Source organism: Corallococcus sp. bb12-1, assembly GCF_026626765.1.
GTDB lineage: Bacteria > Myxococcota > Myxococcia > Myxococcales > Myxococcaceae > Corallococcus > Corallococcus terminator.
In genome coordinates this window covers 343,962-459,304 of record NZ_JAPNJZ010000027.1, presented here as the reverse complement: position 1 = coordinate 459,304, position 115,343 = coordinate 343,962, and the positions used below count along the sequence as shown (strand labels likewise).

At 69.7% G+C, this 115,343-nt stretch carries 92 protein-coding genes, 1 tRNA gene and 1 pseudogene (2 of these 94 cut by a window edge); 52 read left to right on the top strand and 42 right to left on the bottom strand.

The window, feature by feature from the left end:
• The 3 genes in view from OV208_RS32935 to OV208_RS32925 are tightly spaced (at most 17 nt apart) and all read left to right on the top strand, a layout consistent with a single transcriptional unit that may run on beyond the window.
• A protein-coding gene (locus OV208_RS32935; RefSeq protein WP_267577884.1) for an AHH domain-containing protein crosses the window boundary here: on the top strand, nt 1–395 show its final stretch. Its footprint begins 646 nt before the window's first position; 395 of the gene's 1,041 nt are visible here — the last part of the coding sequence; its start codon lies beyond the left edge, outside the window; its stop codon occupies nt 393–395.
• Nucleotides 396–398: 3 nt separating this feature from the next.
• Entirely contained in the window at nt 399–983 is a 585-nt protein-coding gene (locus tag OV208_RS32930) for an imm11 family protein (RefSeq protein WP_267577883.1), read from the top strand.
• A 17-nt stretch (nt 984–1,000) separates the two neighbouring features.
• Nucleotides 1,001–1,741 carry an Imm49 family immunity protein gene (locus OV208_RS32925; RefSeq protein ID WP_267577882.1) on the top strand — a complete coding sequence of 247 codons (741 nt, stop codon included), beginning with the start codon at nt 1,001–1,003 and terminating at the stop codon, nt 1,739–1,741.
• A gap of 12 nt (nt 1,742–1,753) precedes the next feature.
• Here the strand turns inward: OV208_RS32925 and OV208_RS32920 are convergent.
• A pseudogene (locus OV208_RS32920) lies at nt 1,754–2,221 on the bottom strand (LVIVD repeat-containing protein); the annotation flags it as partial.
• 239 nt (nt 2,222–2,460) lie between these two features.
• Between OV208_RS32920 and OV208_RS32915 the strand changes: the two are divergent.
• Nucleotides 2,461–3,594, top strand: coding sequence for a right-handed parallel beta-helix repeat-containing protein (locus OV208_RS32915; protein ID WP_267577881.1), 1,134 nt, complete (start codon nt 2,461–2,463; stop codon nt 3,592–3,594).
• 44 nt (nt 3,595–3,638) lie between these two features.
• On the top strand, nt 3,639–5,480 hold the full coding sequence (locus tag OV208_RS32910; RefSeq protein ID WP_267577880.1) for a leucine-rich repeat domain-containing protein: 1,842 nt from the start codon (nt 3,639–3,641) through the stop codon (nt 5,478–5,480).
• 4 nt (nt 5,481–5,484) lie between these two features.
• Here the strand turns inward: OV208_RS32910 and OV208_RS32905 are convergent, their stop codons facing one another.
• A complete protein-coding gene (locus tag OV208_RS32905; RefSeq protein ID WP_267577879.1) occupies nt 5,485–6,249 on the bottom strand; it encodes a type 1 glutamine amidotransferase domain-containing protein in 765 nt (254 codons plus the stop codon).
• 122 nt (nt 6,250–6,371) lie between these two features.
• Here OV208_RS32905 and OV208_RS32900 point away from each other — a divergent pair, with 122 nt between their 5' ends.
• Nucleotides 6,372–7,271, top strand: coding sequence for a LysR family transcriptional regulator (locus OV208_RS32900; protein WP_267577878.1), 900 nt, complete (start codon nt 6,372–6,374; stop codon nt 7,269–7,271).
• Between the two features lie 13 nt (nt 7,272–7,284).
• On the opposite strand, the gene OV208_RS32895 is transcribed toward OV208_RS32900, so the two are convergent.
• Complete coding sequence (locus OV208_RS32895; protein WP_267577877.1) at nt 7,285–8,649, bottom strand: FAD-binding oxidoreductase; 1,365 nt, start codon at nt 8,647–8,649, stop codon at nt 7,285–7,287.
• Between the two features lie 229 nt (nt 8,650–8,878).
• On the opposite strand from OV208_RS32895, the gene OV208_RS32890 reads away from it, so the two are divergent.
• On the top strand, nt 8,879–11,398 hold the full coding sequence (locus OV208_RS32890; protein WP_267577876.1) for a DNRLRE domain-containing protein: 2,520 nt from the start codon (nt 8,879–8,881) through the stop codon (nt 11,396–11,398).
• 72 nt (nt 11,399–11,470) lie between these two features.
• Here OV208_RS32890 and OV208_RS32885 read toward each other — a convergent pair whose 3' ends face one another.
• From OV208_RS32885 to OV208_RS32865, 5 genes are all read right to left on the bottom strand, one after another.
• The gene (locus OV208_RS32885; protein WP_267577875.1) at nt 11,471–12,553 is read right to left on the bottom strand and encodes a fatty acid desaturase family protein; all 1,083 of its coding nucleotides are present in this window, start codon (nt 12,551–12,553) and stop codon (nt 11,471–11,473) included.
• Between the two features lie 24 nt (nt 12,554–12,577).
• A complete protein-coding gene (locus OV208_RS32880) occupies nt 12,578–19,006 on the bottom strand; it encodes a type I polyketide synthase (protein WP_267577874.1) in 6,429 nt (2,142 codons plus the stop codon).
• A gap of 23 nt (nt 19,007–19,029) precedes the next feature.
• Entirely contained in the window at nt 19,030–20,541 is a 1,512-nt protein-coding gene (locus OV208_RS32875; protein ID WP_267577873.1) for an SDR family oxidoreductase, read from the bottom strand.
• 118 nt (nt 20,542–20,659) lie between these two features.
• Entirely contained in the window at nt 20,660–21,193 is a 534-nt protein-coding gene (locus OV208_RS32870) for a hypothetical protein (protein ID WP_267577872.1), read from the bottom strand.
• A gap of 9 nt (nt 21,194–21,202) precedes the next feature.
• The gene (locus OV208_RS32865) at nt 21,203–21,781 is read right to left on the bottom strand and encodes a hypothetical protein (protein WP_267577871.1); all 579 of its coding nucleotides are present in this window, start codon (nt 21,779–21,781) and stop codon (nt 21,203–21,205) included.
• 230 nt (nt 21,782–22,011) lie between these two features.
• Between OV208_RS32865 and OV208_RS32860 the strand changes: the two genes are divergently transcribed.
• Nucleotides 22,012–23,133, top strand: a complete 1,122-nt coding sequence (locus tag OV208_RS32860) for a serine hydrolase domain-containing protein (RefSeq protein ID WP_267577870.1) — start codon at nt 22,012–22,014, stop codon at nt 23,131–23,133.
• Nucleotides 23,134–23,288: 155 nt separating this feature from the next.
• Here OV208_RS32860 and OV208_RS32855 read toward each other — a convergent pair whose 3' ends face one another.
• A complete protein-coding gene (locus OV208_RS32855) occupies nt 23,289–23,762 on the bottom strand; it encodes a nuclear transport factor 2 family protein (protein WP_267577869.1) in 474 nt (157 codons plus the stop codon).
• A 145-nt stretch (nt 23,763–23,907) separates the two neighbouring features.
• Between OV208_RS32855 and OV208_RS32850 the strand changes: the two genes are divergently transcribed.
• The gene (locus OV208_RS32850) at nt 23,908–24,342 is read left to right on the top strand and encodes a MarR family winged helix-turn-helix transcriptional regulator (protein WP_267577868.1); all 435 of its coding nucleotides are present in this window, start codon (nt 23,908–23,910) and stop codon (nt 24,340–24,342) included.
• A gap of 109 nt (nt 24,343–24,451) precedes the next feature.
• Entirely contained in the window at nt 24,452–26,995 is a 2,544-nt protein-coding gene (gene uvrA, locus OV208_RS32845; protein WP_267577867.1) for an excinuclease ABC subunit UvrA, read from the top strand.
• Between the two features lie 12 nt (nt 26,996–27,007).
• On the opposite strand, the gene OV208_RS32840 is transcribed toward uvrA, so the two are convergent.
• A complete protein-coding gene (locus OV208_RS32840; protein WP_267577866.1) occupies nt 27,008–27,769 on the bottom strand; it encodes a hypothetical protein in 762 nt (253 codons plus the stop codon).
• Between the two features lie 403 nt (nt 27,770–28,172).
• Between OV208_RS32840 and OV208_RS32835 the strand changes: the two genes are divergently transcribed.
• From OV208_RS32835 to OV208_RS32820, 4 genes are read left to right on the top strand one after another with little or no spacing between them, the layout of a single operon-like run.
• The gene (locus OV208_RS32835) at nt 28,173–28,745 is read left to right on the top strand and encodes an RNA polymerase sigma factor (protein WP_420715073.1); all 573 of its coding nucleotides are present in this window, start codon (nt 28,173–28,175) and stop codon (nt 28,743–28,745) included.
• A 3-nt stretch (nt 28,746–28,748) separates the two neighbouring features.
• A complete protein-coding gene (locus OV208_RS32830; RefSeq protein WP_267577864.1) occupies nt 28,749–29,537 on the top strand; it encodes a hypothetical protein in 789 nt (262 codons plus the stop codon).
• Complete coding sequence (locus OV208_RS32825) at nt 29,524–31,212, top strand: caspase family protein (RefSeq protein WP_267577863.1); 1,689 nt, start codon at nt 29,524–29,526, stop codon at nt 31,210–31,212. Before OV208_RS32830 ends, OV208_RS32825 begins: the two co-directional genes overlap by 14 nt.
• Nucleotides 31,212–31,844, top strand: coding sequence for a carboxypeptidase regulatory-like domain-containing protein (locus OV208_RS32820; RefSeq protein WP_267577862.1), 633 nt, complete (start codon nt 31,212–31,214; stop codon nt 31,842–31,844). The genes OV208_RS32825 and OV208_RS32820 overlap by 1 nt, the downstream gene beginning before the upstream one ends.
• An 80-nt stretch (nt 31,845–31,924) precedes the next feature.
• On the opposite strand, the gene OV208_RS32815 is transcribed toward OV208_RS32820, so the two are convergent.
• Nucleotides 31,925–32,581 carry a hypothetical protein gene (locus OV208_RS32815; RefSeq protein ID WP_267577861.1) on the bottom strand — a complete coding sequence of 219 codons (657 nt, stop codon included), beginning with the start codon at nt 32,579–32,581 and terminating at the stop codon, nt 31,925–31,927.
• A gap of 65 nt (nt 32,582–32,646) precedes the next feature.
• Here OV208_RS32815 and hemE point away from each other — a divergent pair, with 65 nt between their 5' ends.
• From hemE to OV208_RS32790, 5 genes are all read left to right on the top strand, one after another.
• Nucleotides 32,647–33,693, top strand: coding sequence for a uroporphyrinogen decarboxylase (hemE, locus tag OV208_RS32810; protein ID WP_267577860.1), 1,047 nt, complete (start codon nt 32,647–32,649; stop codon nt 33,691–33,693).
• Between the two features lie 135 nt (nt 33,694–33,828).
• The gene (gene fadI, locus OV208_RS32805; protein ID WP_267577859.1) at nt 33,829–35,130 is read left to right on the top strand and encodes an acetyl-CoA C-acyltransferase FadI; all 1,302 of its coding nucleotides are present in this window, start codon (nt 33,829–33,831) and stop codon (nt 35,128–35,130) included.
• Entirely contained in the window at nt 35,130–37,367 is a 2,238-nt protein-coding gene (gene fadJ, locus OV208_RS32800) for a fatty acid oxidation complex subunit alpha FadJ (RefSeq protein ID WP_267577858.1), read from the top strand. Before fadI ends, fadJ begins: the two co-directional genes overlap by 1 nt.
• A gap of 101 nt (nt 37,368–37,468) precedes the next feature.
• Nucleotides 37,469–38,608 carry a mannosyltransferase family protein gene (locus tag OV208_RS32795; RefSeq protein WP_267577857.1) on the top strand — a complete coding sequence of 380 codons (1,140 nt, stop codon included), beginning with the start codon at nt 37,469–37,471 and terminating at the stop codon, nt 38,606–38,608.
• The gene (locus tag OV208_RS32790) at nt 38,605–39,264 is read left to right on the top strand and encodes a class I SAM-dependent methyltransferase (protein ID WP_267577856.1); all 660 of its coding nucleotides are present in this window, start codon (nt 38,605–38,607) and stop codon (nt 39,262–39,264) included. The genes OV208_RS32795 and OV208_RS32790 overlap by 4 nt, the downstream gene beginning before the upstream one ends.
• Nucleotides 39,265–39,271: 7 nt before the next feature.
• Here OV208_RS32790 and OV208_RS32785 read toward each other — a convergent pair whose 3' ends face one another.
• Entirely contained in the window at nt 39,272–40,108 is an 837-nt protein-coding gene (locus OV208_RS32785; RefSeq protein ID WP_267577855.1) for a ChbG/HpnK family deacetylase, read from the bottom strand.
• A 7-nt stretch (nt 40,109–40,115) separates the two neighbouring features.
• Nucleotides 40,116–40,907 carry a glycosyltransferase family 2 protein gene (locus OV208_RS32780; RefSeq protein ID WP_267578057.1) on the bottom strand — a complete coding sequence of 264 codons (792 nt, stop codon included), beginning with the start codon at nt 40,905–40,907 and terminating at the stop codon, nt 40,116–40,118.
• Nucleotides 40,908–41,043: 136 nt separating this feature from the next.
• Here OV208_RS32780 and OV208_RS32775 point away from each other — a divergent pair, with 136 nt between their 5' ends.
• The 3 genes from OV208_RS32775 to OV208_RS32765 all read left to right on the top strand — a co-directional run bounded on the left by OV208_RS32775 (nt 41,044) and on the right by OV208_RS32765 (nt 45,218).
• Nucleotides 41,044–41,997, top strand: a complete 954-nt coding sequence (locus OV208_RS32775; protein WP_267577854.1) for a diguanylate cyclase — start codon at nt 41,044–41,046, stop codon at nt 41,995–41,997.
• Between the two features lie 168 nt (nt 41,998–42,165).
• On the top strand, nt 42,166–43,746 hold the full coding sequence (locus OV208_RS32770) for an ATP-binding protein (protein WP_267577853.1): 1,581 nt from the start codon (nt 42,166–42,168) through the stop codon (nt 43,744–43,746).
• A complete protein-coding gene (locus OV208_RS32765; RefSeq protein ID WP_267577852.1) occupies nt 43,743–45,218 on the top strand; it encodes a sigma-54-dependent transcriptional regulator in 1,476 nt (491 codons plus the stop codon). Before OV208_RS32770 ends, OV208_RS32765 begins: the two co-directional genes overlap by 4 nt.
• Before the next feature lie 31 nt (nt 45,219–45,249).
• Here the strand turns inward: OV208_RS32765 and OV208_RS32760 are convergent, their stop codons facing one another.
• Entirely contained in the window at nt 45,250–46,596 is a 1,347-nt protein-coding gene (locus tag OV208_RS32760) for a replication-associated recombination protein A (RefSeq protein ID WP_267577851.1), read from the bottom strand.
• Between the two features lie 131 nt (nt 46,597–46,727).
• Here OV208_RS32760 and OV208_RS32755 point away from each other — a divergent pair, with 131 nt between their 5' ends.
• Genes OV208_RS32755 through OV208_RS32745 form a run of 3 tightly spaced genes read left to right on the top strand, consistent with a single transcriptional unit; the run spans nt 46,728 to nt 50,260 of the window.
• Complete coding sequence (locus tag OV208_RS32755; RefSeq protein WP_267577850.1) at nt 46,728–47,573, top strand: NAD(+)/NADH kinase; 846 nt, start codon at nt 46,728–46,730, stop codon at nt 47,571–47,573.
• 60 nt (nt 47,574–47,633) lie between these two features.
• Nucleotides 47,634–49,472, top strand: a complete 1,839-nt coding sequence (locus OV208_RS32750; protein WP_267577849.1) for a serine/threonine-protein kinase — start codon at nt 47,634–47,636, stop codon at nt 49,470–49,472.
• A gap of 14 nt (nt 49,473–49,486) precedes the next feature.
• Nucleotides 49,487–50,260, top strand: coding sequence for a YdcF family protein (locus OV208_RS32745; protein WP_267577848.1), 774 nt, complete (start codon nt 49,487–49,489; stop codon nt 50,258–50,260).
• Nucleotides 50,261–50,271: 11 nt separating this feature from the next.
• Here OV208_RS32745 and OV208_RS32740 read toward each other — a convergent pair whose 3' ends face one another.
• The 5 genes from OV208_RS32740 to OV208_RS32720 form a co-directional block, all read right to left on the bottom strand.
• Nucleotides 50,272–51,870, bottom strand: a complete 1,599-nt coding sequence (locus tag OV208_RS32740) for a bifunctional metallophosphatase/5'-nucleotidase (protein ID WP_267577847.1) — start codon at nt 51,868–51,870, stop codon at nt 50,272–50,274.
• 161 nt (nt 51,871–52,031) lie between these two features.
• A complete protein-coding gene (locus OV208_RS32735; protein ID WP_120545520.1) occupies nt 52,032–52,778 on the bottom strand; it encodes an MBL fold metallo-hydrolase in 747 nt (248 codons plus the stop codon).
• Nucleotides 52,775–53,272 carry a pantetheine-phosphate adenylyltransferase gene (gene coaD, locus OV208_RS32730; protein WP_120545524.1) on the bottom strand — a complete coding sequence of 166 codons (498 nt, stop codon included), beginning with the start codon at nt 53,270–53,272 and terminating at the stop codon, nt 52,775–52,777. Before coaD ends, OV208_RS32735 begins: the two co-directional genes overlap by 4 nt.
• Nucleotides 53,273–53,354: 82 nt before the next feature.
• On the bottom strand, nt 53,355–53,969 hold the full coding sequence (locus tag OV208_RS32725) for a TetR family transcriptional regulator (protein WP_267577846.1): 615 nt from the start codon (nt 53,967–53,969) through the stop codon (nt 53,355–53,357).
• Between the two features lie 103 nt (nt 53,970–54,072).
• The gene (locus tag OV208_RS32720) at nt 54,073–54,609 is read right to left on the bottom strand and encodes an adenine phosphoribosyltransferase (RefSeq protein WP_267577845.1); all 537 of its coding nucleotides are present in this window, start codon (nt 54,607–54,609) and stop codon (nt 54,073–54,075) included.
• A 310-nt stretch (nt 54,610–54,919) separates the two neighbouring features.
• On the opposite strand from OV208_RS32720, the gene OV208_RS32715 reads away from it, so the two are divergent.
• The 4 genes from OV208_RS32715 to OV208_RS32700 all read left to right on the top strand — a co-directional run bounded on the left by OV208_RS32715 (nt 54,920) and on the right by OV208_RS32700 (nt 62,122).
• The gene (locus tag OV208_RS32715; protein WP_420715067.1) at nt 54,920–58,183 is read left to right on the top strand and encodes an SNF2-related protein; all 3,264 of its coding nucleotides are present in this window, start codon (nt 54,920–54,922) and stop codon (nt 58,181–58,183) included.
• A gap of 156 nt (nt 58,184–58,339) precedes the next feature.
• Nucleotides 58,340–60,073, top strand: a complete 1,734-nt coding sequence (gene recN / locus OV208_RS32710; RefSeq protein WP_267577844.1) for a DNA repair protein RecN — start codon at nt 58,340–58,342, stop codon at nt 60,071–60,073.
• A 106-nt stretch (nt 60,074–60,179) separates the two neighbouring features.
• The gene (locus OV208_RS32705) at nt 60,180–60,977 is read left to right on the top strand and encodes a Stp1/IreP family PP2C-type Ser/Thr phosphatase (protein WP_120544905.1); all 798 of its coding nucleotides are present in this window, start codon (nt 60,180–60,182) and stop codon (nt 60,975–60,977) included.
• Between the two features lie 227 nt (nt 60,978–61,204).
• A complete protein-coding gene (locus tag OV208_RS32700; RefSeq protein WP_267577843.1) occupies nt 61,205–62,122 on the top strand; it encodes a M23 family metallopeptidase in 918 nt (305 codons plus the stop codon).
• Nucleotides 62,123–62,191: 69 nt separating this feature from the next.
• Here the strand turns inward: OV208_RS32700 and OV208_RS32695 are convergent, their stop codons facing one another.
• Together OV208_RS32695 and rlmM are read right to left on the bottom strand one after the other, a co-directional pair.
• The gene (locus tag OV208_RS32695; RefSeq protein WP_267577842.1) at nt 62,192–62,896 is read right to left on the bottom strand and encodes a diguanylate cyclase domain-containing protein; all 705 of its coding nucleotides are present in this window, start codon (nt 62,894–62,896) and stop codon (nt 62,192–62,194) included.
• A gap of 46 nt (nt 62,897–62,942) precedes the next feature.
• On the bottom strand, nt 62,943–63,881 hold the full coding sequence (gene rlmM / locus OV208_RS32690) for a 23S rRNA (cytidine(2498)-2'-O)-methyltransferase RlmM (RefSeq protein WP_267577841.1): 939 nt from the start codon (nt 63,879–63,881) through the stop codon (nt 62,943–62,945).
• Nucleotides 63,882–64,588: 707 nt separating this feature from the next.
• On the opposite strand from rlmM, the gene secA reads away from it, so the two are divergent.
• From secA to OV208_RS32660, 6 genes are all read left to right on the top strand, one after another.
• Nucleotides 64,589–67,420, top strand: coding sequence for a preprotein translocase subunit SecA (secA, locus tag OV208_RS32685; RefSeq protein ID WP_267577840.1), 2,832 nt, complete (start codon nt 64,589–64,591; stop codon nt 67,418–67,420).
• A gap of 342 nt (nt 67,421–67,762) precedes the next feature.
• Nucleotides 67,763–68,749 (top strand): 30S ribosomal protein S2, encoded by a 987-nt coding sequence (gene rpsB / locus OV208_RS32680; RefSeq protein ID WP_267577839.1) that lies wholly within the window; start codon nt 67,763–67,765, stop codon nt 68,747–68,749.
• A gap of 170 nt (nt 68,750–68,919) precedes the next feature.
• Nucleotides 68,920–69,573 carry a translation elongation factor Ts gene (gene tsf / locus OV208_RS32675; protein WP_267577838.1) on the top strand — a complete coding sequence of 218 codons (654 nt, stop codon included), beginning with the start codon at nt 68,920–68,922 and terminating at the stop codon, nt 69,571–69,573.
• A 195-nt stretch (nt 69,574–69,768) separates the two neighbouring features.
• Nucleotides 69,769–70,515: a UMP kinase gene (pyrH, locus tag OV208_RS32670; RefSeq protein WP_267577837.1), complete on the top strand. Its 747-nt coding sequence runs from the start codon at nt 69,769–69,771 to the stop codon at nt 70,513–70,515.
• Between the two features lie 42 nt (nt 70,516–70,557).
• Nucleotides 70,558–71,112 carry a ribosome recycling factor gene (gene frr / locus OV208_RS32665; protein WP_120543370.1) on the top strand — a complete coding sequence of 185 codons (555 nt, stop codon included), beginning with the start codon at nt 70,558–70,560 and terminating at the stop codon, nt 71,110–71,112.
• Nucleotides 71,112–72,104, top strand: coding sequence for a diguanylate cyclase (locus OV208_RS32660; protein ID WP_267577836.1), 993 nt, complete (start codon nt 71,112–71,114; stop codon nt 72,102–72,104). Before frr ends, OV208_RS32660 begins: the two co-directional genes overlap by 1 nt.
• On the opposite strand, the gene cyaY is transcribed toward OV208_RS32660, so the two are convergent.
• Together cyaY and OV208_RS32650 are read right to left on the bottom strand one after the other, a co-directional pair.
• The gene (gene cyaY / locus OV208_RS32655) at nt 72,092–72,424 is read right to left on the bottom strand and encodes an iron donor protein CyaY (RefSeq protein ID WP_267577835.1); all 333 of its coding nucleotides are present in this window, start codon (nt 72,422–72,424) and stop codon (nt 72,092–72,094) included. The genes OV208_RS32660 and cyaY overlap by 13 nt on opposite strands.
• Nucleotides 72,425–72,440: 16 nt before the next feature.
• Nucleotides 72,441–72,983 carry a SixA phosphatase family protein gene (locus tag OV208_RS32650; protein WP_120543373.1) on the bottom strand — a complete coding sequence of 181 codons (543 nt, stop codon included), beginning with the start codon at nt 72,981–72,983 and terminating at the stop codon, nt 72,441–72,443.
• 186 nt (nt 72,984–73,169) lie between these two features.
• Here OV208_RS32650 and OV208_RS32645 point away from each other — a divergent pair, with 186 nt between their 5' ends.
• Nucleotides 73,170–73,850: a hypothetical protein gene (locus OV208_RS32645; RefSeq protein WP_267577834.1), complete on the top strand. Its 681-nt coding sequence runs from the start codon at nt 73,170–73,172 to the stop codon at nt 73,848–73,850.
• A gap of 1 nt (nt 73,851) precedes the next feature.
• On the opposite strand, the gene OV208_RS32640 is transcribed toward OV208_RS32645, so the two are convergent.
• Entirely contained in the window at nt 73,852–77,643 is a 3,792-nt protein-coding gene (locus tag OV208_RS32640) for an FAD-dependent oxidoreductase (protein ID WP_267577833.1), read from the bottom strand.
• 185 nt (nt 77,644–77,828) lie between these two features.
• On the opposite strand from OV208_RS32640, the gene OV208_RS32635 reads away from it, so the two are divergent.
• Nucleotides 77,829–78,767 carry a class I SAM-dependent methyltransferase gene (locus tag OV208_RS32635; protein ID WP_267577832.1) on the top strand — a complete coding sequence of 313 codons (939 nt, stop codon included), beginning with the start codon at nt 77,829–77,831 and terminating at the stop codon, nt 78,765–78,767.
• A 14-nt stretch (nt 78,768–78,781) separates the two neighbouring features.
• Entirely contained in the window at nt 78,782–80,686 is a 1,905-nt protein-coding gene (locus OV208_RS32630; RefSeq protein WP_267577831.1) for a hypothetical protein, read from the top strand.
• Nucleotides 80,687–80,692: 6 nt separating this feature from the next.
• Here OV208_RS32630 and OV208_RS32625 read toward each other — a convergent pair whose 3' ends face one another.
• The 3 genes from OV208_RS32625 to OV208_RS32615 are packed head-to-tail and all read right to left on the bottom strand — an operon-like array spanning nt 80,693 to nt 84,721.
• Complete coding sequence (locus tag OV208_RS32625; RefSeq protein ID WP_267577830.1) at nt 80,693–81,496, bottom strand: hypothetical protein; 804 nt, start codon at nt 81,494–81,496, stop codon at nt 80,693–80,695.
• A gap of 43 nt (nt 81,497–81,539) precedes the next feature.
• Nucleotides 81,540–82,490, bottom strand: coding sequence for a hypothetical protein (locus tag OV208_RS32620; protein WP_267577829.1), 951 nt, complete (start codon nt 82,488–82,490; stop codon nt 81,540–81,542).
• A complete protein-coding gene (locus OV208_RS32615) occupies nt 82,487–84,721 on the bottom strand; it encodes a glycosyltransferase family 4 protein (RefSeq protein WP_267577828.1) in 2,235 nt (744 codons plus the stop codon). The genes OV208_RS32620 and OV208_RS32615 overlap by 4 nt, the downstream gene beginning before the upstream one ends.
• 43 nt (nt 84,722–84,764) lie before the next feature.
• Between OV208_RS32615 and OV208_RS32610 the strand changes: the two genes are divergently transcribed.
• Both OV208_RS32610 and OV208_RS32605 read left to right on the top strand, forming a co-directional pair.
• A complete protein-coding gene (locus tag OV208_RS32610; RefSeq protein WP_267577827.1) occupies nt 84,765–85,865 on the top strand; it encodes a glycosyltransferase family 4 protein in 1,101 nt (366 codons plus the stop codon).
• Nucleotides 85,866–85,927: 62 nt separating this feature from the next.
• Nucleotides 85,928–86,494 carry a hypothetical protein gene (locus OV208_RS32605; RefSeq protein ID WP_267577826.1) on the top strand — a complete coding sequence of 189 codons (567 nt, stop codon included), beginning with the start codon at nt 85,928–85,930 and terminating at the stop codon, nt 86,492–86,494.
• Nucleotides 86,495–86,551: 57 nt separating this feature from the next.
• On the opposite strand, the gene OV208_RS32600 is transcribed toward OV208_RS32605, so the two are convergent.
• Entirely contained in the window at nt 86,552–87,061 is a 510-nt protein-coding gene (locus OV208_RS32600) for an NADAR family protein (RefSeq protein ID WP_267577825.1), read from the bottom strand.
• 92 nt (nt 87,062–87,153) lie between these two features.
• On the opposite strand from OV208_RS32600, the gene OV208_RS32595 reads away from it, so the two are divergent.
• The gene (locus OV208_RS32595) at nt 87,154–87,888 is read left to right on the top strand and encodes a hypothetical protein (RefSeq protein ID WP_267577824.1); all 735 of its coding nucleotides are present in this window, start codon (nt 87,154–87,156) and stop codon (nt 87,886–87,888) included.
• 24 nt (nt 87,889–87,912) lie between these two features.
• Here the strand turns inward: OV208_RS32595 and OV208_RS32590 are convergent, their stop codons facing one another.
• Nucleotides 87,913–88,845, bottom strand: coding sequence for a GDP-mannose 4,6-dehydratase (locus tag OV208_RS32590; RefSeq protein ID WP_267577823.1), 933 nt, complete (start codon nt 88,843–88,845; stop codon nt 87,913–87,915).
• A 1-nt stretch (nt 88,846) separates the two neighbouring features.
• Entirely contained in the window at nt 88,847–89,818 is a 972-nt protein-coding gene (gene gmd, locus OV208_RS32585; protein WP_267577822.1) for a GDP-mannose 4,6-dehydratase, read from the bottom strand.
• A 137-nt stretch (nt 89,819–89,955) separates the two neighbouring features.
• Here gmd and OV208_RS32580 point away from each other — a divergent pair, with 137 nt between their 5' ends.
• The 3 genes from OV208_RS32580 to OV208_RS32570 all read left to right on the top strand — a co-directional run bounded on the left by OV208_RS32580 (nt 89,956) and on the right by OV208_RS32570 (nt 93,768).
• The gene (locus OV208_RS32580) at nt 89,956–91,236 is read left to right on the top strand and encodes a myxosortase-dependent phytase-like phosphatase (RefSeq protein WP_267577821.1); all 1,281 of its coding nucleotides are present in this window, start codon (nt 89,956–89,958) and stop codon (nt 91,234–91,236) included.
• Between the two features lie 58 nt (nt 91,237–91,294).
• A complete protein-coding gene (locus OV208_RS32575) occupies nt 91,295–93,091 on the top strand; it encodes a bifunctional metallophosphatase/5'-nucleotidase (RefSeq protein ID WP_267577820.1) in 1,797 nt (598 codons plus the stop codon).
• Nucleotides 93,092–93,321: 230 nt separating this feature from the next.
• Nucleotides 93,322–93,768, top strand: coding sequence for a hypothetical protein (locus OV208_RS32570; RefSeq protein WP_267577819.1), 447 nt, complete (start codon nt 93,322–93,324; stop codon nt 93,766–93,768).
• Between the two features lie 346 nt (nt 93,769–94,114).
• Here OV208_RS32570 and OV208_RS32565 read toward each other — a convergent pair whose 3' ends face one another.
• From OV208_RS32565 to OV208_RS32550, 4 genes are all read right to left on the bottom strand, one after another.
• Nucleotides 94,115–96,895, bottom strand: a complete 2,781-nt coding sequence (locus OV208_RS32565; protein WP_267577818.1) for an Hsp70 family protein — start codon at nt 96,893–96,895, stop codon at nt 94,115–94,117.
• 25 nt (nt 96,896–96,920) lie between these two features.
• Nucleotides 96,921–98,783: an Hsp70 family protein gene (locus OV208_RS32560; protein WP_267577817.1), complete on the bottom strand. Its 1,863-nt coding sequence runs from the start codon at nt 98,781–98,783 to the stop codon at nt 96,921–96,923.
• 98 nt (nt 98,784–98,881) lie between these two features.
• A complete protein-coding gene (locus tag OV208_RS32555) occupies nt 98,882–99,508 on the bottom strand; it encodes a DUF2760 domain-containing protein (protein ID WP_267577816.1) in 627 nt (208 codons plus the stop codon).
• Between the two features lie 106 nt (nt 99,509–99,614).
• Nucleotides 99,615–99,690, bottom strand: a tRNA-Ala gene (locus OV208_RS32550).
• Between the two features lie 202 nt (nt 99,691–99,892).
• Here OV208_RS32550 and OV208_RS32545 point away from each other — a divergent pair.
• From OV208_RS32545 to OV208_RS32525, 5 genes are all read left to right on the top strand, one after another.
• On the top strand, nt 99,893–102,241 hold the full coding sequence (locus OV208_RS32545; protein ID WP_267577815.1) for a tetratricopeptide repeat protein: 2,349 nt from the start codon (nt 99,893–99,895) through the stop codon (nt 102,239–102,241).
• 226 nt (nt 102,242–102,467) lie between these two features.
• Nucleotides 102,468–103,352 (top strand): heme o synthase, encoded by an 885-nt coding sequence (gene cyoE / locus OV208_RS32540; protein ID WP_267577814.1) that lies wholly within the window; start codon nt 102,468–102,470, stop codon nt 103,350–103,352.
• Between the two features lie 40 nt (nt 103,353–103,392).
• On the top strand, nt 103,393–104,382 hold the full coding sequence (locus tag OV208_RS32535; RefSeq protein WP_267577813.1) for an ABC transporter ATP-binding protein: 990 nt from the start codon (nt 103,393–103,395) through the stop codon (nt 104,380–104,382).
• Entirely contained in the window at nt 104,379–105,269 is an 891-nt protein-coding gene (locus OV208_RS32530) for an ABC transporter permease (protein ID WP_420715066.1), read from the top strand. The genes OV208_RS32535 and OV208_RS32530 overlap by 4 nt, the downstream gene beginning before the upstream one ends.
• A gap of 85 nt (nt 105,270–105,354) precedes the next feature.
• Nucleotides 105,355–106,194 carry a carboxypeptidase regulatory-like domain-containing protein gene (locus OV208_RS32525; RefSeq protein ID WP_267577812.1) on the top strand — a complete coding sequence of 280 codons (840 nt, stop codon included), beginning with the start codon at nt 105,355–105,357 and terminating at the stop codon, nt 106,192–106,194.
• 116 nt (nt 106,195–106,310) lie between these two features.
• Here OV208_RS32525 and OV208_RS32520 read toward each other — a convergent pair whose 3' ends face one another.
• Genes OV208_RS32520 through OV208_RS32505 form a run of 4 tightly spaced genes read right to left on the bottom strand, consistent with a single transcriptional unit; the run spans nt 106,311 to nt 109,221 of the window.
• On the bottom strand, nt 106,311–107,717 hold the full coding sequence (locus OV208_RS32520) for a HAMP domain-containing sensor histidine kinase (RefSeq protein WP_267578054.1): 1,407 nt from the start codon (nt 107,715–107,717) through the stop codon (nt 106,311–106,313).
• The gene (locus OV208_RS32515) at nt 107,717–108,397 is read right to left on the bottom strand and encodes a response regulator transcription factor (RefSeq protein WP_267577811.1); all 681 of its coding nucleotides are present in this window, start codon (nt 108,395–108,397) and stop codon (nt 107,717–107,719) included. The genes OV208_RS32520 and OV208_RS32515 overlap by 1 nt, the downstream gene beginning before the upstream one ends.
• A 14-nt stretch (nt 108,398–108,411) precedes the next feature.
• On the bottom strand, nt 108,412–108,630 hold the full coding sequence (locus tag OV208_RS32510) for a hypothetical protein (RefSeq protein ID WP_267577810.1): 219 nt from the start codon (nt 108,628–108,630) through the stop codon (nt 108,412–108,414).
• 39 nt (nt 108,631–108,669) lie between these two features.
• The gene (locus tag OV208_RS32505) at nt 108,670–109,221 is read right to left on the bottom strand and encodes a hypothetical protein (RefSeq protein WP_267577809.1); all 552 of its coding nucleotides are present in this window, start codon (nt 109,219–109,221) and stop codon (nt 108,670–108,672) included.
• A gap of 356 nt (nt 109,222–109,577) precedes the next feature.
• On the opposite strand from OV208_RS32505, the gene OV208_RS32500 reads away from it, so the two are divergent.
• Nucleotides 109,578–109,781, top strand: a complete 204-nt coding sequence (locus OV208_RS32500) for a cold-shock protein (RefSeq protein WP_267577808.1) — start codon at nt 109,578–109,580, stop codon at nt 109,779–109,781.
• A gap of 190 nt (nt 109,782–109,971) precedes the next feature.
• Nucleotides 109,972–110,340, top strand: coding sequence for a cupin domain-containing protein (locus tag OV208_RS32495; protein ID WP_267577807.1), 369 nt, complete (start codon nt 109,972–109,974; stop codon nt 110,338–110,340).
• 65 nt (nt 110,341–110,405) lie between these two features.
• Here OV208_RS32495 and OV208_RS32490 read toward each other — a convergent pair whose 3' ends face one another.
• From OV208_RS32490 to OV208_RS32480, 3 genes are all read right to left on the bottom strand, one after another.
• Complete coding sequence (locus OV208_RS32490; protein WP_267577806.1) at nt 110,406–111,602, bottom strand: alpha/beta fold hydrolase; 1,197 nt, start codon at nt 111,600–111,602, stop codon at nt 110,406–110,408.
• A 2-nt stretch (nt 111,603–111,604) separates the two neighbouring features.
• The gene (locus OV208_RS32485) at nt 111,605–113,251 is read right to left on the bottom strand and encodes a hypothetical protein (protein ID WP_267577805.1); all 1,647 of its coding nucleotides are present in this window, start codon (nt 113,249–113,251) and stop codon (nt 111,605–111,607) included.
• A 159-nt stretch (nt 113,252–113,410) separates the two neighbouring features.
• Nucleotides 113,411–114,031, bottom strand: coding sequence for a hypothetical protein (locus OV208_RS32480; protein WP_267577804.1), 621 nt, complete (start codon nt 114,029–114,031; stop codon nt 113,411–113,413).
• Between the two features lie 632 nt (nt 114,032–114,663).
• Here OV208_RS32480 and OV208_RS32475 point away from each other — a divergent pair.
• Nucleotides 114,664–115,119: a YciI family protein gene (locus OV208_RS32475; protein ID WP_267577803.1), complete on the top strand. Its 456-nt coding sequence runs from the start codon at nt 114,664–114,666 to the stop codon at nt 115,117–115,119.
• A gap of 137 nt (nt 115,120–115,256) precedes the next feature.
• On the opposite strand, the gene OV208_RS32470 is transcribed toward OV208_RS32475, so the two are convergent.
• On the bottom strand, nt 115,257–115,343 hold the final stretch of the coding sequence (locus OV208_RS32470; RefSeq protein WP_267577802.1) for a M48 family metalloprotease. 1,224 nt of this gene lie beyond the right edge of the window; the window shows 87 of its 1,311 coding nt (coding positions 1,225–1,311); its start codon lies off the right edge, out of view; its stop codon occupies nt 115,257–115,259.

The window sequence follows — 115,343 nt, the reverse complement described above, 5'->3', positions numbered from 1 at the left end:
ATTATCACCACCTCATCCCCATCGGAGCGGTGGAGGAATGGATTGTCGGCAGGGATGACAAGAGCGCCAACGTCATCCAGATCGTCCTGATGTCGGGCTGGAACATCCACAAGCGCCTGAACGTGATGCTGTTGCCGCAGCAGGAGGTCGTCGCCGAGGTAGTGGGTCTGCCAGCCCACTGTCCCTGGGGCGTTCCTTCTCACAAGGACTACCAGGACTCCCTCGCTGACAAGCTCAAGCAGATTCGCGACAAGATCATCAGGGCTGCCAAGGGTGGCAAGGAACACCCGGACCCAGAAAAGATCCAGTTCGAATTTGACGACATTTCCGAAATACTTTTTGAGAAGATCAAGGGAATGACAGCCGGCCGCAAGCTCGGCAAGGTAAGGTGGTGACTCATGGCATACAGCTATTTCACGGTTGCCCACAGCCCGGACGAACGCGCCATCCAGGTTCACGACCTCCCTGATAGGGTCGAGCATTACTACCGGCTGACGGACGCCGTCCCGGTAGGCAACTTGTTTCCTCCCGCCACGGTGCTCTCCGTCCACCCTCGGTCCGGGGACATGCTGACAGACTTCATCGACAACTCGGACGCGGTGCTCGAAGTCTCCGCGAATGCCCGCGAAGTGCTCATGGCCCAAGGCATGGGGGAGGGGAACGCTGAGTACCTTCCCTTCACCCTCCACGACAAGCAGGGCCGGGTGGTGAAGGAGCAGTACTTCGTCGTCAACCTGCTGCGAAGCGTTGCCTGCTTCGATCTGGAGAAGTCCAGATACAAGACCTATCCGAAGAATCCCGACGAAATCTACGGCATCCGGAGCGTCTATTTGCGCGAGGATCGGATCCCTCTGGACGCCAGGCTCTTCCGCCTCGCGGAATCCCTGCGGATCACCATCATCCGTTCCGATCTGGTGGAGGCCGTCGAGAAGGCGGGGCTCGTCGGATTGGCCGTCCTACCGCTCGGCGCGGACGTGAGCTGAGCGTTTCGGAGCCACCCATGGGACCCCGTCAGACAGAAACCCTTCAGGGCAATCTCGGCTACCTCGCGGCGAAGCGGTTGGAGGTTCTGGCGGAGCGCCCGGACGCGAAGCTCGCGCTGGAGGCCGCCGCCTTCATCCGGCAGACAGGGTGCAGCGAGTTGCTTTCCAACATGGACTCGCGGACCTTCTTCCAGGCCCTGCGCCAGAGCGCGGTCGTCTATCTGGACCTGTTGGAGCGGAGGGCGGATTGTCCTGCCCAGGATGCGTATTACCTGGCGCGAAGCAAGGCTGCCCCCTTCTTCGATGCCGTGGCTGCGCAGGCGAACGAGCTGGTGGATCGCATGCTTCCCTTGCTGACAAGGGATTGGATGCGTCGGATGGAGTCCGAGGAGCACTTCCACTACCACGGGGTGCTCTCCATCCTCGCGGGCGGCCCCGGAGTGCTGGAGGACGCAATGCAATCCTTCGAGCGCTCCCTGGATGGAGGCGAGTCCGCGCGCTTCGACGTGGCCCGGGCCCTGGTGACGGGCGACGCGGATGCCTTCAATGCAGCGCTTGAGGCCCTCATCACGCAACGCTGCAAGGCGCTCGAAGCGGAGCGGAAGTCGGGGCTCTTCGACCCCTACTTCCACCGGACCGAGGCGCATGTCTTCGTGGAGGGCATCTCCCTGGTGCGGCTCGCGAGGCAGCGGGGCCTGCACACGCTGCGCGCGTACCGAACCCTTCCCGAACCCTGTCTCGAAGATCAGGGCGATTGACCCTGACGCCCGTCACAGCTCGTTGAAAATGAGCAGTCCCCGTGAGGAGTCCGCGACGTAGACGTGGCCGTCGCTGGGCACGCGGACGCCGTAGGCACCCTCGAAGATGCTGTCGCCCCGGTAGGGGTCGCTTTCGCGGAAGGTGTTGTAGTGCGCCACCTGCGTGGGCTTCGTGGGGTTGGACACATCCAGCACGCGCAGGCCCTCGTGGTACCAGGCCACGTAGAGGCGGGTGCCGCGCAGGATGAGGTTGTGGATGGAGGTGATGGACCGCATGCGGAACTCGCCCAGCTTCACGATGCGGGCGGGGTCGGTGACGTCGAGCACCCGCAGGTGGGAGCTGCTGAACTCTCCTCCTTCGAACGCGAGCGTCCGGCCGGCGAAGGTCCCCACCGCGCTGTGATGCGAATAGGCGAGGTCCGGCCTGGGGTATTGGCCCAGGTGGCGCACGTCGTCCAGGTCGGTGACGTCCATCATAAGGAGCCCGGCTCGTTCGAGAGCTGACGGGGACCGCCTTCGCTTCGCACAGGCAGGCCAGGAGGCACCTGCCGACCCCAAGGCCGGGCGCGTGGGAAAAGGATTGCCCAGGCCCTGAACCCGAGGTCTCCGCCGCTGTCGGCCTTCTGGCAGCGAGCTGCCACCTCAGGGGGGGAAGTCGTCCAGGGCCCGGTGGTTAGCCTCCTCCATCCGGGGGCGGCTGCCTCCGGCCGGGAGGCAGCATGTCGCAGGTGAGGGATTGGGTGGGCGCCGTGGCCCTGGCGTCCGTGTTCATGGAGGGGGGCGCCGCGCAGGCAGAGGGCAACGCGGTCCAGTGTGGAGACACCCTCACCCAACACACGAGGCTCACGCGGGACCTGGTGTGTCCGGGCACGGAGGCCCCCGCGCTCCGGGTCGTCGGTGAAGGCATCGTCCTGGACCTGGGGGGCCACACCGTGCGCCGCTCCGGCCCGGCGATGGGGGACTCACAGGGCATCGTGGTCGAGGCCAACGGCACGGTCCGCAACGGGACGATCCGCGGGTTTCGTTGGGGCTACGTGCTCGACAGTGGCGCGGACAACGTGCGGCTGCATGAGCTGTCACTCGTCGACAATGGGACGGCCATCTACCACCGGGGCGGCTATGCGCGCTTCCTCATCACGAACTCCTCCCTGCGCGGCAATACCACCGGGATGAGCAGTGCGTTCGACGAGGCCACCGGTGAGTTCAACATCCGCTCCTCGTTCTTCACCGGCAACGGGCGCGTGATGTTCGTGGATGCTCACGACGTGGATGTGGTCGAGTCGACCTTCAACTCGAATGAGAACGTCATCGAGTGCTTCAATGGCAACATCCGCATCCGGTCCAGCACCCTGGCGATGAACACCGCCGTGGGCTCGCTGGCGTTCGACCCGGCCGGCGGCTTCGACTTCTGTGCGGAGCTGCGGTTCGAGGACACGATGATCGCCAACAACACCGCGCTGGCCCCTCCGGAAGCTCCGGTCTGGGGGCCGTTCCGGTTCGTGATGCGCAACTCGTGGGTCGTCAACAACGGCAGCGGGCTCCACGCCGGAAGCCGGACGGTCTACCTGGAGGGCAATACCTTCTGGGACAACGCGGGCGGCCTGACGCTGGCCGACCTGCCGGAGACCGTTCCGTACCCCCTCACGGGCATCGTTCGCGGCAATCACTTCCTGCGCAATGCCAGCGACGGCTTCCGGGTCCTGGCGCCCAGCACGCCCACGGTGGTGGGCAACACCGCGATGAACAACGTGGGCTGGGGCATCCACGCGCCGACCGCCTACGACGCGGGCGGGAACGTCGCGCGAGGCAATGGCGCGGGCAACTGCGAAGGTGTCGCCTGCTCCGCCTTCTGAGCACGCACCTGGGAGCGGGGACTTCGCGATAGAAGGCGGGGACCATGAAGACTCCCCGACTCCCCGTGAGCCCACCCCGCGCGGCGATGCGACTCCAGGGCCTGGAAGGCAAGGCCCTCGTTTTCTGGTCCTATGCGCAGCACGGCGAGCGACTGGACCTGCACCACGGCAAGCAGGGCACGGACGGCAAGCGCGAGTCGCGCACCTTCCCCTCCGCCGAGGCGGCCGCGGCCTTCGCGCGCAAGCAGGTCTGGGCCCGGGTGGACAAGGGCTGCTGGTCCAGCGACCTGGCCTTCGAGTCCACCTCCTGGGCGCAGGTGAAGGACTCGGTGCAGGTGCCCGGCAACTCCGAACAGGACGAGGACCGGGTCCTCGTGCTCACCGGGGATGTCGTCGTGCCCCATGACCTGTGGCTCGACTTCCGTCGCGGCATCTTCGCCCAGGACGACCCGGACGCGGAGCCCTTCACCGGGCTCCTGGTGCGAGGCAACCTCACTGTCGAAGGCTGTGTATTCAACGGGGAGAACGACTTCGGGCCGTTCCTCCAGGTGGACGGCAACCTCGTCGCGACGAGCATCGCCATCGGTGGTTCGCGGCTGCGCGTCAGGGGCGACGTCACGACCGGGGACTTCGTGGCGGTCTACAACCACGGCAGCGTCTCCGTGGGAGGCGGGCTCGTCGCACGCACCATCGCCTCGGATTACACCCTGAAGGTGGAGGGCCCCGTGGATGCGTACCGCTATCAGGGGCAGGGCTCGAAGGTGTTCGCGGTATCGGGTGGGGTGGAGGACACGCAGGACCCCTATGAGGTGAAGGGCGTCTTCCTGCCGGCGGTGGTGTCCAGCGAGCGCGTCCTGCTCGACAAGGCGCGCAAACAGCTGGCCGTCGGCAAGCCCATCTCCCGTCCTGAATTCACCAGCATCCGGGCCGCGTTCCGCCAGTTCGTCTCCAAGAAGATGGCGGAGCCCGACAAGGTGAAGAGCCTGACGCTGGACAGCAAGGGCCTCACGTCACTGCCGGACGACCTCTTCCTGTTCCGTCGCCTGGAGAAGCTCAGCCTCCGGAGCAATGAGCTGCGGACGCTCCCCGAAACCCTGGGGCAGCTCACGGAATTGCGCGAACTGGATCTGCGCAGCAATGGCCTGTTGGCGCTGCCCGAATCCATGGGGGCGCTGAAGAAGCTCCGGGTGTTGAATCTGGAGACCAACTGCCTCTGGCGGCTCCCGGACTCGCTGGCGGAATGCGTGGAGCTGCGCGAGGTGAACCTCGTCAACAACCCGTATGCCTACCTCCGGAGGGCCTTCGGTGCGTGGAGCAAGGTCCGGTTCATGTGGGAGCTTCCGGAGGTCCTCACGCGGCTGCCGAAGCTGGAGGTGTTGAAGTTCGAGGGCACGCCGCTGCGCTCGCTTCCGACACGCCGCTTCGACAGCACCGTCCTGAAGACCGCCACCGTGCGTCGGTCACTGGTCACGCAGGTGGATCCGGAGCTTCACGATCAGCTCGACGTGGACGTCGCGTCCAGCCCCCAGAACGCGGCCGCGTACATCGGCTACTGGTTCAAACCGGAGAACGTGCGCCTCGACCACATCCATGACGTGAAGACGGGCCGCTATGACTTCACGGAAGTCATCGCGCTGCTGGGGCTGCTCCTGCGCCTCAACATCCCCACGGCGGCGCCCTATGGCGGGGCGCTGGAGAAGTTCCGGCTACAGAGTGAGGACATCGCCTGGACCATGGACCGGGCAGGCTCCTCTGCCCACCATGTCCGTGCGCTCTTCGTCGCGCTGGGGGACGCGCTGGGGCCGCTGGGCGAGCCCCATCCCGGCAACGCGCTCATCGCCGGGCTGAGGGACATCTTCTCCGTCCATGCGCGCAGGGGCACCTGAGTGCTCAGGGCGCGGGCTTCGCCGCCTTGCTCAGGATGAGGTCTCGCACCGCTTCGGCCGTGCCGGTGGCGGACTGAGGGTTCTGTCCGGTGACGAGCCGGCCATCCACCACCACCTTGGCCGTCCAGTTGGCGGCGGGCTGGTGCTTCGCGCCGCGCTCCTTCAGCGTGGTGGCCAGGAGGAAGGGGACCGCCTTCTCCAGCTTCACCGCGCGCTCCTCGTCGTCGGTGAAGGCGCCCACCTGCTTGCCGGCGACCAGGTACTTGCCGTCGCTCAGCTTGACGTTCACCAGCGCCGCGGGCCCGTGGCAGACGGCGGCGACGACGCGGCCGGCTTCGTAGACTTCACGCGTCACCCGCTGCACCGCCGGGCTGCCGGGGAAGTCCCAGACGGCGCCGTGGCCGCCCGCGTAGAAGACGGCGGAGTAGCGGGCCACCTTCACGTCGTCCAACTTGAGGGTGGTGCGCAGCGACTGCCGGAACGCGGGGTCGTTCCAGTAGCGCGCGTTGGTGGCGTCCTTCAAATCCAGGCCATCCACCGGAGGCTCACCGCCCTGGATGGACGCGAACTCCACCGGGATGCCGGCGGCCTGGAACACGGCCAGCGGGTGGGTGACTTCGCCCAGGTAGAAGCCGGTGGGCTCGCCGGTGCTGCCCTTGGTGGCGTGGCTGGTCATCACGATGAGGACCGGGGCCGGCGCGGCCGGCTTGACGGTCGGCGCGGCGGCGGTGGCCATCCCGAGCAGGGAGGCGGCAAGGAGGGAGGACATGGTCAGGACTCCTGAGGGAAGGGCCTCGCGGGGGGGGGGCCGGTCTCGTCAGACAAACTATTGTCGCCGCCGTCGGCGATAAATGGGGATGAGGGCATGTCACTTTTGCTACGGAGGCATGAATGGGCCGTCGCTTCGACCATCTGAACGACGTGGAGGCCTTCATCGCGGCGGTGGAGCGAGGTTCGCTGACGGCCGCCGCCACCGCGCTGGGGACGACGCCGTCGGTGGTGAGCCGTGCGCTCGTCCGGCTGGAGCAACGGCTGGGGGCGCAGTTGCTGCGGCGGACCACCCGCAGCCTGGGGCTGACGGACGCGGGGCGGCTGTACCTGGAGCAGTCGCGCACCGCCTTCGGTCTGCTCGCGGAAGCCGAGCGCGCCATCCAGGGACAGGGCGGCGAACTCACCGGCAGCGTGCGCCTCAGTGTTCCCACGACCTACGGGCACTATCGCCTGCCCGCGAAGCTGCGGACCTTCGTGCGCCGCCATCCGCGCGTGCAGGTGGAGCTGAGCATCTCCAACCGCAACGTGGACCTGGTGGCGGAGGGCTTCGACCTGGCCATCCGTCAGGGAGAGCTTCGCGACAGCGGACTGGTGGCACGGCGGCTGGAGGATGCACCCCTGTGCCTGGTCGCCTCGAAGGCATACCTGAAGGAAGCCGGGACGCCCCGGTCGCTGGCGGACCTGTCAGGCCATACGTGCCTGACCTTCGTCATGCCCAGCACCGGACGCGTGCCGCCGTGGAGCCTGCGCGAGGACGGACGCGACGTTGACTGGACGCCCCCCGCCTCTCTGCGGGTGTCGGATGACGTGCTGGGGTTGGTGTCGCTCGCCGAGCAGGGCATGGGGTTGTGCCAGACGTATGACTTCATCGCCGCCGACCGTCTGCGCCGGGGCACCCTGGTGGAGGTGCTGCCGAAGCTGCGGGGCCGCTCGCGGCCGTTCTCCGTCATCTACGTTCCGCACCGCAGCCTGTCCGCGGCCTCGCGTGCGTTGATCTCCGTGTTGACGGAGGCGGCTTGAGGCAGGGCTGGGTTCAAAGCCCCTGTGCCGCCCGACACGTCTTCGTGTAGAGGTCCCGGAAGAGGTTGTCCGGGTCGGTGCGCTGCTTCACCGTTTGATAGGTCTCCCGGTTCCAGATGCTCCAGAAGGTCTCCTCGTCGTAGTAGTTGTACGAGATGAGTGTCTTGGTGCCGTTGACCCGTTGCAGTGCGTCCTCGAACTCCTTGTAGAGGTTGCGGCCGGGCGGCTGCGGGAGGTTGTAGACCGCGAGGTCCAGGAACAGCGGATCGCTCATTCCGGCCCACCACTTCGGCGTCAACCATTCATAGTCACGCGTCCTCCGGAAGGGCACGCACCACACCGGGTAGTGGCGCATCTCGCGGTGATACCAATCCATGAACTCGGCCGTGCGCGAGAAGGGGACGAACACGTCCACGATGACCGGTGGGTCCTTCTCTGGCAGCAGGAGGTTGTGGAAGCGGTTCGCGGCCCTCAACACGCTGTCGGAGTGGATGAACTTTCCGACCAGCGCCCGGGCCAGCAGGTTCTGGGGCCTCGCGTGCGTGACGCCCCGGTTGTAGCGGAAGAGGTAGTCGTATGTCGTGAGGTAGTCCTCGGCGCGGCGCGGGATGGTCTCGCAGTACGCCGTGAGCCATTCGTAGCGGCTCACGTACGGGGCCTTCTCCACGAAGTGCCCCACGCACAGCACGTGCTTCGTGGGGGAGAAGATCTGCCCGTCCAGGTAGTCCGTGCCCTCGGCGCTGAAGTGGCGCCAGATGGCCTGCTGGAAGGCTTCGAGCGTGGGGTACGTCTCATACGTCACGCGCACGTAGGGAGCCGCGCGCACGAGCTTGAAGCGGATGCGCGACAGGATGCCCAGCGTCCCGAACGAACCGTGGAGCATCTGGAACAGCAGCGGCTGCTCCGTGGGCGAGCAATGCAGGACCTCACCCTTCGCGGTGATGACCTCGTATTCCAGACAGGTGTCGTGGAAGCCGCCCTGACGGAACGACATGGACTCGATGGAGCACCCTGCGATGGCGCCCCCGAGCGTGATGGTCTTGTGCTCCGGGACGATGAACGGCACGAGCCCCAGGGGCAGCGTCGCGCGCACCACCTGGTCGAAGGTCACCGCGGGCTCGGCCGTGCAGGTCAGCCCCACCGGATCGATTTCGAGGATCTGATCCAGGTCCCCCAGGTCCACCTTCTCGTCGCCGCGCCGCGAGTCATTCCGCTTGGGCACCTGATGGGGCGGCGACTTCTTCTTGAAGGAAGCGGGCCCCGTACCCTTGCGCTGCCTCAGTTGCCTGGCGATGGCTTCGACCCTGGCCGAATGCAGCGCCTCCCGCAGTGAGGACTCCCCCGACCCCCGCACGCTGGAAACTGGCTCCGTGAGCATCCGTCCCTCCGTCCTTCGTTCATTGGAACGTGGGGACTGTACGGTGGCGGGTGGGCTTTGGCCTGACAGCCCTGGCCTCCCCTGGTTGGCTGCACGACGGGCGGGCGCGGCGGAGACATTGTCACGGCCACGCAACAAGTCAGCGGTTTTGCCGAGAATTCCGTTATTTGTCACAAGTCCGGGTCGCGTATGGCCTGGACTTCCCCCCACGTACGGAACTTCTCCCCTGATGACTCCCTCGGTTTCCCGAACGAACTGGCGCCACGCGCTCGTCGTGTTGCCCCTGTTGCTCACCCTGGCCTGCGGCGGCGAAATGCCTTCCGAGCCGCTGGCGCCCCAGGACCGCGCCAGTGCCGCCGCCCTGGGCGCGCCCATCACCGTGTCCTTCCAGGAGCAGGTGGCCCCGTCGACCGCGTACACCGGCGCGTCGGACGCCACGCTCCTGCAGAACACCCCCACCGTGAACCTGGGCGCGGACGTGCTCATCCGGTTGGACCGCGACTATCCGACGAGCTCCGGGAAGGTCAGCAACGGCCTGCTGCGCTTCGACCTGGGCGCCATCCCGGCGACCGCGACGGTGCAGTCCGTCCGCCTGACGGTCAACGTGAGGAACTCCACCACGGGCGAGGGCTACTTCGTCCACCCCGCCAGCCGTGCCTGGACGGAGTCGCAGGCCACCTGGAACAACGCGACCAGCACCACCGCCTGGGCCACCGGCGGCGCCAGCGGCGCTTCGGACCGGGGCGCCACGTCCTTCGCCACGCTCAACGCGGGGGCGACAGGCTCGTACGGCGTGGACCTCAACGCGGCGGGCATCGCGGCCGTGCAGGGCTGGGTGCAGAGCGCGGCCGGAAACCACGGCTTCGTGCTGGATGCCATCACCAACATGGACGGCCTGGAGTTGGACTCCTCGGAGGCCGCCATCGCCGCCAACCGTCCGAAGCTGACGGTGACCTATGCGCTGCCGGACGAGCCGGGCAACCCCGGCATCCCCGGCCTGGACAACACCGGCCAGACGATTCCAGACACCAACTACGCCATCCCCGCGGGCGCCATCTTCCTGGCGACGAACGGCAATGACAGCAACGCGGGGACGCAGGCCGCCCCGGTGGCCACGCTCAACCGCGCCATCACGCTGGTGCCCTCCACGGGCGGGACCATCGTGGTGCGCGGCGGCACCTACCGCGACTGGTTCAACAACGGCGCCGGCAACTACAAGGTCAACACCAAGCCCATCACCTTCCAGGCGTATCCGCACGAGCAGGCCTGGTTCGACGGCACGGACCTGAAGCCCGCCTCGGCCTGGACCTCCGACGGCGCCGGCCACTGGTCCATGGACTGGAGCACGCCCAGCTTCTGCAACGGCGGCTACTACAACTTCAAGTACGACGCCCAGCCGACGACGAACCAGGGCCCGTGCAGCCACTACGACATGTATGGCGATCCGGCGAACCCCGCCGCGGGCGACCCGCAGATGGTCTTCATCGACGGTGCGTACGTGCACGAGGTGAAGACGCTGGCGGAGGCCACGCCGGGCAACTTTTTCTACGACTGGGACAACCGCCGCATCTACATCGCGACCAACCCGTCGGGCCACACGGTGGAGGTGGCCGCGCGCCCCGTCGCCATGGTGCTGGGCACCACGGGCCACAAGGTGCGGGGGCTGGGGTTCCGGCGCTACGCGACGAATGAGTACAGCAACACCACGAACGCGGCGCTCTACATCGGCGCGACGAACTCCCTGGTGGAGAACTGCGTCTTCACCCAGATGGCGGCGGGGTCGCTCAGCATCAAACCCCAGGGCGGCGTGGTGCGCGGCTCGGTGTTCGCCAACAACGGCTTCACCGCCATCGGCTCCAACGGCTCCACCAACTCCGGCACGGTCGTCACCGACAGCTTCCTGCTGGAGGAGAGCGTCATCAACGCCAACAACACGGAGCGCTTCGGCACCAACTGCTCGCGCTCTTGCGCGCAGGCGGGCGTGAAGATCGCCCACATGAATGGCTTCACGGTGCGCAACAACGTCTTCGAGAACAACCTGAACGGCGCGGGCTTCTGGTGTGACGAGGACTGCCGCAACGGCGTGATGGTCTACAACATCTTCCGCAACAACAAGATTGGCATCTTCTACGAGGTCTCCGACACCGGCATCATCGCGTCCAACCTCATCTACGACAACACCTACGCCGGCATCCAGGCGTGCTCGTCGAACACGAAGATCTACAACAACACCCTGGTCAACAACGCGGCCATCAACATCTGGATCTACGACGATTCGCGCAACGAGCAGGACAAGCGGGGCTCGGACATCGGTCCGGACACGATGAACGTGGATGTGTCCAACAACATCCTGTCGGGCGGGAACATCACCACCCTCAAGGCGTCGCGTTCCGACAACAACTTCACCAACACCGGGCCGAACACCTTCTTCTCCAGCCTGGACTACAACAGCTACTACCGCTCCGGCGGCGGCACGAAGTCGCTGATCAACTGGGTGGACACGGGCGGCGTGAACTACACGTCGCTGGCCGCGGTCCGCACGGCTCGGGGCTGGGAGAACAATGGCCACGACCTCGCGTCGGGCGGGGACCCGTTCTTCGTGAACCAGGCGCTGCGCAACTACGTCGTGCGCTCCACCAGCGCCGCGTACAACAGCGGCAGGCCGTTGCCCGCGGACGTGGCGCAGGTGCTCGGGGTGCCCTCCGGCACGGTGACGAGCCGGGGCGCGTTGAACTGGCCGGGCCGGTAGCCCTGTCCGCGTGAAGGCAGACAGGGCCCGGAGCCGGGTGGTTCCGGGCCCTGTGTCCTTGCGCGCGGTGCCCTACGACGCGGGCGCTTCGAGTTGCTGGCGCAGTTCGGAGGTGCTCATGACCTGGGTGCCTTCACGGTCCAGCAACGCCTGCCCATCCTCGGAGTAGAGCGCCGGGCGCCGGTACAGCATGCGCAGGGCGCGCAGGTGGGGGTAGACGATGGAGGCGCGGGGGTTCATCTCCCGCAGGTGCTTGCGCAGGAGCGGCGCGTACTTCGGGCTCTGGGCCGGGAAGATGTGGTGTTCCTGGTGGTAGCTGAAGTTGAAGTGCAGCCAGTTCATCACCGGGTGCGTCGCCACGCTGGCGGTGTTCACGAAGGGGTTGTCCGTCTCCTCCGCCGCCGGCTGCATCCAGTGGTTGGTAGCGATGTAGATCATCAGCGTGACGTTGCCGATGAGCAGCGGGAGCACCAGCGCGTAGAACGCGGCCCGGGGTCCCAGCACCCAGCCCAGCGTGCCCCAGCCCACGGCGAGGAGCACCGTGAGCACCCGTTCCCGGACGTGGTGCATGTGCACGTGCCGGAAGGCGGGCAGCCGGCTGTGGTACCAGAGGAAGGCCTGGCCCTGGGCGGTGAAGAAGACGCTGAAGCTGATGAAGCTGAGCCACGTCCCCGACCCCGGGGAGATCAGGTGGAACAGCTTCGCGAACCCCTGGGTGCGCCAGTCCGTCCGCCGGGGAAGGATGTCCGGGTCGCGGACGTGGACGTTGGCGGCGCTGTGGTGCGCCTGGACGTGCCAGGCCCGCCAGTTGCCGGGCGTGACGAGGAAGGGCGCGAAGCCCGCCCAGCCGAGCACGCTCTCCAGGGTCCGGCTGTGGAACACCGAGTGGTGCAGCGCTTCGTGCGCGGCGAGGCCCACCGCGGTGACCATCTGCCCCAGCACGAGCGCGAGCAGGAGGCACGCCCAGTCGGGCAGGGGCTGACTGCCAATGAGCCAGATCAACGTCGCCATCACCGGCACGAGGCCGAGCGCGACGATGCCTCGCAGGGGCTGTCGCTCGAAGGCCTTGGGGGGCAGGACGCGGCGCAGTTCCGAACGCAGTCGCCTGGCGTCATCCGAAGGGATGGGAACCGGGGTCGGAGGAAGGTCGTTCATGGGTTCGTCCGGGGCAATGGGGCTTCAGGCCATGGGGCGGGCGATGCCACCTTCGATGAGCATGCGCAGCCGTCCCGCTTCGTCATGCGCCGCCGCGCTGCCGCAATGCAGCAGGTCTCCCTCCACGTGCGGCGCGAGGGCCCGCAGGGAGAGGTGGCGGGGCGCGCCGTCGTTCCGCGTGAGCAGGTCCCGGTCGAACGTGGCCCGCTGGACCTGGACGGGCGCGAACACGTCGTCCGACACGCCCTCCACGTGCATCGCGCTCAGCCGCAGGGCCGCGTCCAGGAGGAGCGCGGGCACGTATGTTCCCGCCTGCCGGGGTTCTTCCGGCAGCCCGAGCCGCGCGAAGCGGGCGGGCCCATCCAGGCGGATCTCCTCCAGGCAGTCGAACATCTTCCTCAGTTCGATGGGGGAGCCGGTGGCGCAGTGCGGGTCGTGCACGACCAGTCCGTTCCCCGACGCCGTGGCGGCGGCGAGCTGGGGCGTCGTCCGGGGAGGCTCCGCCGACAGCGTGAAGCGGGCCTCGGCGTAGACGAGGTCGCGTTCGAGCACCACGCCGGATGCATGGACGATGTCGCCGGTGAGCCGGACCTGGACGCTGTGACAGCCGGGGGCGTCGCTCAGCGGGGTGCACTCGGCGCGCAGGGCCTGCTGGCCTCCCGGCTTCACGCGGATGAAGCGGGAGAACCGCGCGTCCTCGATGGTGACGGTCCGCAGCTCCGGGCGGTTGTCGCCCAGCGCGCTCTGGAACATCAGGTCCAGGGCCCACGCGCCCGGCAGGGTGGGGGTGCCTCGTACGAGGTGGTCCTCCAGACAGGGCACGCTCGCGGCGTCGACCACGAGCTCCTTTCGCGTAGGCCGGGGCGGTTCGGGAGGCCGAGGGGGCGGGGTGAGCAGCTCCAGGGCGTAGAAGGCGCGCTCGCTTTCGGTGAGCTGCACGTTGATGGGCTGGCACGGCAGGCCGTCCACCAACTGGAGGAAGAGCGCTTCGCCCTCGTCGGCGCGGATGCCGCGCAGCTTGCGGCTGGCTCCGAGCACCCGATACTCCGAGCCTCGCGTCATGCCGATACCGTCCCAGGCGAGCCAGCCCACGCTGCACCACTGGACCTCCTGGCGCGAGTCGCTGACCCAGGCGCAGAGCCGGTCCAGGGCTTCGTTGGCCGCGCCGTAGTCCGCTTGTCCGTCATTGCCAATGAAGCTGAACGCGGACGTCAGGACATGAAAGGGCACCGGCTGTGCGAGGCGGCTCGCGCAGGCCTCGCGGAGGTTGCGCAGGCCGAGCAGCTTGGTGTCCAGCGTGCTCCGGAACTCCGACAGCTTCCGGCGGTTCAGCTTCTTGGACACCTGCGTTCCGGCGCCATGGACCACGAGGTCCAGCCTGCCGTGCTCCCGGAGCAGTTCCTCCACCACCCGGTCCACCTCCTCGGGTCGGGTGACATCCGCGGCCCGGTAGTGCATCTGGCCGGGAAGCCGCGTGAGTCCGTCGAGCGTGGTCCGCAGCTCGCGCACGGCCAGGTGTCGTTCGAAGCGCGCACGCAACGCCGGCATGCGCTGGGTGCGGTCGCGGGCCAGCTCGGCGGCGTAGAACTCCCGCTCCACGGTGCCCAGCTCCTCGTCGCGGGCCTGGAGCATGCGCTCAGGAGCGTCGGACGGATCGCTCCGGCCCAGGAGCACGACCTTGCACCCGTAGCGCTTGAGGAGCGCCCCGGCGAGGACCGCGGTCACGCCGCGGCCTCCTCCCGTGAGCAGCACCACCGAGCCGGAGTCGAGTCCGGTCGCGGGGCGGGCGGGCACCTCGGTGGGTTGAAGCAGCCGGACGCAGCGCAGTGCTCCATCGAAGCAGACCTCGACGGGGGCGCTGTCGTCCTCCGCGCCCAGTTCGGTGGCGACGCGGTCGAGCGCCGCTGGGAGCGGCAGCGGGGTCGTGGAGACGGCCCGGATGCTTCGCGCCGGAACCTCGCGACCCAGCGACTTGAGCAGGCCGGCGAACAGGCCCGTCATCGGATGCAGGGTCCGGTTCGGACCGACGCCCCCGATGCACAGGCTGGCCAGCTCCACCGTTCCGGCGCTCAGTCCGGCATAGGCACGCCGCGCGCACAGGAAGAGCAGCTCCAGGGCTTCATGGCGCAAGGCCGTGTCCGCGACCACCGAGGCTTCGGCCGAGACGGGCTCCATCCGGCAGACCGCGAGGATGACCTGCGGCTCGAAGCCGAGCGCATCCAGGCCGGCCTCCGCGGTCTCCTCCCGTGACAGGTCGATGCCGTGGAGCCGTGCTCCCGCATCCGACGCACCCGCATGCAGGATGCGGAAGTCGGGACCGCACACCCCCTGTGCGTGGGAGGCGAGCTCATGGGCCAGGGATTCGTCCTGCGCGATGAACAGCACCCGCCGGCCTTGCAGCCGTGACGGTCCGCTTGTCCGAGCCGGACGCTCGACCAGGACCGGCGCGTGGTAGTGGATGGGAGCCGAGTGGTCGAAGCCTTCGGACGCTTCCGGGTCCGAGGAGGCCGTGTCTGTCTTCACCCCCAGGGCTTCCGACGCCATGCTGGCGAATCCCGTGGATGTCCTTGGCGCGGCGGACCCGGGGAGGAGCTGAAGCTCCAGCCGGATTCCCGTCGCGACATCCGGATGGAAGCGCAGCGTGGTGGTGCGTCCCTCGGAGGCGGCGCGCACCGCCCGGAGGACTTCCAGGGATTCCCCGGCCGAATGGGGCGGCAGCGTGAGATGTGGCCCGGAGCCCGCGTGCCCGTCGGTGGACATCCGCAGGTGACACAGGGGCTTCAGGCCACGCTGCGCCGCCTTGGCGGCCGTGGTGACCGCCAGCATCGCCATGCCCTCTTCCGGCGTGGACGGTACAGGCCCCCCTCCTGGGAGACGCACGTGTGGGCTGCCCACGAGCACCAGGTCGAACCCGCTGGCCAGCAGGGCTCGCGAGGCCCGCAGCGACGCGGCCAGTGAGTGGGCCCCCGCGTCCACCACGAAGTTCGGCCCCTTGGTGTCGAGCACTCCCGCCATCCGTCCCGGGGTGACGTTGGGCATCATCCCCTGGAGGGTGTACGGCCCGGACGGGCGCAGCGTGCCCACCACCGCTTCATGGAGGCGCTCCGCCAGGGGCAGGACTTCCGGAGCGCGCCGGGCATGCTCGCGCAGCCTGCGCAGCGTGGACGCGGCCAGCACCCGCTGGGTGGCCTCCACGCCCCGGCGCGTCTTTCCCTCCAGCCCCAGGACTATGGCCGTCCCCGCACGCAGCGTGTCGAAGCCTTCGAGCTTCCGCACGAGCGAGCTCGCGACGATGAGCCCCAGGTGCTGCGTGAAGTCCATGTCCTCGGTGATGTCCGGCAGCAGCCGCACGGACGCGGGCAGACGGAGGGCTCCGGTGTCGAACCGCGCACCCGGTGCGTCCGGCACCCCTGTCACCGGGGCTCCGTGGGCATCCGGGAACACTCCTTCCGCGGCCACCACCACGAGCTCCTCACCCGCCGGGGCCGCGAGCCTGGGACGCGGTGCGAGCGCACCGTCCCGGTATTCCTCCAACACCAGGTGCGCGTTGGTGCCCCCGAAGCCAAAGCCATTCGTGGCCGCTCGGCGCGGATGGGCGCCGTTCTCTGGCCACGGCTGTTCGCGCGTGCTCACCTCGAAGTCCGGCCCGAGCGCGCGCAGCGCGGCGCCCGGACGGTCGAAGTGGGACTGCTTCGGGAAGCGCCGGTGCTCCAGCGCCTTGCACAGCTTGATGACCGACGCCGCGCCCGCGGCCCAGCCGACATGGCCAATCAACGCCTTGACGCTCGCAAGCTGGAAGCCCTTGCGCTTGCCCCCGAAGACACGGCCAATCGATTGCAGTTCGGTGGTGTCGCCGGCCGGCGTGGCCGTCCCGTGCGCCTCGATGTACTGGATGGAAGCGGGTTCGACCCGGGCCGCCGCGTAGCAGGCCTCCATCGCGGCCACCTGCCCGTCCGCGCGCGGGACATTCGCGGAGCTGCTACGCCCGTCGCTGGAGAGCCCCGCGCCACGGATGACGGCATGGACCTTCAATCCCGCCGTGACCGCATCCTCCAGGCGCATCAGGCCGACCACGCCCGCGCCTTCACCGAAGATGACGCCATCCGCGCGCTCATCGAACGGCCGGCTGCCGGTGGCGGACAGGCCCTTGAACTGGGAGAACAGGCAGCTGTTGCCCGGCCCCGGAGAGAAGACGCCGCCCGCGAGCACCAGGTCGGCCTCGCCGCGCTCCAGGGCCTTCATCCCCAGGGCGATGGCGTAGAGCGAGGAGGCACAGGCCGCGTCGAGCAGCATCGTGGACACGCCCGGGCCCATCACCTCCGTCACCACCGCCTGGAGGGTGGGGTGCGGTGCCAGCTCAGAGGCCTGTGCCTGGATGCCGAGGGCGGCCTTCGCCACGGCGTTCAGCGCGGCAAGCCCCGAGGCCTTCTCACCGCGAGCGCGAAGCAGGGCTTCTCCCGCCTCCAGGCACAGCGCGTCGTCGTATTCCGGGGACCCGTCTCCCGTGGAGCCGAGCAGGCACTGGATGCGTTCCGGTGCGCGCGGCCCGGTGGAGCGCAAGGCTTCCACTGCCTGCGTGAGAGCGATCGCCAGCAGCTTCTGCTCCCGGCCGTAGCGCTGGAAGCGGACCGCATCCATGCCGGGAGGCGGGACGAGGTCGGCGTCATGGACCCGCCCTGTGAGCAGCGTATACGTGCGGTCCGGGGTGCCCGCCGGGCCCACGAAGTCCGCCACCTGTTCCGGGTGGCGCACGCCCGTGTCGACGATGCCGCTGATGCCCTGCTGGATGTTCCTCCAGTAGGTCTCCGGATCCTTCGCCCCACCGGGAAGCATGCAGCCCAGGGACACCACCGCGATCTCCGGCACCCCGCCACCCACGGTGTCACGCGATGCCGGGGGCACTTCAGGCATGGCGTCGGGAAGCATTCCGTCCAGCGAGGCCAGGGCGACTTGCGATTCCGAAGGAAGGATCCGCTGGACGATGCGCGACAGCCGTCCTCCCGTCCCGCAGTCGACGAAGCGGGTGCACCCCGCCCGGACCAGCGTCTCCACCGTGCCGAGGAAGTCGAAGGGGCGCACCAGATGGGAGGCGAGTGCCCCGGCCAGCTCGGCCTGCCCGCCGGCATACACGCGCCGCTCAATGGGCGAATAGATGGGGCCTCGCGGCGGGTGCACCGTCAGGCCCGCGAGGCTTTCGCGAAACGCGGTGACGGCGGGCGCGAGTCCCCGGTGATGGAACGGATATCGGCTGGAGATGAAGGTGAGCCCCTTGCCCTGTCGCTCCAGGAAGGTGCGCAGCTGCTCCAGCTCCGCGCGCGGTCCCGCGACCACCGTCTGCCGCGCGTGGTTGCGGCCGGCGACCTCCAGACCCCGGGCCCCGCAGTCCTTCAGGGCCTGGACGGTCTCCGGTTCGGAGAGCGCGATCGCCGCGAGCGTGCCCAGCTCCTCCGGGACCCGCTGGAGCGCCCGGATGCGCAGGCACACCACCTCCGCCCCCGTGCGCAGGTCCAGCGCCCCGGCCGCCGTCAGCGCGGCGATCTCCCCGAAGCTGTGGCCCACGAACACGTCCGGCCGCACGCCCTGACGCTGCATCCACCGGGCGCCGAGCACCCCGGACAGGAAGATGCCGAGCTGATCCAACAACGGCGCCCGCTCCAGCGCCCGGGTGACCGAGGCGACGTCCTCCGCCGCGAGCAGGGGCGTGAGGTCCATGCCCAGCGACCGGCACGTCTCCGAAACGGTCGCCAGCTCCTCGCGCAGCTCCGGCTGGAGCGCCTTCAAGCGCAGGAAGCGGTCCGGTTCGAACGTGCCCTGTCCCGCGAACAGGAACGCCGTGGCCCCGGCGGGCAGTTGGGGCTCCCGCGCCGGCTCCGGCGCGGAAGGCGGAAGGGTGACGCGCCGGGAGACGCCTCGCGCTTCGGAGTCCGCCAGCAGCAACCTGACCAACTGTCGGACAGGTTCCGGGAACAGCGCCTGGAGGGCGCCGCCGCCCTGGAGCGCTCGGTCCCGGAAGCTCTTCGGACCTTCGGGCTCGTGGATGCTGGCCAGGGAGTCGAAGCTGCGCTGGAAGGACTCCGGGAAGGAGCGCAGGGTGCCCTGCGCCTTGTCCGCGCAGAGCACGGTCTGGTAGCCGCAAGCCACCGGGGTGCCATCGCTCTTCAGCGTCCGGAAGCAGAAGCGCAGGGAGACCTCGCCCCGCTCCTCCAACGACGTCAGCACCACCAGCCGGTCCCCCAGGGCCGCCGGGGCCAGGTTGCGCGAATAGCCCTCGTAGGTGAGCAGCAGCACCTGGTCGAAGTCGCGCCGGAACTCCGGCACCTCGAAGGCGTGCGGACTGAAGAGCAGGTGCTCCCGGCCCGCGCACTGGAACTTGAAGTTGGTGAGGAAGTGATGGCTCCCGTAGGCCATCGTGTCATCGAAGTGGATGTCGTACGGGACGGCGAAGAAGTCCATGGCAGGGGCTCCCGGTGCGAGGTTCAGGAAGGACGGGCGGCCGGCAGCAGCCCGTCGACGGTTCCAGACAGGCCGGCGTCCACCACCCAGATGGCGCCATTCACCCGCTGGGTCTTCGGCCCCAGCAGCAGCTCGGTCACGTCGGCGACGTCGTCCGCCGTGCACAGCCGTCCCCCGGGCGTGGCCGCCTCCCAGCGCGCCACGCGGTCCGGCGCGTCAGGGAACATCCCCAGGAGGTCCCCGTGCACGGGGCCCGCGGACACGCAGTTGGTGCGGATGCCGTCCGGCGCCAGCTCCGCGGCCAGATAGCGCGTGAGCGACTCCACGCCCGCCTTCACCACGCCCTGGCATCCCAGGTCGTGCATGTACCGCTGGGACATGGAGGTGGACATCGTGACGATGCCGCCGCCCCCGCGCGCGGCCATCAACGGACGCGCGCGCATCGCGCACTCGTACGTGCCGGTGATGCAGGTGCGGAACGCCTTGTCCCAGTCACGCGGGGAGATGCGGTCGAACGGGCCGATGAGGCCGTTGGACGCGTTGCACACGAGGAAGTCGAGTCCCCCCAGCTTCTCCCCCAGCGTGGAGAACATCCGCTCCAGGTGCTCCTCGTTCGCGACGGAGCCCCACAGGTGCAGCGCCTTCCCGCCGCTCTCGACGATGTCGCGCGCCGTCTTCTCCCCGTCGTCCCGGGAATGGAACGAGTTCACGACCACGGTCGCTCCCGCCCGGGCCAGCCGGGTGGCGATGACCTTGCCGATGCCCTTTCCCGAGCCCGTGACGAGCGCGACCTTCCCCGCGAAGGGCAGGTCCAGCCGTGACGGGAGCGGCGCGGCCACGACGTGCACGGGACGGCCCACCGGAGCGCTGGTGACGGACTCGGCGGAAGGCAGCAGGGCGCGCGCGGCCTCGCAGATGGCGGCCATCGTCCGGAGGCGCTGGGCCGGCTTCGGTCCTTCGGAGAGCCCCAGCTCCTTCATGAGCACGGCCATCACCTCCGCCTGCTTCACGGAGTCGATGCCCAGCTCGTCCTCCAGATCCGCGTGCAACGTCAGCAGGTCCTCGGGGTAGCGGGTCACCCGCGCGAACACGGCGCGAACGCGCGACTCCAACTCCACCCCGGTGCTCGCGCGAGCATTCATCTCCATCCCAATGCGCACGGGCGCCGCGACGGGAGGGGTGGGGGCTACGGGCAGGGCCGCGGGCACTCCGACGGGCGCGGAGGGTGCGACCGCCACGGGAGCGGGGACCGCGGGCGATTCGCCCAGCACCTGGGTCACCAGCCCGGCGATCGCGCCGAGTGTCGGTGCCTTCCCCCCGCGCGGCAGCCGGTCGGGGGGCAGGTTGAATTCGCGCGCGACGACCGCGGCGATCTCCGCGAGCTTCACGGAGTCGATGCCCAGTTCGTCCTCGAGCTGCGCATCCCGGGTGAGGATGTCGAGCGGATAGCGGGTGACGGACGCGGCGCAGTGGCGCACCCGCTCGAAGGTGTTCGAAGGCGCTCCGGCGCCCTGCTGCGATGGATGTGCGGACATGCTGACCCCTGGCTGTTCAAGGCTTGAGGGGGCGCAATGTGCAGCGGGGGTCTGACACGCACCGCGAAGCAGCCCGACAGGCGCGAGGTGATTCACGCGCAGTGCGTTCGCGGAATAATCAGCGCGGCTGAGGGGACTCCGCTCGCGGATCCACTGGGGGCTCCGTGGGGACCGCCACGGCCGCGCGCCGCCACCCCAGCCACAGGGCCATCAACAGGGCCGGCAGCGTCAACAGATCCGTGACATCCACCGTATGCAAGGTCGGTTGGATGCGGGGAAGGGGCGCACCCGCGAGCACCGCCCCGAGCACGCGGAAGGGCCATTGCAGCCCGCCCAGGGCCCAGCGCCACGCATTCCCCGCGCCTTCCGAAAGCTTCGTCGCGGAGAAGCACAGCCCCGTGAGCACCACCGCGCCCGTCACCACCGCGCGCGAAGGATGGAAGTCCCGCGCACGGTGCCGCGACAGTTGTTCCCAGAGCGCCTGGAGCAGCAGGGGGAACATGGCGAGCCCCGCGACGTCGGAGAGCTTCCCCGTCCACCACGACGGCCAGCGCGCCTTGAAGACGTGGTCGTTGAGCAGGAGCAGGACCACGGCCCCCAGGACGCAGGGGTGCAGGAGGCCGCTGCCGGGGAAGGGTTTCTGGTGGCGCACGGGCACGCGCTACAACGCTTCGAGCGTCACGGTGAAGCCCCGAGGTGTCTCTTTCTGCCTCGCGGACATCCGGGCCCTCGCATCCACCATCACGTCGACCGTGCCCGGCGGAGCGTCCGCCGCGATTTCGAGATGGAGGTCCACGCGCCACTCACACGCCTTGCCGGCCTTGAGTTCGCATTCGGCCGCGAAGCTCTCCGTCATGTCGTGGCCCACCGGCTTGCCTGGCTCGGTCAGGGGCAGGGACGGGCCCGGGCCCGGGACGGCTCCCTCCCGGGTCAGCGAAGGCCGGAACCACGGGCCGGTCGTCCGCGCCGGATCCACGGGCTTCCAATCCGCGGTGACGGCGACATGGACATGCCCATCAAGGAGCTGGGAGGACTGCTCCGCGGTGACCCGGATGAGGAAGGGCTTCGTGGCCCTGGGCGTCTGTGCCGACAGGCGCACGGGGCCCATGGAGAGCCGCTCCGAACTGACGGGGGGCATGGCCGCCTTCGACGTGGCCACCGAGCCGGCGCAGGCCACCAGCAAGGCCAGGCGCGCGGCCCAACGTCGCGGGCGGGAAGGGGACTGGGTCGTTCCACTCATGGCTTCGAACGGTCTTTCTCCCGGGTGTCCCGGCCACGCCCAGGAAGGGGTTCGCGATGCGAGGCCCCGCCCCAGAGTAAGCAGGATGCGATGTCCGTCCAAGAGGAGGGCTGCGTCCCCGGACGCTCGGTGCCAGGGCCCACGCACGACATGGCTGTCACATCCGCGCGCCCGTGCCGCCGCTGGGGCATAAGACGTCCAGGCTGCACCGGTCCGAACGCGGAGGGACGATGTTCCAGCGAGTGACGCTGTTGCTGTTGTGCCTGACGGCCTGCGGAGGAAAGCGGCTGCCCACGGGGCCGGGCTCTCCGCCGGACCGCACCGATGATGGCTGGGAGGTGGCCTCCTTCGAGGACCAGGGCCTCCAGCGCTCGTGGTTCGACTGGCTGGAGCACGACGTGGCGGAGGCCACGGTGGAGACGCCGGACGCGGTGGTCGTCGCGCGCAACGGCCGGCTCGTCTACGAGCGCTACTGGAACGGCTTCGCGCGGGAGGACGCGCACGACCTGCGCTCGGCCACCAAGAGCCTCACGTCACTGCTGGTGGGCATGGCGCACGAGCGCGGAATCCTCCCGGACCTGGACGCGCCCGTGCTGTCGCTCCTGCCGCACCTGCTGCCGGTCCGGAACCCGGACCCCCGCAAGGAGCGCATCACCCTGCGCCACCTGCTCCAGATGCGCACGGGGCTGGCGTGTGACGACTGGAACCCGGATTCGCCCGGCAACGAGGAGCGGATGGCGGACACCGACGACTGGGTCCGCTTCATCGTGGATGTCCCCATGAAGGACGAGCCGGGGACGGTGACGCGCTACTGCACGGGCGGCGTGGTGTTGCTCGGCGCGGCCCTGGAGCACGCCAGCGGCCGGTCCGTCGCGGACCTCTCCCGCGAGTGGCTGTTCGCGCCGCTGAAGGTCCAGGACTTCGCCTGGCAGCCCGCCGGCAAGCAGGGCACGGACACGGGAGGCCACCTGCGCCTGCGGCCCCGCGACTTCCTGAAGGCAGGCCAGCTGGTCCTGGAGGGCGGCGTGTGGCAGGGCGAACGCCTCGTGTCCGGTGAGTGGGTGGCGGAGTCCGGCAAGGCCCTGGGGCCGCTGGGGGACGCGGGCTATGGGCTCCTGTGGTGGAGCACCCGCTTCGTCATCCAGGGCGTCCCGGTGGAGGTGACCTTCGCGCGGGGCAACGGCGGGCAATACGTCTTCGTCGCGCCCTCGCTGGGCCTCACCGCGGCCTTCACCGCCAGCCACTACAACGGGGCCGGTTCGTCGCTGCCGCTGGAGCTGTTCGGACGGTACGTGCTGCCGGCGGCGCTCGGGCTGGAGCGGCCGGGCCCGGAGGCCGTGGGCCGGAAGTAGAAGAGGGGGGCCGCGACTGGAGCCGCGGCAGGTGTTCGAGGAGGCGGACTTCGGCGGTAGGCTCACACTGCGCACGCGGAAGTGCGAGCTGCGCACCTCACGCCACGGCAGGCCGCCCTTGGTGGGGCACAAGGCCCCCGGCCCAAAGAGAGCCTTCAATGGCTGCCAGGTTCTCCCGCGGTCCAGAGCACTTCCGCTTCTATCCGGGAAAACCGCCACCCCTGCGGCGTGCGGATCGCCTGGAAGCGGTGGGCGATTCCCGCATCGAGATGCGATTGGGGCCTGCCTTCCTGGTGGACGTGGACGGAGAAGCGGTTCGCCAGGACCGTGGCCCGGTCACCCTCCAGCTCGATGAGGATGTTCGTGCTGGAGTGCTGGGTGCGCCAGAACTTCGTCATCCGCTGGCGTGCGAAGCCCGCCAGCACGTCAACACCCTGCACCCGGCCCACGCTCATCGGGAAGTCAGCGACCACATCCTCCGTGTAGACGGACCGCAGGTCGTCGAAGCGCTTCGCGTCCAGGAGCAGGTCGAGGCGACCGACCAGCTCCGTGAGCGCCTGGCGATCCGTGAGTGCCTGGAGTTGATGGGCCAGCGACGGGGTGACTCCCTCTGCGTTCAGTGTGCTCATTGCTGCACCTCGTGGGTGTTTCCAACGTTGGTGTTGCCAATGATACTGGCGAATCGTTGGCCGCGCCAATGAATTCTGCGAGGCTGACGCCATGACGATGTCCACCGACCTGGCCCCCTCGAGGTTGCGCAGGTTGCCAAGCTGGATGCTGAACCAGACCGCGGCGCTGGCCCACCGGTTGGTGACCGAAGGGCTCGGCGCGGTCGGCTTCCACCGCTACCACTACGCCTTGATGTCGACGCTGGAGGAGTTCGGCCCCACGAGCCAGGCGGACCTGGGGCGCCGTTCCGGGCTGGATCGCAGCGACGTCGTGGCGGTGCTCGACGTGCTGGCCGAGCGGAAGCTCATTGAACGTACGCCGGATGTGTCGGACCGCCGACGCAACACCATCACGCTCACGTCCGTCGGGGTGCGACAGCTGCAACAGCTGGATGGCGAGCTGGCGCGGGCCCAGGATGCGCTGCTCGCCGCGCTTTCATCTTCCGAGCGTGAGCAACTGGCGCGACTCCTCGACCGTGTCCTGGTCTCCCACGCGCCCTCGCCCGAGGCCGCCAGCGAACCTCGCCAGAAGGGCCCGTGACCGCCGTGTCTCCTTCCGGACGGTGGACGGGAGCGCGCATCGGGATTCCGACGTGATGCCCGCGTGGGGAGTGACCTCACGGAGGCGGGTGGGCAACTTCCGCTCCGGCATGGCTCCTCCGAAAACGTCCCGCACCCGAAAGACCCCCGATCTCGCCGGCTTCGTGCGCGTGCGCGGGGCCCGTGAACACAACCTCAAGCACGTGGATGTGGACCTCCCGCGCGATGCGCTGGTGGTCTTCACCGGGGTGTCCGGCTCCGGCAAGTCGTCCCTGGCGTTCGGGACGCTGTATGCCGAAGCGCAGCGGCGCTACTTCGAGTCCGTGGCCCCGTATGCCCGACGCCTGATTGATCAGGTGGGCGTGCCGGAGGTGGACTCCATCGACGGGCTGCCTCCAGCGGTGGCGCTCCAGCAGCACCGGGGCGCTCCCAGTTCGCGCTCGTCGGTGGGCAGCGTGACGACGCTGTCGAACTCCGTGCGCATGCTGTACTCGCGCGCCGGGACGTACCCTCCGAAGCTGGGCCGGCTGGACTCCGACGCGTTCTCGCCGAACACGCCCGCGGGCGCCTGTCCGCAGTGTCACGGCATCGGCCGGGTGTTCGAGGTGACCGAGCGCTCGATGGTTCCCGACGACAGCCTGAGCATCCGTGAGCGCGCCGTCGCCGCGTGGCCGCCCGCGTGGCATGGACAGAACCTGCGCGACATCCTGGTGACGCTCGGGTACGACATCGATAAACCCTGGCGTGAATTGTCGAAGAAGGACCGGCAGTGGATCCTCTTCACCGACGAGCAGCCCAGCGTCCCCGTCTACGCGGGCTTCACGTCCGCGGAGGTGAAGCGGGCCCTGGCTCGCAAGGAGCCGCCCAGCTACATGGGCACGTTCACCGGCGCGAAGCGCTACGTGATGACGACGTTCGCGACCACCGAGAGCGCGATGATGAAGAAGCGCGTCGCCCGGTACATGGTGAGCAGTGATTGCCAGTTGTGCCACGGCAAGCGCCTGCGCCGCGAGTCGCTGTCGGTGAAGTTCGCGGGCCTGGACATCGGAGAGTTGTCGCGGCTGCCATTGGATCAGGTCGCGGACCTGCTGCGCCCCACGGCCGAGGGGAGGGCGGAGGGCGCGGAGGCGATGGCCCGCGAACATCCGGAGAAGGTCCTCGTCGCCGAGCGCATCACGAAGGATCTGCTGGCGCGCATCCAGGTGCTGACGGACCTGGGACTGGGCTACCTGTCGCTGGAGCGCACGACGCCCACGCTGTCGCCGGGAGAGCTGCAACGGCTGCGGCTCGCCACGCAGATCCGCTCCAACCTCTTCGGCGTGGTGTACGTGATGGATGAACCGTCCGCCGGCCTGCACCCTGCCGACACGGAGGCGCTGCTGACGGCGCTGGACAGGTTGAAGGACGCGGGCAATTCGCTGTTCGTGGTGGAGCACGAGGTGGATGTCATCCGCCACGCGGATTGGATCGTGGACGTGGGCCCTGCTGCTGGTGAGCACGGCGGGCGCGTGCTCTACAGCGGGCCGCCGGAGGGGCTGGCGAAGGTGGAGGCGTCGCGGACGCGGCGCTACCTGTTCGAAGAAGAGGCCCTGCGCCGCCGCTCGCCCCGGAAGGCCACGGGACGTCTGCGATTGGAGGGCGTGAAGCGCAACAACCTGCGCGGGCTGGACGTGGACTTCCCGCTGGGCGTCTTCACGACCGTCACGGGCGTGTCCGGCTCCGGCAAGTCGAGCCTCGTGAGCCAGGCACTGGTGGAGCTGGTGGCCGCGCGGCTGGGGCAGACGCTGGCGCCGGAAGAGGAGGAGGGCGAGCCGTTGGATCGCGAGCCGACGGTGGCCAGCGAAGGTGACATCGCGGAAGGGATGCACGCGCTCAAGCGGCTGGTGACGGTGGACCAGAAGCCCATTGGCCGCACGCCGCGCTCAAACCTCGCGACGTACACGGGCCTGTTCGACCACGTGCGCAAGCTGTTCGCGGCGACGCCCCTGGCGAAGTCGCGCAAGTACAGCGCGGGCCGCTTCTCGTTCAACACGGCGGGAGGCCGCTGCGAGACGTGCGAGGGCGAAGGCTTCGTCAGCGTGGAGTTGCTCTTCCTGCCCAGCGTGTACGCGCCGTGCCCCACGTGTCACGGCACCCGCTACGACCCGAAGACGCTGGAGGTGAAGTACCGCGAGCGGAACATCGCGGACGTGCTGGGGATGACGGTGGACGCCGCCTTCGACTTCTTCGTGCAGGAGCCGTCCCTCTTGCGCGTCCTCAAGGTGCTGAAGGACGTGGGCCTGGGCTACCTGCGGCTGGGACAGCCCGCGACGGAGCTGTCCGGCGGGGAAGCGCAGCGCATCAAGCTGGCCACGGAGCTGCAACGCACCCAGCACGGCGACACGCTCTATGTGCTGGATGAGCCCACCACCGGCCTGCACCCGGCGGACGTGGACAAGCTGATGGCGCAGTTGGAGGGGCTGGTGGACGCGGGCAACACGGTCATCGTCGTGGAGCACGACCTGCGCGTCGTCGCCGCCAGCGACCACGTCATCGACGTGGGGCCCGGCGCGGGGAACGCCGGGGGCAGGGTGGTGGCGCAGGGCACGCCCCAGGAGGTGGCGAAGGTGAAGGCCAGTCGCACCGCGCCCTATCTGGCGCGCGTCCTCGGGTGACGGAGGCGGGGCTCAGTCCTTTTCGCCGCCGTGGTCGTCGTCGGAGTCCTCGCCGCCGTTCTTGTCGTCGTCGTCGAAGGCATCGATGGAGCGGTGAAGGTTGTTTTCAATCTCCGAACGGGCGCTGCTCTCGCGCGGATCCAGGCGCTTGCCGCCCTCGCCGGTGAACCAGCCGCTGGGGTCGATGTTGATGGTGACGTTCTGGTCGGAGCCATCCGCCACCACGAAGGTCGCCTCGCGCTCCTGTTCCACGCGCACGCTCGACACGAACTGGAAGGGCGTCCCGTCGATGAGCCCATCGACGACGATGGAGGCGCCCAACTGCGCCAGCTCCTTCAGCGCTGCGTTGTCGCCGGCCTCGGTGACGGAGACCTTGCCGATGTCGAATTCAATCTCGTCGTAGGTGCCCGCCTCCGCCGTCACGTCCCGCAGGCGGACCACCTGGCCCTCCAGCGCGGCTCCGGACAGGTCGATGAGGAAGGCGCCCGTGCGCTGCTTGTGCTCGCCCTTGTCATCGACGCTCGTGCCCGCGTCGTCGTCGGAGGAATCGTCGTCGTCATGGTGGCCCTCGCGCTTGAGCTCCAACTCGCGGACCGACAGCCGCACTCGCTCCACGGTGATGCCGTTGGGGAGGGCCAGTCGCTGCTCGGACTGACGGAGGAGTCCGGCGCCGGAGACGGCGGAACCCATCCGCGTGCTCAGCCCCACCGAAGAGGCACCATTGCCACACGCGGACAGCAACATGATGGACGCGAACAGACCGGTGAAACGCATGGCGTGTGTCTCCTGGAAGAAGGAGGGAGCCCGTGCCTCGTGACCGGCCGCTCCCTGCCCGTTGAAGGGAAGGAGCACGGCCGCGAAAAACGGCCACGGGGGGATTTTCGCGGTGCATTTCCGGGGCGGCTTCCACGTGCCGTATGGGTCGCAGCGACCGGGCGAACGATGGAATGTGGCCGGAAAAGCCCCCCGTGACTCCTTCCCTCCTGACGGAGTACGCAACAGGAGCCATGGCTTGCATCCTCATCCCTGGAACGACCTTCGCTTCCGGAGGTCGTTCCGCAGGCGACGCCTCCTGGACGGGGCCGGTCCTTCCATGGCCCGCGGAGCTGCTCGCCGGGACCGTGCGTCCACGGGCGCGCGAGCACGGGGTGTGTGGCGGGGAAGGGAGGGCGGCGTGGTGACGGAGCAGGAACTGGCGGAGTGCATCCGCCGCGCCGTCCGGGGTGAGCAGCCCGCGTGCGGTGAGCTGTACCAGCGCTTTCATGCCTCGGTGCGCCGCGTGGCGCAGGGATACGCGGAGCTGGGGACCGCGGAGGTGGAGGACGTGGTGCAGGAGACCTTCGTGCGTGCGTTTCGCGAACTGCCCCGGCTCCAGCACCCGCGCGCGTTCAGCGGCTGGCTGCTGACCATCGCCCGGCACCATGCCTTCGCGCTCAGCCGGGGCGCTCGGGCCCGGGAGCGCGTGGCGGAGGGCCTCGCGCGCGAGGCGGAGGTCTCCGCGCCCGCGCTGCCTCCCTCGCTGACGTTGGAGCGCCGCGTGGCGGTGGTGCGCGCGCTCATCGAAGGGCTGCCCGAGGGCCCGGAGAAGGAGACGGCCCGCCTCTTCTATCTGGAGGGGGAATTGAGCGCGCGGGAGATCGCCGAGCGCCTGGGACTGGGCAAGAGCGCGGTGACGATGCGACTGGAGCGCTTCCGCGCCCGGGTGAAGCGCGAATTGATGGCACGGCTGCTGGCAGCGGAGGTGGGGTGAACCATGAGCGAGACCGGCAGACACCTGGACGCCGAGGCCCAACGGGCGCTCCAACAGCGGGACCCGGAGACCCTGCGGTACTTCGCCGCGCATCTGGCCCAGCCGTGTGAGACGTGCGAGGCGTTCCTCTCCGAGGACGACGAGGCTCCCGACGACGCCTTCGGTCTGGACGCGCTGGCGGATGAAGCCCTCCTGGAGGTCTCCGCAAGGCCCGTGCGGGAGGACGCGGTCGGCTGGGCGAGGGTGCGTCGCCGGCTGGGTTCCCCGAAGCGTGTCTGGCTGTCGCGAGGGTTGGCCGCCGTGGCCGCGGTCCTCCTGGCCATCCTGGTGCGCCCGGGGGCGGGGACCCTTCCCGAGCGCCCGTCCACGCAGCGCCTCAAGGGAGGCGCCCCGCTGGCCCTGGAGCTGACGGCGGCGGCGCGGTGGCCGGACGGCCAGGTGCGCGCGGTGCCCGAGGACGCGGTGCTTCCCCCCGAGGCGGTGGTGCTCCTGCGCTACCACGCCGGCGATGCCGCCGACGCCCTGGTGGTGCGCGAGGCCCCTGGTGTCCCTCCGCAGGTGCTGGGGCGTCATGTGCTGGGGCCGGGCACGCACGACCTGCGGGACGGCGAGGACCTGGCGGGCGTGTCGCTGGAGGGGGAGCAGGGTCTGGTGACGCTGGTGCTGGTCGCCTGGCCGAAGGGCGCGGACGCCTCCGCGCTGGAGGCGGTGGTGGCCGGTGGGCAGGTGCCTCCGGACGCGGCCCAGGCCCGGCTTCGCCTGAAGGTGGAGTCGGGGCATGCTGCGCCCTGAGGAGTCGCGCGTGTCCCGCCTGTCGCTCATCCCCCTGGTGCTCGCGCTGGTGTGGCTCGGCGCGTGTCGTACCGTGGAGACCCCGGGCGAGAAGGGCCGCGCGGTGCGCGTGCGCCTGGAGGAGGGGGCGCTGGCCACGGCCCAGGCGGGGGAGCGGCACGCGCTGCTCATCGGCATCTCCGCGTACGCGGACCCCTCCTGGAACGGCCTGCGCTACGCGGCCAAGGACGCGGACGACCTGGGCCGCGTGCTGGCGGATCCCTCCCGGGGCGGCTTCCAGTCGGTGACGGTGCTGACGCGGCCCGAGCAGACGACGCGCGCTGGCGTGCTCGCCGCGCTCCAGGCGTTGGAGGCCCGGCCGTGGCGTCCGCAGGACGTCGTGGTCGTCTATGTGTCCGGGCACGGTTCGCTGGCGCGCGATGTCCGGGGCGATTTGCAGCGCTACCTGGTGACGTCGGATGCGCGCTACCGGGACGTGGCCGGGACGGGGCTGGACATGGCCTCGCTGGAGCAGGCGTTGGAGCGGTTGGGCTCACGGCGCCGGGTGCTGGTGCTGGCCACCTGTCACAGCGGCACGGGCAAGTCGTTGCTGCCGCCCGAGGTGCGCGACGAGCTGGCGCACACCAAGGCGCCCTTCCTGCCGCAACCGTTGGAGGCGGCGAGCCGCGCCTCGCTGGTGCTGTCCGCCAGCGATTGGGGCGAGGCCGCGCGAGAAGACGACGCGCTGGCCAATGACATCTACACGCACTTCCTCATCCAGGCGTTGGATGGCAGGGGAGACCGCAACCGCGACGGTGCGGTGAGCGCCACCGAGGCCCACGACTGGGCCCGACGCAACACCTGGGCCTATACGGAAGGCCGCCAGCGCCCGAGTGCGCAGATCTTGGAGGTGGGCGCGGATCCGGTGCTGCTGTCCGGAACGCTGGAGCGCCCCGGCCAGCCGGAGGTCTTCTCCTACAGCGCCAGGCTGGAAGGCTTCACGCTCAAGGTGGACGGGCAGGACGCGGGCGAGCTTCCCGGCGGCGTGGTGGTGCCCGAAGGGCGACGGCGTCTGGAGTTGCGCAAGGGCGGGCAGGTGTTGTGGGAGGACACCGTGGCGCTGCGCTCCGGCGAGCGGCGGGAACTGGAAGCGATGCTGCGGCCGCTCGCGGACGGGCCCCGGCGCACGGTGTCGCTGGGCGCGGGCGTGCTCGGGTTCCTCGACGGGCGCAGCCGCGAACAGGTGTTGCCGGCGTCGGCGCTGGCGGGCGTGGGCCTGGGCTGGGAGGGCGTGCTCCTGGACGGCAGGTTGGACCTCTGGGTGGATGTGGCGGCGGGGCAGGGGCGGCAGTCCTTGCGCCTGGATCCCGGCGGGTTCGTGCCGGTGCGACACCGCACGGTGCTGGTGGGCGTGGCCCTGGGACCGACCTGGACGTGGGGGCGGCTGGGACTTTCCACGGGGCCGCGTGTGGCCGCGTTGTGGTTGGAGCGCTCCTTCCAACTGGACCTGCTGCGTCGGGATGAGCGCTACCTCACGGCGTGGCCCGGCTGGATGGCTGCGGTGTCGTGGCGCTTCGGTCCGGCGTGGGTCGTGGAAGCGCGCACGCAGTTGCTCTGGGCCTATGTCCCGGTGGACGGGCAGACGCGCACGGTGGGCTTTGGGGGCCTGATGCTGGCCGGAGGGTACCGCTTCTGATGCGAACCAAGAGATGCGGGCAGGCCCTCTGGGCCCTGGCATTGGCGCTGGCCGGCTGTGGCGGTTTCGAGAACGGCCCGTTGCAGACGGGCACGGTGCGGGGGCGCATCCTCGGGGTGGAGGCCGACGTGGCGCGCGTCAGCGTCATGGGCCGCTCCGAGCTGCGCGCTTCGGTGGACGCGGACGGACGCTTCGAATTGAGCGACGTGCCCGCGACATCGCTGGAGTTGTTCGTGGTGGCCTCCCGCACGCGAGCGACCCGCAAGGCCGTGGTGGCGCGGGGCGCCCGGGTCACCGACGTGGGGGACATCGCGTCCGCGCCCGGAGCCTTCATCATCGTGCGCGTGTCGGATGAGACAGGCTCGGTGCCCTCCGACGTGGAGGTGGAGGTCGAGGGCACAGGGTTCGACAGTCTCAAGGTCGAACCGGGCAACGGCGAGGTTCGCGTGGGCCCGCTACCGGCCGGTTGCTACTCGCTGGAGGTGAAGGCTCGGGACCTGGAGGATGTGGAGCTGGAGGTCTGCGTTCGCGAAGGAGAGGAATTGGTCCGGGCCATCACGCTGCCCTCGGATGACGACGGCGGCGATGATGATGGCGGAGACGACCACGGCGGGGGCCGGGACGGCGGCTGAGCGCACGGCCCCTCGTTTTCAGGCAATGATTGGCACCTTCACCCCGTCGAATGAGAGCAACAACGGGCTCGCCATCGGGTTCACCGTGGTTTCGTAGGTGCTGGCGCTGCTTGCTGGGTGAGCATCAGCGAGTCGAGGAACATTTCTCCTTCGGGAAACGGGTCGTCTTCCAGTGAGATGACCTGAAGGAAGAGGAGGTTGGTCCCGACGACAATCCAGCGGTCGCGGATCAGCTCTCCACCACTGGTGGGTCTTTCATCCTCCGGGCCAAGCCACTCGCGGACTTTTTCGCGCCATTCCCAACCGGCCAAGGGGGCGGGTAGCCTCGTGAGGCGGTCTCCAGGAATGCCCTGAATGAGATTCAATCGGAGTCGTTCGAGGTTTTCGTCTACCAATGCCTGTGTCTCGAAAGTGTTGACGTACCAGTCCAGGCGGAATTGCCTGCTGAGGTCCTGGTGACTCCACGAGCAGAAGTAGGCGCCACCGCTATAGGGCCACGTGCCGGTATCCGGGGTCGTCGCTGGGTTGCATCGGGCGACGGTCGAGGAGGGACTGACCGGCGTGCCACGTGGGGAAGTGGGAGGAGCCAGCAAGCTGATGCCAGGAACAGGCTCCCAGCGGGTGAACTCGCCAGGCAGGGGCCAGACCGGCACTGCGGGCGTCACGGTCCGCCCCGTCGCACAGGCCGTGCCCAGGAAGGCCGCGAGGCATGGAATGTAGAGGCGAGGTTTCAGCATGGAGATAGGGTACATCCAGGGCCCGTGAAGCCCGTGACTCCCTCTCGCCCCTCGAAGGTGATGACGTGAACGACCGACTCCTGCGCACGGCGCGCCGCCAGCCCACCGACACCACCCCCGTGTGGCTGATGCGTCAGGCGGGCCGCTACCTGCCCGAGTACCGCGCCATCCGCGGCAACATCGCGTTCCTGGACCTCTGCAAGAATCCGGACCTGGCCGCCGAAGTCACCGTGCAGCCCGTCACCCGGCTGGGCGTGGACGCGGCCATCATCTTCTCCGACATCCTCATCCCCGTGGAGGCCATGGGCATCCACCTGGAGCTCGGGGACAAGGGGCCGCACTTCCCCAACCCCCTGCGCACCGCCGCGGACATCGACAAGCTGGGCATCCCCGACCCCGTCGAGGGCACCGGCTTCGTCGCCGAGGCCATCCGCCGCACGCGCAAGGCCCTCAATGACTCCGTGCCCGTCATCGGCTTCGCCGGCGCGCCCTTCACCCTGGCCGCGTACATGGTCGAGGGCGGCGGCTCCAAGAGCTACATTGTCATCAAGCGCCTGCTCTTCGAGCAGCCAGCGCTGGCCCACCGCCTGTTCCAGAAGCTCACCGACACCCTCATCCCGTACCTCAAGATGCAGGTGGAGGCCGGCGCCAGCATCGTGCAGATCTTCGACTCCTGGGGCGGCGAGCTGTCCCCCTACGACTTCGAACGCTTCAGCCTGCCGTACCTCACCCGCATGGTGCAGGAGCTCAAGGCCACGGGCGTGCCCGTCATCCTCTTCGGCACCAACATGACCCCGCACCTGCCGCTCCTGAAGCGCACGGGCGCGGACGTCATCGGCCTGGACTGGCGCGTGAACGTGGACGAGGGCCGCCGCATCCTGGGCCCGGACGTCGCCACGCAGGGCAACCTGGACCCGCTGCACCTGTTCCTCCCCCGCGAGGAGCTGGATGCGCGCGTGAAGGACATCCTCGGTCGCGCGGGCCCCGTCGGGCACATCTTCAACCTGGGCCACGGCATCCTTCCGCCCAGCGACCCGGACGCCGCGAAGTTCCTCGTGGACGCCGTGCACCGCCACGGTGTCGCCCTCCGTCAGGGCATCGCGCTGCGCTGAAGGCCTGTGTAGGCGGGCACCCCCGCTCGCCCGCCCGCCTGACCGGCAATTGACTCTTGAGTCAATCCGGCGTTGACGCGGCGCATTGTCGGTCGTTAGAAGCGCCTCACTCGTCGCACAGAGGGTGAGGCACACATGGCAAGCGAGAAGCGCAACGGCCACCGTCGGGTGGCCATCGTTCGCGGATTGCGGACGCCGTTCGCGAAGGCAGGCACCGTCTTCGCGGGGCTGACGGCGCTGGACCTGGGCCGGATGGTGGTCCAGGAGCTGGTGCAGCGCAGCGACCTGGATCCTAACGAAATCAACCAGGTCGTCTTCGGCCAGGTCATCCCCACGCTGACCGCGCCGTCCATCGCGCGCGAAGTCGTGCTGGCGGCGGGTCTGCCCAAGCGCATCGACGCCTTCACGGTGGCGCGCGCCTGTGCCACGTCCATCCAGGCGCTCGTGGCGGGAGCCAACGCCATCGCGCTGGGGGACGCGGACGTCATCATCGCGGGCGGCACCGAGTCCCTATCGGACGCGCCCATCTTCACCAGCCGCCCCCTGGCGCACGCGCTGGCCGCGTCGTCCAAGGGCAAGAGCCTGCCGGACAAGCTGCGCCCCTTCCAGAAGCTCAAGGGCAAGGACCTGCTGCCCGTGCCCCCCGCCATCGCCGAGTACTCCACGGGCGAGACGATGGGTGAGAGCGCGGAGAAGATGGCCAAGGAGAACGGCATCAGCCGCGAGGAGCAGGACCTCATCGCCTTCAACTCGCACCAGAACGCGGCGAAGGCGTGGAAGGAGGGCTACTTCGCCGACGAGGTGATGCACATCCTCGTGCCGCCCAAGTACGAGCAGTCCGCCACGAAGGACAACATCGTGCGCGAGGACACCAGCCTGGAGGCCCTCTCCAAGCTCAAGCCGGTGTTCGACCGCCGCTATGGCAGCGTCACCGCGGGCAACGCGTCCCCGCTCACCGACGGCGCCGCGGCGCTGCTCTTGATGAGCGAGGAGAAGGCGAAGGCGCTGGGCTACGAGCCGCTGGGCTTTCTGCGCTCGCACGCGTTCGCGGCGACGGACCCGGGCGACCAGTTGCTCCAGGGGCCGGCGTACGCGGCGCCCGTGGCGCTCAAGCGCGCGGGGATGAAGCTGTCGGACATCGACCTCGTGGAGATGCATGAAGCGTTCGCCGCGCAGGTGGCGAGCAACATCCAGGCGCTGGCGTCCAAGGAGTTCGCGAAGAAGGCGGGCTTCAGCGGGCCGGTGGGTGAAATCGACCGGTCGCTCTTGAACGTGACGGGCGGTTCCATCTCACTGGGCCATCCGTTCGGTGCCACCGGAGCGCGCATCGTCACGCAGGCCCTGAACGAGCTGAAGCGTCGGAACAAGAACACGGTGCTGTGCACCGTCTGCGCCGCGGGTGGGCTGGGCGCCGCGGTCATCCTGGAGCGTGCGTGATGGCGACCAAGCATGAAGAGGTCGAGGCGAAGCAGGGCTTGAGCTACGGCGTCACCGACGGCGTCGCGCTCATCACGGTGGACCTGCCGGGCGCGGCCGTGAACACGCTGTCCCCGGAAGTGGGCGCCGAGTTCACGCAGCTCCTGCTGCAGGCGGAGCGCGACCCGGAGGTGAAGGCCGTCGTGTTCATCTCCGGCAAGAAGGACAACTTCGTCGCCGGCGCGAACATCGACTTCCTCCAGACCCTCAAGTCCGCGGACGAAGTCGTCGCCATCAGCCGCGCCGCACACGCGGAGTTCGAACGGCTGGAGGAGTTCTCCAAGCCCGTGGTCGCGGCCATCCACGGCGCGTGCCTGGGCGGCGGCCTGGAGTGGGCGCTCGCGTGCCACTACCGCATCGCCACCGACAGCCCCAAGACGAGCCTGGGCCTGCCGGAGACGCAGCTGGGCCTCATCCCCGGCGCGGGCGGCACGCAGCGGCTGCCCGAGCTCATTGGCGCGCAGGCGGCCCTGGACCTCATCCTCACGGGCAAGAACGTGAAGGCGTCCAAGGCGAAGAAGCTGGGCATCGTGGACGAAGTGGTCCCCGTGCCCATGCTCAAGCGCATCGCGTTGCAGCGCGCGGCGGAGCTGGCGGCGGGCACGCTCAAGGTGGAGCGCGCGCACCAGGGCTTCAAGGCCGTGGCGGCGAGCGGCAAGAAGAAGGGCATCGCGGGCATCTTCCAGGGCCTCATCAGCAAGGACCTGTGGGCGGAGGCCGCGCTGGAGGACAACCCGCTCGGCCGCAAGGTGCTCTTCGACCAGGCGAAGAAGGCGCTCCTGAAGAAGACGCGCGGCAAGTACCCGGCGCAGGAGAAGGCGCTCCAGGTCATCCGCGTGGGCCTGGAGTCCGGGCGCAAGGCGGGCCTGGAGGCCGAGGCGAAGGCGTTCGGAGAGCTGGTGTTCACGGACGTGTCGCGGCGGCTGGTGGAGATCTTCTTCGCCACCACGGCGCTGAAGAAGGAGAACGGCACCGCCAACGCCAACGTGAAGCCGCGCGAGGTGAAGAAGGTGGGCGTGCTGGGCGGCGGGCTGATGGGCGGCGGCATCGCCTACGTGGCGGGCGTGCTCCAGGGCGTGCCGGTGCGCGTGAAGGACAAGGACGACGCGGGCGCGGGCCGCGCGCTCAAGCAGGCGCAGTCGGTGCTGGACGAGCGCGTGAAGCGCCGCTCCCTCACCCACCGCGAGTCGTCCGCGAAGATGTCGAACATCACCGCGGGCACCGACTACAGCGGCTTCAAGTCGGTGGACCTGGTCATCGAGGCGGTGTTCGAGGACCTGAAGCTCAAGCACAAGGTCATCGCGGAGGTGGAGGCCGTCACCGGCCCGGACACCATCTTCGCGTCCAACACCTCCAGCCTGCCCATCACGGAGCTGGCCAAGGGCAGCAAGCGGCCTTCGCAAGTCATCGGGATGCATTACTTCAGCCCGGTCCACAAGATGCCGCTCCTGGAGATCATCACGCACCCGGGCACCGCGGAGTGGGTGACGGCGACGTGCGTGGACGTGGGCCGCAAGCAGGGCAAGACGGTCATCGTCGTCAACGACGGTCCGGGCTTCTACACGTCGCGCATCCTCGCGCCGTACATGAACGAGGCGGCGCACCTGCTGGCGGAGGGCGCGGACATCGTCCAGTTGGACAAGGCGCTCGTGGACTTCGGCTTCCCGGTGGGCCCCATCACGCTCTTGGATGAGGTGGGCATCGACGTGGCCCAGAAGGTGGGCCCCATCATGGAGGCCGCGTTCGGCAAGCGGATGGCGGCGCCCAAGGCGTTGGACGGCGTCATCTCCGACGGTCGCCTGGGCCGCAAGACGCAGAAGGGCTTCTACCTGTACGAGGACGGGAAGAAGAAGGAGGTGGACCCGGCCGTCTACCTGCTCCTGCCGCACGGCAAGGACCGCAAGTCGTTGGACCCCGCGGAGATGGCGGAGCGCTGTGCCTTGCAGATGGTGAACGAGGCCATCCGCTGCCTGGGTGAGGGCATCCTGCGCAGCCCCCGCGACGGCGACGTGGGCGCCATCTTCGGCCTGGGCTTCCCGCCGTTCCTGGGTGGCCCGCTGCGTTACGCGGACAGCCTTGGGCCGGCGCACCTGCTGCGCAAGCTGGAGCACTACCAGGACAAGTACGGCGAGCGCTTCACGCCCGCGCCGTTGCTGGTGGAGAAGGTGCGGACCGGCAAGGGCTTCTACGACGCGTGATGTCGTGACGGACCGGGCAGGGGAGGGGGCCCCGAAGGCCTCCCCCTGTCTTGGAGCCTGGGGCCCGGCTTGACGGCGGGTGCGGTTCTGGACCAAGGGGCATGCCCTCCATGGTCCGCTCCGCTCCCCGCGCCGTCCTGTCCGCTGGCCTCGCAGCCCTGGTGGTGTGCACCGTGCTGGTGACGGTGTCCGCGCTCGCGTTCCCCCTGGGCTACAGCCCCGCGCGGCCCACGTGGCCCGGGGCTCCCACGCTGCTGGGCTGGGCGCACTTCGACGCTGGCTGGTACGCGCACATCGCGACGCAGGGCTACAGCTACACGCCCGGCCAGCAGAGCCCGGTGGCGTTCTTCCCGCTGTACCCGCTGGTGCTGAGAGGCCTGGGCCTCCTGCACGTGGACACGTTCCTCGCGGGGATGCTCGTCACGATGTTGTGCGGGCTGGGGGCGCTGTACGTCTTCACGCAGTGGGCGCGCACGCGGGCGGATGAGGACGCGGCGCGAAACGCGGGCCTGCTCCTGGCGTTCTACCCGTTCGCGTTCTTCCTCTACGGGGCGATGTATTCGGACGCGCTGTTCCTGCTGCTCGTCATCGCGGCGTTCCTGCTGCTGGAGCGGGGACAGTTGGGGTTCGCGGTGCTGCTGGCCGCCGTGGCGACCGCGGCGCGGCCGGTGGCGCCCGCGCTGGTGGTGGGGTTGCTCGCGCGGCGGCTGGAGTGGAAGCACGAGCGCGGCCAGAAGTGGACCCTCGTGGACCTGCTGCCGGTGTGCGCGGCGGCGGGCTTCGTGCTGTACGTGCTGTACCAGTGGAAGGCCTTCGGTGAGCCCTTCGCGTTCGTGAAGGTGCAGTCCGCGCCGGGGTGGGATCAGCAGCCGGGCTGGCGCACGTGGGCGAAGCTGCGCTGGTTCCAGGGCTTCAGCCGGGACATGTCGCTGTCGGACGGCCTGCGGTTGGTGGGGCACGCTGGCGTCACCCTGGGGGCGCTCGCGCTGGTGTGGCCGTGCGCGAAGCGGCTGGGGTGGGGCTATGGCGTGTACACGCTGGCCATCGTGGGATTGCCCGCCATGTCGAGCAAGGACTTCATGGGCATGGGGCGCTACCTGCTGGCCGCCTTCCCATTGTTCCTCACGCTGGCGCTGCTGCTGCGCGAGCGTCCCAGGTTGAGGTGGGGTGTGCTCGCGACGAGCGTGGGGTTGATGCTGGTGCTGACGGTGGCATTCGGTGCCGCGGAGTACGTGTCATGAGCGGGCTCATGGCCCAGGCGCTGGAGCGGTACGCGGGGCTGCCCGCGAGCGAGCGCTTCCATGTGCACGCGCGCGCGTCGTCGGCGCCGCTGATGGCGGTGGCGTCACGGCTGCCGGCGGGGACGGTGGCGGACATCGGCTGTGGGCACGGGTTGTTGTCCGCGCTGATGGCGCTCGCGACGCCGGAGCGCCGGGTGCTGGGCGTGGACCTGGATGCGCGCAAGGTGCGCTGGGCGCAGGAGGCGCTGGCGGGGCTGCCCAACGTGACGCTGTCCGTGGGGTCGGTGGAGCAACTGGCTGCGGAGCATCCCGGGACGCTCGACGCGGCGGTGGTGTGCGACGTGCTGTACCTGTTGCCGGAGGCGCAGTGGCTGGGGTTCCTCAAGGCCGTGCGGGGCCTGCTCAAGCCCGGCGGGCGCTTCCTGTTGAAGGAGGTGGAGGGGGACCGCTCCTGGAAGCACGCCAAGGCGCTCGCGCAGGAGTGGGTGATGGTGTCGCTCTTGGGGCGCACGAAGGCCAGCGGCGGCATGGTGCTCCGGCCGCGCGTGGACGGCGTGCGGATGCTGCTCGACGCGGGCTTCGAGGTGCGCGAGGTGGTGGGGCTGGGCGAGGGCTACACGACGCCCCACCTGCTCTACGACGCCGAGGCGCGCTGACGGGGCTTCAGCCCAACGCGCCGTAGTTCGCGAGCACGATGTCGCGCTCCACGAGCTTCGCCTTCACCCGGGGGCTCGTGAGCGCCGCCAGCTCCGCGTCCCAGCCGTAGCGCCACGCCGGATCCTCCGGCACATGCGGCGCGCCTTCTCCCGGATGACACCCCAGCTCGAAGTCCCCCGCCGGCAGTGCATCCAGCACCGCCAGCAGCGCGGACTCATCCAGCCGGCCCGCCTCGAACACGCCCCCGGCGCTCACCCGGCGCACGCCCGTCCTTGCCCGGGGCGCCGTGCGTGCCAGCACCGCGAGCACCGTCGTCTTCAACGCCGGCCCGGGAGCGCGAAGCCACGACGCACGCGGTAGCGCATCCGGCCACCTGAGGGGCAGTCCCTCCCGTGCGGCGATGCCCTCCACCACCGAACGCACCCCTGGCAAGAGGTGCAGGTGCTGGTGCCCATCCAGGTGGTCCACCCTGGCGCCCAGCTCCCGCGCGCGGGACAGCTGCGCGGACAACTCCCGCTCCAACTCCTCGCGCCGAACCTTCCCGGTGAGCCACGCCCGGGCGAAGTCCGCCCAGCTCGCCCGGAGCCGCCCGTCCGGCGCCACCGTCCGCACCGACTCCGCGGGCGCGGCGCACCGAAGCCGCGTGGACAGCGCCAGGTGCACGCCCACCGCCAGCCCCTGCGCCTTCGCGAGCCCCACGGCCTCCACCGCCGAAGGCCCCATGGCCAGGAGCGTGGCGCTGGTGACGATGCCGTCGCGGTGGGCCTTCAGGATGCCCGCGTCCAGCGACGGGTGCAGGCCCAGGTCATCCGCGTTGACGATGAGGCGCGTGCGCGGCGACATGCCGTGCCTACCCGCGCCCCGTGGTGCCCGTCACCACGGGCCGCAGCGGCTGCACCGACGGCGGCAGGCGCACCGGCTGCACCGGCGGGGTCGGCGTGCGCGTCTCCGGGTACAGGCTCACCAGCTCCTTCACCATCTTCACGATGACCGACGGAGAGGCCAGCGTGGAGATGCCGCGCGTGCGCGGGAAGTAGTCCACGCCCATCTGGAACACGCGGAAGCCCTTGCGGATGGCCTTCACCACCAGCTCCGCGTCGATGAACGAGCCCTGGCTCTTGAGCTCCATCGACTCCAGCACCCGGCGGTGCATCAGCTTGAAGCTGAAGTTCACGTCCTTGATCTGGATGTCGAACAACGCCCGGATGAGCAGGTTGTAGACGAAGGAGTACACGATGCGCTTCGGGCCCTCGCTCGTGCGGTCGAACCGGAAGGCGCAGATCATGTCCGCCTCCAGGTACTCCATCAGGTGCAGCGCCCGCTCCACCTCCCGCATGTCGAACGGCAGGTCGATGTCCGAGTACAGCACCAGGTCCTTCGTGCTCGCCGTCAGCCCCGTGCGCATCGCCCCGCCCAGCTTCAGGTTCACCGGGTGGGTGATGACCCTGAGCTGAGGCACCTTCGCCGCCAGCGCTTCGCAGACCTCCTGGGTCCGGTCCGTGGAGGCGTCGTTGACGACGATGATCTCGAAGTCGTCCGTGAGCTTCGGCAGCACTTCGAGTGCGCGACTCACCGCGCGCTCCACGTAGTCCTCCTCGTTCCAGGCGGGGAAGAACAGGCTGATGCTCGGGTACTTGGCCACGGTCGTCATCTCGCGTCGTTCCGTCAGAAAGGAAACGGCGCTCGGTACCAGAGGGTGTGGTTCCGAGGCAAACCCCATGGCCTTCCCCGTGACAAACCCCTAGAGTACCGTCTAGTCATCATTTTACGGGGACACGGTGAAAACCAAGCCCTTCACGCTGCTGGTCGTCGACGATTCGCAGGCGCTGCTGCCCCAACTGGTCCGCACGCTCGGCCCCGAGGACTTCGCTCTCCGGGTGGCGCGCACGGGCCCGGAGGCCCTGGGTCTGACCCAGGAGGTAGATGGCGTCCTGCTCTGCCCCGGCGAAACGAACCCCAAGGAAGCCCAGGCGCTCCTGGAGGCACTCACCCCACCTGTCCCCACTTCGTCCCGGCCTCCCGTCCTGGTCATCGCCCCACCGGAAGACAAGGCCCTGAGGCTCGCCGCGCTTCGCAGAGGGGCTGAGTTGATTTTGACCCCATGGGACGAGGAAGAACTGCGAATCCGGCTTTACCGGAGCCTCGAAACGCACCGAAAGTGGACGGAACTCCACTCCCAGGTGGAGGAACTGCGGCGACTGGCCGTCACGGACGGCCTCACCCAGGTGCACAACCACCGCTACTTCCAGGAGCGGCTTCGCGAGGAGTTCCGCCGCGCGCAGCGCTACGACGAGAGCCTGTCGCTCATCCTGGTGGACCTGGACCACTTCAAGAACATCAACGACGCCCACGGCCACAGCGCCGGGGACCGGGTGCTGCGGGAGGTGGCCGCCTCGCTCCAGCACAGCGTGCGCGAAACCGACCTGGTGGCCCGCTACGGGGGCGAGGAGTTCGCCATCCTCCTTCCCTGTACCCACCTGCCAGGAGCCCTCACCGTCGCGGAGCGCGTGCGCAGGGGCGTTTCCGACCTGCATGCGGGCCCGGAGGGGGCCCTGCGCGTCACGGCGTCCCTGGGGGTCTCCAGCTTCCCCCACCGCGCCATCCTCACCCCGGAACAGCTCCTGCTGACCGCCGACGAGGCCCTCTACCGCGCCAAGGGCGAGGGCCGCGACCGCATCTGCCTGCACCCGCCCGCACCCCTGTTTTCGGCACCCCCTTCCCGGGTTGGATGACCCGGGAGGGTCATGCACCCAGGGTCGGCCTTGACCCGTTTGGGTATGGTGGGTCTATGATGACCTTGCCCCTTTTTGTCAGGTCCTGGAAAATGGGCGTGATTCCCGGGGCTTATCCAAATCTCGGGTTTGGCAAGGCCATTGCAAATGTCGGAACCCGGAAACTTCATGGGAACCCTGGTGGCACAGGCACAAGCGCAGGACCCAGTCGCCCGAGGGCGGCTGCTGCTCGTGGACGACGAGGAGAACATCCTCAAGTCCATCCGGCGGGTGCTGCGGCGAGGTGAGTGGGACATCGAGACGGCGACGGACGCGGAAGCGGGCCTGCGCACGCTGGAGCGGTTCCACCCGGAGGTCGTCATCTCCGACTTCCGCATGCCGGGGATGAACGGGGTGGAGTTCCTCACCCAGGTGAAGCAGCAGGAGCCCCGGGCCCAGCGCATCATGTTGACGGGGCAGGCGGATCAGCAGGCCATCGAAGAGGCCATCAACCGCTCCGAAATCTTCCGCTTCATCTCCAAGCCCTGGAACGACAGCCACCTGGTGCTCACCGTCAAGAGCGCCTTCGAGCAGCACGCGCTCCAGACGGAGAACGACCGGCTCTACCGCGTCACGCAGGAGCAGAACGCGGAGTTGAAGCGCCTCAACGCGGACCTGGAGGAGCGCGTCGCGGTCCGCACGCGCCTGCTGTCCGCCGCGAAGCGCGAGTGGGAGCTGTCCTTCGACTGCATGGAGACGCCGCTCGCGGTGGTGCGCGCGCGGGACTTCGCGGTGCGCCGCGCGAACGTGGCCTACGCGCAGGTGGCCCGCCGCTCCATCGAGGAAGTGCCTTCCGACGTGCCGTGCCACCAGTACCTCTTCGGCCGGGACACGCCGTGCACGGGCTGCCCGCTGCCCTCCGCGATGGAGAGCGGCAAGGGCGCGCGCGGGCAAGTGCAGCAGGGCGGGCGCAGCTACGTGGTGGCGGCCTATCCGTTCGCGGGCGACGACCGCGCGGTGTGCACCTACCGCGACGTCACCGAGGAGCAGGCGATGACGCGCCGGCTCATCGAGACGGAGAAGATGGCGGCGGTGGGGCAGCTGGCGGGCGGCGTGGCGCATGAAATCAACAACCCGCTGGGCGGCATCCTGGCCTTCGCGCAGCTCATGTCGCGCGACGCGGGGCGCAGTGGCAACGACCTGGAGTCGCTGAAGCTGATTGAAGAGAGCGCGCTGCGGTGCAAGCGCATCGTGGAGAGCCTGCTGAAGTTCAGCCGGCACAGCCGCGTGGAGGACCGCCGCCTCTTCGACGTGTCCAAGTGCGTGGAGGACGCCGCGGTGCTCTTCCGCGCGCAGCTCAAGTCCATGCCCCGGGTGGAGCTGAAGCTGGGCCTGAAGGACGCGCTGCCCACGGTGTACGGCGACGCGGGCCAGCTCGCGCAGGTGGTGCTCAACCTGCTGCAGAACGGCCTGTACGCGCTGCCCGAAGGCAAGGGGCGCCTGTCCCTGGAGACGGGCCGCGAGGGCGACCGGTGCTTCTTCGCGGTGGCGGACACCGGGACGGGCATTGAAGAGCGCCACCTGCCGCGCATCTTCGAGCCGTCCTTCACCACCAAGCCTCCGGGCGAAGGGACGGGCCTGGGCCTGTCCATCGCCTACCGCATCGTCCAGGACCACGGGGGCACCTTCCAGGTGGACACCCACGTTGGCACTGGCTCCCGCTTCACCGTCTTCCTGCCCATTCCCCTGCAGCTCGAGAGGTTGCCGTGAACCAAGTCAAGCGCGCCAAGGTCCTCGTCGTCGATGACGACTCCGTCGTCCTCAAGGCCGTCACCCAGATCCTCCAGAGGGAGGGGCACCCCGTCGTGGCCATCGACGACGCGGTGGAGGGGCTCGCGGCGGCGAAGGATCCGTCCATCGACGTGGTCGTGCTCGACATCAAGATGCCGCACCTGTCCGGCATGGACCTGTTGCGCGCCATCAAGGCGGACCGCCCGGACGTGGAGGTCATCATGATGACGGCCTTCGCCACCGTGGAGACGGCGGTGGAGGCGGTGAAGGCGGGCGCGTACGACTACCTCACCAAGCCCTTCGAGAACATCGACGAGGTGAGCCTCACGGTGGCCAAGGCCGCCGAGCGCAAGTCCCTCAAGGACCGCACGCGCGCGCTGGAGGAGGCGCTCACCGCGCGCAGCCAGTTCGAGGACCTCATCGGGCAGTCGTCGCAGATGCGCGCCGTGTTCAAGCTGGTGGAGACGGTCAGCCACTCCACCGCCACGGTCCTCATCCAGGGTGAGAGCGGCACGGGCAAGGAACTTGTCGCCCGCGCCATCCACTACCGCAGCGCCCGCCGTGACAAGCCCTTCGTGGCCGTCAACTGTTCGGCGCTGTCGGAGACGCTGCTGGAAAGCGAGCTGTTCGGCCACGTGAAGGGCAGCTTCACCGGCGCCACCGGCAACAAGAAGGGCCTCTTCGAGGCGGCCGACGGCGGCACCATCTTCCTGGACGAGATTGGCGACGTGCCCCCGGCCACCCAGGTGCGCCTGCTGCGCGTCCTCCAGGAAGGTGAAGTCAAGCGCGTGGGCGCCAACGAGCCCGTGAAGGTGGACGTGCGCGTCATCGCCGCCACGCACGTGGACCTGTCGCGCGCCAAGGAGCAGGGCAAGTTCCGCGAGGACCTGTTCTACCGGCTCAACGTCATCACCATCGACCTGCCGCCCCTGCGCGACCGCCCGGAGGACGTGCCGCTGCTCGCGCACCACTTCCTCAAGGTCTACACCGGCAAGGCGGACAAGAAGGTCAACGGCATCAGCCCCCGCGCCATGGAGGCCCTCACCTGCAACCGGTGGACGGGCAACGTGCGCGAGCTGGAGAACGTCATCGAGCGCGCGGTGGTGCTCACCGCCAACGAAGCCATCGACGTGGAGGACCTGCCGCCCGGCTTCCAGGCCGCGCCCCAGGCCGACTCGGCGGTGGAGGTGTTCAGCCTGGCGCACCTGCCGTACGCCCAGGCCAAGCGCCTGGCCATGCGCGCCTTCGAGCGCCGCTACCTGTCCGCGCTCCTGGAGAAGAACAACCACAACGTGTCCAGCGCGGCGCGCGCGGCCGGCGTGGACCGCTCCAACTTCCGCCGCCTGCTCAAGCAGTACGAGGTGGCCGGCCGGAGCATGAAGCCGCGCCAGGGTAAGGGGCCGGACGCGGACACCGGGCCGGGTGTGCCCGCGCTCGAAGCCGTGTCTTGAGGCTGAAGTCCCCGCGCGGGAGGACGGCGCTTCAGCCGTCCTCCCCGGGCTCCCGCTCGCCGGAGGCTTCACGCCGGGCGGCGAGCTGCTGCTGGATGGTCTCGTAGCGCTCGGACAGCTCCGCCTCGAAGCCATTGCGCGTCGGGGTGTAGAAGCAGCGGGCGCGCAGCGCTTCGGGCAGGTAGTCCTCCGGGACATAGTTGCCCTCGAAGTTGTGCGGGTACTTGTACCCGCCGCCGTAGCCCAACGACTTCATCAGCTTCGTGGGCGCGTTTCTCAGGTGCATGGGCACCGGCAGCGCGCCCTCCTTCGTCACGGCCTCGCGCACGGCGGCGTAGGCGGCGATGACGGCGTTCGACTTGGGCGCCAGCGCCAGGTACGTCACGGCCTGGGTGAGGGGCAGGGTGCCTTCGGGCAGGCCCATCAACTGGAAGGCCCGGAGCGCGTCCACCGCCACGCCCAACGCGCGCGGGTCCGCGTTGCCCACGTCCTCCGACGCGAAGATGACCATGCGGCGGAAGATGAAGACCGGGTCTTCTCCCGCCTCCAGCATGCGCGTCATCCAGTACAGCGCCGCATCCACGTCGCTGCCGCGCATGGATTTGATGAAGGCGCTGACGACGTTGTAGTGCTCCTCGCCGCCCTTGTCGTAGAGCAGCAGCTTCTGCTGGAGCGCCTCCTCCGCCACCTTGCGGTCCACCACCGCGCCGCCATGGGCCGCGGCGGCCTCCAGCGCGGTGAGGGCCTTGCGCGCATCGCCTCCGGCCGCGTCCGCGATGAAGTCCAGCGCGGCGTCGTCCACCGTCACCTTGCCGCCCAGGCCCTTGGGGTCCGCCACCGCGCGGCGCATCACCGCCACCAGCTCCTCCTGCTCCAGGCCGCGCAGGGTGATGACGCGGCAGCGGGACAGGAGGGCGGCGTTCACTTCGAAGGACGGGTTCTCCGTGGTGGCGCCAATGAGGGTGACGGTGCCCTTCTCCACGTGGGGCAGCAGCGCGTCCTGCTGGGATTTGTTGAAGCGGTGGATTTCGTCGATGAAGAGCAGCGTGCGCTGGCGGTGGAGCTTCCAGCGGTCCTGGGCGCGGGCCACCGTCTCGCGGATGTCCTTCACGCCCGCGAGCACGGCGGACATCGTCTCGAAGGCGGCGCCGGTGGAGCGCGCGACGAGCTGGGCGAGCGTCGTCTTGCCCGTGCCCGGCGGGCCCCAGAGGATGAGGCTGGGCACCTGGTCCGCCTCCAGGGCGCGGCGCAGGAAGCGGCCCTCGCCGGTGAGGTGCTCCTGGCCCAGGTATTCGGAGAGGGTGGTCGGCCGCATGCGCTCGGCGAGCGGCGCCAGGGAGGCCGTTTCCTTCTGGCTGGCGTGGTCGAACAGGTCCATGTCGTCCCTGACCCTAGCGTCCCAGCGGCTCCCGCGCCCTCCTGATGTCCCCGCGGGGATGTCCGGCGGCGGGCAGGTGCGTCAATTCCCTTGCACCTCTGGCTGGCCGCCTGGACTAGAACCCGGGGGGCGTGCAGACCCTGGTCATCGTCGCGAAGCGAGACACCCCGCAGGCCGTGGCTCTGGCGGCGGAGATCCATGAGCGCTACCCGCACCTGACGGTGCTGGCGGACCGTGCCCTGGCACATGCGCTGAACTGGCCGCGCGTGGAGGACCGGGAGCTGGCGGCGCGCGCGGAAGCGGTGGTGGTACTGGGAGGCGACGGCACCCTCATCTACGCGGCGCGGCTGTTGGGGGGCCGCAACGTGCCCATCATCGGCGTGAACCTGGGCAGCCTGGGCTTCATGACCGAGGTGCCGGTGGAGGAGCTGTTCACCCGGCTGGCGGACGTGCTGGCGGGCGACTTCCACGTGGACTCGCGGATGAAGCTGTCGTGCCGCCTGATGCGCGGGGGCAAGGTCCTCATCGAGGACGAAGTCCTCAACGACGTGGTCATCAACAAGGGCGCGCTGGCGCGCATCGCGGACCACGAGACGTCCATCGATGGCGTGCCCATCACCACGTACAAGTCGGACGGAATCATCCTGGCCACGCCGACAGGCTCCACCGCGTATTCGCTGTCCGCGGGCGGGCCCATCGTGCACCCGTCGGTGGACTGCACCATCCTGTCGCCCATCTGTTCGCACGCGCTGACCCAGCGGGCCATCGTGGTGCCGGCGGACCGGACCATCCGCATCACGCTGAAGAGCGAGACGGCGGACACGTACCTGACGCTGGACGGACAGACGGGCCACTCGCTGCAGACGGGTGACTGCATTGAAGTCGTGCGTTCGCCCAACCGCGTGGGCCTGGTGCGCAACCCCCGCGTGGCCTTCTTCACCATCCTCCGGCAGAAGCTCCACTGGGGCGAGCGTTGAGCCACGCCGCCGGGTGTGGGGCTCCCCTCGTGGCGCGAGGGTAGGGTACCCTCCGCCCCCGTGACGACGGGTTCCCACACGACGCGGTTCGGGAAGTACGAATTGCAGCAGCGCCTGGGGGCGGGCGGGATGGCCGTGGTGCACCGCGCGCGCTTCACGCTGGCGCCGGGCGTGTCCCGCTCCGTGGTCATCAAGCGCGTGAGGGACCCGTACGCGCAGGACCCGGCCTTCGTGAAGATGTTCCTCAACGAAGCGCGCATCTCCATGGGCCTGAGCCACGGCAACATCGTGCAGGTCTTCGACTTCGGCGAGGTGGAGGGCGAGTTCTTCCTCGCGATGGAGTGGGTGGACGGGCAGCCGCTGTCGCACGTGCTCAAGCGCTCGAAGCTGAAGGGGCTTGCGCACCTGCCCGCGCCGCTGGCGGTGGGGCTGGTGCTGGAGGTCTGCAAGGGCCTGCACCACGCGCACACGCGCCGCGACGAGGAGGGCCGTCCGCTGGGGCTGGTGCACCGCGACGTGTCGCCGGACAACGTGCTCGTCAGCTACGAGGGCGAGGTGAAGCTGTCCGACTTCGGCATCGCGAAGGCGCAGTTGTCGGACCGGCCGGAGACGGAAGCCGGCGTGGTGCGCGGCAAGTACATCTACCTGTCGCCGGAGCAGACGCGCGCGGAGGTGCTGGATGCGCGCTCGGATGTGTACACGACGGGCGTGGTGCTCTTCGAGCTGCTCACCGGGCGCCGGCCGGTGGAGGGGGATGCGCACGCGGTGATGGAGCGCATCGCCAAGGGGATGCTGACGCCCGCGCACCAGTACGTGCCGGAGCTGGACGCTTCGCTCGTGGCGTTGGTGTCGCGGGCGCTTGCGCTGCGGCGCGATGACCGCTTCACGAGCGCGGAGGACTTCCAGCGGGCCCTGGCGGAGTGGCTCGCGTATCGGGCGCCCCTGTTCCCCGCCACCACGCTGCGCCACCTGATGGGCTGGCTGTTCGAGGAGGAGCTCAAGCTCGCGGGGCATGAGCCGCGCATTCCCGCATCCTTCCTGCGCCAGGTGGCCATCTGGACGGGGGAGGATGGCCCGGGGGGCCTGGGGGAGCCGGCGACGGCGTCCTCGGTGTATCGCGCGCTGGACTCGGCGTATCCGGAGGAGCGGGCGACGGACGTTCCCCTGGAGGCTGGAGCCGGGGGGAGGGAGCCCCTGCCCATGTGGATATGGGGGGCGCTCGTGGCGGTGGTCGTGGGGTTGTTCGTCTGGCGGGCGGTGGTCCCCGAGGTGTTGGCCCCCACCCTGCGAAAGCTCCCGGTGGTGACGAATCCTCCGGGCGCGGAGGTGCGTTGGGACGGTGCGCCGGTCGGGACGACGCCAGCCTTGCTGGAGGTCGACCCTGGGGACGCGACCCACCAACTGGAGTTGCGGTTCGTGGGCTACAAGCCCTGGTCGACGACCGTGTCCGAGTCGGCCGTGCCCGAGCGCGTGCAGGTGGCGTTGGAGCGGTTGGTGCCGGAGACGCCGAAGTCCGCACCCGCCCAGGGCCAGCAGGAGGACTCGCGGTCACCGACGGGCGCGCGCGCGAACAAGCCGGCCGCACCCACGCCTCGGGGCATGAAGGGGTTCGTCTACTACTGGAAGGACCGTCGCCCGGAGGCGAGCGCGTCGTACCTCGTGGGCGTGGATCATCTCCGGGGAGGCAACGTGATGCAGGCGCAATCGGAATTCCGGCGATGCCTGGAGGTGGATGCGGCCTCCGTGCTGTGTCACCTGGAGCTGGGGCGGATGGGCGCGCGGCAGGGGAAGGCCCGGGAGGCCCGGGAGCACTACCAGCGCTACCTGGACCTGGAGCCCCAGGGCGACGACGCGGCCGAGGCGCGCAAGTACCTGTCCGGCGGACGCAAGGGCAGGTAGCCCGGCCCCCCGCGATGTTCCTCGTCCTCTCCAAGCTGTTGGACCTGCTGCTCTCCCCGCTCACCTGGGCGCTGCTCCTGGGCGTGGGCAGCCTGTTGTGGCGCCGTCGCGCGCGCGTGTCGGTGGGGCTCCAACTCGCGGCGCTCGCGGTGCTGTACGCCTTCTCCATCGAGCCGGTGGTGGCGCTGCTCACGCGGGCGACGGAGGGCGGCGCGGTGAGCACCTTCCGGAAGGACACCGTCTACGACGCGGTCATCCTGCTGGGCGGAGGGTTGGACGCGGCGGCCACGGAGCGTTCGGGCCAGCCGGAGTACAACGCGGCGCCGGAGCGGATCATGCGGGGCTTCGAGCTGCTGCGGGACGGACGCGCGAAGCAGGTGCTGCTGACGGGCGGCAACCTGGACGCGAGGCCGGAGGCGGTGGTGGAGGCGGACGTGCTGGCCGGGCAGTTGGAGCACTGGGGCATCGCGCCCGAGCGCATCGTGAAGGAGGGCCGCAGCCGCAACACCCGCGAGAACGCGCTCAACTCCGAGCCCCTGATTCGTGAGCACGGCTGGAAGTCGCTGCTCCTGGTGACGAGCGCCGCGCACCTGCCGAGGGCGGCGGGCTGTTTCGCGGCGGTGGGGATACGCGCGGACACGCTCGCGGTGGACGTGCGCTCCTCGCCGATACCGCCGGCCCGTCTGAGCTGGCTGCCGCGCGCGGGAGGGCTCAGCCAGAGCACGGACATGCTGCGCGAGCTGGCCGGGCGCGTGGTGTACCGGCTGCGCGGATGGACCGCGCCGTAGGGTTGCCCGCGCTACTTCATCGTCGGGGGGGGATGCAGGCCGCCCGAGGGCGCGCCCACCAGGGCGATGCGGCCCTGGGGCTTCGCGCGAGGCGCGGGCTTGCCGGTGCTGAACGCGCCGCTGAGCGCATCCCACGGAGAGGGAAGGTCCTTGCTCGCCGGCAGCAGGGGCAGCTCCTTGAGCATCGTGTAGCCGTCATTGCCCGCGGCGATGAAGCTCAGCGTGGCCAGCCGGTACACCGCCGCGTCGTCCAGCGTCCGGCCGCGCACCTCCACCTTCGTGACGCGCGCTCCCGGCGGCTTGCGCAGGTCATAGGTGAAGCGCATGCCGGACACCTGCGGGAAGCGGCCGGGCGGCTTGCCGTCCACGCTGCTCAGGCTGACGCCATTCTCCAGCGCCGCGCGCAGCGTCGCCCCCGTCACCTCCAGCATCACCAGCTCGTTGCGGTAGGGCATGAGCGAGTACAGCTCCCGCCGAGTCATCTTCCCCGCGGGCAGCACCCGGTCCGCGCGGACGGCGCCTCCGTTGACGAGCGCCACGTCCGCGCCCGTCGCCTCGCGGAACGTGTCCGCCAGGAACGAGCCCAGGTTCGTCTCGCCCACCCGGTTCTGCGCGCTCCGGGCATCCAGGGCCACCGGGGAGCGGCCAATGCGTTCGGCCAGCGTGGCGAGCAGCGGCGCGTAGGACTTCATCTGCTCGTTGAAGGCCGCGTCGTCCGGAGTCTTCGCGGTGATGGGCAGCACCTTCCACGCCAGCTTCTTCACAGCGCCCGTCTTCGCGTCCAGGTCCAGCGTGAGCCGGCCCAGGTCCACCGCGTCCTCGTCCAGCTTGAAGATGGGCGTGCCCGCGACGGTCTCCTCCACGCGGTCGTGGTCGTGCCCGCCGATGATGACGTCCACGCGCACGCACTTCGCCAGCTCCCGGTCCTGCTCCACCGCCAGGTGCGTGAGCGCCACGACGAACTGGGCCCCGGCCGCGCGCACCGCGTCCACGGAGTGCTTCGCCGCCTCGCAGTATGGCGTGATGCGCGTGTCCTTGCCCGGCTTGGATGAGTTCTGCGTCTCCGGTAGCACCACGCCGAAGATGCCGACCTTCACGCCGCCCACGTCGCGCACGTCCCACGCCTTCATCCCGTCGAACACCTGGCCCGACTTCACGCTCATCACGTTGGCGCCCAGCCACGGGAAGCGCGACTGCTGGATGCGCGCGCGCAGCACGTCGTCCCCGAAGTCGAACTCGTGGTTGCCCACGACCGAGTAGTCCACGCCGAGCGCGTTCCACGCGTCGATCATCTGCCGGCCCTTGAGCGCCTCGCCCTCCACCTCCGCCGACGACTCCACCGACGGGGAGAGGGTGTCACCCGCCATCAGCGTGAGGACGTGCGGGGACTCCTTCAGCGCCTGCTTTCGCAGCGTGGCCACGCGCGACAGGCCGCCCCGGTTCTGGGCCGTGGGTTGGAACTGGTACACGTCGTTGAGGTGCAGGATCGTGAGGCGGACGGTCTCCCCCACCGGAGCTGGCGTCGGCGCGGCGGCCCCGGCGGAGTGGGCGGCCAGCACCAGCGTGAGCGGCAGGAGCGCGGCCCGGGTGCGCACGGTCATCTTCGTCATCAGGGGTCGTTCTCTTGCGGGGGCACGGGGGAGCGCCAATCCCATTCGGCGTAGCGCACTCGGCGCATGAAGGCGAGCGGACCGGATTTGGCGCAACGCGCAAGGTGCGCGTCCAACTTCCCGGAGGAAGAAGGGCGTCCAGCCGACCGCGTGCTTCCCCGTCAGACGGTGTAGCGCCGGCCCTGCACCAGCGGCTCGATGACGCTCGTGCTCGCGTCGAAACCGTCCGGGTAGTGGATGAGGCGCATCTTCGCTCGCGTGGTCTCCGGCAGCGCGGCGAGCTTCTCGTAGGGCGTGTGCACGCCGTAGTTGGTCTCGTGGATGACGAGGTCCGCCTCCGACAGCCAGGCGATGAGGCCCTCATCGAACGCGGTGTCCGCGCTGTAGCCCAGGCACCGGCCCCCGGCGCGGATGCGGAACGCGGTGGTGGGCACGTGGTGGTAGGTGAAGCGGCACTCGATTTCGAACGGCCCGTGGCGCACCGAGCGCTCCAGGTGCAGCGGCGTGTGCGTGAAGTAGTCCTCGAAGTGCTTGTGGCTGGGGTCCGCGCCCTGCTGTTCGATGAGGCACTCCATGCCTGCCGCGAGGTGCCCTTCCCACAGCCGACGCGTGACGCTCGGGTGCGCGAGCAGCTCCATCTTCCGCTGCAGCACGAAGAAGGAGAAGTACGCGAGGCTCTCCAGGCCGGAGGCGTGGTCCGCGTGCAGGTGCGTGAGGGCCACGGCGCTGACGCGGTCCACGTCCAGCGCCACGCCGGAGGATTCGGACGCTTCGCGCATCATCTTGCGGATGGGGTGCGGGCAATCCAGCAGCAGCACCTGGCCTTCCGCCTCCAGCGCGAGACACGACGAGTAGTACAGCGCGGAGAACGCATCACCGACGCCGAGGGGAACGAAGGACAGGCTCATGGGTGGCTCCGGAGGGAAGACGTCAGCCGCTCGCGCAGCATCGCGGCGACGGCGGGAGGGCAGTAGGCGGACACGTCCTCGCCGCGCGCGATGCGCTCCTTGAGGGCGCTGCTGGACACCTCGGCCAGGTGCGCCTCGGCGGGCAGGAAGAGGGTGGAGAGTTCAGGCGCGAGCGCGCGGTTCATCTGCGCGAGCTCCGTCTCGAACTGGGCATCGGTGGCGCCTCGCACGCCGCGCAGCAGCACGCTCGCGCCAATCTCCCGCGCCAGCTCCACGATGAGCCCTTCGGTGTGCGTGACGGTGACGTTGGGATGTCGGGCCACCGCGTCGCGAACCAGCGCCACGCGCTCCGAAGCGGTCAGCAGCGTGTGCTTGTTCGGGTTGACCGCCACCACGACGACGACGTGGCTGAAGAGGCGCGCCGCCTGACGCACCACCGACAAGTGCCCCGCGGTGACAGGGTCGAAGCTGCCGGCATAGAGCGCGATGGTCATCACGACACCCCACGAACAGTCCCGGCCCTGGGGGCCCGGATGGAAGGAAACCGCCACGACATCCGAAAGGCACCGGAGCGCTTCATGCGTCGTCCCGGGCGTGGGGCTCCGCCGCGTCCAGCAGTCCCGCCGCCATGCGCTTCACGGTGCCCGCCGCCGAACCCGGGGGCACGAGCCCGGGCGCGCTCGCGGAGAGCACGAAGTAGCCCTGCATCGCGGCGAACAACCCCGCGGCCAGCGGACGCGCCCGGCGCTTGCCCACCACCGCCGCGACGAGTGACTCCAACTGCTCCAGGTCCGCGCGCACCACCTCTTCGTAGGCGACGCGCACCTCCGGCTGACGGATGGCCTCCGCGCTGATGGTGACCCAGCCCGCGACGGCCGCCACGTCCGCGTCCGGCCCGGTGGCGAGGAACGCGTCCACGAACGCCTCCACCCGCCCCCGCGCATCGTCCAGCGCGAGCCGCGACACCCGGGTGGTGAAGCGCTGCCGTGCGAGCGAGGCCAGCGAGCGCACCAGGGTCAGGAGGATCTCCTGCTTGTCCTTGAAGTGGTAGTGCACCAGCCCCGCGCTCAGGTGCGCCGCCTTCGCGATCTCCGCGACCGACGCGCCCTCGTAGCCGCGCTCGGCCATGGCCTTGAGCAGCCCGGCGACAATCTGTTCACGGCGCGCTTCGGTGTTGGAGGGGCGGGGCATGGGCGATTTGTTTCTAGGTTGTGTGACCAACTTATAAACAGCGCCAGCGCGGACGTCAACCCGACCCGGGGGACGGGTGGGCGGCCGTCGGGGCGGGGGAGGCCTAGAACGACAGGAGGGACGTCACCTTGTCGGGCCCCAGCCGCTTCGCGCCCTCCAGGAAGTCGAGCGTGATGAGGAAGCTGAAGCCGACGAGCTGTCCGCCCAGCCTTTGGACGAGCCGGGCGGTGGCGTCCGCGGTGCCGCCGGTGGCGAGCACGTCATCCACGACGAGGGTGCGCTCGTCCTTGAGGAGGGCGTCCTCGTGCATCTCCACGCCGTCCGAGCCGTACTCCAGGGAGTAGCGCTCGATGATGCGGCGGTGGGGGAGCTTGCCGGGCTTGCGGGCGGGGACGAAGCCCGCGTCCAGCGCCAGCGCGATGGGGGCGCCCAGCAGGAAGCCGCGCGACTCCACGCCTACGACCTTGGTGATGTGCTGGCCCCGGAAGGGCGCGGCCATGGCGTTGACGACGCGGCCGAAGAGGCGCGGGTCGGCCAGCATGGGGGTGATGTCCTTGAAGACGATGCCGGGCTTGGGGAAGTCCGGCACGTCGCGCAGGACGGCCTGGAGGTCGGAGACGAGCGTGGGGTCGAAGGACATGGACGGTGGCTCCGGAGCAACGACGGTCCGTGCGGGTGACGGCGTTCGTGGGGTCCCATGGGCTCCAGGTCGAGCCCAATCCCAGCGGCGGCCGACCGGGCGTGCCCCTGGACGGGGGCGCCTGGGGGGAGGGGCCGGAGGGCGGGGGCTCTGGGACGGGACCAGGACATGGCGGACGTTGATGATCTCACAGCTTCGCTCGGGCGGATGGCTCCGCCGGCGAACGCCCTGTTTTTTACCGCGCGCGGGGAAGCCTTCGCTGTGTTAAGCGAGGCGGTTCCCCCCGACCAAGGCCAAGGAGTCTGGGGCATTGCAAGCCGTGCAAACCACCGCCGACACCCGAGACCCTCTCTCCCCGCAAGACGGACTGTGGCTTCGCGCCCTCAAGGCCGAGGTCCAGCCCCCCACGTTCAAGAAAGGTCGAGAGGTGGCCGAGGGCCGCCGCGTATTCGGCCTGACTCGTGAACCCGAACGCATCCGCGCGCAGGTCGCGGCTCCGACGGGCGAGCGCTATGACGTGGTCCTGATGCCGGCAGAGGGGAAGGTCGTTTCTTCCTGCACCTGCCCGGTGTGGAACACCACCGGCCCGCACTGCGAGCACGTCGTCGCCGTGGCGCTCATCTACGCCGCGCGCTTCCGGCCGCCTCCGCCGCCGCAGAAGGTCGCGCCGCCGCCCCCTCCGATGCCGGAGGACGACGGGATGCACGCGGACGACGAGGTGGAAATCCCCAGCGACGCGCCGGGGATGGAAGGCGTCACCCTGCCCGCGCTCGCGAAGGTGGAGAGCTGGCTGGGCCTGTCGTCGCTGCCGGACTACGAGTTCCTCTACCGGCTCACCCCCGCCAACACGAGCACCGGGGGCTCCACCGGCCGTCACTGGGTGGTGGATGTCCGCCGCCAGGACGCGCAGACCAAGGGCCCGGTCCACGTGAAGCGCCTGCTCCAGACGGGCAGCCGCATCGCGCCCCCGGACGAGCGCATCTTCATGGTGCTGGCGCGCCACGAGCAGCGCTACGACTCGCGCATCGTGCTGTCCGACGAGGACCTGGTCGAAGTGCTGGAACTCCTGCGCCAGCGCCGGGTCATCTACCGGGGCACGCCGCTCGTCTACATGGACGCGCCCGTGCGGCCGCAGATCCACCTGGAATCGCGCACGGACGGCGCCACCGCGCAGATTGAATTGCTGTTCCCGGACGGCGTGGGCTACCCGCTCAAGGACATCATCGTGCTGGCGGGTCGGCGCACCTGGGTCATCCAGGCGCAGAACCTCCACCCGGTGGAGCCGGACTTCCCGCCGCGCCTCTTGCGCAAGTGGTTGCTGGAGCCGTCCATGGCCTTCCCGGCCGGACAACTGGACCGGGTGCTGACGTTCTTCGCCGCGCACCTGCCGCGCTTCCGCATGTCGTTGAAGGCGGACGACATCGAGGTCGACGAGGCGGTGGAGCCGCGCTTCGTCGTCACGCTGGAAGGCGCCGCCGAGCGCGTGAAGGTGCAGTTGGCCGCGCGCTACGGTCAGACGACGGTGGCGGTGTCCCCCACCGCGACCCATCTGGGCTACGCGAGCGGCGTCGGCGAGGACAGCCGCAAGCTGTACCGCCGCCGTGACGAGGTGGAGCGCTCCGCGGGCAAGCTGCTCATGGACCAGGGGATGCGCTTCGATGTGCCCTCGCTGTCCTTCGAGGCCACGGGCGACGCGGCCCTGGAGTTCTGGGCGCGGGGGCTCGCGAGCCTGCCGGAGGAGTGGGAGCGCTACGGCGTCACCGCCCCCAAGGTGCGGTTGCGTCCGAAGCTCAAGCCGCGCATCCGCGTGGGCATGAGCGGCGTGCAGTGGTTCGACCTGGACGCGGAGTTCGTCACCGACGATCAGGCCGTGGACCTGGGCGCCATCCGCATGTGGCTGGACTCGGGGCGCAAGTTCGTGCCCCTCAAGGACGGCTCCTTCGCGGAAGCGGACACCGCGGAGATCAAGCGCGTGGCGGACCTCCTGGAGGAGGCCGGCGCGATGCCGGGCCGCACGCGCACGCGGCTGCCGCTGCACCAGGCGGTGGCGTTGGACCTGCTCGCGGACCTGGGCGAGTTCACCGAGGTGGAGGCCAAGGCGCGGCAGGCGATGCTCGCGCTGCGCGAGACGTCGGGCGTGCCGAAGGTGGCCGCGCCGGAAGGACTCCAGGCCACGCTGCGCCACTACCAGGAATCAGGCCTCTCCTGGCTCTGGTTCCTGCGCCGGCACGGGCTGTCCGGCATCCTCGCGGACGACATGGGTCTGGGAAAAACCATCCAGTCCCTGAGCCTGATGCAGAAGGTGGCCAACGAAGAGGGTCACAAGCCGTCGCTGGTGGTCGCGCCCACGAGCGTGCTCGCCAACTGGGAGCGCGAGGCGGAGCGCTTCACCCCGGGCCTCAAGGCCATGGTGTGGCACGGGCAGGACCGGCGCGAGCGGGCCGAGGACCTGAAGGGCATGGACCTGGTGCTCACGTCGTACGCGCTGGTGCGCCGCGACCTGGAGCAGCTGTCCCAGGTGGGCTTCCGCTACGTCATCCTGGACGAAGCGCAGAACATCAAGAACGCGGACAGCGCCACCGCGCAGGCGTGCAAGTCGCTGCCCAGCGAGACGCGCCTGGCGCTCACCGGTACGCCGCTGGAGAACCGGCTGTCGGAGCTCTGGAGCATCTTCGACTTCCTGATGCCCGGCTTCCTGGGCAGCGCGGAAGGCTTCAGCGACCGCTACGAGCAGCCCATCCAGGTGGCCAACGACCCGACCGCGAAGGACCGGCTGCGCCGTCGCATCCAGCCCTTCATCATGCGCCGGCTCAAGACGGAGGTGGCCAAGGACCTGCCGCCGAAGACGGAGAGCGTCGCGTGGTGCGAGATGGAGCCCGGCCAGGCCGCGCTCTACCGCGAGGTGCTGGAGGAGAGCCGCCGCAAGGTGAACGACTCCATCGAGAAGGTGGGCTTCAAGCGCAGCCGCGTGTCCATCCTCGCCGCGCTGATGCGCCTGCGGCAGGTGTGCTGCGATCCCCGCCTGCTCAAGATGCCGCCCGGCACGCTGTTGCCCTCCAGCGCGAAGCTCGAGCGCTTCATGCAACTCGTGGAGGACCTCATCGCCGAAGGCCACCGCGCGCTCGTCTTCAGCCAGTTCACGGAGATGCTGGAGCTGCTGAAGCAGGAGGCGGACAAGAAGGGGATCACGTACCTGTACCTGGACGGTCGCACCAAGGACCGCATGGGCAAGGTGGACGAGTACAACCGTCCGGACGGTCCGCCGCTGTTCTTCATCAGCCTCAAGGCGGGCGGCACCGGCTTGAACCTCACTGCGGCCGACTACGTCATCCACTTCGACCCGTGGTGGAACCCGGCCGTGGAAGACCAGGCCACGGACCGTACGCACCGCATCGGTCAGACGCGCGCGGTCATCAGCTACAAGCTGATCACCCGCGGCACGGTGGAGGAGAAGATCCTCAGCCTCCAGCGTCGCAAGCGTGAACTCGCCGCTGGCGTGCTCGGCACGGACGGGGACGACATGGGCCGCACGCTCACGGAGCAGGACATCCAGGAGCTGTTCACCGAAATCTGATGGGCCCCAGGAGGTGGGGAAGGGTTGGGGGCCCAACGGCTCTGCCCCTCCCCCCGCCCTCCCTGCGTGCACCCGACCCGAACACCTGTGCAGTGTCATCGAGACCTGCTAGGGTGTTCAGGTGTTGGGGCGACGTACGGACCGCGGAGGGCGCGCGTGCTGCTGGGACTTCGGATTTCGAACGTAGCGGTGATTGAGGAGGTGGAGGTGGCGTTTGGCGCCGGCCTTACCGTCCTCACGGGTGAGACAGGGGCCGGCAAGTCCATCTTGGTGGACGCGTTGGGTCTGCTGCTCGGTGGGAGGGCGGATGCGGACGTCATCCGGGCAGGCTGCGAGGACGCGGCGGTGGAGGGCGTGTTCGCCCGGACACCGGCGCTGGCCTCCCGGCTGGAGGAACTGGGGCTTCCAGACCTGGGAGATGAGGTGCTGGTGCGCCGCGTGTTGGGGCGCACCGGGCGCGGCAAGGTCTACGTCAACGGCGCGCTGGTGACACTGGGGGTCCTGGGGAAGCTCACCCGGGGCGCGGTGGACATCGCCGGCCAGCACGAACACGTGAGCCTCTTCGACTCCGGCCTGCACCGGGTGCTGCTCGACAAGTACGGGCGCCTGGAGGACACGCTGGCCGCGTACGGCCGCGAGTGGGCGAACCTGCGCGAGGTGGAGTCGCGCATGGACGCGCTCGGTGGCGACGACGCCAAGGTGCGCGAGCGCGCGGAGTTCCTGCGCTTCCAACTGGACGAAATCACGCGCCTGGAGCCGGAGGCCGGCGAGGACGTGAAGCTGGACGCGGAGCGCCGCCGGCTGGGCAGCGCGCAGAAGCTCAAGCGCTACGGCGCGGAGGCGGAGCTGCTGGTGGCGGGCGATGCGCCCTCGGCGGTGGAGATCGTCGGCCGGGCGCTGGGGCTCGTGCACGAGGGCGTCAAGTGCGACGCGACCCTCGCGCCGGTGGCCCAGTCGCTCAGCACCGCGCTGTCGGAGCTGGAAGAGGCGGCGCGCCGGCTCAACCGCTACGTGGAGGGGTTGGAATCCGACCCCGGGCGGCTGGGCGAGGTGGAGGAGCGGCTGGACGCGCTCAAGCGGCTGTGCCGCAAGCACGGCGTGACGCTGGACGGCGTCCTGCTGAAGCGCGGCGAGCTGGAGACCGAACTGGGCACGTTGGAGAACCGGCGCGAAATCCTGGAGGAGCTGAACCAGGAGAAGAAGCGCGTGGAGGAGCGGGCGCGCAAGGCGGCGCTGTCCCTGTCCAAGGCGCGCAAGGCGAGCGCGGGGGCCTTCTCCCAGCAGGTGCGGGAGGGCCTGGGCGGGCTGGCCATGGGCAAGGCCGCCTTCGAGGTGCGGGTGACGGCCGGGGAGTCGCTGCGCCCGGACGGCCTGGACGAGGTGGAGTTCTACTTCAGCGCCAACCCGGGCGAACCAGCGCGCGCGCTGGCCAAGGTGGCCTCGGGCGGCGAGGCGAGCCGGCTGCTCCTGGCCCTCAAACGTGCACTGGCGGACAGCGACGCCTGCGGCTGCTACGTGCTGGATGAGGCGGACGCGGGGGTGAGCGGCGCCATCGCGGACGTGGTGGGGCGGATGATTCGCGAGGTCAGCTCCCACCGGCAGGTGCTGTGCATCACGCACCTTCCCCAGGTGGCGGCCTACGCGGACGCGCACCTGCTCATCCGCAAGAGCGTCCGGGGCGAGCGCACCGTGTCCCAGGTGGTGCCTCTGGCGGCGGGGGCCGAGCGCACGCAGGAGCTGGCGCGGATGATGTCCGGCGTGGAGGTGACGCGGGAGGCGCTGGGGGCGGCCGAGGCCCTGGTCCGTTCTGCCCACCGCTCCCCCCGGGCACGCCGGGAATCGGGTCCGGAGGGCACCAGCCCCCGGGGCCGGCTGCGGCGGACGGCCTGAAATCAGGCCCCGAAGGTAGGTGTGACCCAGGGGGGAGGGCATGACGCACCGTGAGTTTTCGTCCGCGTCCTTGCCCCCTCATTGGGGCTCACATAGCATCCGGCGCGTGTCCAGCACCGCAGGGCAGACCGCGGCCCCCCGCCATAAAGTCATCTCCGCTGGCCTGACGGACGTCGGGCGCAAGCGCAATCACAACGAGGACAGTTTCCTCATTGACGATGAGCTCCAGCTCTACGTCGTGGCGGACGGAATGGGTGGGCACGCGGGTGGTGGTACCGCGTCGCGCATCGCCGTCGAGACCATCGACAAGGAGTTGAGGCGCGCGCGCGAAGGGCGAGACAACCCCTTCGTCAGTGTTCCCAACCTCCAGGAGTCGCCCATTCCAGAGGCGCTTCGTTCCGCGGTGGAGAAGGCCTGTCAGGCCATCTACCTCACCGCCCAGGACGACGCGCGACTCTCCGGGATGGGAACGACCGTCATCTCCCTGGTGGTCCGCGACGAGCACGCCTTCTTCGCCCACGTGGGCGACAGTCGCGCGTACCTCATCCGCGGCGACCTCATCCAGCAGATCAGCGAGGACCATTCCCTGGTCAACGAGCAGATCAAGGCCGGGATGATCACCCCCGAGGAGGCGAAGCACTCCCGCTACAAGAACATCATCACCCGCTCCGTCGGTTTCGAGGAGGAGGTGCAGGTGGACGTCATGGGACTCGTGTCCGAGCCCGGTGACGTGTTCCTGCTCTGCTCCGACGGTCTGGCCAACATGCTGGAGGACCGGGAGATCCACGAAGCCGTGGCCCGTTCCGGCAGCTTCGAAGAGGTGCCCAAGCACCTCATCGACCTGGCCAACGAGCGCGGCGGCGACGACAACATCAGCGTCATTGTCGTGCGCATGGGCGGCTGAAGTCCGCCCTTGACCCGGGTGCGGTGGGGCGCGCCCGGCCTCTGTTGACCTTGACACTCTTCAAAGACGGATGATAGCTGCCCCAACCTTTCCACTCATGGCAAATCGCCAATGGGTGACGGTGTGTGGGGGGCGGTTGGCGGGGGAGGTGTTGCGAGCGCGCGGAGCGACTTAGGTTCTGCCGCCGGAAGTCCCACGTAAGAGCAGGGTTTCTCCAGGAGTGGTCCGTGGCCAAAAAGTCCTTCACGCTGATGGTCATCCCGGACCACGACGCTCCGGTGAAGCGCTACACCATCCAGCGCTCCTGGCTGGTGCAGGTGGGGATGGGCCTGATGCTGGTGGCGGGACTGGGCGCGGGTGCGAGCATCCACTACCTGCAGGTCGCCGCGGACGCCTCGGAGAACCGCATTCTGCGTGAGGAGAACCTCACGCTGCGCTCCCAGCTCAAGTCGGTGCGTGAGCGCATCGAACACATTGGCTCCACGTTGGACCGGGTGGAGCGCTTCGACCAGAAGCTGCGCGCGGTGACGCTCCTGTCGGACCCGCAGCGCAACCTGGCCATGGGCCCCACGGAGCCGGAAGTCGGCACCACGGCGCCCACGACGGACACCCAGTTCACCCAGCTGACCACCACGGAGACGCCCAAGGTGCTGCTGGGCCGCCTGGACCGGCTCTCCGCGGAGGCCACCCGTCAGGAGCTGAGCCTCCAGGACCTGCAGGCGTACTTCCAGGACCAGAAGTCGCTCTTGGCCTCCACGCCGTCGGTGTGGCCGGCGCGCGGTTGGGTGACCAGCGACTTCGGTCAGCGGTTGGACCCGTACACGGCGGACCGGGTGACGCACGCGGGCCTGGACATCGCGGCGCCGCACGGCAAGGAAGTCACCGCGCCGTCGGACGGTACGGTGGTGTTCGCGGGTCTGGAGGGCGGGTACGGCAACGTGCTCGTCATCGACCACGGCTACGGCATCAAGACGCGCTATGGCCACCTGTCCAAGATTCTGGTGAAGGCCGGCGACCGCGTGAAGCGCGGCGTCCCCGTGGCGGCGGTGGGCAACACCGGCCGCTCCACCGGTCCCCACCTGCACTACGAGGTGCGCGTGAACGGCGTGCCGCAGAACCCGCGCAAGTTCATCCTCGAGGAGTAGCTCGAGGGATTCCGGGGAGCAGGGTCCGGGGCTTCATGTTGGCGAGCCCCGTTGATCCGCCCCGACGCTTCAGGTTCCTTCCGGCTCCGGAAGGAACGCATCCAGGCGAAGGTGCCGGCGCTGCAGGCCGTGCGTCCGTCCGGTGCGCTCCATGATGTAGGCCCGCTCCACTTCCGCCCACAACAGCGGCCCCAGCACCTGCCAGTGCGACGGCTGGTGCACCGTCAGCTCCAGCAGCGCCACGGTGAAGCCCGGCACGTCGGTGGCCGCAGCGCCCGGGGGCAGGGTGGGGCGCAGCTCTTCCGTCAGCCGCGCCCGCGTGGTGTCCGCGCTGTCCTCGCGCACGGTGAGCTGGGACGTGGGCACGAGCAACACCGCGAAGCCGTCCGGCTGGAAGCGCACGATGCGCGCACCGGGGTACTGCGCCGCGAGCGACGCGACGAGGGCCTTGAGCAGCGCGTCCCCCGCCGGGAAGCCGAAGCGCGCGTTGAAGTGGATCATCTCCTTCACGTCCACCATCACCGCGCCCACGGTCCAGCCGTCATGGTGGGCGTGCGTGGACAGGTCGAACTGCTCCTTGAGGAGCGTTCCCTGCGTCAGCGCGAGCACGTGCAGCGCGCCGGTGGCATCCGGCTGGCCGCGACGGCGCTGCTCGGTGGCGATGAGCTCCAGGGCGGCCGCTTGCGGCGCCTCGTTCGCATGCCCGGGCCGGGCGGCCCGGGGGTGGAGTGCGACGAGGGCGGTGGCGGTGGGATCGTCGATGGAATAGGGCATCGTACCCGGGTGTGTAGCGCGGACAGCACCCGGGCGCAGGCTGCTTTCAGCGCATGCGTCGCGCCGTCACCGTGACCTCATCCCGGTCATGGTAGAGCTGGCGGACGGTGAGGCCGTCCCAGCCCCCGTCGTCCACGAGGATCTGCTTCACGCGCAGGAGCAGCGGGTTCTTGTCCTTCATGGGCAGCTTGATGTTGGCCACCAGGTTGCGGGCCCAGCGTCGGCGCCCCCACTTGGCCAGCAGCTGCGCCACCTCCAGGGGTCGCCACGCCATGTCGCAGAAGAGCCAGTCGGCGGGCTCCTCCGGAGCGTAGGCGAAGGCGCTCTCCTGCACGTGCTGCACGCGGGGGTTCTTCGTGAGCTCCGGCATCAGCTTCGCCGGGTCCACCGCCACCACCCGCGCCCCGCGCGCCACCAGCCGCTGCGTCCAGCCTCCCGGCGCCGCGCCCAGGTCCACGCAGACGTCGCCGCGCCCTGGCTCATCGGCCAGGCCGTCCAGGGCCTCCTCCAGCTTCATCGCCGCGCGGGACGGGGACTCGCCCGCGCGCTTCATCCGCCGCCGTCCGCCCGGGGCCAGCGACAGGGCCTCGCGGGCGCTGATTGCGCCCAGGATGAGCACGCCGTCCGGAGCCACACACAGGCCCACCAATAGGGCCCCCGATTCGCGCGCCCGGTTGTCGTCCTCCAGCAGGCGGTTGGGGTGCAGGGCCGAGCGCACCGCGGCCTCCAGGGCCTCGGCGCGTCCGGCCTGCGTGTTGCCGCGCTCGCTGTCCGGCGTGAAGGCGCGCAGGAGCCAGGGCACACGGGTGGGCAGCTCGGACAGGGCGTCCACGATGTCCTCCACGGGCACCTGCGCCCCGCCGGCGGGGGCCCAGGTGGCGATGACCTTCTCCGCGGCCCGGCCGAAGGCGGGGGGCACATCCGGCCGGTGCTCGGACTCCACCAGGGCGGGGCCCAGGATGCGGGGGTTGGCATGGGCCCACACCAGCTCTTCGAACAGGTGTGCTTCGAAGCCCTCCCGGCACGTCCACAGCCAGCGCCCCGGCTGGGCGGCGAGCGTCTGTGCGGGGATGGAAGGAACACGCGCCCGAGGTGGGATGCGCGGCGCCGGAGAGGCGGTGGGGGCGGGGGCGGAACGGCCCAGGCCTCCCGCGCGGGGCTTGGTCCCCGCGTTGGGGCCGGATTTGGCGCCGGGCCGGCCAGGACCCGCATTGGGGCCGGGCTTGGGACCGGATCTGCCGGGACCCGCGCTGGCGCCAGGCCGGCCGGCACCTGGACCGGTGCCGGGCCGGGACCCGGGTCGGGCACCTGCCTTGGGGCCGGGCCTGCCGCTGGACCGGGCATCCCCGGACCTGGCATCGGCCTTGGGGTGGGTTTTGGCCCCGGGCTTGAAGCCGGAAGAGGGTGGACCGGACCGGGACGGCTTGCCGGGACGGGAGGGGGCGCCTGGTCGGCGGGGGCCCGGGGAGGAGCGGCCGTGAGAAGTCTTCGCGGCGCGGGGACGTTGAATCTGCTTAGGGGACATTGCGTGGACTCGGTTCCGCTTTACTCTGGGCCACCGCGCGCCGGGCGGCCAGCCGAGAGGAAGTTTCGGGGGGCGCGCGTGGTTTTGGTCTGGTTCTCCCTTACATCTCCTGGGAATTCCCTTCACTCGCCGCCTTCCTTCGAGGATTCTCCGGCGAGAGAGCCAACATGATTGAATGGACGCTAAAGAAGCTCATCGGGACGAAGAATGAGCGCGAGCTCAAGAAGGCCCGACTGAAGATTGCTCGCATCAACGAGCTGGAACCCCGCATGAAGGCCCTCAAGGACGAGGACTTCGCGCGCGAGACCGCCCGGATGAAGCAGGAGATCCAGAACGGCCGTCCCCTGGACGAGCTGCTCTTCGAGGCCTTCGCGCTCACTCGCGAGGCGTCGAGCCGGGTCATCGGCCAGCGCCACTATGACGTCCAGTTGGTGGGCGGCGTCTTCCTGCACGAGGGCTGCATCGCGGAGATGCGCACCGGTGAAGGCAAGACGCTCACCGCGACGCTGCCCTCCTACCTCAACGCGCTGTCCGGCCGGGGCGTCCACGTCGTCACCGTGAACGACTACCTGGCCCGCCGCGACGCCGAGTGGATGGGCCGCGTCTACAAGTTCTTGGGCATGACGACGGGCTGCGTGCTCCACGAGCTGTCCGACAAGCAGCGGCAGGAGTCGTACCGCTCGGACATCACCTACGGGCAGAACAACGAGTTCGGCTTCGACTACCTGCGCGACAACATGAAGTTCCGTCTGCAGGACTACGTCCAGCGGGAGCTCAACTACGCCATCGTCGACGAAGTGGACTCCATCCTCATCGACGAGGCCCGCACGCCGCTCATCATCTCCGGGCCCACCGAGGACAGCACCGACAAGTACTACCGGGTGGATCAGGTCATCCCGGGCCTTGTTCCGGACCAGGACTACACCCTGGATGAGAAGCACCGCGCGGTGGCCCTCACCGACGACGGCATCGACAAGCTCCAGAAGCGCCTGAGCGTCGGCAACCTCTACGACCCGGGCGAAATCGAAACCCTCCACCACGTCGAACAGGCCCTGCGCGCGCACACGCTCTACAAGCGCGACAAGGACTACGTGGTGAAGGACGGCGAGGTGCAGATCGTCGACGAGTTCACCGGCCGCCTCATGCCGGGCCGGCGCTGGTCGGACGGTCTCCACCAGGCCATCGAGGCCAAGGAGGGCGTGAAGATTGAAAACGAGAACCAGACGCTCGCCACGGTCTCGTTCCAGAACTACTTCCGCATGTACTCCAAGCTGTCCGGCATGACGGGCACCGCGGACACGGAAGCCGAAGAGTTTGCGAAGATCTACAACCTGGACGTGCGCGTCATCCCGACCAACCGGCCGGCGGTGCGTCTGGACCAGCAGGACGTGGTCTACAAGACGGAGCGCGAGAAGTTCGAGGCCGTCGCCGCGCAGATTGAAGAGCTGCACAAGGCCGGCCAGCCGGTGCTCGTGGGCACGGTGTCCATCGCCAAGAGCGAAGTGGTCGCCAACTTCCTCAAGAAGCGCGGCGTGCCGCACAACGTCCTCAACGCCAAGGCCCACCAGCGCGAAGCCGACATCGTCGCGCAGGCCGGCCGCAAGGGCGCGGTCACCATCTCCACCAACATGGCCGGCCGAGGCACGGACATCCTCCTGGGCGGCAACCCCGAGGTGATGACCAAGAGCGCCATGGGCTCGCCGCCGGAAGTCCCCGAGTCGTCGGACGGCCAGCCGGTGGACATGACCGCCTACCAGGCCGCCCAGGCGGACTGGGAAGCGCGCTTCGCCGAGACCAAGGCGAAGAACGAGGAGCTGACGAAGCAGGAGCGCGCGGACGTCATGGCCGCGGGCGGCCTCTTCATCATCGGCACCGAGCGCCACGAGTCCCGCCGCGTCGACAACCAGCTGCGTGGCCGCGCCGGCCGCCAGGGTGACCCGGGCGGCAGCCGCTTCTTCCTGTCGCTCGAAGACGACCTGATGCGCATCTTCGGGTCCGAGCGCATCCAGACGCTGATGGAGCGCCTGGGCATGGAAGAGGGCGAGGTCATCGAGCACATCTGGCTGTCGCGGGCCATCGAGGGCGCGCAGAAGCGGGTCGAAGGTCACAACTTCGACCAGCGCAAGAACCTGCTCGAGTACGACGACGTGATGAACCAGCAGCGGCGCACCATCTACAAGCTGCGCCGTCAGGTGCTGGCTTCCGGTGCCGGCATGCCGCTGGTGGAGTACGAGGAGGACCTGAAGACTCGCGTCAAGACGCGCTCCGAGCGCGTCATCACCTGGGCGGACTTCCGGGAGATGGTGCTGGACGCGGTGGAGGACGTCGTCGTGTCCCTGACGGACACCTACGCCCCCACGCGCAGCTCCGACACCTGGGACATCGCCTCGCTGTCCGCGGCGGTGAAGGAGTCCTTCAACCTGGAGATGAGCTTCGAGGGCACGGGCAACCGCGACGAACTCCAGGATCAGATCTACGCGGCGGCGGAGAAGGTCTTCACCGCCCGCGAGCAGGAGTTCAGCGAAGACTTCATGCGCTTCCTGCAGTACCGGTACCTGGCCACCATCGACCAGCTCTGGAAGGACCACCTGCTGGCCATGGACCACCTGCGTCAGGGCATCGGCCTGCGCGGCTACGGCCAGAAGGACCCGAAGCAGGAGTACAAGAAGGAGGGCTACCAGGGCTTCATCCAGATGCTCTCCGCCATCAAGACGCAGTTCGTCAGCCAGATGATGCGCGTCCAGGCCCGCTCCGCCTCCAGCGCGGCGGAGGAGACCGCTCGCATCCAGCGGCAGCTCGCCCAGCAGCAGCAGAAGGCCGTGGAAGGCCGCGCGGACGCGGAAGGGAAGATCGAGGAGGCCACCGCCACGCCCGTCGCCCAGCGCGCGGCCGCCGCGGCCTCCTCCGATGCCCCCCGTGTGGGCCGCAACGACCCCTGCCCCTGCGGCAGCGGCCGCAAGTACAAGAAGTGCCACGGCGCCAACGAGGCCAACGCCTAGTTTCCGCCTGAAGCCCTGACGTGCCCTCCGGCGCGGTCGCCCTCCCTGCCAAGGGGAGCGGAGGCCGCGCCGGTCGCTTTCCCGGACGGCCGCAGGGGAGGGGAGCGGGCTTGGACCCGGAGAACCCGGAAGGGCGGAGTGCTGAAGCTTGCGCCCCTCTTGAGCGTTCTGCTAAGGACCCCGCGCCCTGTTATGTAGGGGCCGGGCCGTACGCCCGAAGGCAGTCGAAGCACCCACTACTCACACGTGCGTGCCGGTCTCCGGTGCCCCTCCAGGTGGAAGGGCCAGGGCCGGGAACTCCACAACGCGCGTGGCGGAACACAACCGGAAGGTACACGCACCATGGAAACCCAGCAGGATACGCAGACGCAGGCCCAGGCGATGGCCGCCGCGAGCGGCATCACGATGCGCCAGCTGCTCGAGGCCGGCGTCCACTTCGGCCACCAGACCAAGCGCTGGAACCCGAAGATGAAGCCCTACATCTTCGGTGCCCGTAACGGCATCTACATCATCGACCTGCAGAAGACCGTGACGATGGCCCGGTCGGCCTTCCGCTTCGTCGCGGACATCACGGCCCGTGGCGGGTCGGTGCTCTTCGTCGGCACCAAGAAGCAGGCGCAGGACGTCATCCGCGAGGAGGCCGCGCGCGCCGGTCAGTTCTTCGTCACCAGCCGCTGGCTGGGTGGCACGCTGACGAACTTCAAGACCATCAAGCAGGGCATCGACCGCCTCAAGATGCTGGAGAAGATGGCCGAGGACGGCACCTTCGAGCGCCTGCCCAAGAAGGAAGTCGCCCAGCTCGACCGTGAGCGCGAGAAGCTGGAGAAGAACCTGGGCGGCGTGAAGGACATGGCGAAGCTGCCCCGCTGCGTCTTCATCATCGACCCGAAGAAGGAGCACATCGCCATCCACGAGGCCACCCGCCTGGGCATCCCGTTGATTGGTCTGGTGGACACGAACTGCGATCCGGACGGCATCGACTTCGTCATCCCGGGCAACGACGACGCCATCCGCTCCATCAAGCTCTTCACGTCGAAGATCGCGGACGCGTGCCTTGAGGGTGCGGCGCGCTACCGTGCGTCCGGCGCCGCCGAGCGCGACGAGCAGGAGGAGCGTGAGGGCCGTGACGACCGCCGCGACCGCGATGATCGCCGGGGTCCCCGCCGCAACGACCGCCGCGACCGCGATGACCGCCGGGGTGGTGGTGGTGACCGTGGCGGCGAGCGCCGTGGCCCCCTCGTGGAGATGAAGGGCGCTGCCGCCCCCGTCGCCGTCGAGCAGCCCGCCGCTGCCCCCGCCGAGGGTGGCGAGACGCCGTCGGCCGAGTAGTCGCCGCGTCCTCGCTTCCCACGCAGCTTCCGGAGTCGGCCGGGCGGCACCTTCCAAGGCCCGCTGTCCGGCCGTCTCCGTTTTTTCGTTCCAGCGGTACCCCCTGAACTCATGGCTTCCGCCCACGGCGCACGCCGCCGTGCTCGGAGCAAAGATAGAGAGAGACGCACATGGCTGAGATCAGCGCCCAGATGGTGAAGGACCTCCGCGAGCGGACCGGCGCGGGCTTGATGGACTGCAAGAAGGCCCTGTCGGAGTCGGCGGGTGACTTCGTGAAGGCCGAGGAATGGCTGCGCAAGAAGGGCATCTCGCGCGCCGCCGGCAAGGAAGGCCGCGTCGCCGCCGAAGGCATCGTCACCAGCTACATCCACGGCGGCCGTATCGGCGTCATCGTGGAGGTCAACTGCGAGACGGACTTCGTCGCGCGCAACACCGACTTCCAGGAACTGGCGAAGGACGTGGCCATGCAGATCGCCGCGGCCAGCCCCAAGTTCGTGCGCCGCGAGGAAGTGCCGCAGGACGCGATGGACAAGGAGAAGGAGATCCAGCGCGAGCTGCTCAAGCAGCAGGGCAAGCCCGAGGCGATGCTGGAGAAGATCCTCGTGGGCAAGATGGAGAAGTACTACGAGGGCGTCTGCCTGGTGGATCAGATCTGGGTGAAGGACGACAAGAAGAAGGTCGGTGAGATGATCACCGAGCGCGCCGCGAAGATTGGCGAGAAGGTCTCCGTGCGCCGCTTCGTCCGCTACGAAGTGGGCGAGGGCATTGAGAAGAAGAAGGACGACCTCGCCGCCGAGGTCGCCAAGACGCTGGGCCAGGCCTAAGCGCGCTTCGCCGTCCTGCCGCACCCGGGGCCGCGTGCTCGGGGTTTCCCCTCACAGGGAAGCTCCGGGGGCGCGGCCCTCGGTATTCCTGGACCCCACTCCAGGGCGTCCGGACGCCCGGCATCGGACGGTGCGGCCCTGGGCACGACTTCCGTCGTTGATCGGGCGCGGGGCGGGGGATAGAAGCGGTCGCGTATGTCCGAATCCACCTCTCCCTACAAGCGCATCCTCCTCAAACTTTCGGGCGAAGCCCTGATGGGCGAGGGGAAGTACGGCATCCACCCCCCCACCCTCACGCGCATCGCTGAAGAAATCGCCGAGCTGTCCCGGGCGGGAATCGAGCTGGCCGTCGTCATTGGCGGAGGCAATATCTTCCGCGGCGTGGCCGGTGCGACGGAAGGCATGGACCGCGCGAGCGCCGACTACATGGGCATGCTCGCCACCTGCATCAACTCCATGGCGATGCAGGACGCGCTGGAGAAGCAGGGCCTGAAGACGCGCGTGCAGTCCGCCATCAAGATGGAGCAGATCGCCGAGCCCTACATCCGCCGGCGCGCGGTGCGCCACCTGGAGAAGGGCCGCGTCGTCATCTTCGCCGCGGGCACGGGCAACCCGTACTTCACCACCGACACGGCCGCGTCGCTGCGCGCGATGGAAATCAACGCGCAGGTCATCCTCAAGGCTACCAAGGTGGATGGCGTCTACAACGCCGACCCGAAGAAGGACCCCACGGCGCGGCGCTACCGGACGCTGACGTACATGGACGTGCTCAAGCAGAACCTCAGCGTGATGGACTCCACGGCCATCTCGCTGTGCATGGACAACAAGCTGCCCATCATCGTGTTCGACCTGGGCACGCGCGGGAACATCCACCGCGCCGTCATGGGCAAGCAGGGTGAGTTTGGCACCGTCGTCGGGGCCACCGAGACGGTCTGGGCCTGAAACCCCGAACAGGGCTGACACAAGCTTCTGGAGGAGACTGCAATGGCTGACACCGTCGCGGAACTGAAGCCTCGTATCGACAAGACGCTGGAAGACCTCAAGCGGGAGCTCACCAAGGTGCGCACCGGCCGCGCGAGCACCGCCATCCTCGACAACATCCGGGTGGACCAGTACGGCACGCTGACGCCGCTGGCGGGCGTGGCCAGCATCAACGCGCCCGAGCCCCGGCTCATCACCATCAAGCCCTGGGACAAGAGCGTCCTGAAGGACATCGAGAAGGCCCTGCGTCAGTCGGACCTGGGCATCAACCCGATGAACGACGGCGAAATGATCCGTCTGCCCTTCCCGCCGCTCACCGAGGAGCGCCGCAAGGAGATCGTCAAGCAGGTGAAGACCAAGGCGGAGGACCACAAGGTGGCCATCCGCAACCACCGGCGCGACATCCTGGAGGCCCTCAAGGGCCAGCAGAAGGACAAGAAGATCACCGAGGACGACCTCAAGCGCTTCACCAAGGACGTGGAGGACAAGACGGCCGCGGGCATCAAGGAGGTCGACAAGATCTACGCGGCCAAGGAAGCAGAGGTCATGAAGGTCTGATGGCCACCGTCCTCCTGGCCGAACCGTCCGCTCCCGTCGCCAGCGCCCTGCGCCGGTTCCTGGAGGGCGTCGGCCACGAGGTGGCCTGGGTGGGCAGCGCCGCGGAAGCGCGCCGCCTGCTGGAAGACCGTCCGCCGGGAGTGCTCGTGGCGTCCGCGAGCCTTCCCGTGGACGGGGAAGCCCTCTGCCAGGAGCTGCGTCAGAAGGGCTCCCGGCTGCCTGTCCTGCTGGTGTACCCGCCGGACGAGGAGCACGCGGACACCCGCGCCGCCGAAGCCGGGGCGGAAGGGTGCCTGGTGGGGCCCCTCAAGCGCGGCACCGTCGTGACGTGCGTGAGCCTGGTGCTGCGCCTGGCGGAGGCAGGGACGCGTCCTGTGGCCCCGGAGGCCGCTGCCGCCGCTTCGGCCGTCGCCATCCCGGCCCGTCCCGGAGGCCTTCCGGAGCGGCGGGCCTCCCGCACGGACCTGTTCGCGGTGAGCTCCTCCCCGGACTTCGACTTCCTCAAGCGCCTCTTGCTGATGGAGGTGAAGCGCAGCCGGCGCTACCGCTACCCCATCTCCCTGCTGCTGGTGGAGGTGGACCGCTTCACCGAACACACCCTGAGCCTTGCCCCGCAGGCGCGCACCGCGTTGCTCGCGGAGGCGCTGGGGCTCCTGACGGCGGGGGTGCGGGACATCGACGTGGTGGTGCCCTTCGCGGACAGCCGCTTCGTGGTGTTCCTGCCCCATACGCCGCGCTCTGGAGCCCGGGTGGTGGCGGAGCGGCTGCTCGAACGGATGCACGCCCTGAAGGCCTTGCCGGGCGCCACGGCGTCCGTGGGCGTGGCGGTGTCCGAACCCCCGGCGGGGGGCACCAAGGCGCTCACGCAGGGCGCGGGCCTCAGCTTCGGAGGGCTCTTGAAGGAAGCAGGGGATGCGCTGCGCCGGGCCCAGGCGGGCGGGGGCGACAGCGTGGTGGTGGCCCAGGCGGGCCCCGGCACTCAGGAGGGGTAGGCGAGATCCTGGCCGGTGAGGTGCTTCACGACGCCCGCGACGAAGGCGAACAGCTCCAGCCCCTTGCCCTTGTCGTCCTTCCAGGTGCGCGAGGCTTCGTCGTAGTCGAAGTGGATGCCCTGGCCCTGGCCGGCCACCCAGAGCTGCCGGACGGCGCGCTGGGTGTTGATGATGCACTTCTCACGGGAGGCGGCCGTCAGCGTCACCATGTCGCCGGTGACGTCGGCTTCCAGCACGTCCGGATCGAAGGCATCCGCCGCCGCCAGGATGCGCTTGAACGCAGCGGCGACGAGCGGGTTGTAGCGGACTTCGTCCATCATGGCCGGGTTCCCGACGTCACTGGATGACGTCGAGGACCTGCTGGCCAGGGGCGGCGTAGAACAGGAACTTCAGGTGCTGGGCGGGGGGGTTCTCACCCTTCTCGCCGGGGACCTGGTCCTCGGTGCTGGTGGGCGTCTCCGGCCACTCCATCGCGATGACCGTACCCGGGTTCACCGGCTTGGGGAACGACTGCATCCCCAGGAGGTGCGCCGCCAACGCGCCCATGGAGGGCTGATGGCCGACGAGGACGAGGTTCTCGTCGTTGTACTCCTTGAGCACCGGCTCCACGGCGCCCACCGGCATGTCCGGCAGCAGGCTGCGGTGCACGCGCAGGAGTCCGTCATGCTTCGTCGAGAAGGAGAGGATCTGCGCCGTCTGAACGGTGCGCACCAGCGGGCTGGTGAGGATGAGGTTGATGGGCCCCATGCGCTCCGACAGCGACGCGAAGTGCTGAGCAATGTTCGCACGGGCCTTCGCGGTCAGCGCGCGCGCCTCGTCGCCGAGACCCTCGGGGCTCTCCGCGTCCGCTTCGCCGTGCCTTACCAGGAAAATCCTCAAAGTCCCTCCACTGAACGCGACAAGCCCGCGGTTCGTACATGACCGTGGCCCGGTAGGTCAAAGGTAATGAGGCGAATGTTCAGTGGCCGGAACAGGCGACGGGGAGTCGGCGTTCGGCAACCGGCGCTCGCGGAGGCCCGTCGAAGCATACACTGCCCCACGCCGGTGGCGGTCCCTGGAGGTGGCATGCGCAAGCTGTGGTGGTGGTTGCCCGTGGTCGTCATGCTCTCCGCGTGTCGCAAGGATACGGTCGGAGAGGGCCCGGAGGCTGGCACCGAAGGAGGGCAGACGGTCGCCCGCCTGGAGGGCGAGGCAGTCGCAGGCCCTGACGGGGACGGTCCCTACACGGTGACGAAGGCCAAGCTGGATGCGTACGTGGGCTACCAGCGCAAGATGCTGGAGGTCTACGGCTCGCTGATGCGGGGCCTGCAGGACATGGGGCCGCTGATGGACGCGGGCACGCCCAAGGCGCTGGAGGCGGCCCGCTCCGGCCTGAAGCTCATCGAGCGCAAGGCCCAGGCGGAGACCGACGCACGCACCGCCGCGGGGCTCACCACCGACGAGGTCAACCGCATCGCGGAGGTCGTCACGACCGTCATCAGCCAGCGGCAGATGGGCCGCACGCTCCAGTACGAGGAGGAGCTCAAGAAGCTGGAGGCGCTCCAGGCCCGCATGCCCGCCGAACAGCAGCAGGAGCTGGCGCCGCAGGTGGAGTCCATGCGGCGCGAGGTGGACGCCTTCCAGATGCTCCCGGAGGCGCGCCGCGAGTTCGGCGACGCCAACGTGGACGTGGTGCTCACCCGCGAAGCCGACCTGACGAAGAACTATCAGGACATGCTCAAGGCCTTCGCGGGCGTGCGGCACTGACTCACACGCGCTTGAGGTGCGGGGCCTTCTTCAACAGCTGCGCGAGGAAGGTGTCGCCCATCTTCTCCAGCACCGTGTTGCCGCGCAGGCGCTGGTTCAGGTTGACGAAGTCCACGTGGTCCAACCGCTGGTCCTGGTTGTAGCAGGAGAACACCCACGTCTCCTTGCCGGTGAGCGGGTCCACGTGCCGCTGGAGACACTGGGCGCAGATCTCCTTCATCATGCACTGCATCGGTGAGTTGATGGACCCGATGGCCTCGTGCCCGGGCTTCAGGTACGGCTGGAGGATGCCGTGCCGCGCCTCGGCCACCGCGCGCATCATCCGGTCCGAGCCGATGGCGATGATGCGGTCCACCTCGCTCAGCGAAATCACCGGCGCCACGCCCAGTTTGCCTTCGGCGTAGGCCACCATCGCCTGCACCACGTTGCCCCGGAAGGCCGCGTCCTGGGGACGCCGGACGTCCAGCAGCTCCCCACCGTCCACGGACCAGATGACCTGGTCGGTGCCCAGTTCAATCTCCTCCTGCTTGAACGAGTCCGCCTTCATCCGGTAGCCGGCGAAGTAGACGACGCGGCAGCCCGCGGCCTTGAGCGAGCGCGCGATGGAGAAGAGCACCGCGTTGCCCAGGCCGCCGCCCACCAGCACCACCGTCTCGTTGTGGCCGATTTCGGTGGGCGCGCCCGTGGGGCCCATCAGCACGACGGGCTCGCCGGGCTTGAGCGCGGCGCACAGGCGGGACGAGGAGCCCATCTCCAGCACGATGGTGCCCATCAGCCCCTTCTCCTTGTCCACCCACGCGCCCGTGAGGGCCAGGCCCTCCATGGTGAGGCGCACGCCATCCACGACGGGGGCGCTCCGCTCGAAGTTCTGCAGGCGGTAGAACTGGCCGGGCAGGAAGTGGCTCGCCGCGAAGGGCGCGCGCACCACCACCTCCACGATGGTCGGCGTCAGGCGGTTCACCGCGACGACGGTGGCGAGGAAGGCCTCGTCCAGCTTCGCGAAGTGCTCCGTGCGCTTCGCCTCGCGCGCCGCCTGGGCGCCCTCGTCGGTGAAGTCCAGGCCCGCCACTTCCTTCGCGAACAGGCGCGCCACCTGCGGGTGCCCGTCCTTCGCGCTGGCCATGGCCTTCACCACGTTGCCCGCGTAGCTCGGGTGGTTGTCGCCGTAGAAGGACACGAAGCGGCCGTCCTTCTCGTAGGACGTGAAGAAGCCCACCTTCGCCTCCGGGTCCTCCGAGGCCGGCACCGACTGGAGCGTGAAGCGGTCCGGCGTACCGTCCGTGGCCTCCACCAGCTCGTGGCCCTGGAAGTACTCCTTGCGCTTGTCGAGCTGGAAGGTGCCCGGGTATTCCTTCTCGTACGTGACGTTGGGGGACGTGCCCGCGGCCACGCACACCGTCTTCGCGGGCAGCTCGAAGAACTGGCCGCTGCCCTTGAGCTTGCCGTCCACCGTCACCATGCGCTCGAACTTGAGGGCGCGCACCGCTCCGGAGTCGTCCTGCAACGCCTCCACGGGGCTCATCCGTTCGATGAACCGGATGCCCTCCTCCAGCGCCTTGGTCACCTCCTCGTGGTTGAGGCGGTAGGCGGGGGACTCGGTGAGGCCGCGGCGGTAGCAGAGGCTCACGCCGCCCCACGAACGCACCAGGTGGATGAAGTCCGGCGAGCGGCCTTCGGCCTGGGCCTTCTGGCGTTCGGCGCGGACCGCGCGGCCGTGCTCCAGGAAGGTCTGGTAGGTGGCGCGCTCCTCGGTGTCCAGGCGCGCGACGACGCCTTCCTCGCCCAGGTCCGCCACCAGCTTCTCGTGGCGCTCCAGCGTCTTCTCCACCTGCACCGGGTAATACGCCATCAGCTCCGTGGCGGTGTCGATGCCGGTGAGGCCGCCGCCGATGACGATGGCCGGCAGCTGCACCTGGAGGTTCGCCAGCGAGTCGCGCTTGAAGGCGCCCGTGAGCTGGAGCGCCATCAGGAAGTCGGAGGCCTTGCGGATGCCCCGGATGAGGTTGTTCTTCATCCCGATGATGGTGGGACGGCCCGCGCCCGCGGCGATGGCCACGTGGTCGAAGCCCAGCGCCCACGCGTCGTCCATGGTCAACGTGCCGCCGAAGCGGATGCCGCCGTAGATGCGCAGACCCTCGCGGCGCGCGAGCGTCAGGTGGATGAGCGTGAGGAAGTTCTTGTCCCAGCGCACGGTGATTCCGTACTCGGACACGCCGCCGAAGCCCTCCAGCACGCGCTCGTCCAGCTCTCGCGTGAGCCCTCGCCAGTCGCGGATGGGCGCCAGCTTGTGGCCGCCACGGCCCACCAGTTCGTCGGGGAAGGGTTCAATCTTGAGGCCGTCCACGCCGGTGACGGCGAAGCCTTCATTGAGCAGGTAGTGCGACAGCGTGTAGCCGGCGGGGCCCAGGCCCACCACCATCACGTTGCGGCCCACGTAGGGCAGGGCGTACGGACGGCGGATGTTGAGCGGGTTCCAGCGCGTGAGCAGGCCGTAGATTTCAAAGCCCCACGGCAGCTCCAGCACGTCGGTGAGCGTGGCCGTCTCCGCCAGCGGGATGTTCACTGGCTCCTGCTTCTGGAAGATGCACGCCTTCATGCAGTCGTTGCAGATGCGGTGGCCGGTGCCCGGGCACATCGGATTGTCCAGCGTCACCATGGCCAGCGCCGCCACGGAGTCACCCTCGCGCTTGAGCGCGTGCGCTTCGGAGATGCGCTCGTCCAGCGGGCAGCCGGTGAGCGGGATGCCCAGGGGGTTCTTCTTGAACGAGTGCCCCTCCGCCACGGGGTCCTTCGCGGGGAAGCCCTTGGAGCACGAGTCCTTCTGCCGCTCGTGGCAGATGACGCAGTAGTCCACCTCGTTCATCACGTCGCGCGACGTGCCCCGGCGGTCGGTGAGCTTGAAGCCGTCGCGGTGGCGCAGGTGGTGCTCCAGCCCTTCGGTCTTCTCCTCCAGGTCCGCGTCCGGGCGCTGCAACTGCACCAACTGGTCGAACACCAGGGGCTTGGGCAGCCGCAGCGTGGGCCAGGTGTGGAAGAGCGCCTTCGTTTCCGGGTGCAGGGCGCGGGCGTACGTCCACCGGTCCGCCAGGGACAGGAGCGCGCGCACGGCCTGGAGCTCCGCCGCGTCGTCGCCCTTCGTCACCAGGCTGGAGCCGAAGGCGTCCGCACCCTCGGGGGCGGCGGTGAGCGCGACGCGCAGGGCGGCCCACTGCTCACGCAGGGCGGGGGCGCGCTCCGCTTGCGCGGGGGGAAGGTTGCCGGAGAAGAGCCGCTCGATGTCGAGCAGCGTCAGGATGGACTCCGCGAGGCCGCGCTCCAGGTCGCCGTGCGCGAGCGCGTCCGGGAAGCCCAGTTGCATGAGCAGGCGCATGCGGCCGTCGAGCGCCGGGAACTCCGCGAGCGCCGGACGGTCCTGGGCGCCCTTCTTGAAGACGCGGCGCGTGATGAATTCGCGCTTGAAGTCGAAAAGGGGCAGCTCCCCGCGCAGGTGACGGGCCAGCCGCTCGGACTCCGTGCCGATGCCGAACAGGGTGGCGACGAAGCGCGACACGTGGCGGGCCACCTGGATGAGCAGGTCGGACTCGGCCGGGCCGGACGGGGTGGTGCCTCCGGACTTGCGGTAGGCGTCGAAGGCCTGGAACAGGTCCGGGGCGTCGCCCTGGAGCTGCGCGTCGAAGCGCTCCGCCAGCCGGCGCAGGCCGCTGGGGCGGTACAGGTCCTCGAAGGAGAAACCCGGCAGGCCCAGGTGGAGGGTGGGAGCAGGGGCGGAGGCGGGTTCGTTCAAGGCGCGCATGTCACGGGACGGGGGAGGTGAACCTGGGACAACGATTCCGGAAGGGGGCCTATTTCGCGGCGTGTCGTCCGGAAAGCAAGGGGGCTTACGGGCAAGGATGGGTCCAGGCGATGGGCGCCAGTGCCCCCGCTTGTCCCCATCCGACGTGTTGAGGCGGCCCTGCCTTGGGATTACGGTGCGCCGCCATGATGGACAACGCAGCTCGCCGCACCGCCGAACCGCACCTGGCCCCTGTGCCGGACGCCTGTTACCTGTGCAAGGGAGGGCGCCTGCGGCTGCGTCACCGGGCGCGCGTCGCCGGAACCCAACCCGAGGGGGCGGCTGCCTACAACTGCACCTCCTTCGGGCACCGCAGCCACCCGCCCATCTGGGGCTGCGAGGACTGCGGGATGATGTTCCAGTGGCCCATCCAGTCGCCGGATGCCCTGCTGCAGGCGTACCAGGACGTGGAGGATCCGCTCTACGTCGCGGAGAAGGACAACCGCTACCACACCTTCCGCCGCGTGCTGCGCGAGCTGGGCCCGGCCCAGGGGCGCACGCTGCTGGATGTGGGCGCCTACTGCGGCTACTTCCTGGACGTGGCGCGGGACGCGGGCTTCCGCCCGGAGGGGTTGGAGCTGTCGCGCTGGGCGGGCAACAACGCGCGCGGCCTGGGCTTCACCGTGCACGGCGTGCCCTTGAAGGAGCTGGCGGCGAAGGGGCTCCAGTACGACGTGGTGACGCTGTGGGACGTGGTGGAGCACTTCGCGGATCCGCGCGAGGAGCTGAAGGCCGCGCTGAAGCTGGTGCGCCCCGGGGGCCGCATCTACCTGTCCACCATCGACGTGGGCAGCCTGCTGGCGCGCGTGATGGGCGGGCAGTGGCCGTGGCTGATGGACATGCACCTCTTCTATTTCGGCCGCCGCACCCTGGCGATGCTGCTGGAGGAGGTGGGCTTCCACGTCACGGATGCCCGGACGTACACGCACATCATCTCCGCGGACTACCTGCTGCGGAAGGTGGGGGCGAGCTTCACGCCCGCGGCGCCGGTGCTGGAGCTGGTGCGGCGGGGCGTGCCGTCCAGCTGGTCCATCCCGTTCAACCTGGGTGACAACATGCTGATGGCCGCCGAGCGGCCTCTCTGAGTCCCCCGGCGACCATGTCCCTCCCCATGTCCCGCTGGATGCGGTGGGCGCTCCACCCGCTGGCGCTGGCGGTGTCCTTCCTGCTGTCGGCGTTCCACACCTGGCCGCTCGTGTCCCAGATGAAGGGGTACGTGCTGGGCGGCCGGGAAGACGTCTACATGAACATGTGGCACTTCTGGTGGATGCGGCAGTCCCTCTGGGTGCAGCCGCAGAACCCCTTCTTCGCGCCCTTGCTGCACTGGCCGCTGGGGGCGGAGCTGTACTGGCACACGCTGGCGCCCGCGAAGACGCTCTGGGGCGTGGTGCTGCTGCCGTGGATGCCGGTGGAGACGGCGTACAACATCGTGATCTTCGGCTCGTTCGTGCTGACGGGCTACACGTCGTGGCTGCTCTTGCGCTACCTGCTGGAGCGCGCGGGCCACGGGCCATGGCTTGCGGCGGCGGCGGCGCTGGCGGGCGCGTGCGTGTTCAACTTCTCGCGCTACCACCTGGCGCACGCGATGGCGCACCTGAACCTCTCCGCGCTGGAGGGGCTGCCCCTCTACCTCTACTTCTTCTTCCGGTGGCTGGACGAGGGGAAGCGGCGGTGGCTGGTGGGGCTGGCGGTCTCCGCGTTGTACGTGTTGCTGTGTGACTACTACTACCTCGTCTACATCGCGCTGTTCTCGCTCTTGTGGGTGGTGGCGGAGCGGTGGAAGCGGGGGCCGCTGCTGGCGCTGGACACGTGGAAGGACCCGCTCATGCGCCGCGCGGCGGTGGCGGGGCTGGCCGCGGGGCTCGCGTGCGTGCCGCCCATCGTGCCGCTGCTCCTGCATGCGTTCCCCGCGCCGCTGCAGATCCACCACGGGGACTCCGACTACTTCACGGACCTCTATGCGTTCTTCATCCCGGACACGCGCTCGGCGTGGATGACGTCGCTGCCGGACAAGGCGCGTGAGTTCTCCGTGGAGTTGGTGCGGACGAAGATGGCCACCAACGCGGAGGAGTCGGGCACGTTCCTGGGCTGGCTGACGCCGCTGCTGGCCGTCTTCGCGTTGTGGCGGGGCGTGCCGGAGGGGCGCCGGTGGCTGGGGCTGGGGCTGGGCTTCGCGGTGTTGTCGATGGGGACGGTGCTCAACATCGGGTTGGAGGACCGGCTGTCCCCGGTGGTGCTGCTCTTCATCATCGGGCTCGTCGTGGCGCTGGTGCCGTCGTGGCGCGAGCGCGTGTGGCGGCGGGACGTGGTGCTGTTCCTGGCGCTCGCGGTCTGGCTGTCGTGGTCTGAACCGCTGACGGCGTTCGGCCAGCCGCTCAAGGTGCAGATTCCGATGCCCTACGTGGTCTTCAAGCACGTGGTGCCGCTGTTCTCACGCGGCGGCATGCCGGTGCGCTTCATGCTGCTCACGTTCCTGGCGCTGTCGGTGCTGGTGGCGTTCGCGGCGGCGCACGCGGGGGCCCTGGCGTCGCGGCGCGATGCGCGGCTGGGCGTGGCGGTGGCGCTCGCGGTGGCCCTGGTTCCCAACGTGGAGTACCGGGGCCTGGCGATGCTCATGCCCGAGGTGCCCCGGTTGCCACCGGTGTTCGAGGAGATCCGTCAGGCGCCCATGCCGGTGGCGGTGCTGACGGACAACATCCTGGGTCAGTGGGAGCAGATCTTCCACGGCAAGCCGGTGTCCTTCGCGCGGCTGTCGCGGCTGCCGGTGCGCGAGCAGGGCCTGGTGGACTCGCGGTTGATCCGCGCGGCGGAGGGGATGCGCTCCGCCTTCGCCCCCGTCACGCCCGAGGAGCGCGCGGAGATGCGGCGCTTCCTCAAGGAGCACCACTTCCGGTGGTACGTGACCCATTACTTCCACCCGGTCCGTCACCGGTTCATCGAGGAGGAGCTGGGTGGAGAGCTGGTGCACCGGGACGGCTACGTCACCGTCTACCGGTTCCCCTGAGGGCGCTCAGTCGCATTCGGCGAACTGCTCGTTCTGGCGCTTCGGTTCGCTGGCGGAGACGGTGCTTCCGTTCACCTTCACGGTGACGACCTCGTCCCCGGACACCAAGGCGCCGCACTCGCCGCCTGCCGCGCCACAGCTGCGGGTGAAGAGGAAGGTGCCGTCCTTGGACGCTTCCAGTTTCGTGGTGTCGCAGGTGTAGACCAGGGGGCCATCGCCCGTGTTCCGGTCGGCATCCTCCTCGCCCACGGCGTCCGCCGAGCCGAGCACCTCGCCGTCCGTGCCGAAGAGGACGAAGTGGTACCGGGTCCGCGAGCTGCGGTCCCACTGCCCTTCATGTTCTTCTTCGTTCTCGCGCTCCTGTCGGGTGAACGCGTGCAGGGTTGCGCCGGAAGGCAGCTTAAAGGATTCCTCCCGGGCCTCCAGGGCGGCGCCTTCGTGCTGGGGGCAGGACCACTTCTTCGCGGGGACCTTCACCTCGCGGGAGTAGGTCTCCGGGGAGAGCAGCTTGATGTGCTCGACGATGGAGGGGGCCTTGTCGGGGGCGCAGACGCCCATGAGCCACACCCAGAAGCCGGGCTTGAGACCGGGCACGGTCTTGCTCTGGACGAGCTTGGGATAGCCGTCCTCGAGCTTCAGGCCCGTCTTTTCGAGCACGTTGCCGAGGTCACCCCAGTAGTTCTTCTCGGCCTCGGCGTCGGCCTGGGTCTTGGCGCCCTTCCAGATGATCGCGACGGCATTGCCGGCGGCCCCGGCCGGCGAGGACCCGAGCAGGGTCAGCAGGCCCAGGGCGATGATGCATGAACGCACGAGGATTCCCCCTTCGACTGCGATGGATACGCCGTCCGCGAGGCTAATTCTTCTTCGGGCCGCCGCGCTTCGCCCGGGAGCGGCGCGCGGGGGGACGCTTCGCGGGGGCGGGCTCGGTGGGGCTGGCTGCACCCTCGGGGCGGGGAGGCACTTCGCGGGCGGGGCGCGGAGGCTTCGCGGGCCGCTTCTGCTGGGCGCGGACGGGCCGCGTGGCGGCGGTGCGGGGCTTGTCCTGCGGGCCCTGTGCGCGAGCTTGCCGTGACGGACGCTGGGGCTTGGAGGGACGTCCCGCATCGCCGCGGGATGGCGGAGTGGGGGCCGCCGGGGTACCCGAAGCCGGGACGTGCGCGGGTGGCCCTTCGGTGGGAGCGGTCTGTTCCCGCGGCCCAGGGGTGGGGGCCGGACGACCGTAGTCGATGGCGGGCGGGGGCTTCGGCGGCCGGGTGGTCGCGGCGGCGGATGGTTTCGGCGGACGGCTGTTCCCGTCGTGCGCGGGCATGGAGGGGTGGCCGTATTCGATGTCCGGGGGCGGCTTCGGGTGCCGGCTGGAGTCGAACCCGGGCGCCCTGGCCGGACGTGCGCCTTCCGCCTGCTGGGCCCGGGCGGCCTGGGCGCGCAGCGTGTCCACTTCACGGCGCAGCCGGATGACCTCCGCGGAGAGCTGGGCGTACGAGTCGCGCACCAGCCCGTTGAACACGCGCTGCCTGCCCAGCGTTTCGTTGATCAACACCTGGCACGACTTGCGGAAGGCCCACTTGGCCAGGAGGACCACCTGGCCCGCGCCTCCACGGTGCGTGTGCAGGGGCAGGGCGCGCGTGGTGTCCGCGTTCTCCTCCAGCGCGTGCATGTTGAAGGACAGCGGATCCACGCGCGGCTCGACGCCGTCCTCCGGCACCTCCGCCTTCTGCGACGTGGGCAGGCCGCGCGTGCGCAGCCGCTCTTCGATGCGGGCCACCAGGGCCCCCGTGGGAATGTCCCGTCCGAGCAGCTTCATCGGTGTGTCTCCTCGACGATGCGCGCCATTTCTTCCCGGTACGCCGCGACCACCTGGGGCCACGTGTGTCCCTGCGCGTAGGTGCGGGCCCGCTTGCCCAGCGCGTCGCGGGCCTCGCCCACTTCGCGCAGTCCTTCGATGAACGACGCCAGCCCCCGGTACACCCGGCCCGCGCCACTGCGCTCCACCTGTCCCACCAGCACGTCCGAGTACCCGTTCACCAGCACCGGCGTCCCGTGCGCGAACGCCTCCAGCGTCAGGAGCGACAGGCTCTCGAACTTCGAAGGCACCACCACCGCCAGTGCCCCGGCGAGCGCATCGTGCTTGTCCTGCTCCGCGATGCGCCCCACGTGCCGCACGCCTTCACCGTGCAGCTCCATGTGCGCCTCACCCGCGAGCACCAGCTCCGGCGCGTCCGCGTAGCGCTCCCGCAGCTTGCGGTAGAACGTCAGCAGCTCCGGTACGCCCTTGCCCGGCTCCAGCCGGCCCACGTAGAGCAGGTAGCGGCCGTGCACGCCGTGCTTCTCCCGGAAGCGCTCGGGTGCCGCCGGCAGGGCCTGCACCCCCACGCCCACCACCCGTGCCCGCGCGTGCTCCGGATGGAAGCGCCCGAACATGGCGACCTCCTCTGGCGTGTTGCACATCAGCACCCGGGGCCGGTTGAACACGTCGCCGTAGACGCCGAAGCGGATGGGCGGCTCGTCGTGCGCGGTGGGCACCAGCATCGCGCGGTCCGCCACCAGCGGCAGCCCCATCACCGTGGGCGCGTAGAGGTACGTGAAGAACAGGTAGCCGTCGTACGTGTCCTGCGTGGTGGCGAGATGGTCGATGAGGCCCGGGCTCAGCGGGCCCTGCTCCGCCACCCACTGCTCCTCGCGCAGCCGCTCGTTGCTCCGGTCGAACACCTGGCCCGACAGGCCGTTGAACGCGGGCATGTTGCGCGTGCGCGTCACCGGGAAGCGCAGGACCTTCACCCGGCCCATGCGCTCCTCGCCCGGCGGGAAGACGTTCTCCCACGTCAGGTGGTTCTTCGCGCAGGTGGTGAGCACCGTGATGTCCCAGTGCGGCGCCAGTCGCTCCGCGACCTGGGCCGCGTGGCTCTCCGCGCCGCCCGTCACCTCTCCGTAGCGTTGCACCACCAGCGCCACGCGAGGCCGCTTCGGGGTCCGGCGGGGTCTCGGCGGTGGGGGCACCACGCCCGCGAGCGCCTTCTCCAGCGACACCTGCGTGGCGGCGGGGGAGAAGTGCTGGAGCCGGCGCGTCTGGCCTTCGATGACGGACTGGCGCAGCGCGAGGTCCTCGCTCAGGTCCACCGCCAGCTCCGCGAGGAACGCGAAGCGCTTCTGGTCGAACCCGATGCCCGCGCCGCCCATCGTCTCCGGCACGGCCGCCGCCGCGTACGCCATCACCGGCACCTGCGAGGCCATGGCCTCGATGATGGGCACGCTGAAGCCCTCGTGCTCGCTCATGGAGACGAACACGGACGCGGAGCGGTACACGGACACCAACTGCGCATGCGTCAGGCGGCCCAGGAACTCCACCCCGCCCAGGGCCTTCGCCTCTTTCTGGAGCCCCTTGAAGTAGCGGCTGCCCGCTTCGTACCCGCCGACGAGCAGCAGGCGCGCCTGTGGGCGGATCCGCAGGAGTTCGCGGTGCAGCGCGAGCAGATCCTCGAAGCGCTTGTGCGGCATCACCCGGCTCACCGACACCAGGGTGGGGCCGGGACCCGACAGGCCCGCGAGCATCTCCGCGTCCGCGCCGGAGGCAGCGAAGCGCTCCGGTTCGATGAAGAGCTGCACGGTGTGCACGTTGCGGTGGCCCGCGACGCGCAGCTCCGCGCAGTTGTAGTCCGAGTCCCCGATGGACACGTCCAGGAAGGGCGCCATCGCGGCGACCTGCGCGCGGCCCGCGACCAGCGCGTGCTCCAGCGGCGTGCCCGGGTAGAAGCGCGCGGGGCTGATGTTGTGGAACACCACGCCGCGCTTGCAGTCCATGTGCATCAGACGTCCGCTCAAGGGGGACGCGATGCCATGGTGGTACAGGACGAGGTCGTCCGGTTTCGGGCGCAGCGCGAAGACGTGGCGGGCCATGCCCTCCAGGCCCGCGCCGACCTCCTCCGCGTAGATGTCGCCCGCGTGCCCCATGCGGCGCAGCAGGAGTTGAAGGTGCAGCGCGGCCTGCCCGGAGGCATCGCCGGGGCCGAAGCTCGGGATCAACTGGTGGACCGCCATGCGGGCCCGTGTCTAGCACAGGGGCATGGTATGAGGCGGCCCCGTGTCGACCCTCGGACCCATCGCCCTCGACGCCACCCTCTGGGACGAACCCACCACGGGCATCGGCCTGTACACCCGCTGCCTCGCCGACGCGTTGGAGGCCCAGGGCGTCGCACTGGACCGGATGGGCGCGCGCACGTCGGGCGAGCACCCCCGGGGCGTCCAGAAGCGGACGGCGTGGACGCTGGGCACGCTGCCCAAGGTGCTGCGGGAGTCTCCGCCGCCCGTCTACCACGCGCTCGGCAACTTCAACCTGCCGCTGCGGCGCGTGCCGGGCACGGCCTACGTGCTCACCGTGCACGACCTCGTGCCCCTGGACCTGCCGGACACGGTGTCCACGCCGTACCGCTGGCAGTTCCGGCTGTGGCTCGCGCGCAGCCTGACGACCGCGGATCGGCTGGTGTGCATCAGTGAGCGCACGCGCGATGACCTCCTGCGCCGCTTTCCGCAGGTGGAGCCGCGCACCGTGGTGGTGCCCAACGGCGTGGACCACGTGAACGTGCCGGAGCTGGACGCGGAGGGGGAGGACTTCCTGCGCGCGCTGACCCTGCCGAAGGACTACGTGCTCTACGCGGGCTCGCTCGATGTCCGCAAGAACGTGGACCTGGTGCTGGATGCGCAGGAGCGGCTCGCTGGGCAGGGCAAGCCCTTCACGCTGGTGCTCGCCGGACAGGGCTGGTTCGGCTCCGGCAAGGTGGAGACGCGCATCGCGCGGCTTCGCTCCGAAGGGTTGGACATCCGGGCCCTGGGCTACCAGCCGCCCTCCATCTTCTACGCGCTGATGCGCCGCGCGGCGCTGTTCGTCTTCCCCTCGCGCTACGAGGGCTTCGGCCTGCCGCCCCTGGAGGCCATGCGCCTGGGGACGCCCACCGTGGTGTCCACCGCGGGCTCGCTGCCGGAGGTGTGCGGCGCCGCCGCGCCCGCGGTGGATCCGGACGACGCGGAGGGACTGGCGGCGGTCATCCACCGACTGCTGGGCTCTCCCGGGGAGCGCCGTGCGCTCTCGGAGTCGGGCATCCATCAGGCCGCGAAGTTCACCTGGGCCCGCACCGCGGAACTGACGCGGGCCGCTTACGATGCGGCGCTCCGTCACCGCCGGTAGTCCACCGGTCGGAAGAAGACGGCGCCCGCCAACCGGCCCGCGAGGGCCCCTCTGGGAGGAACATGCGACTGCTCGTGTGGAGTGGAATCGTCTGCGGAATGCTGCTCGGGTGCGCCAGCTCGAACACCGCGCGCAAGGCGGATGAGGCGCAGGAGCCCCAGCCCACCGCGCCCGTGGAGCAGGAAGCCCCGCCCACCCCCGTGACGCCTCCGGAGCAGAAGGCCCCGTCGCCGGCGGAGGCCGCGGAGGTCAAGGAGGCGGAGGAGGTGTTGCCGCTGGAGGTCACCGAGACGCCCGCGCCTCGCGACCCCATCGCCATCGAATCGCAGAGAGTCCAGGGCAACATCCTGAAGCTCGGCGTGCGGCATGGCGGCGGCTGCAAGGTGCACCGCTACGGCCTCGCGTGGGACGGTCGGTTCACGAAGACGGCGAAGGGCGAGCCTCGCGCGGAGCTGACCGTGCTGCACGACTCGAACAGCGATCGGTGCAAGGCGCTCGTCTACAAGGACCTGTCGTTCGACCTCTCGCTCCTGAAGCAGGAGTGGAGCGAGAAGGGCCACGGCGACCGCGGGACGCTGCACCTGGACTTCAACGGCATGCCGGAGCAGTCCGCGCAGTTCAAGTTCTGACGGACGCGTCTGGAGGACGGAAGGGGACCCCGCTCGAACGAGGTCCCCTTGCGTTCCTCAGTGCTGCCGGACGGGCGTGTGTCCCTGCGCGATGAGGTCCTCGCGCAAGCGGGTGAGCACCTTGCCCAGCAGGTTCATCCCCCTCCAGGTGGCGGGGTCCTGGATGCGAGGGTCCTCCGCGCTCAAGCCCACGCCCCAGATGCGATCCATGGGACTGGCCTCCACCAGCTCCGTGCCCGCGGTGGCGAGCAGTGCATTCAGCAGCGACGGATGCTGCGTGAACTTCGCGTGGTTGCCCTCGTAGACGATGCGCTCCCGTTCGCGCTCCCACAGCCCCGCGTCGAACGGACTCACCTTGCGGCCCAGCGCCTTGTGCTGCTTGGGCGTGGCGGCGCGCAGCACCTGCTCCAGCACGCGCGTGTCCCCGAAGAGGCGCGCCTTGCCAGCCATCATGTACTGCTCAGCGCAGGTGTAGCGCACACCCTCCACTTCGAACACGCAGGGGTGCCACTGCGAGAACGGCGAGCCCTGCTGCCAGAAGAACGTGAACCGCGATTGCGTCCCCATCGCTGCCTCCCCAGGTCTTGGTGTGGTTTGTACACGAACGCATGGCGATGGAGGAACCTGACGGGGCCTCCTACAATGCCCGTCCGCCCGCCATGCGACTTCAAGAAGCCCAGAAGCTGTTGGACCGTTGTTTCACCGGCACCCGGGAGGGCGCATCCCGCCTCCACGAGCCCTCCGACCCGCGCTTCTCCGGACGCGGGGGCGCGGTGTGGCTGGAGTATCGCTGGTACGTGCGCGAGCGCGGCATGGCGGAGGTGTTCCTCAAGTGGGATCGGGTGCCCTCCGGCGCCGAGAAGACGGCCGAGGCCACGGTGCTGCGCACGCACCTGATGGGCCAGTCCCCCATGCTGTCGCAGCGCGCGCAGCGCACGGTGGAGGGCGGCACGCCGGCCCCGGAGCGTCTCCTGGACGTGCTGAAAGGGGACGGCATCCGCCGCGAGTGCGTCGCCAAGGGCCGCACCACCGTCACGGTGGAGCACTGGGACAGCACGCGTCCCACCGCGCTCCTGGATGTAGCGAAGTTCGAGGAGCTGGCCGCGCCCCTGGAGGCGGAGGACTCCACGCCGGAGTCGCGTCACGAAGCGGTGCAGCGGCTGTCGGCCGCGGAGCGCAGCCCTCGCGTGGTGGACGTGCTGCTGCGGATGGTGGCGCGCAAGCCGTCGCTGATGGCGCTGCGCATCCTGTCCGAGTGGGGCGAAGTCCAGGCCCGCCAGTACCTCCAGCGCGACCTGGCCGCCCTGACGCCGGGCAACGCGGCGGACCTGTGGGCCCTCACCGCGCTGGACCGGAGATTCGAAGCCTGGGAGGCCCTGGCGCGCCCCGTGTGAGGCACGCCAGGCCGGACGCTGCCGTCAGTGCGACGGAGCGCCGCCCACCCGGGGGCCCAGCACGTCGCGCAGCGCATCCGCGACGGAGAGCTTCGGGGACCAGCCCAGCGCGCGCAGCTTGTCCGCCGAACCCACGAGGCTGGGGATGTCGGAGGGGCGCAGCCGCGCGGGGTCCAACTCGATGCGCGCCTGCACACCGGCCAGATGGAGCATCTCCTCCAGCAGGCCGCGGATGGTGCGGCCCTCGCCGCTGCACACGTTGTACGCCTGCCCCGGCTCGCCCTTCGCGAGCAGAAGCCGGTACGCGTCCACCACGTCCTTCACGTGGGAGAAGTCGCGGATGGCGTCCAGGTTGCCGGTGCGCAGGACGGGGTCCACCGTGCCCAGCGCGATGGCGCGAATCTGGGCGGCGAACGACGGCACGACGAAGGTGGGGTCCTGCCCCGAGCCCAGGTGGTTGAAGGGCCGGGCGAGGATGACCTCCATGCCGTAGCTGCGGAAGAACTGTTCCCCGGCCAGCTCCGCGGCGGACTTCGACGCCGAGTACGGGCTCAGGGGCACGTGCGGGTGCGACTCCGTCGCGAGGGTGCCTTCCGCGACGGGGCCATAGACTTCACCCGAGCCCACCACCAGCACGCGCGCCTTGGGGGCGTTCTCGCGCAGGGCGGTGAGCAGGTGCAGCACGCCCATGGTGTTCACCGCGAAGACGCGCGCGGGGTTCTGGTGGCTCTTGGCCACCGAGCTGAAGCCGGCCAGGTGCAGCACGGCTTCCGGCTTCACCTCGGCGACCGCCGCCTTGACCTTCGCCTCGTCGGCGATGTCGAAATGCAGGGCGGTGCTGCTGATGCCCTCGCCTCGGGGCCCATGCACCTCCACCACTTCGTCGCCGGCCGCCCGAAGGGCGTGACAGGCATGCCGGCCGACGAAGCCATCCGCTCCCGTGACGAGGACGCGCATCTTACCGCTGCCCTGCCTTCACGCGCTCCATGTCGGCGTCGACCATCATCTCCACCAGCTCCTGGAAGCGGACGGTGGGCTCCCAGCCGAGCTTCTTCTTGGCCTTGGCCGCGTCGCCGATGAGCAGGTCCACTTCCGCCGGGCGCACGAACGCCGGGTCGGTGAAGACGTACTTCGTATAGTCCAGGCCCACGCGCGCGAAGGCGATCTCCACCAGCTCCTTCACGGTGTGCGTCTCGTTGGTGGAGACGACGTAGTCGTCCGGCTCGTCCTGCTGGAGCATGCGCCACATGGCGTCCACGTAGTCGCCCGCGAAGCCCCAGTCGCGCTTCGCGTCCAGGTTGCCCATGGGCAGCTTGTCCTGGAGGCCGTGCTTGATGCGCGCCACGTTGTACGTGACCTTGCGCGTGACGAACTCCAGACCACGGCGGGGCGACTCGTGGTTGAAGAGGATGCCGCTCACCGCGAAGAGCTTGAAGGACTCGCGGTAGTTCACCGTGATGTGGTGGCCGTACGCCTTCGCCACGCCGTACGGGCTGCGCGGGTAGAAGGGCGTGTCCTCCGTCTGCGGCACTTCCAGCACCTTGCCGAACATCTCGCTGGAGGACGCCTGGTAGAAGCGCACCTGGGGCCGCGTGTGGCGGATGGCCTCCAGCATCTTCGTCACGCCCAGCGCCGTGAACTCACCGGTGAGCACCGGCTGGTTCCAGCTCGTGGGCACGAAGGACTGCGCCGCCAGGTTGTAGACCTCGTCCGGCTGCGTGAGGCTCAAGAGCGCCGCCAGCGAGAACTGGTCCAGCAGGTCTCCCTGGTGGAGCGTCACCTTCCCCTGGAGGTGGGCGATGCGCTCGAACTTCTCCTCGGAAGAGCGGCGCACCATGCCGTGCACCTCGTAGCCCTTCTTGAGCAGCAGCTCCGCCAGATAGCTGCCGTCCTGCCCGGTGATGCCCGTAATGAGTGCGCGCTTGGCCATGGCCCTTGTCTGTTCGCTGGGAGACCTGTTCGTTGTACCCGAGCCTTTCGCCGTCTGCCAACCGTTCCAGGGTTCCTGGAACTTGTACCGGCCCCTGCCCATGGCTAGGTAGGGAGCGACCTGCCCAGGAGCTGCCCATGCGACGTGCCTCCATTCCCGCCGTGACGGCCCTCTTCGTGAGTCTGGCCGCGGGGGCGCAGACGCCTCCGGTCGTGGTGCCCTACCAGTCCCAGACCCAGCCCGGGGCCCGCTCCGGGGGCGGCACTGTCGACGATGTGGCGTTGTGGGTGAATGCCTCCAACCCTGGAGCCAGCCGACTCCTCACGTCGGACCGGAACAACGGCCTCTTCGCCTACACGCTGGACGGCACGGAGGTGCAGGCCATCACGGAGGGCACGTCGGCGAGCGTGGACGTGGTGTACGGCTTCCCGGTGGGCGACGGCGTGACGCAGGCGCTGGTGCTCAGCGCGAACCCCACGCTGTCGGGCCTGGTGCCCTACGTGGTGGATTCCACGCCCGACGCGGGCGGGGGGCTGACCCGACTGGCGCCGACGGCGGCCACGCTGGATGTGGGCGTCTCCTACGGGACGGTGCGTCTGTCCCGGGGGGCGGATGGGACGTTCCAGGCCTTTGGAGGGCTCGCGGGCGGGGGCTTGCGGCAGCTTGAGCTGACCCCCACGGATGGTGGCATCACGGCCACGCTGGTGCGTGAAATCAACACTGGCTTCGTGACGGGCCTCGCGGTGGACCCGTCCCAGCGCGCCGTCTACGTGTCGCAGCAGGGGCAGGGCCTCTACCGCTACGGCGCGGACGCGGACGCCGGCATCGAGGGCCAGCAGGTGGCGCCCCTGGGCGACGCGGGCCTGACGTCGGTCGGCAGGCTGTCGCTGTACGAGGCCTCCGGCGTGGACGGCTACCTCGTGGTCTCGGATCCGAACGCGAACGCCTTCGTCGTCTTCGACCGGCGCACGCTGAGCCGGGTGGGTTCGTTCCAGGTGGTGCAGGACGGTGGCACCGACGGCGTGGAGCAGTCGCGTGGCGTGGTGGCGTACTCGGGCCGTTTGGGCGCGGGCTTCCCGGAGGGGCTCTTCGTCGCGCATGACGGCCAGAGCAGCAGCACGTTGAGCGACAACCTGAAGCTCGCCTCGTGGGGCAGCGTGGCCCGGGCGTTCACTCCGCCCCTGGCCATCGCGCAGCAGGTGGATGGCGGCACCGCGGGCGATGGCGGCACTGGCACCGGAGACGGTGGGACGACGCAGGATGGTGGCTCGATCATCATCCCGGGCCCCGGCAACCCGGGCGGGAGCGGCAACGACACGGACGACAGCGGCTGTAGCTGCTCCAGCACGTCGGTGCCCGCCGCCGCGATGCTGGGCCTGCTGGCGATGGCGCTGTGGGGCCGGCGCCGCCGAAGCTGAGCAGGGAAGCGCGAAGCAGGTTGAAAGCGCAGGGGGCGCGGGATGAAGTGCGCGCCCCATGCGCACCTTCCGTCTCACCGCCCTGGCGCTCGCGGCGCTCATCTCCGCCTGCCGGGGTGGGCCCCAGCCCGTCGCCGCCGTCACGCCCTCCGCTCCGCCCGCCGTCGTGGAGCCCGTGCGGCTCACGTTGGTGGGGACCAACGACTTCCACGGCTGGGTGATGCCCCACCGCGCCGCGCTGCCGGACGGGCAGAAGGTGGAGCAGGGGGGCGCGGCGCTCTTCGCGTCCTACGTGGCGCGGCTGCGCGAGGACAACCCCGGCGGCGTGCTGCTGGTGGACGGAGGCGACCTGTTCCAGGGCACGCTGGCGTCCAACCTGGGCGAGGGCGCCATCGTGGTCGACGTGTACAACCTGCTCGGGTACACGGCGGTCGCCGTCGGCAACCACGAGTTCGACTACGGGCCGGTGGGTCCGGGGCCCGTGGCCACGCGCCCGGACGAGGATCCGCTGGGCGCGCTCAAGGCTCGCGTCGCGCAGGCGACGTTCCCCTTCCTGTCCACCAACGTGCGCGAGAAGGACGGCTCGCACCCGGCCTGGCTGGGCAACGACGGCACCACGGTCGTCACGGTGAAGGGCGTGAAGGTGGGGCTGCTGGGCCTGTCCACGCTCCAGACGCCGGACACGACCAACCCCGCGAACGTGGTGGGCCTGAAGTTCGAATCGCTCGCCCAGTCCGCGCTGGAGGCCACCCGGACCTTGCGCGAGCAGGGCGCGGAGGTCGTCATCGCCGTCGCGCACGCGGGAGGCAAGTGCTCGGACCTGTCGAACCCGCGCGACAACTCCGGGTGCTCGCGGGACGACGGTGAAATCTACGCGGTGCTGGACACGCTGCCGCCGGGCTCCGTGGACGCGGTGGTGGCGGGCCACACGCATCAGACCATGGGTCACTTCTTCGGTGACGTGCCGGTCATCGAGACGACGGGCCTGGCCCGCTCGTTCGGCGTGGTGGAGCTCTACGTGGATCCGGTGAAGCGCCGCGTGCTGCCCGAGCGCACCCGCATCCAGGCCGCCCTCCCGGTATGCGGTGCCGTGGACGCCACGCTCAACACGTGTAATCCGCTACTCCTGCGCGACGCGAAGAGCGTGCGGATGGTGCCGGCCACCTTCATGGGCGCGCCGGTGACGCCGGATGCACGGGTGGAGGCGCTGGTGGCCCCGGCGGAGGAGCGCGTGGAGGTGGAGCAGCGCCGTCCGGTGGGGGTGGAGAGCAATGCCCGCATGCCCAAGGTGCACGAAGCCGAGAACGCGCTGGGAAACCTGATCGCGGACGCGATGCGCAAGGAGGCCCGCTCCGACGCGGCGGTGATGAACGCGGGCGGCATCCGCGCGGACCTTCCTCTGGGCCCGCTCACGTTCGGGAAGCTCTACGAGGTCCTGCCCTTCGACAACACGCTGGCGGTGTTGGATCTCACGGCGGAGGAGCTGCGCCGCTTCCTCGCGCTGGCCTACGGTGGCCGCATGGGCGTCTTCTCGGTGTCCGGGCTGGAGGTCACGCTTGCAGCCTGCATGGGGCCAGAGCGGTTCAAGGGCGTGACGCTGCCGGGAGGCGCGCCGCTGAAGGCGAAGGGAACCTACCGGGTCGCCGTGCCGGACTTCCTGTCGCACGGTGGAGACGGGGTGGGGCCGCTGACGTCCACGCTGCCACAGGGTCGGATCAGCCTGTTGCAGGGACAGGACCTGCGGGAGGTGCTGATCGCGTACGGCCGCGCGCAGGGAAATGCCCTGAAGCCACCGGCACTTGGACGCGTTCACGTGGTGAAGAGCGAGGCTCCCTGCGCCGACGCGAAGCCCTGAACGCCAGGGGCCCTGCGGTTGGAAATTTTCTACCTCCGCTGATCCGCTGGCACTGAACGGACGCGCAACCCAGCGAAAGATCAGCGAAAGGCGCCCGGGCCGAATTTTCGGCCTGGGATCAGTTTCCAACAGGCGGAAACCTCCCTACTCTAAGGTACGCGAGATCCCTTGCAGGCCGGGCCCTGAGCCAGCGTGTGCAAGCAGGAGTTCGTGCGTGGGAGGGACGAGAGATGCTCTACAAAGTGACCCCGATGATGGTCCCGGTGGTGCCCGAGAAGGACAAGGGCCGTGAGCCGGGGCAGCCGCGCAAGCGGCGCAAGTCCTCCGTCTACGACGCGGACGGCCACGAGGTGCTCATCTCGCTGATGTGTCTGAAGTGCAAGACGCTCAGGCCGCTGGCGCAGTTCGGGCTGCGGAAGATGGCGGACGGCGCCATCCGCAATCAGCCGTGGTGCCGGGGTTGCCGCTCGGGCGCGGGCACGAAGAAGCCCAAGAAGGGCGAGGCCCAGGCTACCACCACGGTCGTGGCGGCGGTCCCCGTGGAGGCGGTCCTCCAGGTCGTCGTCCCTGGCGTGCCGCTCGACGCGGCTCCGGTGGAGCCGACGCTGGTCGAGCTGACCCCGGCGGTCCAGGCCAAGGCCGACGACACCGACGTGACGGCCACCGCCCCGGTCTGAGCCTCGGGCCGTGGGATGTTCCGCCTGAAGTGGGGTGCGCGCTCAACGCTCGCGCCCCACACGGAATGGATCCGCCCGACAGGGTGGTTCCGGCGACCCACGAGCTGCCGACCCACCTGGTTGATCCGTCCCTGATCCACCCGGGGTACGCCTTTAGCGCCAGCCTTGCGACCCCGCTGGAGCGGATCCGCGCGGGTTTCCCAAGAGGGGTCACGCGGTGAGGCGGATGCCCGCGAACTTTCGATGCGACCTGGGACGTCGGCCCTCGTTCAGTCCTTGAGGGCGTCGTCCTCGTTGCAGCCAGCGCCCCGCGCCAAGGCGTCGGGGCATTTCGTACCCGCCCGGATCAGGACAACCGCAGGCCCGCCGGCAGGGTATCGCCGAGCGCCCGGGCCTCATCCGCGGCCTCCAACGCCACGACCTCGCGCACCATCCTCACCCAGGTATCGGACGCCTTCGCCGCGACGAGTGCCTGGGCCGTGCGCTCCCGCAGCTCCGGATCCAGGTCGCGCGTGCGATCGCCGGTGAGGCGCGCGAGCTGGGCGGCGGCGAAGGGCGCCCCGTCCACCTTGCGCAGGTCCAGCATGAGGAGCAGTTCCAGCCACGTCTCCGCGGTCTCCACGTCCACGACCTTGTGGCTGCTGCCATAGAGCGGCACGCGTGCGCCCAGCCGGCCCAGGGCCCACGCCCACGGGCCTCCGGAGCGGGACTCGACCCGAAGGCGCGAGGCGATCCACCGGCCGGCTTCCGTCTTGTCGCCCGGGGACAGGTGCTCCAGCGACGCCACGGTGCGGACCATCTCGTCCAGGCCCTCGGGCTGGATGCCCTTGATCTTCCCGGCCGGGACGGGCGCCTCCAGCGGGATGCGCCGGGCCAGGTGGGGCTGGAGATAGGTGAAGAGCTTCTGCTGCTGCGCTTCGGTGAGGCCGCCCGCGATGCGGCGCCACATCACCCAGAACTCCGTCCACACCGCCTTGTCCTGGTGGTGCTGCACCAGCGCGTCGAAAAGGCTGAAGGTCTGCTCCGCGCGCCAGCCGTCCAGCGGGTAGCCGAAGCCGGGGCGCAGGCAGAAGCCGGTGAGGCTGTAGAAGACGCGCTCGTGATCATCCGTGCGGCGGCGCTTGCTGGCCCCCGCGTACAGCGTGCTCCACAGCTCGCGCAGCACCGGCACGCGCCACGTGTCGCGCGGGCCCAGCACCTTCTCCAGCGTGCGGGACAGCTGCTTCACGTCCTTGGGCCCCAGCGGCAGCGGCTTGTTGCCGTAGACGCGCTCCACGTTGTCCTTCGCCTCGGCGAAGCGCGCGGGCATGGACTCCGTGACGGTCAGCTCGTGCGAGCCGCCAGTGCCGCGCAGCTCGAACTCCAGGCGCCAGCGCTCGTCCGCCACGTCGGACACGCAGAACAGCTCCAGCGTCCCAATCTCCGTGAGCGCCGCCTGCAGGTGCACCGGCACCTCCGCCACCTTGCCCGACGCGCCCTTGAGCAGCGTGTGGATGGGCGGCAGCGGCTTCAGGTCGTCCGCCAGGGGCACCAGGTCCCCCGGCTTGTCGATGCGGTCGCTCGTCGTGGAGTAGAGCGCGAACTGCACCGGACGGCCCAGGGTGAGCGTGAAGGGGCGCTCGCCCAGGTCCACCTTCTGGCCCTCCTCGAAGCCGCGCGGAATGAGGCAGAGCGTGGGCTGCTCCTCGCTCTCCGCGCCGCGCTGCAGGCCCACGTAGTACGCCCGCGCCGCGCCACCGCCGATGCGCAGGCCGTGCCCCCGGCGCACCAGCCCGTAGTATGCCGCGCCCCGGGCGACGGCCAGCTCCAGCGACTCATGCTTCAACAGCGGGATGCGCGGCGCCTGCGGCCACCACGCGGACAGCGCGTCCACCAGCCGCGCCGAAATCTGGGGCGAGTTGAACACGCCACCGTTGAGCAGGATGGCGTCGGGGCGGGGCAGGGCGCCCTCGGTCGCGGGCGTCTCTCCCAGCGCCGCGAAGCCCGCCGCCGCGTGCTGCGCGAGGAAGGCCGCCAGGTGCCGGGTGACGGCCGGATCCTGCACGTACGGAAGCCCCAGCTCCTGGAGCGCCATGCGCGCCGTGCGACGGGGACGTTCCTCCGGAGGCGACAGCGGGAAGAAGCCGTCCAGCACCAGCGCGTGCGCCTCCTCGCGCCCCAGCTCCGTGGACAGCGTGCCGCCCAGGAGCCGGCTGCCCTCGCTGATCAACGACAGGCCGTACTTCTCCGGAGGCTCGCGGCCGAGCAGCTCCTCCTTCGCGGTGCGAGCGGCCTGGATGGCCTGCGTCCACTGCGTCGCGGACAGGCGTCGGCCGTCCTTGGAGAGCTTCTCTTCCATGCGCCGGGCGAGCGCCGCGTCCATGTTGTCGCCGCCCAGCATCAGGTGGTCGCCCACCGCCAGCCGCCGCAGCATGGGCCCTTCCGGTGACACGCCCGCGTGCACCAGCGTGAAGTCGGTGGTGCCGCCGCCCACGTCCACCACCAGCACCAGCCGCACCTGGGACAGCGTCTGCTCCAGGCCGGAGCGGTGCCGCGCGGTGTAGTCGTAGAAGGCCGCCTGCGGCTCCTCCAACAGCGTGAACTTCTCCAGCCCGGCCTTGCGCGCCGCGCTCACGGTGAGGGCGCGCGCCGCCTCGTCGAACGAGGCCGGGACGGTGATGACCACCTCCTGCTTCGCGAGCGGTTCGTCCGGATGGGCGTGGTCCCACGCGCGGGCCATGTGCGTGAGCAGCAGGGCGGACGCGTCCACCGGGGACAGCTTCTGCACGTCCGCGGGTGCGCCCCACGGTAGGATGGGCGCGGAGCGGTCCACGCCCGGATGGCACAGCCAGCTCTTGGCGCTGGCGATGAGCCGGCCAGGAACGCGAGCCCCCTGCCAGCGGGCCAGCTCGCCCACCACCCACGGCCCGCCGTCGTCGCCCCAGGGCAGGCGCAGCGACTCCGGGGCCAGCTCATGGCCGCCGGGGACGTAGACGGTGGACGGCAGGAGTGCGCGCGGGGCCACCTCGCCCTGACGGACGAGCTGGGGCAGGGGGAAGTCCTCGACGGGCGCCCCCGCCCCCTTGCCTGGATCCACGGAAGCCACCGCGCAATGGGTGGTGCCCAGGTCGATGCCGACGATTCGCATACGCCTCCGGTGTACGGGGCCTCTTCTACTCCTTCATGCGCACGTTGAGTTCCAGCTTCCAGCGTCCGGGGCCATCCTTCTCCAGGCACCGCAGCTCCAACGTGCCCACCTCCGTCACCGCCGCCTGGAGGTTCACCGGCGTCAGGTCCCCGAAGGGCGTGGCCTGTCCGGGCAGGGTCGTCTCGACGGGGGCCACCTCTTCCAGCCCCCCGGACGCCAGCTCCGAGTCCACGTCGTCCAGGAGCACGCCCACCCGGTCATCGCGCCGCACCGACGACGCGAAGAAGCGGAAGCTCGTGGGCTCCCCGGTGACGAGGCCGAACTCCTGCGGCGGCACGTCCGCCTGCGTCCCTTCCTCCATGCCGAAGGGGGCCACGCACAGCGCCTTCACGGGCGGCTCCATGCCCGGCACCGCCGGCATCGCCGTCTCCACGCCCACGTAGTACGCGCGCGCCGTGCCACCGCGGATGCGCAGGCCATGCCCCTGGCGCACCCAGCCGTAGTACGCCGCGCCCCGCGCCACCGCGAGGTCCAGGTCCGCCCCCTCCAGCTCCTTGGCCGGGGGCGCGCCTTCCGCCGAAAGCCACGCGTTGAGGACCTCCATCACGCGGCCCTTGAGCGGTCCCGCCTTGAAGACGCCGCCGTTGAAGAGCACCGCGGTGGGGTGCAGGAAGCCCTTGCCCGCCACGTCCACCGGCGAATCCGTGCTGGCCGCGAGCGCCTGCGCCTGCCGGGTGAGGAACGCCGCCAGGTGCTTCGTCACCGCCGCGTCCTGCGCGTACGGCAGCGCCATCTGCGCCAGGCCCGTGCGCCGGGTGGTGCGGGGCAGGTCCGTGACGGGGGACACCGGGAAGAAGCCGTCCGTGAGGACGCGGTCCAGCTCCTCGCGCGTCAGCTCCGTGCGCAGCGTGCCGCCGATGAGCGACGAGCCCCGACCCGGGATGGCGATGGGAACGCGGTCCACGGACGGATCCGCGTACAGCGTCTCCTTCGCGTGACGGCACCCGTAGGTGAGGCCGTTGAACTGCCACGCGTCCAACTTGCGGCCCTCGGCGGCCATGCGCTGGTTGAGCGTGTGCGCCAGGGCGAGGTCCATGTTGTCGCCGCCCAGCAGGATGTGGTCGCCCACCGCCACGCGCAGCAGCTCCAGCTCGCCCGCGCGGTCCTTCACGGTGATGACGGAGAAGTCGGACGTACCGCCGCCCACGTCGACGACGAGGATGACCTCGCCGGGCTGCACCTGCCGGCGGAAGTTCTCCCCCATCGCCTCCAGCCACGCGTACAGCGCGGCCTGAGGCTCCTCCAACAGGGTGATGTGCGCGATGCCCGCCGCCTTCGCCGCCTCCAGCGTCAGGTCGCGCGCCGCCGCGTCGAAGGACGCGGGGACGGTGACGATGACCTCCTGCTCGGACAGGGCATTGCCGGACTCCTCCTGCGCGCGGGCGAAGGTGTGGTCCCACGCCTCCTTCAGGTGGCGCAGGTAGCGCGCGGAGGCATCCAGCGGGGACACGCGCTGGACCTCCTCCGGGGCCTGCCAGGGCAGGAGCGCCGCCCGCCGGTCCACGCCCGGGTGCGACAGCCAGCTCTTCGCGGAGGACACCAGCCGCGTGGGCACCTTGGCCCCGTGCGAGCGGGCGAAGTCGCCCACGATGACGCCCGGCTCCGGGTTCCACGGCAGCCCCAGGCTGCCTTCGGGGAACTCCTGCGCGCTGGGGAGGTACAGGAAGGAGGGCAGCAGCGGGCGCGCTTCCACGGTGCCGGGCGCGGTGACCTGCGGCACGGGCAGCATGGACTGCGAGGGGCCGCGCGGCTTGCCGTCCTCGAGGTTGAAGTAGGACACCGCGGAGTGCGTGGTGCCCAGGTCGATGCCGATTGCGTATCGGGCCATATCGGTCAGGAACCCCTCATGAGGGGTTCCTGAATCCTTTCACCTGGAAGGGAAGGGGACTTCACGTCAACAGCGCTGCCTTGCGGCCCGGAAGGGCGTCAGGCGAGTTCGACCTCCGCTGGGGCCAGCACCCGGGGCTCCATGGCCGGGCTCACGGACGGGAACTTCACCTCCGTGGTCACCCAGCCGTGGTGTCGGAGCGTGCCCCCATAGGGGGGCTGTCCCGCGACATTGCCCGTCAACCGGATGCGCTGGGCATCGAAACCGGCGGGGACCGTCACCTTGTCGCCTTCTCCCTGCGGCAACACCGGCTGGAGCGTCAGGTACTGGTGGACCACCTTGCGGCAGCCCTCATGGACGATGCGGGCCGCCGCGCCCACGTCCGCGTCCGGGAAGGCCGCCACGTTCTCCTGCACGAAGTCCAGGAAGCGACCCTCGCGCTGGAGCATGGCGAGCAGCGACAGGGCGCTGGCGTGCTCGCGCTCCGGCGCCAGGGGAGGGGGCGGGGCCACCGGGACAGGGGGGGCCTGGACGGCGGGCACCTTCGCGGGCGGCGGGGGGGCCACGTCTCCGGCCGGAAGCTCCTTGAGCTGACCGGCATCGTAGGCGCGGCTGGTCGGCAACACGGCCTGCGCGAACTCGCGGGACACGAGGCAGCGCCAGAAGCACAGCCAGGCGAGCCAGAAGCGGGCGAAGAACGACAGGGAGGCGGACGGGTCGGTCATCGGCCCCGGATAACAAAGCCCGACGCCTTTGCAATTCGGCAACGACCGGAAGTGCTTGAAATGCAAAGGGCCTCACGGTTTCCCGTGAGGCCCTCTGTTTTCTTCATGGTGGAGGCGGACGGGATCGAACCGACGACCTTCGCATTGCGAACGCGACGCTCTCCCAACTGAGCTACGCCCCCAAAATGGACCACGACTGCCTGCCCTGCGCCCCGGCGGTGTTGGGACCGGCGAGGTGATGGGGCTAGTACCGAAGCCTGACCTTGCTGTCAAGCAGCTCGTTTTCGCCAGCAACCCTGCGATTGACGTGCCGCGCAGCGGATGCCATAAAAACCGCCTTTCAGTACCGCATCCTTCCCGGACCCCCGGGCTTCCATCTGGTTCATGTCCACCTCTCCTTCAAAGACGTTGAGCCCCACCGAGCTCGCGAAGCTTGAGCATTCGTTCGCTTCCGATCCCTCGTCAGATGCGTACAAGCCCCTGGCGGAGGCGTACCTCGACCTGGGGCGCTTCATGGAGGCCATGGTCGTCTGCAAGAAGGGCGTGAAGGCCCATCCAACAGCGGCCGAGCCACGCCTCCTCCTGGCCCGTGTCTACGCGGCGCAGAACAAGGACAAGAAGGCCCTGGAAGAAGTCCAGGGGGCCCTCCAGGTCCAGCCCGAGGACAAGGCCGCCCTGCGCATGGCGGGTGTGCTGCAGATCAAGGGAGGCGAGTCGGAGACCGGCCGCGCCAACCTGCTCAAGGCCTACCAGGCGGATCCCGGCGACCCGGAGACCGTCACGCTCCTCCAGCAGTACAAGGTGGAGATTCCGCGTCCCGTGGCTCCCACGCCGGTGCTCGCGCCCGTGGCCACGCCGCCGCCCGCCGCCGTGGAGGCTCCCGCCGCCGCGACCGTTCCGGTGGCGAGCCCGCCTGTTTCCAGCATGCCCGTGGGCCGCGTCAGCACGCCCGGGCAGTCCCGCCCCGGCCCGTCCGGTGCCTCCCGTCCGGCGGAGGTCGGCACGCGTCCGCCCTCCCAGCGCCGCCCGCAGATCGTGGTGGAAGAGGTGGACGAGGACGAGGACGAGCCCTCGTCGCGTCGCAAGGCTCCGGCTGGCGGCAACCGCAGCAAGACGCTGTCGCTGGTGCTGCTGCTGCTCATCCCGTTGTTCGCGGGTGGCTACGGCTGGTACTCGGCGCAGGCGAAGAAGCGCGGCCGCGAGCTGAAGAAGAACCTGGACGTCGCCACCGAGCAGCTCAAGCACGACTCGTTCGTCAGCTACAAGAAGGCATGCGAGGCGGCGGACCTGGCGCTGGAGGTGGATCCGGATTCCACCGCCGCCCACGGCTACCTCGCGTACGCCTACGCCATCCGCTGGGGTGAGCACGGCGGCGGCGACGACGCCCGTCGGCAGGCCGAGGAGCACCTGGCGGCGGCCCAGAAGACCCAGGAGCTCTCCAGCCACCTCATCGCGGCGCAGGCCCTGGTGAAGACCTACAGCGGCAAGGGCAAGGAAGCCCTCACCGAGCTGGATGCGCAGGTCAAGGACCTCAACGACAAGAACAAGGCGTCCTCGCTCCTGTACCTCACGCTGGGCCTCATCCAGATGAACGCCGGAGACCTGGAGCGCTCGCGCGACAGCCTGGAGCGCGCGCAGACGCTGGCTCCGGATGATCCGCGCGTCTACGCGAGCCTGGGCGCCGTGTACCGCCGGCTGGGCCAGGACAACACCGCCTGGAAGAACTACGACTTCGCGCTGCGCTACGAGAAGGACCACCCGGAGTCGCTGCTGGGCCGGTCGCTGCTGATGCTGGATCAGGACGAGCCCAACTACGAGCTGGTCAACCAGATGATCAAGAAGCTGCTGGAGGTGGATCCGCCTCCCAGCCCGCGTCAGCTCGCCGCCGCGCAGCTCGCTCGCTCGCTGCTCATCGCCCGCGTGTCGCTGGCCATGCCTGGCCTCAAGCCGGACGTGCAGCAGAAGCTGTCCGAGGCGACGGGCGTGCCGGTGGATGCGGCGAAGGCGAAGGCGGAGGTGCTCAAGGCGGAGGAGACCGGCTTCGCGCTCGACAAGCAGAACCCGGAGCTGAACCTCATCAAGGGCCGACGCCTGTTCGCCGAGGGCAACTTCGACGCGGCCGCGGAGGAGATCCGCAAGGCCATCAAGGTGGACTCCAGCCGCGCCCAATTCCACGTGGAGCTGGCCAAGGCCCTCATGGGCAAGCCGGGCGGCGAGAAGGAAGCCTCCGAGGCGCTGACGACGGCGCTCAAGACGATGGGCGACAGCCCCAAGCTGGTGGTGATGCTGGGCAACGCCTACCGCCGCCAGAACAAGCTGGACGACGCGCTCACGCAGTACCTGCGCGCGGTGAAGGACCCGAAGGCGAAGAACCCCGAGGCCCGCCTCGCCATGGGCACCATCTACCGGGAGCGCTCGGAGTGGGACAAGGCGAAGGAGCAACTGGAGAAGGCCAGCCAGGAGTTCTTCGGTCAGCCGGACCGCGTCGCCATGACGCTCACCGAGCTGGGCCGCGTCTACCAGGGCCAGGGCAACGCGGCCAAGGCGGACGAGTCCTACCAGCGCGCGCTCAGCTCCGACGAGGGCTACTCGCCGGTGTACTACTTCTACGCCTCGCTGCTCGCCAAGGACCCCAAGCAGACGGCCAAGGTCCGCACGCTGGCGCAGGAGTACGTGAAGCGCGAGCCCAAGGGCGAGTACCTCACCGACGCGCAGAAACTCGCGGGCAATTGACTGGGCATGTAACGCGCGCCCGGTAGCGCCCCCAGCTGTCCCTGAGCGCCGCGAATCCCGAAGAGGGGTTCGCGGCGCTTCATTTTTGACGGAGGGCGACAGGCAGGCTGATGTGCCAGGGTGGCTCCGCCTTGCCACCCCCGCCGGGTGACGGTATGGGAGGGGCCACCCACGTCCCCTCGGCCGGAAGCGAACACGCGGTCCGGGGCCACCTGTTGGAGTCTGCGTGAGCGCGCGTGCCCTGTCCCAGTCGACCACCGCGTCCGACCTGCTCTCCCTCACCAAGCCGAGCCTGTCGTCCCTGGTGCTCATCACGGCGGCGGGCGGCATGTTCCTGGCGCCGGGACCGCTGGGCCCGGTGCGCTCGCTGGTGACGCTGCTGGCGACCGCGGGCACGGTGGGCGCGGCGAACGCGTTCAACTGCTACATGGAGCGCCACAGCGACCAGTTCATGGCGCGCACGCGCAACCGGCCGCTGCCCGCCGGGCGCATGGATCCGTCCACGGCGCTGTGGTTCGGCCTGTCGCTGGCGGCGGTGTCGTTGCCGGCGCTGGTGCTGGGCGCGAACCTGCTCACGGGTGTGCTGGGGCTCGTCGCGCTGTTGAGCTACGTGCTGGCCTACACGCCGCTCAAGGCCCGCACGTCCGCGGCGATGCTGGTGGGCGCCGTTCCGGGCGCGCTGCCTCCGCTGATGGGCTGGACGGCGGTGACGGGCACGGTGGACGCGGGCGGCTTCGCGCTGTTCGCCATCATGTTCCTCTGGCAGATGCCGCACTTCATCGCCATCGCGCTGTACCGCAAGGAGGAGTACGCGGCGGCGGGCCTCAAGTCGGTGCCCATCGAGCGGGGCGACGAGTCCAGCCGCGCGCAGGTGGTGCTGTACCTGGTGGCGCTGGTGCCGATGACGCTGCTCCCCTTCCAGTTGCACATCGCCGGCACGTGGTACCTGGCGGCGGCGGTGGTGCTGGGGCTGAGCTTCCTTGGAATGGGAGCGTGGGGCTTCTTCAAGCACCTGGGGAAGCCCTGGGCGCGCCAGACGTTCTTGTTCTCGCTCGTGTATCTCACCGGTCTGTTCGCCGCGATGACGCTGGACCGCGTCCCCCGCGGCTAGCGGGCCCGCGCGGCGTCCGTGTCGCGCGAGGACGCCCTTCATGCCCGACACCTCGGTTGCCACTCCGCCCCCTCCGCTCCTGCGCATCGAGGGGCTCACGCGTCGCTTCGGCGGGCGCACCGCCGTGGATGGCCTGTCGCTGTCCGTGCAGCCGGGTGAAATCCTGGGCCTGCTGGGGCCCAACGGCGCCGGCAAGTCCACCACCTTCCAACTGCTCGCGGGCCTGCTCGCGCCGGACGCGGGGCAGGTGCACTTCGCCGGCCGCGTGCTGGCGCTGAGCGACCCCGCGCTGCGCCGGCGGATGGGCGTCATCTTCCAGAAGGGCAGCCTGGATGACCTGCTGACCGCCCGGGAGAACCTGCTGCTGGGGGCCAGGCTGTACGGCCTCACCGGCGCGGACGCGAAGGCGCGCGTGGAGACGATGCTGTCGCTCATCGGCCTGTTGGAGCGGGGCGACGAGCGGGTGGGCACCTGGTCGGGCGGCATGCGCCGGAGGCTGGAGCTGGCGCGGGCGCTGGTGCACCAGCCGCGCGTGGTGCTGATGGACGAACCCACGCAGGGGCTGGACGAAGCGGCCTTCCGCACGTTCTGGACGCACCTCAAGCGGCTGCGCGACGCGCAGGGCGTCACGGTGCTGCTCACCACGCACCGCGCGGACGAGGCGGAAGGGTGCGACCGGCTGGCGGTGCTGGATGCCGGGAAGCTGGTGGCGTGTGACACGCCCCGGGCGCTGGCCTCGCGCATGGGCGGCGACATCCTCACGCTGGAAGGGCCGGAGCCGGAAGCGCTCGCCGCGCAGGTGACCCAGAAGCTGGGGCTGGAGGCGAAGGTGGTGGAGGGGCGCGTGCAGGTGGAGGCCGCGCAAGGACATGCGCTGGTGCCGCGACTGGTGGAGGCCTTCCCTCCGGGGCGGTTCGCCTCCGTGTCGCTGCGCCGGCCCACGCTGGCGGACGTGTTCCTCCAGCTCACCGGGAAGGCGTTGGGGGCGGATGCTCCCGCGCCCGTGCCCGCGCCGAGGAAACGCCGATGAGCGCCGACATCCCCGTGCCTGTTCCCTCGCCGATGGACGTTCCGGAGCAGGCCCCGGAGGCCTCGCCCGTGGCACCGGCCTCGCGCCGTGAGCCGGGCACGCTCGCGTTGCAGTGGGCCACGGTGCGGGTGCTGCTCGTGCGCGACGTGGTGCGCTTCTTCCGTCAGCCCAGCCGCGTGGTTGGCGCGCTGGCGCAGCCCATCCTGTTCTGGTTCGTCATCGGTTCGGGGTTCGCGGGCTCGTTCCGCGTGGAGGGCGCGCAGGGGCTGGGCTACCAGCAGTTCTTCTTCCCGGGCGTCGTCACGATGGTGGTGCTCTTCAGCGCCATCTTCGCGACCATCACCGTCATCGAGGACCGCAAGGAGGGCTTCCTCCAGGCGGTGCTGGCGGGGCCGGGGTCGCGGCTGGCGGTGGTGCTGGGCAAGGCGCTGGGGTCGTCCACCATCGCGCTGATGCAGGCGTCCCTGTTCCTGCTGTTCGCGCCGCTGGCGGGCGTGGACGTGCGGGCGGTGGACTACCCGCTGCTCGCGGCGGTGATGGTGTTGTCGGCGCTGGCGCTCACCGGGATGGGGATGGCGCTGGCGTGGTGGGTGCGCTCCAGCGCGGGCTACCACGCGGTGATGAGCCTGGTGATGCTGCCCATGTGGGTGCTGTCCGGCGCGATGTTCCCGGTGAAGGGCGCGGGGCCGGTGCTGTCGTGGGTGATGCTGCTCAACCCGATGCGCTTCTCGGTGGAGGGCGTGCGCCGCGCGTTGTACGGGACGCAGGCGTCGCTGGCGGTGGGCTCGGCGGGCGGCGGTGGGGTGGGGTGGGAGGTGCCGGCGCTCCTGGCGTTCGCGGCGGTATTCGTGGGGCTGGCCGCGTTCAGCGTGAGCCGTCGCGAGTAGCCCGCTTCAGGGGTTGGACTTGCCCGGGGCCTTCCACTACGACGGCGGGCACCGCAACACGGATCCACTGCGAGGAGACTGCCTCATGAAGCTGCGTTCGCCTGGCTTGTCGATGGTCGCCGTCGTGGGGCTCTTGGCCCTGCCCGCGTGCAAGAAGGAAGAGGCGCCCGCGCCTGTCGCCGAGGCCCCCTCCCGCGCGACGCCTCCCACGCAGCAGCCGCTGCCCCCCGCGGCGGGCGCGGGCGCGGGAGAGGGCGCGGCGGTGGCCCCGGCCCCCGCGGGCAACGGCGTGGTGAAGGGGTCGGTGTCCTTCACGGGCACGGCGCCGGTGATGGCGGACCTGGCGCCCAGCGTGGATCCCGCGTGTGACGGCCGGCCGGAGAAGGAGCAGTCCGTGCTGGTGAAGGACGGCAAGCTCAAGAACGTGCTGGTGCGCGTGCGCGGCACGGTGGCGGGAGCGCCCGCGGCGCCGTCCACGCCCGTGGTGGTGGACCAGTCCAAGTGCACGTACGTGCCGCGCGTGCAGGGCGCGATGGCGGGCCAGCAGGTGGTGTTCAAGAACAGCGACGGCACGCTGCACAACGTGCGCGGCGTGGTGGGCACGAAGCCCGTGTTCAACGTGGCGCAGCCGCCGTCGGGCGCGCCGGTGCAGAAGCCCCTGCCGGCGGACGCGGAGGTGCTGCGCCTCAAGTGCGACGTGCACCCGTGGATGACGGCGTATGTGGTGAGCAACGCCAACCCGTACTTCGCCACCACCGGGGATGACGGCACCTTCACCCTGACGGGCCTTCCGGCGGGCACGTACACGGTGGAAGCGTGGCACGAGACGCTGGGCACGAAGACGGCGGAGGTCACCGTGAAGGACGGCGCCCCGGCGGATGCGTCGTTCACGTTCGCCGCGACGGACGCGCCCGCGAAGCCGTAACGCGGACGGCATGGAGGGAAGGGGACTGCTTGAAGTCCCTTCCCGTCCAGGGGCGCGCGGCCGGAAGGGGCTGGGCCGACGCGCCACGCCTCCCGCCGAGGACGCCCCGGCCTTCGCTACGCCTGCGCGGGCTCCGCCACCGGAGCGGGAGGCCCCGCCTTGCGGATCGTAAAGCCCACCCGCGCGCCCCCACCGGGCCGGTTCTCCGCGAACGCCTCGCCCCCGTGGGCCCGGGCAATCCGCTGCACCAGCGCGAGCCCCAGTCCCAGCGAGCCCGCCTCACGCGCCTCGCCACCCCGGTCCTTCCGGTAGAACGGCAGGAAGATGCGCGTCTCCTCGCCGGGCAGGAGTCCCGGGCCCCGGTCCTCCACCCAGAAGCACAGGTGTTCGGTGCCGTGGTCCTGGATCCGGAGTGCTTCCACCCCCGCCCCATGTCGGCGCGCGTTGTCGAGCAGGTTCACCAGCGCCCGTCCCAGCAGCGTCGCATCCGCCAGCAGCATCACGTCGTCCGTCTCCGGCTGCAGCAGCGTGGCGGACAGCCCCGAACGCTCCAGCGCCTGGGCCGCAAGCACGCCCGCCTCCAGCGCCTTGGGCGTGAGCTGGCCGAAGTCCAGACGCGAACTCGCGAGCAGTTCACCCACCAGTGCATCCAGCTCCACCACCTCGCGGTCCACCTGATCCAACGTGCGCGGGTTGCCGCCTCCGTCGCGCAAGAGCTCCGTCAGCACCCGCAGCCGCGCCAGCGGCGTGCGCAGCTCATGGGACACCGCGGCCAGCAGCTCGCGTTGATCCGCCATCTGCTTCTCGATGCGCGCGGCCATGTCGTTGAACGACTCGGCCAGCACGGCGAACTCGCCCGTGGCGTGGCGGTGGAGACTTGCCCGCGTCCCCATCTTGCCCGCGCCCAGCTCCTGCGTGGCCTTCACCAGCGTGTCCACCGGTCGCGCCAGTCGGTATGAAATGCCGCCCGCCGCCGTCCACAGCACCAGCACCGCGATGCCCAGCGGCAACACGCTCCGGATGGGATTCCGGTTTCGCATGCGCATGTAGCAGGACTGGACCGTCCCCAGCGGCATCCCGTCGCGTGTCACCGGGAGCGTGATGTCCGGCTCCGTGCACGGGGACCCTCCGCGTGCGACCACCGCGCCGGACATGTCCGTCAGCTCCACGTCCACCGCCAGGTCGCGGGAGATGTCCCGCACCAGCGCCGCGCGCTCGGCGGGCGTGTCCCAGACCTCCGCGAAGCGGTGGCCCACGAAGGAGCGCACGCGCTCCGTCTCCTGATGCCACGCAGTGCCGCCCACCAGGTGCATCACCCCGGACACCACCAGCACCGTCACCAGGATGGTGAGCCCGAACAGGACGAACAGCCGCCGACGCAGTCGCGCCTGCACGAAGGACCCCAGCCGTCCCAGGTGCCAGGGGGGCCGGTGGTGTTCGTGGCCCCTCCGGTGTCGGCCGAAGCCACGGACATGGGGCGGGATGCACGGGTCCTCGGGGGGCTCCCAGCGGTGCCAGCCCATCACGTGCCTTCCTTGGCGAAGACGTAGCCCACGCCGCGCACCGTCTTGATGAGGCGCGTGCCCACGTCTCCCAGCTTCTGGCGCAGGTGGGAGATGTGCACGTCCACCGTGCGCTCGCTCACCACCGTGTCACTGCGCCCCGCCTCGCCCAGGAGCGCGTCGCGGGGAATCACCCGGCCCGCTCGCCGCACCAGCGCGAGCAGCAGGTCGAACTCCAGGCCCGTCAGGTCCACCGCGCGCCCCTCCACCCGCACCTCGCGCCCGGACACGTCGATGGACACACCGCTCGACTCCAGTCGGTCCGCCACCGACGACGGCTGTGCCCGCCGCAACACCGCGCGCAGGCGGGCGAGCAGCTCCCGGGGACCGAAGGGCTTGGGCAGGTAGTCGTCCGCGCCCAACTCCAGCCCCACCACCCGGTCCGTCTCGTCCCCCTTGGCGGTGAGCATCAGCACGGGGATGCGGCTCTTGGCCCGGATTCGCTTGCACACCTCCAGCCCGTCCATGCCCGGCATCATCACGTCCAGGAGCACGGCGTCGAAGGCGTTCGCCTCCAGCGCCGCCAGCCCCCGTCCGCCGTCGGGCGCGTGGCTGACGGTGATGCCGTTCTGCCCGAGGTACTCCGCGAGCAGCTCGAACATCCGGGTGTCGTCATCGATGAGCAGGACGCGGGTGGGCATGGTCGGCGTGAATCCTAACGCGCTCCCGGTGCATCAGCGGCTTCCGACGACGCGGCCGGAGCCCGCTGGGCGTGCCAGTCCCAGTACGGCGGCGCTCCATTGCGGTAGGCGGGCCCGCCCCAGTTCCCGGAGTGGCAGGGGGCGCGGTGGTGGCGGGAGAGGCTCGCGAAGCCGGAGGCATAGCCTCCGATGGCACCCGCGGCGAGAAGGACGACGAGCAAGCGGTGTCTCATGGTGTGTCTCCAGAAAGGGGATGCGGAAGGAGGCGGGCTTCAGACCATCGAGGGGGGAGCGTCATCGTTGTGGGGACCGCCGCCCCAGCGTCCGCGACCCCGTCCGCCGCAGCCCCGGCCGTGCCAGCCCCGGCCCTCGCCCCGCCAGCCGTAGCCCCAGCCGTGCTCGATGATGTCCGCGAGCTCCCGGCGCTGACCGGGTTCCAGCGCTTCGTGCACCTGGGACAGGCCGTCCTTCACGGCGCTGCGCAGCGTCTCCAGCGCCACGTCGTGGCGGCTGAACAGCTCGCGCAGCATCGCGCCGTCGAAGTGCTCACTCCGGAGCGAACCCGCGACCGACGTGCGGCTGGGGCCCCACTGGTCCTTCACCTTGGCGAAGGCCTCGCGCGCGTCCTCCACCGCCTTCACGATGACCTTCTCCTGGCCGGGCGACGTCTCCAGCCGCTCGAACAGCCAGCGCAGCCGGGGCCGCGCGCTCCAGCGGCCCCCGTGGCCGTAGGCGTAGTGGCCGTGGCGGTGGCCGTGGCGTCCCCGGCGCAAGGTGACGAAGAGACCGGCGAGGCAGGCGGTACCGAAGATGAATCCGAACATGGGTGTGGCTCCTGGAAGCAGGCGGGGGCCGCTCAAGCGGTCCCGCGCCGTGTCTGACGGAGCACAAGGTAGAAAACGGGTGTGAAGCCCACGCCCGGGCACGGTGAAGAAGTATGAAGGCGGGGCCGGAACCCGTCGGGAATGTCCGGGGCGGGGTGGCCTGTTCAATCGCCGGGACTCACCTACATCCGGTTTGTCGGATGAAGGACGCCTGCTCACACGATTCCTTCCTCTGGAGTGGTGTTCGCGTGGGAAGCAGGTAGAGTACCCGGCGTGCCGCAGCGATGTGCGTTTCGGTACGGGTGGCTGGCGCGAGCCGGTCACAGCTCAAAGCAGAGAAAGAGAAGAGACTCACAATGGCACTCGGTACTGTGAAGTGGTTCAACGACGCGAAGGGTTTCGGCTTCATCGCGCAGGACAATGGCGAAGACGTTTTCTGCCATCACACCGCCATCAACATGGATGGCTTCCGCACTCTGGCCGAGGGCCAGAAGGTGGAGTTCGAAGTCACCAAGGGCCCCAAGGGCCTTCAGGCGCAGAACGTTCGCGCCGCGAGCTGAGCGAAACCCCGACTCTCCGCGACCGGTGAGTCACCGAAGCCCAGTCTCCCCAAGGGAGGCTGGGCTTTCGTCTTTCTGGACGAAGGGCAGGCAGGCGGCCTGCGCGACGCGCCCCGCCAATGCCCGGGGTCTTCCCTACCTTCTCTTCCAGGAGCGCGGCGCCTCACGCCGCCCCCAAGGAGAGGCGAACATGGGCGACACCAGCGTGAAGAAGGTCGAAAGCCGCCATTCCCCCAAGGGGGAGATGGGCCAGAAGTACCTGGCGTCCGGCGTCCGCGTGGCCATGCGGCTGTGGGAGGACGAACCGCCCGCCGAGGCCAAGCCCGCCAGCACCCGCGACTACGAGACCGTGGGCTACGTGCTCAAGGGCCGCGCGGAGCTGCACCTGGAGGGGCAGATCATCCTGCTCAACCCCGGCGACTCGTGGCTCGTACCGCGCGGCTCCAGCCACACGTACAAGGTCCTGGAGACCTTCTCCGCCGTGGAGGCGACCAGCCCTTCGTCCGCCGCGCACGGTCGGGACGAACACGAAGCCGCGAAGAAGCCCGCCAAGGCCTGAGCGGGCGCAGGAGGCGCGGGCACGCTCCTGGAGGAAGAGGGCCCAACCCTCCCGGAGCACCTGCCTTACGAAGCGTGAGGAAGCACGGTCGCGGGAGGCCCCTGTCGGTCCGGCGTCGCGGGAGGAACCGCGTCCACGGGACCGGGCACCTGCGGCGTGGACGGCGGCGTCTTCGGCGCGGCCTCTGGCTCCAGCTCCGACGGCGGCGGCGGAGCCACGGTGCCCGTCGACACCGGCACGCCGCGGAGGAACGCCTCCAGCGCGGTGTTGAACGGCTCCGGGCAGTCGAGCTGCACGGTATGGCCGCACCCCTCCAGGCCCACGAGCTTCGAGCCTGCGATGTGCGCGTGGCCGTACTCGAAGATGTCTCGCGGGAAGCCGCCGTGCATGAACGGGTTGGGGATCAGGCGGTCCGACTCACCGAAGAGGATGACGGTGGGGGCGGTGATGCGGTGGAGGTTGTCGCGCACGAAGTCGTCGTGGGCGAGCCCCGTCACCGAGCGCACGTTGGCATAGGCATACGCGTCGAACTCGGGCGACTTCGCCAGCCGCACGCGCTCCTCGATGAGCCACTCCAGCTCCGGCCGCCAGTTCTGGAAGTTGGCCTGCCGCACGCTGCCCCAGATGCCGTACTCCGGCGCGGATTTGATCAGCTCCGTGCTCATCACCCGCGTGAACCAGGCCTTCTCCTTCGGGGAGAACTTCTCGAAGCCCGCGGGCGACACCAGCACCAGCGCGGCGGGCTCGCTCGGGTAGCGGATGGCGTACGACAGCGCCGTCTGCCCGCCCATGGAGTGGCCGACGAGGATGGGGTGCTCGACGCCCAGTCCCTGCGTCAGCTCTCGCACGGCGTCCGCCATGGCCTCCATGGTGTACGGGAAGGAGCCCGGCTTGTCGGACTTGCCGTAGCCCGGAAGGTCCACCGCGATGACGTGGTAGCCGGCGCGGCTGAGCGTGTCGATCTGCGCCCGCCAGAACTTCAGGTAGCTGCCCAGCCCATGGATGAGGACCACCGTGCGCGCACCGGGCGCGGCGGGCATCTCCACGAAGGCCACTTCCGGCACGCGCGTCATGCCGTAGGTGGCGGCCGTCTTCGGCAGGGCCATGCGCTTCACCGGCCACGGCGTCTTCGCCCCGGCCGACGAGTAGTCCAGGTCCTGGAATGCCAGCGGCGGCGCGCTCGCATACGAGCGCACGCAGCCGGAGGAGGAAGCGAGCCCCGCCACGAGCAGCAGGGCCTTGAGGGCGCGGGAGGTGCTCATGGTCAGAACGCGTACCAGGTGAAGGTGGTGAAGGCAGCGAAGGGGTTGCCCTTCACCGTCGTGGAACCGTCGTAGAAGCTGCCGCGGAACAGGTAGCCGGCGTGCACGCCCACCGTCATCAGGTAGCGGAGGGTGTAGCGGACCTCCGCGTTCACCTCGGCGCCAATGAAGCGTCCCCGCCGCACGGCCGGATCCCAGCGCGGCGGCGAGGCCCCGGCGTTGGCCAGCCCCGTGGCCACCTTGAGGTTGAGCTTGTTGGGGACGATGTCCCACGCCGCGCTCGCGATGCCGGTGCGCAGGCCGTAGCCCTGGTTGGAGATGTCCGTCACCGCGCCCGTGTAGTTGTTCACGGTGCTGGTGAAGGGGAACAGCAGCATCATCTTGTGGTTGAACCACACCGAACCGGGCAGGCCGTACTGGTTGAGGGTGAAGGCGCCGGTGTAGCGGTCGTCATCGAGGTTGCTGTCGCCGGTGGTGAACATCCCCTCCAGCGTCACCAGGTCCGAAGGGCCACGGCCCCACTGGTAGAGCACCTCCAGGTTGGCGGACAGGCCGGAGATGTCGACCTTCTTGTTGAACGTGGTGTCCGCGCGGTCGCTCGTGTAGCTGCCGCCGTTGTACATGACGAAGCCGGAGGCCCCGAGGCGCCCGGCGCGGAAGTCGATGTTGTGGTGGAAGTTGGCGCCCAGCCAGAAGACGTTGCCGGTGGGCCGCTCGATGTTGAAACGGGGCGTGCCCACGAACGGACTGAGGCCGGAGGAGGACGGACCGCTCTTCACGATGCCCTCGAAGGCATACGCGTCGCCCTTGGTGTCGTCGCGCAGGTACCACGCGGACAGGCCCACGTTCGTCCCGGGCTGCACCGGATACGCGTAGTCCGCCGTGAGCAGGTAGATGAACTTCAGGCGAGGGTCATCCCGCGTCGCCTTGTCCGCCTGCGCGCTGCCCAGCGGCAGCAGGCTCAGCTTGGACAGGCCCTTGTAGTTGCTGAAGAGCGTCAGGCCGGTGGCGTCGCTGCCCAGGAACGCCAGCTTGTAGCCCGTGCGGATGATGTCGTTGAGCGGCGTGCGCGTCGGGTCGAAGATGGAGTCATAGACGGGCTGCGTGCCGATGAGCAGCGACAGCCGGCCCGGGTTGCGCGTGGGGTAGAGCGCGACGTTGATGTTCTTCGTCTGGATGTTGACCTGGTCGGCGTTGAAGCCGCCGCCCTCGTTCTGCTGCGAGGCATTGGCGGCGCGGCCCCAGAGGTAGTCCACCTCGAACTGGGCGCGGAAGGACGCCAGCCCGTCCACGAAGGAGGGGCTGTACTCCAGGACGGGAATCCATCGCTGCTCGACGTAGAACGCCGAGCGCCCCGGCTCCACCCGCACGGAGCTGCCGGACAGCGAACCGATGGGCCCCAGCGACACGCCCTTGAGGCCCGCGGGGTCGCCCACGCTGTTGGTCAGCGACAGGCGGGTGAAGAAGTAGTTGATGAGGATGAACTCGCGAGGCTTCGCATCCTCGTCACGGTCCTCCTCGTCGAACCAGTCGCCGTAATACAGCCCCGGCACCGTCGTGGTCTGCGCCGCCGCGGGCAGCGACAGCCCGACCAGGCTGAGCGCGAGCATCGCCGCACCCCAGCGCATCACCTTGCCTGCCTCACCCAACCACCCTCCCGACATACGCACCTCGACCCCTCGCGCGGGGGACACCCGGGCCCGGATGCGGGCCGTTCAGCTGGATTGCCGGAAAGAGGGCCAGGGGGCATTCCCACCCGGCCCATGGAAGGGCGGTGGGCGCGGCGTGCGCCCACCGTCACCGTGCGACTAGCCGCTGATCGCGTAGACCTGCACCGCGTTGCCGGTGAAGGGCTGGCCGGAAGCGCTGACGGTCTTGGCTCCCACCGCGCCGTCGGCGCAGTGCCAGCCCGTGGCCTTGGCCTCGAAGTACAGCTCCATGGAGAGCGTCTTCGTGTCCTCGGAGAACTTCGCGCGGCCTTCCTGCTTGAAGCTGCCGTAGTCGACGAGGACTTCGAAACAGCTTCCATCCGCCGCGATGTTGCTCAGGGTGACGGCCTTGGAGTCGAACACCAGCGCGTTCTGCGCAGTGGCGTGGTCACAGGTGCTGCCGGGCTGGCCGACACCGGCGGAGTTGAGGATGGTGCCGGGGACACTGCTCACGTGGAAGTTGTTGCCGCCCACGGCGATGGAGACCTTCTGGAAACACTGGCTGGCCGAGCCCCAGTTGATGTCCTCGTCCAGCGACAGCGGGTGGCTGGGGATGTTGTCCCCCTCCATCACGAGCGTCTTGCCCTCCAGGAACGCGAGGATGTTCGACTGGGTGTCCAGCTTGGGCTGGTTGTCCAGGGGCGGCTCCGTCGTGTCGTCCCCACAACCGGAGAGCCCCAGCGTGCACAGCATCATCGCGGACCAAAGCGTCTTCTTCATGTGAGTGCTCCTTTTCCCTTCCGGCGACAGCGCCGGGACGACGACACGACAAAGCTTCGGACTCAGCGCGAGGGCCTTCGTGTCTGGCTTCACCCGCACCCAGGCCGTCCAGCGGTAGGGCGCGGAGGCCCTGCGAGCCCGTCGCGGGTGGAAGGCATGGCGGGGCCGGATCCGTCGCCCCCATGACCCGGCGCATCCCCAGGAAGGCGCCAACGCACCGCCCATCTCCGCTGGCCTCGCGGAGCGACCGGGACCCACCCTTGGGAAGATGAAGGCCGATTCATGTTTCAGCTACCGGTAGCACCCGCCTGACAGCCTTGTCAAAAGACAGACGATGGCCTCGCGCGTCAAAGCGCAACATCAACGCAGAGCGTCAGCACGCTGCGCGTGAGGCGCGGTGGTGCGGCCGCCAGGAGGTCCAGCACTCCGCGCTGTCGCAGCCCGAGTGTCGTGATCTCGGGGGCGGGCTCACCTGCCCATGCCGTGGCTCGACTCGAACCACGGAAACGAGGGCTTCAGGGACAGCCGCATCGCCTTCGCCGACCCGGGCAGCGGCGTGGTGATGAGCGCCAGAGGGGTGGAGGTTGGAAAGTGGCGCGATGTCAGCCCTCCCTTCTAGGGTGGCCCGCACCTTGATTCTCACCACCTCGCTGTTGTTGCTCGCCCTTTCATCCACCCCTGCCGCGCCGAGCGCGCCGGCCACGAAGCCCGCGGCCCCGGCCGAGAAGAAGTTCGAGTTCGACAAGCACTACCTGGTCCTGCTCAAGCGCACGCCCAACGCCCCCAAGATGGAGCCTGCCGCCCTCCAGAAGCTGCAGGCCGAGCACCTGGCGCACCTCACGCGCATGGGGGAGAGCGGGAAGATGGTGCTCGCGGGCCCCTTCGACGAACAGGACGACGTGGGCATGCGCGGCGCGTGTATCTACCGCACGGCCACGAAGGAGGAGGCGCGGCAACTCGCCGAGCAGGACCCGATGGTGAAGGCGGGCCGGCTCCAGGTGGAGGTGCTCGCCTGGTACACCGAGAAGGGCTACCTCGCCTTCCCCAAGGCGCCGCCTGCGGACGCGCCGCAGCCCGCGCGGAAGTAGCCGCCCCCGGGCGCGACCGTGGGTGTAGCCGCGCCGAGCACCCACGTGCGTGAGCACTGCGCCTTGGAGCCAGACCGCGCAAGCAGGCGACAGGCTGCGGGGACGCGGAAAGTCGAGCGGCGCTGTGACTGCGGGGCTCAGTGCGAGCGACCGCGGCCCGCTCGCACTGGCAGGTCGGGCTTGAACTCCACCTCCGCCTCGTCCCGGTGCAGCAGCGGCGCGCT

Coding starts and splice junctions, on each gene's coding strand:
- OV208_RS32885 (WP_267577875.1), bottom strand. CDS start 12,553: ATGAACGACCTTCCTCCGACCCCGGTTCCCATCCCTTCGGATGACGCC.
- OV208_RS32785 (WP_267577855.1), bottom strand. CDS start 40,108: ATGTCGCCGCGCACGCGCCTCATCGTCAACGCGGATGACCTGGGCCTG.
- OV208_RS32695 (WP_267577842.1), bottom strand. CDS start 62,896: ATGCCCTATTCCATCGACGATCCCACCGCCACCGCCCTCGTCGCACTC.
- coaD (WP_120545524.1), bottom strand. CDS start 53,272: ATGACCATCGCGCTCTATGCCGGCAGCTTCGACCCTGTCACCGCGGGG.
- OV208_RS32545 (WP_267577815.1), top strand. CDS start 99,893: ATGTCCACCTCTCCTTCAAAGACGTTGAGCCCCACCGAGCTCGCGAAG.
- OV208_RS32830 (WP_267577864.1), top strand. CDS start 28,749: ATGAGCGAGACCGGCAGACACCTGGACGCCGAGGCCCAACGGGCGCTC.
- OV208_RS32630 (WP_267577831.1), top strand. CDS start 78,782: ATGTCCCTCCCCATGTCCCGCTGGATGCGGTGGGCGCTCCACCCGCTG.
- OV208_RS32825 (WP_267577863.1), top strand. CDS start 29,524: ATGCTGCGCCCTGAGGAGTCGCGCGTGTCCCGCCTGTCGCTCATCCCC.
- OV208_RS32515 (WP_267577811.1), bottom strand. CDS start 108,397: ATGCCCACCCGCGTCCTGCTCATCGATGACGACACCCGGATGTTCGAG.
- OV208_RS32495 (WP_267577807.1), top strand. CDS start 109,972: ATGGGCGACACCAGCGTGAAGAAGGTCGAAAGCCGCCATTCCCCCAAG.
- rpsB (WP_267577839.1), top strand. CDS start 67,763: ATGGAAACCCAGCAGGATACGCAGACGCAGGCCCAGGCGATGGCCGCC.
- OV208_RS32820 (WP_267577862.1), top strand. CDS start 31,212: ATGCGAACCAAGAGATGCGGGCAGGCCCTCTGGGCCCTGGCATTGGCG.
- OV208_RS32510 (WP_267577810.1), bottom strand. CDS start 108,630: ATGAGACACCGCTTGCTCGTCGTCCTTCTCGCCGCGGGTGCCATCGGA.
- OV208_RS32590 (WP_267577823.1), bottom strand. CDS start 88,845: ATGCGCGTCCTCGTCACGGGAGCGGATGGCTTCGTCGGCCGGCATGCC.
- OV208_RS32490 (WP_267577806.1), bottom strand. CDS start 111,602: ATGAGCACCTCCCGCGCCCTCAAGGCCCTGCTGCTCGTGGCGGGGCTC.
- OV208_RS32535 (WP_267577813.1), top strand. CDS start 103,393: ATGCCCGACACCTCGGTTGCCACTCCGCCCCCTCCGCTCCTGCGCATC.
- OV208_RS32915 (WP_267577881.1), top strand. CDS start 2,461: ATGTCGCAGGTGAGGGATTGGGTGGGCGCCGTGGCCCTGGCGTCCGTG.
- OV208_RS32925 (WP_267577882.1), top strand. CDS start 1,001: ATGGGACCCCGTCAGACAGAAACCCTTCAGGGCAATCTCGGCTACCTC.
- OV208_RS32860 (WP_267577870.1), top strand. CDS start 22,012: ATGTTCCAGCGAGTGACGCTGTTGCTGTTGTGCCTGACGGCCTGCGGA.
- OV208_RS32520 (WP_267578054.1), bottom strand. CDS start 107,717: ATGGGCTGGCACCGCTGGGAGCCCCCCGAGGACCCGTGCATCCCGCCC.
- OV208_RS32900 (WP_267577878.1), top strand. CDS start 6,372: ATGGGCCGTCGCTTCGACCATCTGAACGACGTGGAGGCCTTCATCGCG.
- OV208_RS32840 (WP_267577866.1), bottom strand. CDS start 27,769: ATGCGTTTCACCGGTCTGTTCGCGTCCATCATGTTGCTGTCCGCGTGT.
- OV208_RS32725 (WP_267577846.1), bottom strand. CDS start 53,969: ATGCCCCGCCCCTCCAACACCGAAGCGCGCCGTGAACAGATTGTCGCC.
- OV208_RS32770 (WP_267577853.1), top strand. CDS start 42,166: ATGGGAACCCTGGTGGCACAGGCACAAGCGCAGGACCCAGTCGCCCGA.
- frr (WP_120543370.1), top strand. CDS start 70,558: ATGGCTGACACCGTCGCGGAACTGAAGCCTCGTATCGACAAGACGCTG.
- tsf (WP_267577838.1), top strand. CDS start 68,920: ATGGCTGAGATCAGCGCCCAGATGGTGAAGGACCTCCGCGAGCGGACC.
- OV208_RS32605 (WP_267577826.1), top strand. CDS start 85,928: ATGCGACTGCTCGTGTGGAGTGGAATCGTCTGCGGAATGCTGCTCGGG.
- OV208_RS32815 (WP_267577861.1), bottom strand. CDS start 32,581: ATGCTGAAACCTCGCCTCTACATTCCATGCCTCGCGGCCTTCCTGGGC.
- OV208_RS32500 (WP_267577808.1), top strand. CDS start 109,578: ATGGCACTCGGTACTGTGAAGTGGTTCAACGACGCGAAGGGTTTCGGC.
- OV208_RS32855 (WP_267577869.1), bottom strand. CDS start 23,762: ATGAGCACACTGAACGCAGAGGGAGTCACCCCGTCGCTGGCCCATCAA.
- OV208_RS32565 (WP_267577818.1), bottom strand. CDS start 96,895: ATGCGAATCGTCGGCATCGACCTGGGCACCACCCATTGCGCGGTGGCT.
- OV208_RS32645 (WP_267577834.1), top strand. CDS start 73,170: ATGCGCAAGCTGTGGTGGTGGTTGCCCGTGGTCGTCATGCTCTCCGCG.
- OV208_RS32760 (WP_267577851.1), bottom strand. CDS start 46,596: ATGGACCTGTTCGACCACGCCAGCCAGAAGGAAACGGCCTCCCTGGCG.
- OV208_RS32505 (WP_267577809.1), bottom strand. CDS start 109,221: ATGTTCGGATTCATCTTCGGTACCGCCTGCCTCGCCGGTCTCTTCGTC.
- pyrH (WP_267577837.1), top strand. CDS start 69,769: ATGTCCGAATCCACCTCTCCCTACAAGCGCATCCTCCTCAAACTTTCG.
- gmd (WP_267577822.1), bottom strand. CDS start 89,818: ATGGCCAAGCGCGCACTCATTACGGGCATCACCGGGCAGGACGGCAGC.
- OV208_RS32635 (WP_267577832.1), top strand. CDS start 77,829: ATGATGGACAACGCAGCTCGCCGCACCGCCGAACCGCACCTGGCCCCT.
- cyaY (WP_267577835.1), bottom strand. CDS start 72,424: ATGATGGACGAAGTCCGCTACAACCCGCTCGTCGCCGCTGCGTTCAAG.
- OV208_RS32735 (WP_120545520.1), bottom strand. CDS start 52,778: ATGAGCCTGTCCTTCGTTCCCCTCGGCGTCGGTGATGCGTTCTCCGCG.
- OV208_RS32720 (WP_267577845.1), bottom strand. CDS start 54,609: ATGTCCTTCGACCCCACGCTCGTCTCCGACCTCCAGGCCGTCCTGCGC.
- OV208_RS32620 (WP_267577829.1), bottom strand. CDS start 82,490: ATGAAGCTGCTCGGACGGGACATTCCCACGGGGGCCCTGGTGGCCCGC.
- OV208_RS32740 (WP_267577847.1), bottom strand. CDS start 51,870: ATGACGAAGATGACCGTGCGCACCCGGGCCGCGCTCCTGCCGCTCACG.
- OV208_RS32480 (WP_267577804.1), bottom strand. CDS start 114,031: ATGAAGAAGACGCTTTGGTCCGCGATGATGCTGTGCACGCTGGGGCTC.
- OV208_RS32745 (WP_267577848.1), top strand. CDS start 49,487: ATGTTCCTCGTCCTCTCCAAGCTGTTGGACCTGCTGCTCTCCCCGCTC.
- fadJ (WP_267577858.1), top strand. CDS start 35,130: ATGGCGACCAAGCATGAAGAGGTCGAGGCGAAGCAGGGCTTGAGCTAC.
- OV208_RS32875 (WP_267577873.1), bottom strand. CDS start 20,541: ATGTCCGCACATCCATCGCAGCAGGGCGCCGGAGCGCCTTCGAACACC.
- OV208_RS32600 (WP_267577825.1), bottom strand. CDS start 87,061: ATGGGGACGCAATCGCGGTTCACGTTCTTCTGGCAGCAGGGCTCGCCG.
- OV208_RS32595 (WP_267577824.1), top strand. CDS start 87,154: ATGCGACTTCAAGAAGCCCAGAAGCTGTTGGACCGTTGTTTCACCGGC.
- OV208_RS32865 (WP_267577871.1), bottom strand. CDS start 21,781: ATGAGTGGAACGACCCAGTCCCCTTCCCGCCCGCGACGTTGGGCCGCG.
- OV208_RS32880 (WP_267577874.1), bottom strand. CDS start 19,006: ATGGACTTCTTCGCCGTCCCGTACGACATCCACTTCGATGACACGATG.
- OV208_RS32795 (WP_267577857.1), top strand. CDS start 37,469: ATGCCCTCCATGGTCCGCTCCGCTCCCCGCGCCGTCCTGTCCGCTGGC.
- OV208_RS32905 (WP_267577879.1), bottom strand. CDS start 6,249: ATGTCCTCCCTCCTTGCCGCCTCCCTGCTCGGGATGGCCACCGCCGCC.
- OV208_RS32640 (WP_267577833.1), bottom strand. CDS start 77,643: ATGCGCGCCTTGAACGAACCCGCCTCCGCCCCTGCTCCCACCCTCCAC.
- OV208_RS32660 (WP_267577836.1), top strand. CDS start 71,112: ATGGCCACCGTCCTCCTGGCCGAACCGTCCGCTCCCGTCGCCAGCGCC.
- OV208_RS32930 (WP_267577883.1), top strand. CDS start 399: ATGGCATACAGCTATTTCACGGTTGCCCACAGCCCGGACGAACGCGCC.
- OV208_RS32890 (WP_267577876.1), top strand. CDS start 8,879: ATGACTCCCTCGGTTTCCCGAACGAACTGGCGCCACGCGCTCGTCGTG.
- OV208_RS32530 (WP_420715066.1), top strand. CDS start 104,379: ATGAGCGCCGACATCCCCGTGCCTGTTCCCTCGCCGATGGACGTTCCG.
- uvrA (WP_267577867.1), top strand. CDS start 24,452: ATGGCTCCTCCGAAAACGTCCCGCACCCGAAAGACCCCCGATCTCGCC.
- OV208_RS32790 (WP_267577856.1), top strand. CDS start 38,605: ATGAGCGGGCTCATGGCCCAGGCGCTGGAGCGGTACGCGGGGCTGCCC.
- OV208_RS32560 (WP_267577817.1), bottom strand. CDS start 98,783: ATGGCCCGATACGCAATCGGCATCGACCTGGGCACCACGCACTCCGCG.
- OV208_RS32850 (WP_267577868.1), top strand. CDS start 23,908: ATGCTGAACCAGACCGCGGCGCTGGCCCACCGGTTGGTGACCGAAGGG.
- OV208_RS32555 (WP_267577816.1), bottom strand. CDS start 99,508: ATGACCGACCCGTCCGCCTCCCTGTCGTTCTTCGCCCGCTTCTGGCTC.
- fadI (WP_267577859.1), top strand. CDS start 33,829: ATGGCAAGCGAGAAGCGCAACGGCCACCGTCGGGTGGCCATCGTTCGC.
- OV208_RS32580 (WP_267577821.1), top strand. CDS start 89,956: ATGCGACGTGCCTCCATTCCCGCCGTGACGGCCCTCTTCGTGAGTCTG.
- OV208_RS32525 (WP_267577812.1), top strand. CDS start 105,355: ATGAAGCTGCGTTCGCCTGGCTTGTCGATGGTCGCCGTCGTGGGGCTC.
- OV208_RS32570 (WP_267577819.1), top strand. CDS start 93,322: ATGCTCTACAAAGTGACCCCGATGATGGTCCCGGTGGTGCCCGAGAAG.
- OV208_RS32615 (WP_267577828.1), bottom strand. CDS start 84,721: ATGGCGGTCCACCAGTTGATCCCGAGCTTCGGCCCCGGCGATGCCTCC.
- secA (WP_267577840.1), top strand. CDS start 64,589: ATGATTGAATGGACGCTAAAGAAGCTCATCGGGACGAAGAATGAGCGC.
- OV208_RS32895 (WP_267577877.1), bottom strand. CDS start 8,649: ATGCTCACGGAGCCAGTTTCCAGCGTGCGGGGGTCGGGGGAGTCCTCA.
- OV208_RS32910 (WP_267577880.1), top strand. CDS start 3,639: ATGAAGACTCCCCGACTCCCCGTGAGCCCACCCCGCGCGGCGATGCGA.
- OV208_RS32575 (WP_267577820.1), top strand. CDS start 91,295: ATGCGCACCTTCCGTCTCACCGCCCTGGCGCTCGCGGCGCTCATCTCC.